The sequence below is a fragment of the Deminuibacter soli genome (assembly GCF_003412455.1).
Classification (GTDB): Bacteria; Bacteroidota; Bacteroidia; order Chitinophagales; family Chitinophagaceae; genus Deminuibacter; species Deminuibacter soli.
Genome location: NZ_QTJU01000004.1, coordinates 57,672 through 173,014 on the forward strand (window position 1 = coordinate 57,672; position 115,343 = coordinate 173,014).

Consider the following 115,343-nt stretch of genomic DNA (forward strand, 5'->3'; position numbering starts at 1 on the left):
TTACAATGGCAATACCGGTCTGGCCCCTGCCAGCACCCAGAAAATATTCACCAGCACGGCCACGCTGGCCCTGCTTGGACAAAACTACCGCTACACCACGCTGCTGGCGCACAATGGCAGCATCAGCAACGGCGTACTTAATGGTGACCTGCTGATTGCAGGCTCAGGCGACCCGAGTTTCGGCAGCTGGCGTTATGCAGGAACACACCGTGACAGCGTATTGGCACATATTTCGGCCGTGCTGCGCCGCAAAGGCATTACGCGTATAACAGGCAACGTGGTGGTACGCGATACCGCATTCAGCTACCAGCCCATACCCGGCGGCTGGATATGGGAAGACATAGGCAACTACTATGGTGCAGGCACCTGGGGTTTAAACTGGAACGAAAACCAGTACGATCTGCAGCTGAAACCAGGCGCCAAAGAGGGAGACACCGCACAGGTCATCGGCACCAAACCTGCCCTGCAGCAGGTGGAATTGCTCAACCGCATCACCACCGGCAAAGCAGGCAGCGGCGACAACAGTTATATTTACCTGGCGCCCTATGCCGATGCAGGTTTTGCAGAAGGCACCATACCCGCAGGCGCAGGCCGTTTTGCCATATCCGGCGCTATGCCCAACCCCGGCAGGCAGTTTGGTTTTGATTTACAGCAGTACCTGCAAACGCAGGATGTTGCCGTAAACGGTACAGTAGAAACAGGCTGGGAGCTGCTTAACAACAAACAATCCATCCCTGCTTATACACGTGTACTCGATACCATGTACTCGCCGCAGCTCGATAGCCTGGTGTACTGGTTTTTGCAGAAGAGCATCAATTTATACGGGGAAACATTTATTAAAACACTGGCCCGCAATGCAGGTACAACAGGCACTACAGAAGAAGGAGTGGCCTTGCTGCGCAATTTCTGGCAGGCCAATGGAATTGAACCGTCTGCATTAAAAATACAGGACGGCAGCGGTTTGTCGCCACAGAACCGTGTTACGGCGAATGCCCTGGTAACCGCCCTGCAGTTTGCCCGTAAGCAGCCGTGGTTTGATCATTATTTTGCCGATTTGCCCCTGTACAACCGCATGCACATGAAAAGCGGCACTATCGGTGGCTCCAAGGCCTTTGCAGGATATCATACTTCCAAAGAAGGTATTCCCTACACCTTCGCCATTATCGTAAACAATTTCGACGGCCCGGCCCAGGCCGTGGTGCAGCAGATGTATACCGTACTTAATGAACTGAAGTGATGAATACCGTACATATTTTAACCGCAAAGGTCGCAAAGGAGAAAACAAGCAAAGAGGCTGCTTAACCAAACGACATGAACGATAAATAACGAACCAACGAACAATAAAACCATTGAACCTATTGAACAATGGAACCTATTGAACGAAATACGGCTCCAGCCGGTGATGCAATGCAGGTGGCATCTGTGTTCTGCGGCGGGTAGCGGTGTCGAGAAAATAGAGCAGTACAGTGCCTGAGGTAAGCAGCTTGCCTGCTTCGTTAAACACCTCCTGGTGAAAAGTAATGCGGTGATCGGTAGGCAGTTCGCGGATAGTGCTTTTGATGGTGAGCAGGTCATCATAGGTGGCGCTGCGCAGGTATTTTACATTCAGTTCCACCACGGGCATCATTACGCCCTCCAGCTCCATGTCTTTATACGTATAACCCAGCTGTCGTATGCTTTCTACGCGGCCCACTTCAAAATACTGGGCATAATTGCCATAATAAACCACGTTCATCTGGTCTGTCTCTGCGTAGCGCACGCGCACCTGTGTTGTTGATTCGTACATTTCTTTCAGTTCAAAGGTTAAAGAAGTTCAAATGTTCAAAAAGTTTCAACGCTTGCCTGTGCCGGTTGCTGGATGTGCTTAACAATGGAACAGTTGAACGTTGAAACTTTTGAACTTTTTATCCCCGGGTCATGCCGTCGATGCTGATTTTGCCTGGTCCGCAGAACAGGATGGCCATAAAGGCAGTACCATACAACACGGCCAGCTCAGATTTTTCGAATGGCTGATGGGCATGTACCATAAACAAGGCAACCAGCATTACAATTAATGGCGGAATAACAGTAAGGCGTGTAAACAGGCCCAATACCACGAAAATGCTGCAGAATACCTCGGCAAAAATTACCAGCAGCAGCGAATTGCGTGAGCCAATGCCCAGTAAATTATAAAAATTGTGTGCGTAATAACCAAAATGCATCAGGTGGGGGATGCCATGATTGACTATTAAAAGGGCTCCGAAACTCAGTCGCAGCAACAGCATCGCAAAATTAAAAGCGCCGTCACTGTAGTTGGTTGATAAAAATTTTCTCATTCAAAGCATTTGCACAAAAATAAAGGATTGGAATGTTTATCCACAAATAGTGGAACAGTCTTTGTCTGCCAGTGATCATTGTTACCTTTAGACCAATTTTTTGTATAATTAAGAATCTGTTTAAAATAATTTCTGAAAATTGTCGTTCGTCCAACTATGAATAGTAAAATCAGGGTGGGTATTGCATTTGCGCTGTTACTCAATGCTGCACAGCTGAATGCACAGGCCACCAAAGCCAATGAAGATCCGGATGCTGATTTTAAGCAGGCAAAGGAGTTATACCAGAAAGCGCAGTACAGCCTCGCATACCCTTTGTTTAAAACCCTGTATGATGAAAACAACCGTACCAGCAGCATACCGGTTACCATACAGGTAGAATCGAAATACTACGCCATTGCCTGCGGACTGAAGCTGGATGATGCCACCGCAGCGAAGGCAGCTGTTGAGTTTATTGACCTGGAGCACTATGCACCCCGCATCCAGCTGTTGTGTTTTGAACTGGGTGAATACTATTTCCGCAAGCAGGATTATGTTGCAGCCAATACCTATTACGAAAAGGCAGGCTTTGATAACCTGAGCAACCGCCAGATTGCGGACATGAAGTTTCACCAGGCATATGGCTATTTTACCATGCAGCGTTTTAACGACGCCATCCCGCTGTTCAACGCCATCCGCCAGATACCTGCTGACCCCAATTATATCGACGCCAATTACTACTATGGTTTTATCTGTTTCTACCAGAAAAATTATAAAGAAGCGTTAACCGCGTTTCGCGTGGTAGAAAACCAGCCCAATTATAAAACCATTGTTCCATATTACGTAACCGAGATTTACTATTTCAACGGCGATAAAGACAAAGCCATTGAGTACGGTGCGGCAGCATTGGGCAAGGGCAGCCAGTACTACGATGTGCAGCTGCGCCAGCTGGTAGGGCATGCATGGTTTGAGAAAAAAGAATACGACAAGGCCCTGCCTTACCTGGAGCAATATGTAGCCCATACCGAAAAAGTACGCAGGGAAGATTTGTATGAATTGTCTTATTGTTATTATGAAGCCGGTTCATGGGACAAAGCCATCTCTGGTTTCAAAGAACTGGGCGGCAAGGAAGATTCGCTGGCCCAGAACAGCATGTACCTGCTGGCAGATGCTTACCTGAAAGTAAACCAGAAACCCAGTGCCCGCAGCGCATTCCTGTTTTGCGCACTCAACAGCAGCAATGCCGTGCAGAAAGAAATATCCAGGTTTCACTATGCCAAACTAAGTGCAGAACTGGGTTATACCGATGTGGCGCAGACCGAATTACAGGAGTTTATTGCCAACTACCCGAAATCGGCTTACAACAATGAAGCGAAAGAACTGCTGGTAAGTGTACTGGCCAATACCAACAACTACAAAGATGCGCTGAGCCTGGCGCAGAATGTGGGCCTGGATCGTGAATCAGTAAAGAAAGTATACCCGCGTATTTTGTACGGCCGTTCCGTAGAGCTGATCAACGACCAGCAGATACTGCAGGCCGATGAACTGCTCACCAAAATATTCAATGCGCCTTACAATACCCAGCAATTACCGCTGGCCTATTTCTGGAAAGGGGAAATCGCTTACCGTACCGGCAATATTGACGGAGCAGTAGGATACCTGCAAAACTATATGACCAATGCAGTGACTGCAGGAGAGGTAAACGTAACCGATGCGCGCTACGCACTGGGTTATTGCTACCTGCGACAGGAAAACTACCCCGCAGCCCTGCAGCAGTTTGAAAGCATTGCCACCTCGGTAAGTGCAGCTTCTACCGGCATTCAGCAGGATGCATTTGTACGCGGCGCGGATTGTTATTTTATGCTGAAAAAATACAGCAAGGCCCAGCAGCTGTACGATGTGGTGATCAGCAATAACCTTGCGGCAGCTGATTATGCCTTATACCAGAAAGCGGTGATCGCCGGTGCGGCCAACCATTTCAGCGAAAAAATCAACCTTATGCAGTCTGTAGCCCAACGCTACCCCAGCAGTGGTTTGATTGCAGACGCCAACCTTGAAATTGCGAATACCCATATTGCCAGTGAAAACTTTGATGCAGCCATTGCACCGCTGAACAAAGTACTGGCCGACCCCAAAGCCAGTTCCATTAAACCGGAAGCCTACCTGAAACTGGGTGTGGCTTATTTCAACCTCAACAAAAACGACGAAGCGCTGGCCAACTTTAAAAAGCTGGTGGCAGCCTACCCCAACTCACCTGAAAGTGATGCGGCGGTTGATTATGTACGCAACATATTTATCAGCGAACAGAAAACCGGCGAGTTTGTAAGCTTTATGCGCCAGAACGGCAAAAACGTAAGTTATTCTGAAGAAGATTCACTGACGTATGCCGCGGCCCTTATTCCTTACAACAACAACGACCAGGCTACTGCGCTGCAAACACTGGAAAGCTACACCACCAAATTCCCTGACGGCCGTTATGCACTGGATGCGAATTTCCAGGTGGCCGAACTGTACAACACCAGGAAAGACTTTGTGAATGCGCTGAAACATTACGAAGCCGTAAATGCCAAAGCACCCAACAAATACGCAGAGCAGAGTGTGCTGCAAACCGCACGTATTTATTACTTCGAGAAAAAGGATTACGCCAAAGCAGAAGAACTGTTTAAACAGCTGCGTGGTATAGCCAACCAGCAGGATAACAAACTGGAAAGCATGCGCGGTTTACTGCGCTGCCAGTACAAACTGGGCCAGTTTACCGATGCGGCGCCAAATGCGCAGGAACTGCTGCAGCAGAAAGGCATTGCTACCGATGACAAAATGATGGCCAATATGGTAATTGCCAAAACCAGCCAGTTAAACAACCAGTTGGATGAAGCAGCCACTGCGTACAAAAACGTGGTCTCACTCGGCAAATCAGAATACGCTGCAGAAGCGCGTTACCGCATTGCTGAAATATTCAACACACAAGGCAAGCTGAAAGAAGCAGAGAAAGCAGGATTCGAGGTAATCAACAAAGCCGGATCGTACGATTTCTGGATTACCAAAGCCTATATTTTACTGGGTGATGTATATTTTAAAGAGAAGGATTATTTCAATGCAGAAGCAACATTGAAAAGTGTAGCCGAAAATGCCACAACACCTGAACTGAAACAGGAAGCCCAGCAAAAACTGGATGCCGTGGTAGCAGAGAAAAACAAAAACAGTAAAGTAGTGCAACAATAATTGCCGAACCGGACAAACATTGAACAATGAAAAAAAGCATCTTCATACTTGTTTTACTTTGTGCCACTACCGCTGTATGGGCGCAACGCAAACAAACCCATCGTAAAACGGCTGCCAAACAGCAAACGCAAAAAAAGGCACCGGCCAAAAGCACGGCAAAGCCTGCTGCAAACAAACCTGCTGCAAAAGAAGCAGCACCCGATGATGTAACACAGTCTAAAACCGTGACCATTACCTCGTCTTTCAAACCATCGCTGCGCAATGCTTCTAAAATAAATTTCAGTGCGGCTACGCCGGTGAACGACCTGGAGCTGCCCAAACTGCAATACCGTGTGCCTGCACAAAACCTGTTTTTCACTTACCAGCCTGCTACCCTGAAACCACTGGCGCTGAATCCTGATTCGGCCCTGCGCTGGGACAACAGCAGTTATGTGAAACTGGGCTTCGGTAACTACACCACGCCGTTTGCACAGGTAGGCCTGTCATTCGGTGATCCTTCCAAAGCACTGGTGAATGTAAATGCCGATCATATTTCTTCAAAAGGCAGCCTGCCTTTCCAGGAATACCGCAAAACAGGCGCATCGGTAAGCGGCATTTTTACGCCAAACGATAATGTGGAATGGAATGGCACCGTATTCTTCCGCAATACCAACCAGTACCGGTATGGTTTTACACCCGATACACTGAAATCGTACAGCAAAGACAGCCTGAAACAACAGTATACTAATTTCGGTATCAAGGTAGGGTTGCGCAATAAACAGGAAAACGAATACGGCATTGATTACAATCCCACCATCGCTGCCAACGCCTTCTCTGATAACAACCATGCCAGGGAAGCCAGCTTTGTGCTGGATGCGCCTTTATCGAAAAGCTTCTCTAAAGTATTTGCTTTTAACCTGGGTGTAAGGGCAGATATCACGAGCTATAAAAGAGATTCGGTTGCAAAGAACATCAGCAACAACCTGTTTTATGTAACACCTGCCCTGCAGTTTAAAACACCCGATTTTAAGCTGGTTGCCGGCGTTACGCCTTCGTGGGATAACGGCGCTTTTCACCTGCTGCCTAATTTTACCGCAGATGCCCGCATCGTGGAAGAGCGTTTTGTACTGCAGGCAGGCTGGGTAGGTTCTTATAATAAAAATACCTACCAGTCATTGTCAACCACCAACCCCTGGTTGCTGCAGCCCACTTTTTTAACCAATACCCGCCTGGGTGAAGAGTATGCAGGTTTTAAAGGATCGGCCGGTGCGCACTTTACCTACAACGCCCGTGTATCTTATTTGCAGATACGCAACCAGGCCTTGTTTGTAAACGATACCCTGCTGGGCAATTCATTCAACGTGGTAAACGAAAACAGCATGAACGATCTGCGTTTGCATGCCGAGATTGGTTATACTGTGCAGGAAAAGTTTTCGTTACTGGGTGGTTTCTCTTACAACCAGTACACCAACCTGAAAGACAACCAGAAAGCCTGGGGTTTGCTGCCGCTGGAAATAAACGGCTCGCTGCGCTGGCAGGTGGTAAAAGATTTTACCTTTAAAAGCGATGTGTTTTTCTGGGACGGACCGCGTTATTACAACAAATCGTTCGGCGCCGGCAAGCAAGACCCTGCTGTAGACCTGAACCTGGGTGCGGAGTTCACGGTTTTGCCAAGGTTAAACATATGGCTGCAGGTAAACAACCTGTTTAACAACAAATACGAACGCTGGCACCAGTACCAGGTACTGGGTACCAATGTTTTGGGAGGAGTTGTATATTCGTTTGGTCAAACAGCGAAATAAGCATGATGCAGACATTGTATAAATATTTGATTCTCAATAAAAAACTGGCGTTGCCGGGCATCGGCTACTTCACGGTAGAGCATGTTCCGGCGCGGTTGGACTTTGCCAGCAAGAAAATGTATCCGCCTATTTCGGTGATACGTTTCAGCGGCGACAAAGTGCAGGCCGACCGTCATTTTTTTGCTTTTGTATCAGACGATCTGCAGGTAAACGAGGTGGAAGCCATCCAGCAATTCAACAATACCCTGCTCGAGATAAAAAAACAAATTGCTGATAACGGCGTAGCGGTGCTGCCGCAGATAGGCAGCCTGCGCAAAGAGTTCAGCAATACCTATTCCTTTCAGCCTGCTGCTTCGGCAGGTGATTATACCCCCGAGGTAACCGCCGAAAGGGTAATACGCCATGAAGCCCATACCGTTAAGGTAGGTGAGGCCGAACGCACCAGCGAAGAAATGCGCGAAATGCTGGCAGACGGCGGCAGCCGTAAAAGCCGCTGGTGGATATATGCGCTGATACTTGCTGCACTTGGCGGCGGTGCCATTGCGTATTATTATCTTACCCGCGTTAAGCTATAAGTTGTTTGTTTGTAGTATAACGGGATGATGTTCTTTTCCAGGAGCATCATCCCTATAGCCCGGTATGGGGCTTCTTCTATGAGTGATTATGTGTCGTTAAGGATTTGCGGCCCTTCGCTCCAACTGAAGCAGAACTGGCCTTTTATAAGGCCAATTTTAAGTTTTGGCGGTATTTACAACTCCCGGACCTTCACATTCCTGAACCATACTTTGCCGGTGCCATGATAATCCTGCAGGGCAATAGCGCCTTTGGCGGCAGCGCCGTAACCCGGCGCATCTTTCCATTTGCCATGGGCTTTTTCCTGCTGCCAGGCCTCATCGCCAAGCGTGTATTCCACTACTTTCACATCGTTCAGCCAGTGTTCAACATGGTTGTCTTTTACCACAATGCGTGTATGGTTCCATTCACCAACGGGTTTGGCCGCATCTGATGATGGTGTGTTCATGGCGTAGTTGGCGCCGGTTTTCTGGTAAGGCTCAATTTTGCCGGCATAGCTATCATTGTCGAGCAACTGGTACTCCGGGCCACTTAAATAGCTCTGCGGGTATTGCTCGGTTACCTTGTATAAAATGCCGCTGTTGGCGCCCGGGGCTATCTTCCAGTCAACCACCAGTTCAAAGTTTTTGTATTGTTTGTTGGTAACAAGGTCGGCGTATTGTTTAGCTGCAGTTTCATGACAAACAATACTGCTGTCTTCCACTATCCACGAGCCGGGTTTGTGCTGGTAAGTATGCCAGCTGCCGGTGCTTTTGCCATCGAATAATAATTGCCAGCCTTCTTTTTTCTCAGTGCTGGTTAGTTGGTTAACGGCTGCGCCGTCCTGGGCTGAAACGTTTCCAGTGCCCGCTGCCAGCGCAAATAAAGCAGCATACAGTATGTTCTTTTTTTTCATATACAATCAAGTAATTGGTTCAGTATTCAATTGGTGCATAAAAAACAGCAAGCCATCAAACAGTCAAGCCATCAAACCATCATCCCTCGAATTCCAATGCTCCGCTCTTACCAAAAATACGCAGTGCAATCTCTTCAGCTACACCATCTGTTTTCTTAAAGATAATACGCTCATTGGTTACCAATGGCTTGCCAATGCTGCTGCGCACATTAATCACGGCTTCGTATTTGTCGCCTTTCTTTTTAAAACTCACCTGCACAACCGGCGCTGTGCCCTGGCCATTCCAGTCAATATTGCAATCTTTTAAATCGCTGATCACGCTGCCGGTGCTGGCATCTTCCAGGCCCGTGGTAGTTAAATGCAGCTGCATGCGTACACCGCTGAATGGTACCAGCTGCGGGTATACATCAAATAAAGAATTGCTGTAATTGCGGTAGGCGGTGGCATTGGCCGATCCGGTATTGGCAAGGGCCAGGCTTTCGTACAACCGGCCGATAAACAGCTTTTCGTTGGCTGTATCCAGTAGTGTATTGCTGGCCAGGTTTTCAAAGTCTGCCCGTGCTTCGCGTTGTTTGCCGGCTTCCCATTTAAAGCGCGCAGAAAACAGGCTGAAATAACGTTGTATGTTGGGGCGCTTGTCGTTCTGCAGATAGTTATCGTACAATTTCAAAAAGTAGTTGGGACTAAAATCTTTCATCAGGTACCACGATTCGTCAAAGCTGCTCGTAGCTTCTGCACAAAACAGGTCATATACAATACGCGTACGTTCCGGGTTATAAGCCAGTTCATTTACCACTACATATTCGGCCATTACTTTCTGCAGTTTGTAATTGGCGATATCATACAGGCATTTGGGATTGTACCACCAGTTTTTGTGCAGGAATTTAATTACGCTGATGCGTTTATCCAGCAGTTGCACACGCAGCAGGTTAATGGTAAAATCGTACTGGCTTTGCGTTAGGGTAGTGCCGATGTGTATTTCTTTAAAGTTGGCTGCCTTGTCTAAACAATACGCACTGCTATCCAGCTGGCCATCGTACAAATAACCGCGTGCCATGGCAATATTGTACCAGCCAAAACCAGGCGTAGAGCCATTCGCAGCGATGATGTCCTTGGTCATTTTGATAGATTCCTTAGGCCTGCCTGCATACACATACAGCTCGGGCAAGTAATAGTATGGCTCACGCAGCATGCGCTCGTACGATTTATCCTGGTCGCGCTTAAAGAATTCGATGGCGTTGGCAAAATTGCCAATCTCGCTTTGCATGCCGCCATAGTTGCTCCACGATATGCTGCCACGCAATGCCAGTTGGTGATAATAGTATTCGCTGCTGTCGTAGTTCTTGTTGTAACAGTGCAGCAGCGCGAGGTAATGGTAAATAGCGAGTTTATCGGCATCTCCCTGGCCCGGACCAAACCATGCATCGTTCTGCGGTTTGTTTTGTTCTACAAAAGCCAATCCATTGTAACACCACCTGAAAGCCATTTTCTCATTCTCTTCCACGGAGTTTTTCAGGAAGCTGAATTTGTTGGACGTGAAAAAGCGGTTGCGGTGGTAGGTCCATGCACGGTGATAATAAATCCCGAAATAGTCTTTGCGGAAATGGTATTTGTCAATATTGTTCAGCAAGGTCATTACCGAATCAGGCATCTCCAGGTTGTCGTAACATTCTTTCAGCGCATTGGTCAGCATAAACATATCCTGGTAGCGGTTAATGTTCTGCGCAAAAAACTGGATATCCGAATACAGGTTGCTGAAAGTGTTGTGGTAATCTTTTTCCAGCAGCGTCATTGCCTTTTTTAAAGGAACGATGGCATTTTTATAACCGAGATAATCAGCGCTGCGGTCAAATTTATAAATGCCTTCATACAGCCAGCCTACGTAATAGGTGCTGTCGAGCCGTATAAATTCACGGCTGCGCGGAAGTGCGTCTTTATCGGTAGGGTTTACGCCAATGCGTTTGGCATCTACTTCGTAACGTGCGGCTGCATTGCCCTGTGCTTGCAGGTGCGCAGCGCCGTTAAACAGGGCCAGCAAGGTAAAACAGCAATATACAAGATAGCGTTGTGGCATATGTTTTATCATTCGTGCAAACGGCCGGGCAGTTTGTTACCTGGCTGTATGTAATGCGCAATGCGTCTTTAAATCAATAAGCAGGATGGTGTTAGCTGATGCGCAGCTTGCCCAGCCTGTCCAGCTCTTTATCCAGTATGCTGCCCAGCGCTTTTTGTTTGCCTTCCTTGTTGCGGTATATTAAACGGTGATCCAGTACGGCGCGCGTAATCTGGTGCAGGTCGTCTTCTGTAACAAAGGTGCGGCCGTTCACCAGTGCAAAGGCTTTTAAGCATTTCAGGAAGGTAATGCCGCTGCGGGTAGATGCGCCCAGCACAATATCCGGGTGGCGGCGGGTTTCCCATACAATGTTGCGTACGGCTGCAATAATTTCTTCGTGTATCTGCACTTTCTCTGCTTCTGCCTGCAAAAACAAGATCTCATCCATTGACAATACCTGCTGTATGTGCTGCAGGTTATTTTGTATGCCCAGGTAATCTTTGTAAATGCTCAGCTCGGTTGCTTCATCCACATAACCAAAGTAAATCTTCAGGAAAAAGCGATCCAGCTGTGCTGCAGGCAGGGGATAGGTACCTTCCATTTCTACCGGGTTCTGGGTAGCAATGGTAAAGAATAGTTGCTCCAGCGGGTAGGTGGTTTCACCAATGGTGATCTGGTTTTCGGCCATACACTCCAGCAGGGCACTTTGTACCTTGGGTGAGGCACGGTTAATTTCATCGGCCAGCAGCACGTTACAAAACAGCGGGCCTTTTTTAAAGATGAACTCTTTCCGGATATCGTCGAATATATGGGAGCCGATCAAATCCATCGGCAGCAAATCGGGTGTAAACTGTATACGTTTAAAATTGGCGCCGCCCTGGTGCTGGCTGCCGGCGATGCTTTGTGCCAGTGTTTTCGCCATCACGGTTTTACCGGTGCCGGGGTTGTCTTCCATAAGAATATGACCCTTTGCCAGCAATGCAGTTAAAATAAACTGTATCTGCGTTCTTTTACCGCGTATTACCTGTTCAATATTGGTTACCAGCCTTTGTATATTCTGTAATGCCTGGTCTATGTGTATGGATTGTTCAGTATATAAAGTCTGCTCCATGCTATTTTATTTTTGGTTGGGTGAAGTAATGAATGGTATGGTAAATATTGGCGAATTTGCTAACCCTGGTTTTAAAAGGTGTTTTCGCGCGTACGGTTTTAATGAATGGTCTATAAAACTGTGCCACAATGGCTTTTTCGCCTTCACTCAGCGGCAGGCTGCTGTATTTCAGTTTCTGGTACACATTGCTGAAACGGCTGAAGCCGGTGCTGTAACGTGCATCTGTTTCCGTTGCATATTGCTGCGGACCGCTCTGGTTGCGGTAATAGCCCAGCTGATTAAGATAGTACATTGCTGCACGGTACTGGCGGAAGGTGCGTGCCCGGTCGCTTCCGCCTGCTTTTGCGCGCAGGTGCAGGAACTGCCAGATAAGCCATGGTGTTGCCAGTACAATCACGGCTAGCGCTGCAATAGCAATTAAGATCGTCCACAACACACGCAGCCAGTCTACCGGCTCAACAGATTCAAAGATGTCTTTCTTGCTGGTTGGCTTTTCACTCTCTGCTTCAATGATCTTTATTTCATCTACAGGTGTTGGGTTGGGTATGCGTTTTACTACAGAGCTTACATTGTCGTTGCCCTGCGGTTTCATGTTTTTCAGCGCTTCGGCATAAGAGGCCGCGGTAATATGCATGCCTTTTTTCACGGCAGACAAACGCACTGCGCCGGTATCTGTTGTAACGGTAGCAATGGATGCATCCACATTCAGGGGCACAGGGTTATTGGCTGCATCATAGCTTTCGTCGTGAAACAGCATTTTCTCTACGGTCATCTGCACTTTCTTCGTCACAGTGTCAACGCTGGTTACCTTGCCATCTGCCACCAGGTAAGCCTGCTGCATGTTCAAAGGCGGTGTGCCATCGGGCTGGCGTGCTTCATGTGTTTCCAGGTCGGGTATGGTGGTATCAAAGTCTATCCAGCCGTAACCGGGAAAGTATACCTGCACCCAGGCATGCGCCTGGTCTTCATAAAACCAGTACCAGCCGGGGTTTTTGCTGCTGCGGTCAACTGTTAAAAAGCCTGCTGCCACGCGCGAGGGTATACCCAGTGAGCGCAGCATGAACAGGGTAGCACCTGCATAGTAGGCGCAATACCCTTTGCGGTTTTCAAACAGGAAATAGTTGAGTTTATTGGCACTTGGCATACCGGGTATGCCAGGGTTGTTGGAGTATTTGAACATGGGCTGCCCTTCACTGTCCTTGCTCAGGAAATAATCGCGCAGGGCAATCATTTTGTCCATGGCAGTGGTGGCGCCGGCTTTCTGGGTAATCTGTTTGGCGAGGGTGGCTATACGGTCGTACTCCGCATCACGCGGCATAAAGGTATAGTACTTCATAAAGGCTGCATCCACACCGCTCCAGTCGGTTACCTGGCGCAACAAGCTGAACCGTTCCTGCTGAAAATTCTCCAGCATTTTATTGCCTGCAGGGTTGTAAATGAAGTAGGCGCTGTTTAAATCGCTTACCCACATTTTCGCGCGGTAGGCGCTTTTAAACTGGTCTTTATAGGCATTCTCCACCGGCACAGGCTGGCAAAAGAACGCGGTAGACGGGGCGATATATTCGTTTGCTGCCAGCAGGGTTTTGTAGATCTCGGCATTTACCACACGCCGGTTTTTGGTGGCATGCGTGTTTTTAATCACCGTACTGTCTGTCTTTGCAAAGAACAGCGGTATCCGCGAGGGATCGGGCTTAAACAGGTCGTTGGCAGGCATCAGGCTGTCTGTTTCAAACGTCTGTGTAAGGGTATCGAATTTGGTGTAGTAGTAAGCGGTAAAGTAGAGCGGATTGGGCGTTTTGCCATCAGGGAAGAAGTTGTCAAGGCGGGCCACGAACACCAGCCGCTTGTCTTTATTCAATGAGCCGGACAGCTGTGTCTGGTCTTTATTGCCCATAGAACCATCGCGGTTCTGTTTGGTCATGCTTTCGCTGTTGCCCTTGTTTTTATCGTAGTTGCCGCCTTTGCCATCGCCCCATTCTTTTTCGATGGCAAGAAAGTCTTTCTTAAACAAGGTAAATACACCCAGTACCAGCAGTAGCAATATAACGCCGAAGCCGCCCACACGTTTGGTAATAAACCAGGCAAAACCCCGCTCGTCTTCATTCATGTTGCGTATCAGCTCAGCCGCATAAATAATGTACACGGCGTATACCAGCAGGGGAACAATGGCGCTGATTAATGCCTGTGCATTGATGTTGGGACTTTTGCTTACCACGATAATCTGTGCGGCCAGCAGAAACACCGACCAGAATACGGTATAATAACGCGATCGCGAGAAGCCGAAACCGGTAATCCAGCCCAGTGAGAACAAGATGGCAAATACCATGAAACGGATAGATACAAAGAAGGCGTCAAACTCGCCCACCTGCATGCGCGCCACCATCCGGTAACCGATAAAATAAAAGGCAAACAATAGAGCAGCCGTGGTTATAAAACGGAACCGGTAGCCATAGAATACCGTGGCTATCAGCATACCTGCACCAAAGTACAGGCCCTGGCGCATCCAGTCGTTCTGCAGTATATCGTAATAACGATTAACGTTCCACAAAAGATAAAAGGCCAGCAGGGCCGTAGGCACAACCAGCAGCAACACTTGTGCGAACACTTTTTTCCAGCTATGTACTTTTCCGATCTTCATTAAATCAATACGGGCTTTTGATATTTTTCCAGTAACCGGGTTAATTTCTTCTCATTGCTCAGCAACCTGCCGCGCAGCAGCGATAAGCTCCATGCTGTTTTGTAACGTGCCACTGCATCCTGCTCATTCTTTACAAACAGCCATTTCAGCCAGTCGCCGATATGCTGCCTTTGCAGGCTGTTAGACAATGCCACAAACACAACAACCATCTCACTGCCGTATTGTTCAACCAGCTGCGCCACCTGTGCTTCATTGCTCAGCGATGATATAAACAGGATGGCTGTTTCGTTGGGTTTTACATATGCGGCAAGGTCTTTATCGCTTTGCCATACACTGGTGCTGATGCGGTATTGCACCTGCTTCGGATCGCTGGCTGCTACAGGCTGGTCAGGCACATAGCGCACTTCCAGTCCCTGCTGCTCCAGCTCGCGGTAGGCATTCCAGATAACTGTTTTATAATAGTTGAGAAAAGGCACCTGCACCACTTCATTGTTGGTTACATCGAAATGCGAATAAAAAGAAGCATACAGGTAAATATGCGATGCATAGGGGTCGAGTATCTCGGGTGTGCGTACTACCAGCTCTTTGTTTTTTGCGTATATTTTCCACACAATGCGGCGCACATCATCATGATGCTCGAAGTTTTTATAGTTCAGGTACTCGCCTTCCACTTTCTTCAGTTCTTCAATACGGGTATTGGTATCTTCCGTTTTGCGCGGCGTAGCCTGCAATACCCTGGTATCTGTCTGTTTGGGCTGCGTAATAAAATGACTGTGACAGGGTATTTGCACTGTGAAGGAAAAAAACTGGAAGTAGTCTTCAAAATAGAGGATAGCCTGCTCTATGGAATACTCTTTAATAGCAGGTAATTCCCAGTTATACGTGCCGCTGATGGTGGTACTGAACAACTTTTTACGTGCACCCTGTACAATGGCAAATTTGCGTGAGTAGTGTGTACCGTCGTAACGCAGGCGCAGGCGCACAAAACCGAGCAATGGTTTTAATACCGGGTGCAGTTTCAGCTGCAATAGCTGCTGTTGCTTCTTTCCCGAAGGGGTGGTGCTGTCCAGGTCAAGACTAACGCGGTTGCGTCTTTTCTGCCAGGCTACATAAATAAAGGCAACAAGTGCAGATACAAATCCCAGTGTTACAACCACCACAATAAAGAATATCGCCACTCTTATCAGCAGCTGGAATATATCACTGAAAGAGGTATCGGGTATGCGTTGCTGACTGCGCAGCCATTCAAGTGCGAGCAGTACCATAACTGCAAATACCACGAAATACCAGGTGACGGGTAGCCTGTAACCGGTGCGTTGTATCAGCGCGCTGCTATTTTTCCACCATTTCTTCATGAATCGTAAGTTAAATTAAAGAAAGATGTGTTGTAAAGAAAACACAATTCGTTCATCATTATTTTTTTAGCGGCTTGTTTGCATTTATTTCATAATGAATGGTTAACATGCACGGGTGTTTCACGAATGCACAAAGAAATGATAAAAAAGGATGCCGCTTTCAGGTGTTTCCATAGTAGCGCCTCATGATTTTGGAATTTGTTAACGTAATTTGGAATTTGTTTTTGGTATTTCCTTTTCTTTGCCCCGTTTATGACTGAGACTATAACATACCAGGCATGCCCTTGTTGCGGCCAATCCGATATTTCCCCGGCACTGGAAGCAGAAGACTATACGGTAAGCCATGAGCATTTCCCCATATGGGAGTGTGGCAGCTGTACCGCCCGTTTTACGCAGCAGGTGCCGGCCGCAGCAGCTATTGGCAGGTATTACCAGAGTGCGGAGTATGTGTCTCATTCAGAAACACGCAAAGGCATTATTAACCGGCTGTATCATATGGTGCGCAGTTATACCCTGCAATCCAAGCGCAAGCTGGTGCAGGCTACCAGTAAAAAAGAAAAGGGCGTATTGCTCGATGTGGGGGCCGGTACCGGTGCTTTTGCTGCAGTAATGCAGGAAGCCGGCTGGCAGGTAACCGGGCTCGAACCCGATGATATTGCCCGCGCCAATGCCCAAACACATCACCAGCTTACCCTGCAAACGCTGGATTCTCTCTATTCCCTGCCAGATGCGCAGTTTGATGTAATTACGATGTGGCATGTGCTCGAGCACGTACACGACCTGCATGGCTATCTCACCACATTTCAGCGTATCCTGAAGCCCGGCGGTGTACTGCTGGTAGCTGTGCCCAACTATACCAGCTACGATGCGCAGGTGTATGGCGCACAATGGGCTGCCTACGATGTGCCCCGCCACCTGTATCATTTCTCCCCAGAAAGCATGCGCCGTTTAATGCAACAGCATGGTTTCCGCATCAATGGCTACGAACCCATGTGGTTCGACAGCTATTATGTAAGCATGCTCAGCGAACGCTACCGCACCGGCAAAAACAACCTGCTGCGCGCCCTCTGGAATGGCCTCCGCTCCAATAAAAAAGCTGCATCCTCTTACGAAAAATGCAGCTCAGTGATTTATATCATGAACAAATAACATGAGCCTGAAAGCCATCGAGAGTTGGGATGGCCTTTCCGAAAAACTTCTTGGGTCCATTGGACTTCCTTTTAGAGAGCAAGTCTTTAATGGAGTGGGGAGCCTCCTCTGACAGATGCATTTATGTTGTTACCTGTGACGCAAGGCTTGGCAGGTACGCTGTGAACCAGCTAGGAAGCAACCCCGCCGGGATGGCATTAACCAATAGGCCATTTTGATAAGTAGCAATAGGCAAGTGCTCTGATTCCGATGCATCAATGATCTGCACAGAGTCGAACATTGCATAATGCTTGTTCAGCTTTTCCATATTACCATAGAAATTATCCTCTACTTCCTGCCTGGAAACATAATGTCCGCCTTCATTATCGCTACGGTCGATAACCCGCAGCATGGATAAATCCGGATCGCGTAAACCGAGAAATACCAGATGAATTTCAAATCCGGCTTCTTTAAATTGACGTGGGATAGTCCAGGTTGCCTCATTTGTAAAATGTCCTTCGTAAGCAAAATTGGTATTATCCTGAAGATGTCTGCTATATAACTCTTCCCAAACGGTTTCCAGATGTGCGTGTGCTATTTTCCTTGCTTCTTTAAAAGCCCGCATCCCACTTTGGTAAAGCTCTTTCTTTTTATCCTCAACGAGCTTATCGCCATTGAAAACTTCACAAGTTGCTTGGATATGCTCAGGTAAATATACAGCACCAATAGAAGACTTGCCAGCACCATTGGATCCGGTAATAATGTGAAGTTCCGGCATAATTAATCTAAATGGTAACGACTGCGAATAGACGTGGAAATGTGTTCCGGCATCTCTTTCACCACAGTAAATTGGCGCAACGAACCAGACATTTTTACCAGTATAATTCTTCCGTCCGGATATTCGAGGTAAGACTCGTTTTTAGCAAGATCACTGGAATTGATCATAAATGGCAGTCCCTTCGCAAATTTCTGTTTGCGAAGCCGTTTTACAGCAGCTGTACCAGTCTGCCGCATTACCTCAATTGTGTTCATTTTTACCATATATGCCTATTAAAGATACAATAAATTATCTGCTTTTCGTCTAATCTCAGTGCGGCGTCGACAAGATAAAAACTCGCTTCAAGCTAACCGCTAAAGGCTACCAGCTAAAAGCTCCTTCCTATTTAAACTTCACCTCAAACAAATACGGCCACTGTTTGCCGGTAACCAGGAAACTGCCTTTGGCGCTGTCATAGGCAATGCCATTCAGCACATCTTCCTGCGGATCGGGGAGCTGTGCCTCGTTAAACACTTTGCCGCCATTGGCAAAAATATCTTTCATATCTGCCCTGGCTACCACGCGGCCGCTTTCCGGATTTATCTTGAGGATATAGTTGGTTTCAAACTGGTTGGCATAAATAAAGCCGTCTACATATTCCAGCTCATTGATGTTGTTTACCGGGCCATAATTATCGGTTACACCTACTATTTTCTGCATTTTCAGGGTCGCAGGGTCCAGGTACTGCAGGTTAGAGCTGCCGTTGCTGGCAATCAGGCTTTTACCATCGTGGGTTAATGCCCAGCCTTCACCGTTCCAGGGATATTCGGCCAGCTTTTTAAACGTGCTGAGGTCATATACAAACACCTTATTGCTGCGGTAAGTGAGCTGGTATATTTTATTGTCGAAAACAGTAATGCCTTCGCCGAAGATGCTTTTATCAATAAACTGTTCTTTTACGGGTTTGCCTGTGGCAATATCTATTTTGGCAAACTTGCTGAATCCTTCACGGCCGGTGCTTTCAAACAGTTCATTGTTGTGTAGCAGCAATCCTTCTGTGTAAGAGGAAGTATCATGCGGGTAAACCTTTACCACCGTATAGTCCATGGCGGCAGGTGGTGCAAGGGCTGAATTGGTGGTAGATGCCGGATCTTCTTTGGGTTTGTTGTCGTTGTTACAGGCCGTGCTGCCCATGATCATTAAAGCCAGCAGCACTACAGGAAAAAAACGTTGTTGCATAAGCGTTAAGCGTGAATTGAAACAAAAATAAGGTGTTGAAAAGAGATAATTGTTAATACTTCGTCAATCGTTCGGCCACTACCTGTGCCATAATGGGCGATAAGGCTACGCCCATGCCATTGCAGGCGCTTACCACCCATGCGCCGCGTTGTGTTTGCTGCAGCAACGGTTGCTTGTTGGCAGTAAAGCCCATAATGCCTGCCCAGCGCTGTGCAATGGTAACAGGTCGTGCTGTAATAAAATGGCGGTTGAGGAATGCTTCCAGCACGGTTTGTATCTCATCACTTACGGCAATATCGGTGGTTTGTTCTGCTGCAAATGCGGTATTGCGTGCGCCGCCCAGCAGTATGCGGTTGCCCAGGTTACGGAAATAGTAATAGCCCTCATCAAAATGGAAAGTGCCGTTCAGCGCCAGTCCTTCAATGGGGTCGGTAAGCAGTATTTGCCCGCGGCCAGGGATAATGTTTACTTCGGGAAATAACTGTGGGGTAAAAGCATTGATGCAGAACAATGCCTGTGTTGCGGTAAAACGCAGCTGCTGATTGCTCTGCAGTTCAATACCCCGGCCGCTGGGTGTGCAGCCGGTTACGGTAATGCCATTGATAATCTCCACGCCCATTTCACGCACCAGCTGTTGCAGGCATTGCACCAGTTTGCCGCTGTGCAGGGCTGCTTCCAGCGGGTTGTACACCAGGGCATCGAACCCGGTAAGTCCCTGGGTGTGCAGGCGGTTATTGGTTAAAGAAAAAACTTCCGGGTTGCCGGTCAGCGGGTGTAATGCCTGGTTTAGCCAGGGGAGTTGTTCAACTATTTCAGCTACCGGTTGCAGCTGGTTGCTGAGGCATTCATACCCGCCGCAGGGGACATAATCTATTTTATCACCCAGTAATTCTTTGATGAGCTGCATGCCTTTATACCGGCGTTCTGCCTGTTGCAGCATGGCATCTTCCCCGGCTGTACGGGCGTCGTGCAATAATTCGGTGGCACTGCCAAAACATGCAAACCCGGCATTGCGTGTGCTGGCGCCATAGCTCACCGGCATTTGTTCGAGTATCAATATATTCAGCGAGGGACGGGCCTTTTTCAGTGCATACGCGCACCAGAGGCCCTGTAAACCGGCGCCGGTAATAATAATGTCGCGATGGGCGTAAAAAGCCGTCTGCTCCCAGTACGAAATTTGCATGAATGGAAGATACAATCTTTACAACTACCGATAAAAATGAGCGCAGTCACAGTCATTTAATTTTCTTTTAGCTTGCGGGTAAATACATTTGCCCTACTTTTAACCATAGACCAACCACCAAGTATGAAAAAAGTTTTGTTGTTTACTGTATTAAGCCTCAGCACTATGTTGCTGCATGCGCAGGGCTGGAAAAACATCCTGAAGGGTGTAACCGGGAAGGATACCACCAAACCGGCAACCACCACCACTACTTCCTCGTCTTCCTCTTCTTCATCTGGCGGATTAGGCAGCATTATCGGCGCCATCACCGGCAGCGGTAAAAAAGATTCGCTGAGTACTACCGACGTGGTAAGCGGCTTAAAAGAGGCACTGAACCAGGGTGTAAACAAAGGCACTTCCAAATTATCGGCTGTAGACGGCTTTTTTAAAGATGCAGCTGTAAAAATATTACTGCCTCCCGAAGCACAGAAAGTAGAAAAAACACTGCGCAGCGTAGGTATGGGCAAACTGGTAGATAACGCCATCCTCTCTATGAACCGCGCCGCAGAAGATGCTGCCAAAGGTGCTGCCCCTATTTTCCTGGGTGCCGTAAAACAAATGAGCATTACCGATGCATGGGACATTTTGCGTGGTACCGATACCGCTGCTACCGGTTACCTCCGCAAAACAACCACTTCACCGTTAACCGCTGCATTTAAACCGGTGATTGATACCTCGCTGAAAAAAGTAGACGCCACCAAATACTGGACAGCGCTGTTCAACGAATACAACAAGCTGCCCATGGTATCTAAAGTAAATCCCGACCTCAGCAGTTTTGTAACCGAAAAAGCCCTTGCCGGTGTTTTTTACCAGATCGCACTGGAAGAAAAGTCTATCCGCAAAGACCCGCTGGGCCAGGCTTCCGATCTCCTGAAAAAAGTATTCTCTTCCGTAACAGGAAAGTAGATTAGTTGTAAAGCTAAAAAAGCGGTCCCGGCTCAGCCGGGACCGCTTTTTTATGTGCCGGCATTCGTGAAGGAACATGCTGTTATGCCACATTAAACCTTAAACTTCCAACTTCCAACATTAATTTTTTCCAGATTAAACCTTTGCACAACGCAGGCCACATGCACGTTTCAGCAGAAGAAACAACAGTAACGTTGTATCCCTTGCAGCGCATGTGTTACAGGCTGTGTTTGAATGTGTTACTTTGGCACATGCTTTGGATTACCCATAAAACCTTAAACATTTCTCATGAAGAAGATTTTTGCATCTCTTGCAATTGTGATGCTTGCAGCTGCAGGCAGGGCCGATGCGCAGTTAAGCTTTGGTATTAAAGGTGGCGTTAGTTTCACCAACATTTCAAACGAATACAACGACCTGACAAGAACAACAGGTCACGGTGGCATTTTCCTCAATTCTAAAATCGGCTATGGATGGGCCATTCAACCCGAGGTGTTGTATGGCGGCATGGGCGACAGGTACCGGCTTATTCCCAACGGCACGGCTACCGAAGCGCTCAGCTACATCCAGATCCCGGTAATGTTCCAGTACTACCCGGTACGTGAGTTTTACCTCGAGTTTGGTCCGCAGCTGGGTTTGTTAACCGATGCCAAAGAAAAAGCACCGCGCACCACGGCCGACGTGCAGTACAAGTACAACACGGCCGATTTTGCGCTGAACTTTGGCGCAGGTTTCAAGATCAACCCGGTGATAGGTTTCTATTTCCGCTACAACCTGGGACTGGCTAACCTGCAGAAACCCGAGTATACCAACGATACCTACCAGAACAGGGGCGTATTGCTGGGTATGGACTTAACGCTGTTCCACAGCGGCGGCAACGGGTATGGCAACAGGGGCGGCGGCCACAGACCCGGTCATAGAAGAAGGTATTAACTACCACTAAGAAGTACGTAATAAAAAAGGGGCAGCGGTTTAACCGGTGCCCCTTTTTATAGGTAAACACTTTGCAGTGTTGTGATACTAAATATCGATCGCTTCGCCGTAAGCCACAGCAGTTGCTTCTTTCAGCGCTTCGCTCATGGTAGGGTGCGGGTGAATGGCGTTCAGAATTTCATGTGCGGTAGTTTCGAGCTTGCGTGCTACAGAAACTTCGGCAATCATGTCTGTTACGTTGGCACCAATCATGTGTGCACCCAGGAATTCACCGTATTTGGCATCAAAGATAACTTTTACGAAACCTTCAGTAGCACCAGCAGCGCTGGCTTTGCCTGAAGCGATGAAGGGGAATTTACCCACTTTAATTTCGTAACCTGCTTCCTTCGCTGCTTTCTCGGTATAACCGATGCTGGCAATTTCAGGTGTGCAGTAAGTACAACCCGGTACATTGTTGTAATCAATAATATCAGGTTCGTGGTGGTATTTTTTCTCCAGGAAGCCAATGTACTCAGCAGCATTGATACCTTCTTTGGTAGCAACGTGTGCCAGGGCCTGGCCAGGTACACAGTCGCCGATTGCAAAGAAACCGGGAACATTGGTCTGGTAGTATTTGTCAACCGTGATTTTGCCTTTTTCCGTTTTAATGCCCAGCTCTTCCAGGCCAATGTTTTCGATATTGGCCGCAATACCAACAGCGCTTAACACGATGTCTGCTTCCAGTGTAGTGGTAGTGCCATCCTGTTTTTTAACAATGGCTTTTACACCTGCACCGCTGTTTTCCACTTTTTCAACAGAAGCATTGGTCATTACTTCAATACCTATTTTCCTGAACTGTTTTTCCAGTTCTTTCGATACGTCTTCATCTTCAACAGGCACAATGCGCGGCAAAAACTCAACGATGGTTACCTTGGTGCCCATGCTGTTGTAGAAGTAAGCAAACTCAACGCCAATGGCGCCGCTGCCTACCACGATCATGCTTTTGGGAACCGTAGGCAATACCAGGGCCTCACGGTAGCCGATTACCTTTTTGCCATCAATAGGCAGGTTTGGCAACTGGCGTGAGCGTGCACCGGTAGCAATTACCACGTATTTGCCTTCCACAATCTGTTTTGAACCGTCAGCAGCAGTTACTTCCACCTGGCCTTTGGCCTTCAGTTTACCGTAACCCATGATAACGTCAATCTTATTTTTTTTCATCAAGAACTGAACACCCTTGCTCATTTTGTCGGCAACGCCACGGCTGCGTTTGATAACCGCGCCAAAATCAGCTTCAACACCGCTGGCGTTAATACCATAAGCAGTGCTGTGTTTCATATATTCGTAAACCTGAGCGCTTTTTAACAATGCTTTTGTTGGAATACAGCCCCAGTTCAGGCAAATGCCACCCAATGATTCTTTTTCAATGATTGCCACTTTAAATCCTAACTGAGAAGCCCTGATAGCGGCAGGATAACCGCCAGGCCCGCTGCCCAAAACAATTACGTCGTATGCCATAGCAATAGAGTATTTAATTGATAAGATGTGCGAAAATACGTTTACAGCGCCAAATGAAAAAAAATCAGTTCAGCACCATCCTCAAGGTAAAAAACATAATGCTATTTAACATATTGCACCCATCACGTATACATGGAAAACTAACAAACATGCGCATAATTCTTTCCGCAACGCTGCCAAAAATCAGTAACTTAGGCCGCTTTGATTGATTTATTGCCCGCCAACCAAGACAACCGTATTTAAATGGATAACGCATTACAACAATTCAAGAACCTTGTAGGAATCAAGTTTCAGTTGTACAACAGTCTTTTCACCGCCCTTCCCTTTCATCGTATTGAAAAAACCGGCGTTCTGCTCTCCCTGTTCCTGATTCATTGCGAAGAAGGTTACCGAAAGCAGCAAAGCCCGGTGGATATCATCAATTCTTTTCTTACCCAGTACACCGGGTACCAGAAAGAGCAGGAGCAGATTGATTTGCTGTTTCGCTTTATCCAGTACTCCGAACGCCAGGTGGTGCTATTCGATGCGCTGGAAGATGCCGCTTTTAAACAGGTGCGTGATATCAATGGCCCCGGTACACTGAAACAGCTTGCAGGCTCTATCATACAATCGCAGAAAGAAGAAGAGCTGGCCGATAAACTGAAACATTTCTGTGTGCGCCTGGTGCTTACTGCACACCCCACGCAGTTTTATCCCGGCTCTGTGCTCGGTATTATCAACGATTTGGGTAAGGCCCTTACCGCAGGCGATTCTGCCATGGTGAACCTGTACCTGCAGCAGCTCGGCAAAACACCATTCCTGCAAAAACAGAAACCTACCCCGTACGATGAGGCGGTAAGTCTCATCTGGTACATGGAAAATGTTTTCTACCAGGCTTCAGGCAAAATACTGGCCGAGCTGAAGAGCCAGTTCCCGCATGCGGTGGATGAAAACAACAGCGTGTTCCGACTGGGCTTCTGGCCCGGTGGCGACAGGGATGGTAACCCGTTTGTAAACGCAGCAACCACACTCAAAGTGGCCGATGCTTTGCGTGGCAGCATTATGAAATGTTATTACTTTGATGTGCGCCGCCTCAAGCGCAGGCTCACGTTTAAAGGAGTTGAACAGCCTATTGCTGCGCTGGAAACCAAACTGTACAACAATCTGTTTATACCCGGTCACCAAACCGATATTTCCAGTAAGGAGCTATTACAAACCCTGCGTGATATCCGCGAAACGCTGATCACGCAACACAATGGTTTGTTCCTGTACATGGTAGACAGCCTTATCAGCAAAGTGCAGCTGTTTGGCTTGTACTTCGCTTCGCTCGACATTCGCCAGGATAGCACGGTGCTTACCGCCACTGTAGAAGCAGCCGCACAAACCGGCGCCCTGCCCGCCAATTATACATCGCTCAGCGATACGGAGAAAATCAATGCACTGTTGCATGCGAAACCTGTTGCAGATATCACCGTGCTGAAAGATGCCCTGCATAAGGATACGCTTGAAACCATCGCTGCCATCAAAAACATACAGCAGTACAATGGTGAAGCAGGCTGCCAGCGTTTTATCATTAGCCATACTACCAGTGCGCTCAATGTAATGGAGGTGTACGGACTGTTTTTAATGGGTGGTTATACCGCGGAAAATCTTGACATCGATATTGTTCCCCTGTTCGAAACAGTGGAAGATTTACAACAGGCAGCGGAAACCATGCGCGCCCTGTACCACCTGCAACCTTACCGCGAACACCTGCGCAGGCGCAATAATACGCAAACCATTATGGTGGGCTTCTCTGATGGCACAAAAGACGGTGGTTACCTGATGGCCAACTGGAGTATTTACAAAGCCAAAGATGAACTTACCCGCATTTCCCGCGAGTGTGATATAGATGTGGTGTTCTTCGATGGCCGCGGTGGTCCCCCTGCACGTGGTGGTGGTAAAACGCACAAATTTTACGCATCAATGGGCAGCAATGTGGCCAACAATGAAATTCAGTTAACCATACAGGGACAAACCATCAGCTCTAATTTCGGTACGGTAGACAGTGCGCAGTTTAACATGGAGCAGCTGCTGAATGCAGGCATTACCAATGCCCTGTTCTCGCCCAGCAAAGCCACGTTGAATGAAGAAGAAGCTGCTTTGCTGCAACAGCTGGCTGAAGACAGTTTTGTATCGTACACGGCGTTGAAAAACCATCCCTGTTTCCTTGAATACCTGGGGCATGCCAGTCCGCTGCGTTTCTATGCAGAAACCAATATCGGCAGCCGTCCTGCCAAACGCAATCCCGGCGCCAAACTCAGCCTCAACGATCTGCGCGCCATCCCGTTTGTAGGTGCATGGAGCCAGCTGAAGCAAAACGTAACCGGTTATTACGGTGTGGGCGCCGCCCTGAAAAAAATGGAAGAAGCCGGCAAATGGAAAGAGGTGAAAACCTTGTACCAGCATTCCATGTTCTTCAAAACACTGATGGATAATTGTGAGATGGCCATGAAGAAAAGCTTCTTCCCGCTCACTGCCTTCCTCTCACGCCACCCCAAATACGGCGAGCTGTGGAACATGATTTATGAAGAGTACGAGCTTACTAAGAAATATGTGCTGAAACTCTCCGGCGAATCAGATCTCATGGGCGATTACCCGGTTGATCAGCTGTCTATTCAAATGCGCGAACGCATTGTGCTGCCACTGGTAACCATACAGCAGTACGGCATTACCAAAGTGCGCGAGCTGGAAGAAAAACTCATTACCAGCCCGCAGAAAGACAGCTACGAGAAACTGGTCATGCGCTGCTCCTTCGGTATCATCAACGCAGGAAGGAATTCTGCATAGTACAGTGAATAGTGAACGGTCAATAGTGAATAAATTATGCCAAAAGGCTCGCACCTGCGAGCCTTTTGGCATACTGCCTCTGTCAGTGCCCTCACTGGTAAGCATTTTCCGCAAGGCGCCCCAATGCTCCGCTCGCGGAGCTCAGCGCATTTTTCGCGGTTTGTTCTTCGACTTCGGTAATGGCGCTCGTTCCATGATTTCCGCGCTTTCCGCGAAACAAAAAAGCCGTCCGGAGGACAGCCTTTTCATTTTGCAGTTAGTATTGGGTTGATGGGTTGGTAACGTTCTTATGCCGGAACTGCAACGCGTGAAGGTTTTTTTACTTCCTGCGCTTCTGCAACAGGCGCTGTTTCGCCATGTACCAGCGAACCATATTCTTCGTTGTGCTGTGAAGCATCGAGACCAAGCTCTTCTTCTTCTTCGCTTACGCGCAGCGGCTGTATAAAGTTGATGAATTTAAAGATGCCGTAAGATACCGTAAAGCTGTAGCCGATTACAATGGCCAGTGCTTTTACCTGCGTGAAAAAGAATGCAGCATTGCCATAAAACAGGCCGTCGTTACCACCGCTGTTCACGGTTTTGGTAGCAAACACACCGGTGAGCAACATGCCTACCATACCGCCCAGCCCATGACAGGGGAATACATCCAGCGTATCGTCGAGTGTAGATTTCTGTTTGTAGTACACAGCTGCATTTGAGATGATGGCTGCTACAACGCCGATGAAGATGCTCTGCGGCACAGCAACAAAACCGGCTGCAGGGGTAATGGCTACCAGGCCAACCACCGCACCAATACAAAAGCCGAGCGCAGAAGGTTTTTTGCCGCGCATTACATCAAAAAACATCCATGATAAACCGGCAGCGCCTGCAGCTGTGTTAGTGGTAGCAAAGGCAGATACCGCCAAACCGTTGGCAGCCAGTGCAGAACCTGCGTTAAAGCCAAACCAGCCAAACCACAATAAACCGGTGCCGATTAATACATAAGGTACATTGGCCGGTGGAATTTCTTTCTGCTCAATATGGGCTTTGCGTCGTTTCAATACCAGCGCACCTGCAAGGGCAGCGCAGCCGGCAGAAATATGAACCACAGTGCCGCCTGCAAAATCAAGCGCGCCCATTTTAAACAGGAAACCATCCGGGTGCCAGGTCCAGTGTGCAATAGGTGCGTACACCAGCAGGCTGAACAGGCATATAAACAGTACATAAGATGTAAAACGGATACGCTCAGCCACAGCGCCAACCACCAGTCCGGGTGTAATAATGGCAAACATCAGCTGAAACAGCGCGAACAGCGCCAGCGGTATGGTAGGGGCCAGGCTCCAGGGGGCGCCGGATACCACACCTTTAAAAAACAGGTGGGTCATCGGGTTACCGATAATGCCATGCCAGCTCTCGCCAAAACACAGGCTATAGCCAACCACTACCCATAACACACTCACTACACCTGCAGCTACCAGGCTTTTCATCATGGTAGAGATCACGTTTTTGCGGTGAACCATACCGCCGTAAAAAAAAGCAAGGCCGGGTGTCATTAAAAACACCAGGGCAGTGGCAACAATAATCCATACAATATCGGCACTGCTGTATTTGCTTGCATCACTGAAAACAGGCGCAGAAGGCACAAACATGGCGGCCAGGGCAATTACGGCCAGCACTACAAAGGGAACAACCCGTTTGGCGGAATACTTCATCGTAAAATCGTAAAAAGTTTAATATGAACTATGAGAACTAAAGTTAGGAATAAAATATACTAACGCCTGTTTCGTGTTATATATAAATATTTTTTATTTAAGGCTGGTTTCCTTTATTGATAAGGCTTACAGCCGAAAATACATGCTTTTTAAAAACTGGTTAATTTTTGAGGATGTGCGATGTTTCTACGGTTTGGGGCAAAAAAATCCTGCCTTTTTCACTGGTTACAGGAAAAAGGCAGGAAATAAGCTTTGCAGCAGCAGGTAATGTTCAGGGTTAAAACTTATAAATGGCTGCAATCAAAAAGTTGCCGGCCGACTTGGTGGGGTCGCCGCTGCTTTTAACGAACATATCGCTGTTATTGGAATGCTCAATACGTATTTCAGGGATGAATGTCAGTGAATGAAACGTGAAATGTCCGCTCAGGGTGCTGGCCAGCACATGGCCATTCAGCTGTGCCGAGGCTGTGCTGTTTTTGTCGTCAAAGTACTCTTCGCGCAGGGTTAAGCCAAACAGGTCATTGGCATCGTAATTCAGGTAAAGCGCTGTGCCCCACCAGTTTTTGTTGCTGGTGAATTTGTCGCTGCCTTCGTACATTTTGCGGGTAGCCAGGCTGCCGTTTACGGCCAGGTTAAAGTGTTTGTTTACCGTACCGGTAATTACCACATCATACTGGCTGCCTTTCGAGGTATCGGCGCCGCGCCAGTTTACATAACCGAAGGTGGCTTTCACATTGTCCGATACCTGGTAGCTGTACTGTGCAATCACAGACAGTTTGCGGTACAAATCATCCGGTACCGTTTTGCGGTCAGGCGGGTTGGTTAACCCGATCATAAACGTGCTTTTGCCCGAAGTGATATCGGCTTTTACACCCGTGTGAAAGAATGGCCCATTTGAGAACAGGTAGCTCATGCTGTAATTGCGGTTGGCATACGCATCGGCTACCTCGTAGCCGATGTGCGTATACCAGCTGCCCGCAGTGAGCTTTAACCAGCTGGTAGGTAAATAACTGATGTACAATTGTTTTACCGCAGCGGTAATGCCATCGTCGTTGTATGAAAATTCTTTGGCCCTGTTACCAAATCCCAGGTCGGCCACCATTTCGGTTTTGCCGGTTTTGTACTCGAATTTCAGGGACGCCATACCCAGTTCAAAGCTGTTGTGCGATTTGGTGAAACTGGTATAGTTGTTGGCACTTGTTTTTGCGAAATCGTATTTATAATAAGTATCTACAGAACCGCTTATTTCAAGGGCAGGTGTTTTGGTGCTGTCTTGCGAAAATGCCGCGTTACAGGCACACAATACCAGCCCTGTTGCAAATAATTTTTGTAACATTGCTTTACGTTTTAGTTTTCATGAAAAGGTGTTGCACGGCGCTACGCTTGTTCCAGAAGCGTAGTATTATGCCAGCAATGCCTTTTCTAATTTTTCAGCATGACCATTTTCGCCTGGTGTAACCAGAGTGTGTGTACCGGCATAAGCTTCGTTGTGCTGTGAAGCATCGAGGCCCAGTTCTTCTTCAACACTGCTTACACGCAAAGGCTGAATGAAGTTGATGAACTTGAATATGCCGAATGATACTATAAAGCTGTATCCCACCACAATCAGCAGGGCTTTTACCTGGGTAAGAAAGAAGGCCGCATTGCCATAAAACAGGCCGTCGTTGCCGCCGCTGTTCACGGTTTTGGTAGCGAATATGCCGGTAAGCAGCATACCCACCATACCACCTATGCCATGGCAGGGAAATACATCCAGTGTATCGTCGAGTGTAGATTTCTGTTTGTAGTACACAGCTGCATTTGAGATGATGGCTGCTACAACGCCGATGAAGATGCTCTGCGGTACTGCTACAAAACCGGCTGCAGGGGTAATGGCTACCAGGCCAACTACCGCACCGATACAAAAACCGAGTGCAGATGGCTTTTTGCCGCGCATTACATCAAAGAACATCCATGATAAACCGGCTGCACCTGCAGCTGTATTGGTGGTGGCGAATGCTGAAACAGACAGGGCGTTGGCGCCAAGTGCCGAGCCTGCGTTGAAGCCAAACCAGCCAAACCACAGCAAACCGGTGCCGATTAATACATAAGGCACATTGGCCGGCGGAATTTCCTGGTGCTCAATATGGGCTTTGCGGCGTTTCAATACCAGCGCACCTGCAAGGGCAGCACAACCGGCAGAAATATGTACTACAGTACCTCCTGCAAAGTCTAATACGCCCATTTTAAACAGGAAGCCATCAGGATGCCAGGTCCAGTGTGCAATAGGTGCGTACACTAGCAGGCTGAACAGGCAGATGAATAGCACGTAACTGGTAAAGCGGATACGTTCTGCCACGGCGCCTACTACCAGGCCGGGCGTAATAATCGCGAACATCAGTTGAAACAGTGCAAACAATCCCAGCGGAATGGTAGGACCAAGGCTCCAGGGAGCGCCGGAGGCTACGCCTTTAAAAAACAGGTGTGTCATGGGGTTGCCGATAAGGCCGTGAACCGATTCTCCAAAACACAGGCTGTAGCCAACTACCACCCATAATACGCTCACCACGCCTGCAGCAACCAGGCTTTTCATCATGGTAGAGATTACGTTTTTGCGGTGAACCATGCCGCCGTAAAAAAAGGCGAGGCCGGGTGTCATTAAAAATACCAGCGCCGTGGCTACAATAATCCAGGCTGTGTCTGCAGCATTGTATTTGCTTACATCTGCAAAAGAAGGAAGAGAGGGTACAAAAATCGCTGCAACCGCAATGGCGGCCAGGATCACGAAGGGCGCGAAGCGCTTAGAGGTCGGCGTTTGCATGTTAGATTGGGATTAAATTAAGAATAATTATATATAATATAATTCATCCTGAAGTTAAAAATTAATTAACAGAAAACATTGTGTTTACATATATATTATTACGAGTAATGTATAGTATAATGCGGAAAAAAATTGCGGAAACAATAGGGGCAACGGGTTTTTGTTAGAAAAAATGCAGAAAAACATGATTTTTATTGAATACACTTACAAACAGGCATAAAAAAACCACCCCGGAGGGTGGTTTCATATAATCCGAAAATTGCTGAATTATTCTACAAAAATGCCTGTAATAAAGATTCATCCTTTGTTTCGAGGAGTGAATTCCCCATCAAAAACTCGTCTACCTGCCTGGCACACTCCCTTCCTTCGCTGATAGCCCATACTACCAGTGACTGTCCGCGACGCATATCACCACAGGTAAACACTTTCTGGATATTGGTCTGGTAGGCTTTCTCTGTTGCCTTTACATTACCACGGTCGTCCAGGTCAACGCCCAGCTGTTTTACCATGCCCTCGTGCTGCGGGTGCACAAAGCCCATGGCCAGCAATACCAGCTCGCAGGGAATGGTGCGTTCGCTGCCGGGTACTTCAGCAAAGCTGGCGGCGCGGCCATCGTCGTTCATTTTCCATTCCAGGTCCACGATCTTCAGTGCTTTCAGTTTGCCCTGCTCGTCGGCTACAAATTCTTTGGTAGAAATTGCCCAGTGACGTTCAACACCTTCTTCATGCGAAGAAGAGGTTTTTAATATCATGGGGTAGGTAGGCCATGGCATGTAAGCGGTGCGGCTGCTGCTGGGTTTGGGCAACAGCTCAAACTGGGTTACGCTTTTGGCGCCATGCCTGTTTGAAGTACCTACGCAGTCGCTGCCTGTATCACCACCGCCTATCACTACTACGTTTTTACCGGTAGCCAGTATATCTGCCGCTTCAAAGGTTTCGCTGCCTACGCGTTTGTTCTGTTGTTTCAGAAAATCCATTGCGTAATGTATACCCTGTATATCGCGGCCGGGTGCGGGCAAATCGCGCGGAATGGTTGAACCGCCTGCCAGCACAATGGTGTGGTATTCGCGCAGCAGGTCATTGATGCTTACATTAACACCCACATTGGCATTACACTGGAAGGTTACGCCTTCTTCTTCCATCAGTTTTATCCTTCTGTCGATAACGGTTTTCCCCAGTTTAAAATCAGGGATACCGAAACGGAGCAGGCCACCGGGTTTGCTGTCGCGCTCAAATACGGTAACGGTATGGCCGGCATAGTTGAGCTGTGCAGCTGCAGCCAGGCCTGCGGGACCGCTGCCTACCACGGCTATCTTTTTGCCGGTACGCATATTGGGCTTGCGGGCTTTTACCAGGCCCTGTTCAAACGCAATTTCAATAATGTGTTTCTCTATTTCTTCGATGGCTACAGGTGGCTGGTTAATGCCCAGTACGCATGCGCTTTCGCAGGGGGCCGGACAAATGCGGCCTGTAAATTCAGGGAAGTTATTGGTAGATGTCAGTATTTCATAAGCGTTTTTCCAGTTCTTATCATACACCGCATCATTAAACTCAGGTATAACATTACCCAGCGGGCAGCCGCTGTGGCAGAAGGGAACGCCGCAGTTCATGCAGCGTGCAGCCTGCTGGTTCAGTTTGTCTTTGCTGTATTGCTCAACAAACTCACGGTAATCATTCACGCGCTCCTGCGGTGAACGTTTGCCGGGAAGCTCCCGGGTAAATTCTATAAAGCCGGTTGGTTTACCCATTTTTATCGATTGGCAGCAGGTGGTTGAAGGCATGCGCAGCAGGTGTATCCTGTTGCGCATGCGTATGCCTGCTTTGTTTGTTAATGTTGTTGATGACTATTTTTTCACTTTAACTTTTGCAGCTTCTTCTTCGGCTGCGGCTTTGGCGGCCAGTACTTTTTTGTAATCCCTCGGGAATACTTTCACAAAGTGCTGGAGCTGGCTTTCAAAGTCAGACAATACAAACTGTGCAACCGCACTGCCTGTGTAGTTCACGTGCCTGCTGATCAGTGTGTGCAATGCTTTGGCATCTGCCTGTGTAAGCGGGTCAAGGTCTACCATCTCTGTGTTGCAGAGGCTGGCGAAATTGCCTTTTACATCATACACATACGCTACGCCGCCACTCATGCCTGCCGCGAAGTTGCGGCCCGTGGTGCCGAGAATAACTACTGTGCCACCGGTCATGTATTCACAACCGTGATCGCCTACACCTTCGGTTACCACACTGGCGCCTGAGTTGCGCACACAGAAACGCTCGCCTGCCTTGCCACGGATAAAGGCTTCACCACTGGTGGCACCGTAGAAGGCTACGTTGCCGATAATGATGTTGTCTTCAGGCAGGTAGGTGGCCTGTTTGTGCGGGTACACAATTAAGCGTGCACCACTTAAGCCTTTGCCGAAATAGTCATTGGCATCACCTTCCAGTTCAAGCGTTACGCCGTTGGTGTTAAAGGCGCCGAAGCTCTGGCCTGCGGTGCCTTTGAATTTAAAGTGAATGGTATTATCGGGCAAACCGGCTGCTTTATAAATTTTGGTAATCTCGTTGCTGAGTATGGTACCTGCAGTGCGGTTAATGTTGCGGATAGGGAATGAAGCAGTAACCGGTGTCTGGTTCTCCAGCGCAGGCTGCGCTGCTTTCAGTAACTGCCAGTCCAATACTTCTTTCAGTCCATGATCCTGGTCTTCCTGTTTGTACAGGCCGGTGTATGCAGAAGCAGGTTCTTTATACAGGATGGGCGACAGGTCAATTTTGCTGGCCTTCCAGTGTTTAATATCCGGGCGAACTTCGAGGCATTCAACCTGGCCCACCATTTCATTGATGGTGCGGAAACCAAGCTCGGCCATAATTTCACGCAGTTCCTGTACCATAAAACGGAAGAAGTTGATTACATGGTCAGGATCGCCGGTAAAGCGTTTGCGCAGTTCTCCATCCTGCGTGGCAACACCTACGGGGCAGGTATTGAGATGGCATTTGCGCATCATGATACAACCTTCCACTACCAGTGCGGCAGTGGCAACACCCCATTCTTCTGCACCCAGCAGGGTGGCAATGGCAATATCGCGGCCTGTTTTCATCTGGCCATCGGCCTGTACGGTTACGCGGCTGCGCAGTTTGTTTTTAACCAGGGTTTGGTTGGTTTCTGCAAGACCTAATTCCCATGGCAAACCAGCATGTTTGATAGAGCTTACCGGTGATGCACCGGTGCCGCCGTCATGGCCGGAGATCAATATTACATCGGCCTTGGCTTTTGCCACACCGGCTGCAATAGTGCCCACGCCTGCTTTGGATACCAGTTTCACGTTGATGCGTGCCTGGCGGTTCGCGTTCTTTAAATCAAAGATCAGCTGAGCAAGGTCTTCAATGGAATAAATATCATGGTGCGGTGGTGGTGATATCAAACCAACGCCTGGTGTGCTGTGACGTGTTTTGCCAATCCAGTCATCTACTTTATGACCGGGCAGCTGCCCGCCTTCGCCTGGTTTTGCACCCTGTGCCATTTTAATCTGCAGCTCATCAGCTTCAGTGAGGTACAGGCTGGTTACGCCAAAACGTGCAGAAGCTACCTGCTTAATGGCCGAGCGCATGCTGTCGCCATTGGGCAGTGTCTGGTAGCGTATTTCATCTTCGCCGCCTTCACCGGTATTGCTTTTGCCGCCCAGGCGGTTCATGGCAATGGCCAGCGTGGTGTGTGCTTCCCATGAAATAGAACCAAAGCTCATGGCGCCGGTGGCGAAGCGTTTGTAAATGTTCTCCGCAGGCTCCACTTCATCAATGGAAATGGCTGCGCGGTTGGGTTTAAACTGGAACAGGCTGCGCAGGGTGGCTGCTTTCTCGCTCTGGTCGTTCACCAGTTTCGAGTATTTTTTGAACGTGGTGTAATCGTTCATTTTAGTTGCATGCTGCAGCAGGTGTATGGTAGCCGGGTTAAACAGGTGAAACTCGCCTTTGCGTTTCCACTGGTAAATACCGCCAACAGGTAAACGGTCGGTAGGTATGTCTTTGCGGCTGAATGCCAGGAAATGTTTGGCCAGTGTTTCGCGGGCTATTTCATCCAGTCCAAGTCCTTCAATACGGGAAGTGGCACCGGTAAAATATTTGGCTACTACATCTTTGTTTAAACCGATGATTTCAAAAATCTGTGCACCCTGGTAAGATTGCAGGGTAGAGATGCCCATTTTGGAGAACACTTTCAGCAAGCCGTCGCAGATGGCTTTGATGTAGTTTTTCTTCAGGGTATCAATGTCTTGGTCTGTATCCAGCTTGCCGTTGAGCTTCATGTCACGGATAGAAGAGATGGCCAGGTATGGATTGATGGCTGTTGCACCGAATGCCAGCAAACAGGCGAAATGATGCACTTCCCATACATCGCCGGCTTCTACTACAATACCAACCTGCCCGCGCAGTCCTTTGCGGATTAAGTGGTGATGCACGGCAGATACTGCCAGCAGTGTAGGGATGGGCGCGTGATCGCTGTCGATTGCGCGGTCGGATAGTATTACTACTTCAAACCCGTCTTCCACTGCGTCTACTGCGTAGCGGCAAAGGCGTTCAATACCTGCTTTCAGTGAACCGGGTTTGCCGTCTGCACGGAAATAGGTTTGCAATGTTTTTGCCTGGAAAATGCCGGTATCAATACTGCGCAATTTTTCCAGTTCGTGGTTGCTGAGTACGGGGTGTTTCAGCGCTACGGAGTGGCAGGTAAGCGGATCTTCCACCAGCAGGTTGCCGTTATTGCCCACGAAAGTGGCCAGCGACATTACCATGCGTTCGCGGATAGGATCGATCGGCGGGTTGGTTACCTGCGCAAACAGCTGTTTAAAGTAGCTGCTCAGGTGCTGCGGCTGATCGCTCAGTACAGCCAGCGGGGCATCAGTACCCATTGAACCGATGGGCTCCTTGCCATCCAGCGCCATGGGGGCGATCAATGTATCCAGGTCTTCGGTTGAATAACCAAAGGCTTTCTGGTATTTGAAAATCTGGTCGGGTTCCAGGTGTGTGAACATCACACGTGGCTCGGGCAGCTCTTCCAAACGTATTTTGTATTTGTTCAGCCATTCGTTGTAAGGCTTGGCCGAGCAGATGGACTGTTTCAGTTCTTCATCGCTGATAATGCGTCCCTGCTCCATGTCTACCACGAACATCCTGCCCGGCTGCAGGCGGCCGTTTTCCAGCACAAGGGCCGGGTCAACAGGCAGTGCGCCGGTTTCAGATGCCATAATTACACGGTCGTCTTTGGTAACGCAATAGCGTGAAGGACGCAGGCCGTTGCGGTCGAGCGTAGCGCCGATAATGCGGCCGTCGGTAAATGAAATGGAAGCCGGGCCATCCCAGGGTTCCATCATGGCAGCATGGTATTCGTAAAATGCTTTCTTAACCGGGTCCATGTGCTCATTGCCATCCCATGCTTCGGGAATCAGCATCATCATTACATGCGGCAGCGGGCGGCCGGTGAGGGTAAGCAGCTCAATCATGTTGTCCAGGCAGGCGCTGTCACTCTGTGCGGCAGACACAATGGGCAGCAGCATATCCATTTCTTCCTGGGTAAAATAGGGAGAAGTAAATCCTTTCTCGCTTGTTTTTAACCAGTTCAGGTTGCCCTGCAGGGTGTTGATTTCACCGTTGTGTGCAATGTAGCGGAATGGCTGTGCCAGCTTCCACGAAGGGAAGGTGTTGGTGGCAAAGCGGGAATGCACCAGGCCAAAGGCGGCTACAACGCGTTTGTTGTTAAGGTCATGAAAATAGGCGCGTACCTGGCCGCTGGTAAGCTGGCCTTTGTACACTACTGTTTTATAAGAAAGTGAAGCCACGTAAAAACCAATCGCGTCCTGGCGAACGGTGTTGTTTACGGTATGACTGGCGTAGTTGCGCAGTATAAAAAGCTTTCGCTCAAAATCGTCGGGATTATTGATATGATCCGGGCAGGCAATAAACACCTGTTCCATTTCCGGTTCCACGCTCAGGGCTGTGGCTCCAATACCTGCGGTGTTTACGGGCACCTTACGGTAAGTCAGGATTTCCAGTCCCAGTTTTTCGGCGGCACGGTTGAAGATGTCACGGCACTCTTCACGTAATCGTATTTCCCTGGGGAAGAAAAGAACGCCCACTCCATATTTGCCATAGGCTGGCAGGTGAACGCCGAGTTTAATACACTCATCAAAGAAGAATTCGTGCGGCATCTGGATCATAATGCCGGCACCGTCACCAGTGTTGTTTTCACTACCGCTGGCGCCCCTGTGCTCCATGTTTTCAAGGACGGTTAATGCATCAGCAATAATCTGGTGCGACTTGTTGCCTTTGATGTTCGCAACAAAACCAATACCACAGGCGTCGTGTTCAAAGGAGGGGTCGTAAAGGCCCTCATGTCTGTTGAATACAGGCATAGTACAATCGAATATTAAAATGGAAAAATAATATGGAAGGCAACCGATTAAAAATACAAAAACTTAACGTAAAAAGTGAAAAAAATTATTCAAACAGACGTATGTTTGAATGAAATTCAAGATTATCGTCTAATTCATAGATAATTTGCAAACGCTTGTTAGTTAATTCCCAGCCTGTAATTCCACACTTTTTTACGATAAGCACCCGTAGCGATATGCGGCGTATTGTTATACACTGCACCGCAAAACGGCCTGCAAGGTGAACACCATAGGATTAATTTCCGGCAAATACGCGGAACAATTGCATCGTATACCCATTCGCCCTGGTTACCAGGAAAGGCGTAACAATATATCCAGGTAACTTAGTTAAATAGCTGGCGGGTACTGCCCGCAACAGATGGCTAGATCGTGAGCGTTAAATAATGGGATGGAGTTGAAATTTTAATTTCCGACTTTTTTTCGAATATGCCAAAAAAAGTACTGCCGCTGCCGCTCATGGCAGCATAAATGGCGCCTGCATTGTACAGCTGTTTTTTCAATGTTAGCAGCTCAGGATGTAACTGCATAACAGGGGCTTCAAAATCGTTGGTAAGCACGCCGCGCCAGCTTTGTACAGGTTGCTGTATAATAGTGGAGAGGGTAACCGGTGCGGGTTGCGGGGTAATGAGAGAAAACGCCTGGCCGGTAGAAACATGAATGCCCGGGTTGATAACCACAAAGGTGTAAGCCGACAAATCCAGGTTAACCGGCTGCAGTTTTTCGCCGCGGCCTGCTGCATACGCTGGTTTGTTTATAATAAAGAACGGGCAGTCGCTGCCCAGCTGCAGTGCATAATGCATCAGCTGTTCTTCGCTGATGCCCAGCTGGTATTTGCGGTTAAGCAGCTGCAGGGTAAAAGCGCCGTCTGCACTGCCGCCGCCCAGGCCTGCACCCATGGGAATGCTTTTTTGCAGGTGAATCTGCACACCCGGCAGTTGCGGGTAATCCTGTTTTAATAAATGGTAGGCTTTTACGCAAAGGTTGCCTGCCGGATCGCCGGCAATGGGTAAACCAGTGGAAGAAAACTGTGCACCACGCAGCGGGCTGTTGATCACTTCCAGCGCATCGCGCAGGGGTAGGGGGTAAAAAACGGTTTCAAGATCATGAAAGCCATCTTCCCTTTTGCGGGTGATGTGCAGGCCAAGATTAATTTTGCAATTGGGAAATACTACCACAGGTTAAGCTTTCAGGTATGTTTGGCGGCCGGAGTTGTGATTGCAGTGAAACAGGTACTATTTGCGGCGTTTGTTCATTTCGTCACGAATGGTGATGGCGCGGATATAATCTTCCTGCTCCAGCACATCGTTCAGCAATGTCTGCAGCTCTTCAAGCGACATATTGCTCAGGTCTTCCCGCACGCCCGCAGGGCCGGCGGCTGTTTCTGTTTCCTGGACAGGTATATCGGTCTTTTTCTTTTTGCCTGAATCTTCCATTAAAATACCGGCGCTTTCAAGAATGTGCTCATAGGTATAAATGGGGCAGCCGAAACGAACGGCCAGTGCCAGTGCATCGCTTGTTCTGCTGTCTATTTCCACGGTATCGTGTTCGCTTACACAAACCAGCTTGCTGTAAAAAATGCCTTCCTGGAGGTCGTTGATGATAATTTCCATGAGCTCTACGTTAAAAGCATTCATGAAATTTTTCATCAGATCGTGCGTCAGCGGTCTGCTGGGCTGCATGCGTTCAAGGGCAACGGCAATGGCCTGGGCCTCAAAACCTCCGATTACAATAGGCAAGCGGCGCAAACCATTTATTTCGCCCAGCACCACGGCGTAGGAATGTGTTTGCGTAATACTGTGTGAAAGCGCTACTATTTCCAGTTCAATCTTCTTCATGACCTGTGTTAGGACAAAATTTAAGTTATCAGGCAAATGTAAAGATTTCAGCTGTTTAAAAAAGGGGCAATGCCGGAATACTACCCTGTTCTTTAAAAAGCACAATACCTTATTGTTCATTCTGCAACAATTCAAACAAATAAGCTATGCGGGGTTATTGCAGTATTGAAAAAATGTTTAATTTGATAAGCTTTCGTCGAAAAAACGCCTGTATCGCGCGCCAGGCCTTAAAACGTCCCTGCCTCCGCAAAGCAGGGGCGGAGGCAGGGAACTGTTATTTTGCGGTGCCGGTTAACCAACCAGTGCAGCAGCACCAAAAACGCCGGCACTGTCGCCCAGGCTCGGTTTTACTATTGCTACATCCAAACGGTTGTTGAATATATGCTGGCGTAACGATTCGTAGCCCTCGGTGTAAATACTGTCAATATTGCCCACACCGCCGCCAATTACAATTACATCAGGGTCGAGCATATTGGTAATAACAGATAAGGCTTTGCCGAAAAAATGATGCAGGCGCTTAATGGTAGCTGCAGCCGCTTCGTCGGTGCCTTGCTGTTGTACAATGGTTTTCAGTGATACATCGTTCCCGGTAATACTTTTATAATACCGCTGCAGGGCCGGTCCGCTGAGTACGGTTTCTACGCAGCCGGTTTTGCCGCAATAACAGGGCCCGCCGCTTTCATCCAGGAAATTATGTCCCCACTCACCGGCAATGCCGTGCAGGCCGTTCCATATTTTACCGTCAATAACAAGGCCGCCGCCGACACCCGTACCCATAATAACACCAAATACCATCCGTGCTGCGGGGTATTTTTCATTTACCACGCCAAGGTGTGTTTCGGCAAGGGCAAAGCAGTTGGCATCATTGGCAATTTCAACCGGGATCTGCAGCATGGCTTCGAGATCTTTTTTCAGCGGCATGCCGTTCAGTGCCGTGCTGTTGCTGTTTTTCATGGTATGGGTAACCGGGTCAAGCACACCCGGTGTACCAAAACCAATGCGTTGGGGTTGCAGGCCCGATTCCTGTTTCAGCCGGTTCACCAGTGTTTGTATCTGCGACAGAATGTGCTGATACCCCTTGCTGCCTTCTGTATTTACGCGCATGCGCAAAATGGCTTCAGCATCGTTCAGCGAAGGAAGGATCGCTCCTTCAATCTTGGTTCCGCCCAAGTCAATTCCCCAGAGTGGTGTGTTCATGTATCTGATTTGAAAATGTGGAAACGATTGAATGGTTAAATGGTTGACTGTTTTATTGTTACAGCTGAATTTTCGGGCGTAAGTTAGGGAATCTGAAAAAACATCGGACAGATTGTTACAGCTGCTGATTTTTAACAAAACGGCATGCAGCGTACCTGCTGCAGGCGCTGAAATGTTTCGTGATTTTTGTTACATTACAGTACTAAACCAATAACTATGAAGGAAATTTGGGTGAATGAGGTACCGGTTAAAGAAACGGTGCCTGGTTACAAGGGAAGGTTTATACACACGGCAAATATGACGTTTGCCTATTGGGATGTAGAAGCAGGCAGCGTTTCGCCTGAGCACACACATCCGCAGGAGCAGGTGGCCAAAGTACTGGAAGGAAGTTTTGAATTAACCATCGATGGTGAAACCGTGGTGCTGGAACCCGGCAAGATAGTGGTGATTCCGCCGCATGTAAAACACGGCGGCAAGGCCATTACCGATTGCAAGCTGCTGGATGTTTTTTATCCGGTACGTGAAGATTACCGCAGTTTATAAGAAAAATACCCAATTAACAATGGAACAATTGAGACATACACATGTCGTCGATTGTTCCATTTAATTTTATAAAGCATGAACCTCGATTTAACCGGAAAAACAGCGCTCGTAGGCGGCGCATCACAAGGCCTGGGTGCAGCAGTTGCAACAGAACTGGCCGGCCTTGGTGCCAGCGTAATTGTGTGGGCACGCAACGAAGACAAATTGAAAAATGTAGTAGCCTCCCTGCCTTTGAGCAAGGGCCAGCGGCACCGTTACCTGGTGGCAGATTCCAATGAGCCTGCCATGCTGCTGCAACAAATAAAGGCATTACAGCAACAGGGTGTGCAGATACAATTGCTGGTAAACAATACCGGCGGCCCGCCTGCCGGTTTGTTAATTGATACCGATGTAACGGCACTGGAAACCGCTTTCCGCGCACACCTGGTAACAGCACACCTGCTGGTGCAGTGTTTGCTGGAAGATATGAAGACTGCCGGGTACGGGCGTATTGTAAACATTACCTCTACTTCGGTAAAAGAACCCATTGACCAACTGGGTATTTCCAATTCGGTGCGCGCGGCAGTAAGCAACTGGGCTAAAACACTGGCGAATGAAATTGCACAGTACGGCATTACCGTAAACAATGTGTTGCCAGGCTTTACCGCAACAGACCGCATTAAGACTTTGTTTGGAAAACGGGCCGAAAGCGCAGGCACAACAACAGCAGCAATTACAGCGCAGGAAACAGCACGCATACCCGCACGCAGGATAGGTAAACCGGAAGAATTTGCCGCAGCGGTGGCGTTTTTATGTTCACCCGCAGCGGCTTATATCAATGGTGTTAATTTACCGGTTGACGGTGGCAGGTTAAATGGTTTGTAGTACATTCAATATCCAAAGTTTATTACAATACAGCACTTATGAAATCACGATTCTCCGGCCATGTACTGCTCCCGGGCAGCGACAAGCAGGCGCCTGATGCTACACGGTTAGCTGCCTGCGAACACCACGATGTTATTGAAGTATCCCTTTATTTAAAACCACCAAAGCCATTGCCAGCCGGCAATGAACCGGCTATCCAGCCACTGGCGCGAACGGAGTTTAACAACCGCTTTGCTGCCAGTAATGAAGATCTGCAAACCGTTGCAGAATTTGCGCATACGTATGGCTTAACTGTTGTTCGGTCAGATGCAGCTTTGCGACTTGTAGAGCTGCGCGGCACCATACAACACATGCAGGAGGCATTCAAAGTATCGCTTTCGAAGTATAAAAATCAAACGGGGCAGGAGTTTCGCGGCCGCGAAGGGGTTATACAAATACCCGAGGAATTAAGCAGTATTGTAGAAGGTGTGTTTGGGCTTGACAACCGCCCGCTTGCTACACCCAAATTCCAGGTGTATAAAAAAGAACAGGAACCTAAAGTAGTTGCAGCCGCACAGGTGCAGGCATCTTTTAATCCCAATGAACTGGCCAAACTGTACAACTATCCCTCAGATGTTACGGGTAAAGACCAGTGCATTGCCATTATTGAACTGGGCGGTGGTTACAAGCCTGCCGATATCACCAGTTATTTTGCAGGGCTGCAGCTTACTGCACCCAAAGTAGTGGCTATATCGGTAGATGGCGCCACCAATGCCCCTTCCACGCCCGATAGTGCAGATGGTGAAGTATTGCTGGATATAGAAGTGGCAGGCGCTGTTGCCCCCGGCGCAACCATTGCCGTATACTTTGCACCCAATACCGATAAAGGTTTTCTCGATGCCATTAAGCAGGCAGTACATGATGCCACTTATAAACCTTCGGTTGTTTCCATCAGCTGGGGCGCTGCAGAAGAACAGTGGACCAGCCAGTCACTTACCACTTATAACCAGGCCTTCCAGGAAGCAGCTGCACTGGGTGTTTCCGTGTGTGCGGCAGCAGGCGATTCTGGTTCAAACGACAATGTAAACGATGGAAAGGCGCATGTAGATTTTCCTGCATCAAGTCCGTATGTGCTGGGCTGCGGTGGTACCAAGCTCGATGTGAGCAATGGCCAGATAACCAGTGAAGTGGTTTGGCACGAAAGTAACGACAGCGCAACAGGCGGTGGCATCAGTGCCGTATTTCCCTTACCCGATTACCAGCAGTCGGCTGCCATACCGGTGTCTGTGAACGATAAAAAAGCAGGCCGTGGCGTGCCTGATGTGGCTGCCGTAGCCGACCCTGCCACCGGGTACAATGTACTGGTAGATGGCCAGCGAATGGTAATAGGCGGCACCAGCGCTGTTGCACCGCTGATGGCCGGCTTAATTGCACTGATTAATGAAAGCCTTAAAAAACAGGTGGGTTTTATTCACCCGCAGCTGTATGCGGCAACCGGTGTTTGCCGCGACATTACATCAGGCAACAACATTACGGTAAGCGGCAACAAGGGGTATACTTCAGGCAAGGGCTGGGACGCCTGTACAGGCATTGGCGTTCCCGATGGTATGAAGCTGCGCGACCTGCTGAAACAGGGAACGGCGTAGCTTATTTCAACGGTTAAGAAACAAATCTGGCAGACAGAACCAGCGAATTTGTCTATAATAACGTATTAATAACGGAAAGAATAAAGTAGTATTGCGCGCCGGTATGGTCTCCATGCCGGCGTCAGTATTTTAACAACCTGAAACATTCAATCAAAATGAAGAAAAAGCTGTTGCTTCCCTTTATCATTTGCCTGCTGGTGCATGTGGCGCAGGCGCAAACCTTTCATGTGGGTTTAAAAGGTGGCCTGAACCTTTCTGAAAACCATGGCAATGGTATGAGCGCCACCTTTAAATCCGGTTATGATATCGGCGGTTATGCCAATATCGGTTTCGGTGACAAATGGTCTATCCAGCCCGAGCTGTTTTATTCCCTTCGCAACCCTACGGCGAGTGATCATTTTCTTACCTATTACAACAACAACGGCAACACGCTGTACGAACCGATTGCCCGTTTAAGTTATATCAGCCTGCCTGTGCTGGCACGCTACAGCATTAAAAAATGGCTGGCAGTAAGTGCTGGTCCGCAGTTCAATTACATTGCTTTTGATGATGATAATTACCGTAAAGACTACGGCGATTCATTCAGGAAAACAGATATCGGTGCTGCAGCCCAGGTAGAGCTTACACTGGATAAAGTAACATTCTATGCACGTTATTACGCCGGTTTAACCAATATCGAAAATATTGACAGCAGGTATACCTGGAAATCGCGCCAGCTGGGTGTGGGTGTAGGTTTCAGACTGTTCTAAACATATTCCGTGAATAAAAAAGCCGTCCGCATTTATTAAGCAGGACGGCTTTTTTTATTGTATATAACAATGAAACCATTGTTCCATTCAACCATTACTTTTTGATCGCCTTAATGGCTTCGGTGAGTTGCGGCACCACTTCAAAAGCATCACCTACAATACCGTAGTCTGCAGCTTTAAAGAAAGGCGCTTCAGGGTCTTTGTTAATCACCACAATCACCTTGCTCCTGTTAACACCGGCCAGGTGCTGTATGGCGCCTGAAATGCCGATAGCAATATACAGGTTGGGTGCAATCTGGATACCTGTTTGACCCACGTGCTCATGGTGCGGGCGCCAGTGTGAATCTGCCACAGGGCGGCTGCAGGCTGTTGCTGCATGCAGCGTATGCGCCAGGTCTTCTACCAGCTTCCAGTTTTCGGGGCCTTTTAAGCCGCGGCCACCGCTTACTACTATTTCCGCTTCTGTCAATGGCACTTCGCCGCTTACTTTGTTTACTGCAGTCACTGTTACTTTAGGCACATCGGGTGTTAACGACAACTGGTTAACAGCCGCAGTGCCTTCTGCAGTTTTAATGCTATAGCTGTTGGGGTTAAGGGTAATGATTTTTACGGCAGAACTGATGGCGATATTGGCAAAAGCCTTACCGCTGAATACCGATTTCTTCACCACAAAACCATTCGACGTATCGGGCAACGCCACAGCGCCTGTTACCAGGCCTGCTTTCAGCAGGGCAGATACGCGTGGTGCCACTGCTTTGCCGGTTTGATTGTGTGCAAACACAAGCACCGTTGCATCACCCACAGCCTGGGCAACCAGTTTAGCCTGCACCTGTGCATCCAGCTGGTTCAGTGCTTCGTTGTTTACCTGGTGAACAGTAGTAATGCCATATTTACCCAGCGCTGCAAGATCATCGCTTACGGTACCCAGCAACAAACCACCGGCTTGTACACCCAGTTGCCTGGCCAGGTCAGCACCATATGTCAATGCTTCAAACGCCGCTTTTTTGATATGACCATCTGCGTGGTCGATGAATATTAGAACAGACATGATAATTTGAAAATTTGCTCCGGGATACTTCCTCCGGAAGAGTTTGAAAATCGGTTTGGATGGCTGGATTGTTTTATTGTTTGATGGTTATAACCATAAAGCCATTCAACCATCTAACCATTAAATCACTTTCGCTTCTTCGTGCAGCAACCTTACCAGTTCTGCAACGTTATCGGCAGGTACCAGTTTAACACCGGCTTTGGCAGGTGGCAGTTCAAAGCTGGCTACGCTGGTAAGGCTGTCGGCTGCTGCGGGTTCAACCACTTTCAATGGTTTGGTGCGGGCAGCCATAATGCCGCGCATGTTGGGAATGCGTTGTTCGGCTACACCTTTCTGGCAGCTGATTACAGCAGGCAGGCTTACGCTGTTCACTTCTTCGCCACCTTCAATTTCGCGGTTAACAGTAGCGGTAGCGCCGTTGAGTTCAAATTTGGTGGCAAGGGAAATATAGGGGAGATCGAGCAAACCGGCTACCAGGCCACCGATAGACGAGCCGTTGTAGTCAATGGTTTCCTTTCCGGTAAAAATAAGGTCATACGCCCCTTCTTTGGCGATGGCAGCAATTTGGGAAGCAATGTAAAAGCTGTCGTGGTTATCGGTGTTTACGCGGAAAGCTTCATCACCGCCCAGGGCCAGTGCCTTGCGGATAATGGGCTCGGCATCTGCACCGCCTACGGTAACCAGGTGTACGGTAATGGAAGCGTCTTTTTCTTTCAGTTCAATGGCGCGCACAAGGGCATACCATTCGTCGTACGGATTAATGATCCATTGCACACCAGCATCGTCAAATTTGGTGTTGCCGTTGGTGAAGGCAATCTTCGAAGTGGTGTCGGGTGTTTTACTAACACAGACTAATATCTTCATATAACACTAATTTTGAAAAAATTCCTTTCGGGTAAAGATAGGAAGGATAAATAAGTTGTTTATGCAACCATTTGATACAAATATAATTTTTCTATGGATAGAATAGCGCAGCTGCAGACTTTTTTAGCCCAAACACCAAAAGATAACTTCGTTCGCCATGCCCTGGCGCTGGAGTATATCAAAGCAGGTAATGATGTGGCAGCCCGCGTGCTGTTCGAGGAATTGCTGGCAGATTCGCCTGATTATACGGGTTCGTATTATCACCTCGGCAAATTATACGAGCGCAGCCATCTTACCGATTTGGCCATTGCCTGTTACGAAAAGGGCATGGCAGCAGCTAAACAGGCCGGTGAAAAGCATGCCTACAACGAATTGCAATCTGCTTACGAAGACCTGGTGTATTAGCACCGCCACATACGTTTAGCCCAATAGTAAATCAGCATTCATTACAAAGGATTGAAGTGAAAGGACAAAGTATAAAGCCCGTTATTACCGTTTTATTGAGCCTGTTTTTTGTAGCAGCTGCCCATGCGCAGGCAGACAGTACACTGCACGATACCATCAGCATTAAAAGGCACTGGTGGCAGCCCGATTCACTGGTAAACAAAAAGCTGAGCTGGCTGCCCATCCCGGGCATAAGCAGCAGCCCTGAAACCGGTTTGCGTTTTGGGCTGGTGCTGCAGTATTTCCTGAACACCTCTACAGGTAAGGATTCTACGAAGAAAGCACGTGATTCATATGCCTATATCGAAGGCTTGTATTCTACCAGGAAGCAAACCACCATTGAATCGTACACACAGCTGTTTACGGCAGGGGAAAAATATTTTATCCGCAACCGCATTGGCTATTCTGATAACAACGAACGTTTATGGGGCTTTGGCAACCATACCGTAGCTGCCGATGCGTATGAGCTGGTGCGTTATTCGCGCTGGTACTGGCAGGCCAGTGTGGCCAGGCAGGTGCGCAATCATTTTTTTGCAGGCATCAATTTCAACCTCAGCCGCACCTACAATGTGCGCGGTGAAATAAAAGATTCCAACCTGCTGTACCAGCAACCGGGCGAATTTGGCAGCGGTATTGTTGGCGCAGGCCCTACGCTGGTGTGGGATAAACGGGATCATCCATTAAGTCCGCATACAGGCTGGTATGGCGAACTGGCAGCTACTTTTTATGCGCGTGTGCTGGGCGCGGGTTATGCGTACAGTGAGTACCATGCCGATTTCAGGAAATACGTACAACTGCACGATAACAGTGTGCTGGCTTTCCAGGGCTGGGGTTCGTTTACCGGCGGTACAGTTCCCTGGCGCGAGCAGCCACGCCTTGGCAACAGCATGATTATGCGCGGTTATTTCGGCGGGCGTTTCAGGGATAACCAGTATGCAGCTGTGCAAACAGAATACCGCAAGCCTGTGCACCGGTTGGTAACGCTGGCCGTATTTGCATCGGCAGGGGAAGTACAACACACAGTGGGGGATTTTAATTTCAGTGATCTCCGCGCCGCCGCAGGCGGCGGGGTACGCCTGCTGATTAACAAGGCCAAGCAAGTGGCGGTGCGCATAGATTATGCACGCTCAACAGATCACACTTCCGGGTTCTACTTCAAAATAGGAGAAGCGTTTTAGTGCGCGGGTGCCGATTATATTTTTACCGCAAAGAACACAAAGGGAAAACCCACAAAGTTCACAAAGAAGCCGTTAACTAAACGACATTGAATCGTCAGTCGTGAGTGAAGAAAGCCGTCGAGAATCGAGAATCGACACATCGAGACTATCTTAGCGAGTATCAAATTTCAGCTGTCGCTGAGGCGATTTACGCTACACAAGCTTGTAGCTTGCAGCTGTTACCAATCGTGAGTGAGAAGCGGGGATCGTGCGCTTCTTTGTGTTCTTTGCGTTTTTCTCTCTTTGTGTTCTTTGCGGTAAAAAATAACTCAATGCTTAACCAAACCAACATTGAATCGTGAGTAGTGAATAAAAAACGAAACCCCTGTGAAAACAGGGGTTCAGCCAATTGGGGATTCAAATGCCCTTATGGTTCGCAAAAAGTATCGTTTACAGGCTTGCAGTTGGGCAATACCTGATATAATCAGTTTATAGCAAAGCAGAACTGTTCCGGGAATGCAGGGCTTTATTAAGGAGGGTGTAGTACTTGCAAATATACCTACCATTGTGCTAAAAAATTGCAAACGAAAACCGCTCCTATGGCCGTTTTCAGGGTAATAGATTCGTATACAGCAACTTCGGTTATCGGCAGAAAATCAATGCCAGTCTATTTTAGGAATATTTTAGTACAACGTATGCAGCGCCCTGCTTATTATGTTTTTTTAACATTTTTTTTCCGCTTTTTTTTAGCGTATTAATACCGTTGTTCCCTTCTGAAAAAAGTGCTCTCCGTTATCTTTTTGGGTATACGATAAGGTCCATACGTAGGTGCCGGGCGGCTGGGGTAATCCTTTTACGGTGCCATCCCAGCGTATCATCCAGTCGTTGGTAATAAACACCCGTTGTCCCCAGCGGTTAAACACCTGGAATTCCAGTTGTGAGGCCTTAAATCCGTCCAGCGGGTAGAGGTAATCATTCAGTCCGTCGCCGTTGGGTGTAAAAGCTGAGGGCACGGCTACAATGCAGCTGTTGTAGGCCATAATGCGGCGTGTGGCGGTATCAAAACAACCGAGGCTGTTACCAACCACCAGCGATACGGTAAAATACTGGCTGCGGTTTACCGGAACAAATTGCTGGGCAGGGGGCGCCTCCAGGGTGCTGGTGCTGCCGTTGCCGAAGTTCCAGGTATAGGAACTGATTTGCCCGATGCTGCTGTCGAGAAAGTTGATAACATCCTGCGGGCAAACATTGTCCGGTGCGCCGAATTTCGCTTTCAGGGTATTGGGCAGGCTGATGACCTGGGCGCTGGTATCGCTGCACACGCCATTTGAAACGATGAGCTGTGTTACCTTGTCTCCGAAAGTGGTGTACGTGCGTACCGGGTTTTGCTGCTGGCTGGCAGCGCCGCCGTCAAAACTCCATTGCCAGGTGTTTATGTTGTTGGCGCCATCGTGAAAATAGTAAACAATGTCTTTTTTACAGCCCAGGTCCGAGCGCCAGGTAAAGGCAGCGGAAACCGTGTCGTACGCAGTAAAATGCAATGTTGCGGGCGGGGTTACCTCTCCGCAGGCGTCTACAATGGTGTTGCCATCGCCGCCAGGGAGCAGGGTAATGGTGTAATCGCCGTGCGTTTCAATGGGGCCGGCAAGCTGCACATGAATAACACGGGTATTGTTGTTGCTGTCGCAATCTCCGTAAGCGCCGGTTATGCTTACAGGGGTAGGGCCTGTTACGCTGAAATCGCTGCCATTGGCAGCAATGCTGCTGCACTGGATATTGCGTTTGAATACCAGGTTAAGTATTGTGGGGCTGCAAGCCACAGGCGTAATACTATCGAGATAGGTAGGGTGCGGCACTTCGATGGTAAAATCAATACTGCTGCCTTCATCCAGCAATGCATCACAATCGGTGAGCAGGGTATTGGCATCTGAGCCTGTTTTAGCTACCAGCTGGTAATTGCCGGGTGGCAGTGGTGCGCTGAGGGTGAGTACCAGCGAATCCATATCAAACCCATTGCAAGTAGGTGACATAGCTGCAACCACGGTAATATTGGTGTTGGGAATCATGAAATCGCTGCCGTCGCTGGCCATGCTGCTGCATTTCATCCGCATGTTGGTGCGCAGGCCCAGGTGCATGCGGTCGCAATCCGGTTCTATGCTGGCCATTTTGGGTTTCAGCGTGTCGGTGATTACCGCAGTACCGCCACCGAAGGAGAGTGAGTAACCCTGTTGCGTGGAATCAAAATGACTTACCATCAGCAGGTAATCGTGGCCCACAACCAGGTTGGGCATGGCTGTAAAGGTGGGTTTGTTATCAGCAGGGAATGAACCGCACTGCACATAACCTACGCCCGTTGCGCTGGTACCGGTGGGGCCGTAGGTGCCTGCCCAGTTGGCGGTTACAGTAAGGGCGGCATTGGAAAAAACATCCCTGGGGTTGTGATTGGTTACATCAAACAATTGCCAGTCGTAATCATCGTTATTGTTGGGGTTAATCAGGAAACCGAGTGTGCCGGCAACATAACAGTGAAATTTATACCAGAAAGGGCCGGAATCCTGGTAGCTGCCGCAACCGGGCACAGGCACATAATCCTGCCCGCACTGCGGTACTGTTTGCTGTGTGAAAGTAGTGGTACCGCAAATGGGAAAAGCAGTTTCGGGCGTTTGTCCCTTTACTGCGCTGGATCCAACTACACAGGGCGGGTAACTGGTGTTAAATTGTGCAGCGGCAGGTTGAAACAGCCCGGTGCCTGCCAGGATACAGATACAAAGAATAAGCAGTTTTCCATTCATGGTATTAGCAATACATACTGATGATGCTTAAAAGTAATTGAACGTTGCCAAACGAAATGGATAATTCAGGGAATGTTGCTATTTGTTTCGTCAATTCTGGTATAATTTTTTTATACGATTCAAAAATCAGTCACTATGAAGCCATTTTTGCTGTTTTCGGTGTTGTTGTGCTGCGCGTGCAACAACACACCTGCGCCTTCAAAAACCATTGCCGACACCACACCTGCGGCCGCAAAAAGCGATGCGCCTGCAACGCCCCTGCGTGATACACTGCCGGCTGATACGGCCCGTCAACCTGGCCTGGTTACACTGCAACCCGGCGCCGATTCCGTAGCGCTGACCGGTGAACTGACGGAAAAAGACAGGAGCCGGACTTTTACCATAAACGTGCCCGCCGGTAAAAACCTGTATGCTGAAGTAACACCCGTGGTTGCCAAAAACGCCAATGTGCGCATTAACCAGCTGCTGATGCCCGATGGTTCGGCAGATGGCCCCTTTGGGCGTTCGCTCAAATATCCATTGCAGCAGAAAGGCCGTTACAGCGTAATTGTAGGGCAAAACCTGATGGCGGGTGACGGTAAATGGGCAGGTAAATTTATCCTGAAACTGCGCGTAGAATAGATTTAGCGGGATGTGCATGTTGGGGACTGAACCCTTATCTTTGCTATCCCTGAATTTTAACGTTAAACGAATGAGCGAAGAAAAATCACTGAATTTTATTGAAGAGATTGTAGAAGGAGATTTGTCGGCCGGGAAATACAAAAGCATTGTTACCAGGTTTCCGCCCGAACCCAACGGGCATTTACATGTGGGGCATGCAAAAAGTATCTGTCTCAATTTTGGCCTGGCACAGAAATATGGCGGCAGCACCAATCTTCGTTTTGATGACACCAATCCCACTACTGAGGAAACGCAGTATGTGGAAGGCATTAAAGAAGATGTAAAATGGCTGGGTTTTGAATGGGCCAATGAATTATATGCCAGTGATTATTTTGAACAGCTGTACGGCTTCGCGGTAAAACTCATTGAAAAGGGCCTGGCGTATGTAGACGACAGCACCAGCGAAACCATTGCCGCTGAAAAGGGCACACCTACACAGCCCGGTAAGGAAAGCGCTTACCGCAACCGCAGCGTGGAAGAAAACCTGCAGCTGTTTGCAGATATGCGCGCCGGCAAATACAAAGACGGTGAAAAAGTATTGCGCGCCAAGGTAGACATGGCTTCTACCAATATGCTGCTGCGCGATCCTATCCTGTACCGCATTAAACATGCACATCACCACCGTACCGGCGATGCATGGTGCATTTACCCCATGTACGATTTTGCGCACGGTCAAAGTGATTCCATAGAGAAAATCACCCACTCCATCTGTACACTCGAATTTGTGTCGCATCGCGCACTGTACGACTGGCTGATTGAGCAATTGGGCATATTTCCTTCACACCAGTACGAGTTTGCCCGTTTGAACATGACGTACACGCTCATGAGCAAACGCAAGCTGCTGCAGCTGGTAAATGAAAAATATGTAGACGGCTGGGATGATCCCCGCATGCCTACCATCAGCGCCATGCGCCGCAGGGGCTTTACACCGGAGAGCATCCGCAAGTTCTGCGACCTTATTGGTGTAGCCAAACGTGAGAACATGATTGACGTAGGCCTGCTGGAATTCTGCGTGCGTGAACACCTCAACAAAGTGGCACAGCGCCGCATGGTAGTGTTCGATCCGCTGAAAGTAGTGCTTACCAACTACACCGATAAAGATGAAACCGTAAGGTGTGAAGACAACCCGGAAGATCCCAATACCACGTATCGTGATATTCCATTCAGCGGGGAGCTGTACATAGAGCGCGACGACTTTATGGAGAACCCGCCCAAGAAGTTCTTCCGCCTGGCACCCGGCCAGATGGTGCGTTTGAAAAGCGCGTACATTATCCGGTGTGACGATGTGATTAAAGATGCGGACGGTAACATTACCGAACTGCATTGCAGCTACCTGCCCGAAAGCCAGAGCGGCAACGATAAATCTGGTTTGCATGTAAAAGGTACCCTGCATTGGGTAAGCGTGCCGCATGCGGTAAATGCCGAGCTGCGTTTGTACGATCGCCTGTTTAACACGGAAGATCCTGCATCGTACGAAGGTGACCTGAAAGATATCCTGAATCCCGGTTCATTGCAGATTATTCAGCATGCCTATGCCGAGCCTGCTTTGCGCAACGCGAAGTTCGACGACCGTTACCAGTTCCTGCGCAAGGGCTATTATACGCTTGACAAAGACACCAGCGAAGACCGCATGGTATTTAACCGTACCGTAACGCTGAAAGATACCTGGGCCAAGGAACAGAAGAAATAGCAACAGCCGTAAAAGGCAGCAAAACATACATTTTAACCCGCCTGCACTGAGCAAGCGGGTTTTTTATTGAATATTGCAGTATGGATGTAGCAGAACAGCTGAAAGTATACTGGAAACAGCAGTTTCCCAACCTGGATATCACTACTGTGCCCTTGCTGGTGGCAGTAAGCGGCGGTATTGACAGTGTGGTGTTGACCGATGTGCTGCACAAGGCAGGCGCATTGTTTGTAATGGCCCACTGTAATTTTCAGCTGCGTGGTGAAGAGAGCGAAAGAGACGAACAATTTGTACATGAGCTGGCAGCAGGTTATAACAAAGAATTGCTGGTGCAGCGTTTTGATACCAAACAGTATGCGGAGCAGAATAAGCTGTCTGTGCAGGAAGCTGCGCGTGAGCTGCGGTACAACTGGTTTCAGGCATTGGTGAATGATAACAGCATCACCATTCCCGGCTGGAAAGGTAGGGCATGGATAGCCACTGCACATCATGCCAATGACAGTATTGAAACCCTGCTCATCAACTTCTTCAGGGGCACCGGCATCGGCGGTTTGCACGGCATATTGCCATTGCAGGGTAATATTATACGCCCCCTGCTGTTTGCTACGCGTGAACAGGTTAAACAGTATGCGCAACAACATGCCCTGCGTTGGGTAGAAGATTCATCCAATGCATCGGATAAATATGTGCGCAATCATTTCCGGTTGAACCTGATTCCCGGTTTGCAGCAGGTATTCCCGAATGTTGAACAGAACCTGCTGCAAAACATCGAACGTTTTCGCGACGCAGAGCTGCTGTACAAACAGGCGGTGCAGTTGCATACCCGCAAGCTGCTTGAGTATAAAGGCGATGAGGTACACATCCCGGTTTACAAGTTATTACAGCTGCAGCCATTGACTGCATTGGTATGGGAGATCTGCAAGCCCTACGGTTTCAGCGTGGCGCAAACACCGGAGATCATCAAGCTGCTGCATGCAGACAATGGCAGTTATACCAGCTCGGCCACGCACCGTGTTATCCGCAACCGCAACTGGCTTATTATTGCGCCGCGCAATACAGAACAGCCGGGCCATATACTGATTACGTCAGCAGCAGAAAAAATCATTTTTGCCGGCGGCACATTACAATTCGGGGTGCTGCCCAACAGCGAAGCAGCCATCAGCACGCAACCCCAGGTAGCCTGTCTTAATGCAGCCGCAGTACAGTTTCCGCTGCTGTTGCGGCCCTGGCGCCAGGGCGATTATTTTTACCCGCTGGGTATGCCCAAAAAGAAAAAGATCAGCCGCTTTTTAATAGATCAGAAGCTCTCTGCCACCGACAAGGAAAAAGTATGGGTACTTGAAAGCAACCAGCGCATTGTATGGGTGGTAGGCCGCAGAATTGATGACCGGTTTAAGGTAACACAAGGCACGCGCAGCGTGATTAGCATCACGCTACGCTAATGGTTAAATAGCTTAATGGTTTAATGGTTGTTGTTCTGTGTTACTTGCCAAAGTGATAGGATTGTACCTGTTGAATAAAGGCCTGTATAGGCGGGTAGCTGCTGAACAGAGCACAGATGGCGATTACGTATATAAAGCCGTATACCGAGCCCCATAAATGCGCGGAGTGATTGATATTGTCCATGCCGCGGCGGGAGAGGTAGCTGCTTATAATGAGGTATAGTGCGCCGAATATAAAACCGGGTATGCCAAAGGGCAACGGGAAGATGCCGATTTCATTCAGCGGGAAAAACAGGATACCGGCAAATACCACGGCTGATACAGCGCCGCTGGCGCCCAGGCTGCGGTAATGGTAGTTGTCGCGGTTGTTGAAGTACGTGGGCAGCAGGCTTACGACCAGTGCAGAAATATATAACAGCAGGTAGTAGATTCTGCCTGCAGGACCAAATATCTGGTTCAGCGCATCTTCTACCATGGTGCCAAAACTATACAGCGCCCACATGTTAAAAAACAGGTGGAAGAAATTCGCGTGAATAAAACCCGAAGTGATAAAACGATACCATTGCCTTCTCCTGTCAACAGCAGGCGGGTAGAAAATCAGGTCTTCCTGTATTTTCTGGTTAGAGAATGCTGTAAACGAAATAACAGCCGTGATAATAACAATGGCTAAAGTAATGCTCATTTCCATAATGAGGGCAATATAATAAAAAGCGCTGAGCCGTCAATCGTGAGGCCCGATCGTGAATCAATGTCGTTTAGTTAAGCGTGATTGATATTTTTACCGCTCCGGAGGATCAGTCGTGAGGGATCTTAGCAGTCCGAAATTTATCGAGAATCGAGAGGCGACACGTCGAGACTATCTAAGCGAGTATTATTGCGGGGCAAGAAATCGCTTCGATAAAACTCACCACTCACTGCTCACCACTCACTAATTTATTGACTATTCACTCCTGGTATAACATTCCGGAACGGATAACCCCTTACATATGATGATATTTTTCATTGCGCAGGATGGTGCAGGCGCGGTATACCTGTTCGGCCAGGATAAGGCGCACCAGCATGTGCGGGAATACGAGTTTGGAAAGGCTCCAGGTGGTGTTGGCGCGTTGTTGTATGCTGGCATCTACACCGAAGGCACCGCCGATTAAAAAGATCAAACGTTTGGTACTGTCGTTGGCTTTTTGCTGAATTACCTGCGCCAGTTCAGGCGAGCTGAATTGTTTGCCGCGCTCATCGAGCAGTATGAGCTGGTCATCCGGCTGCAGCAGGTTTAATACCAGTTTGGCTTCCTGTTTTTTTAGATCGCCTTCAGACAATACGGCTGCATTTTTAGGCGGGGCAATTACCTGCCACTCTGCCGGGAAATATTTGTTGATGCGCGCGGTGAAATCTTCCACACCGGGTTTAATATAGCTGTCATGCGCCTTGCCTATGGAATAGAAGTAAAGTTTCACCCTGCCAAATTACGATAATCAATGATTCGTGAAAGTTTGGGTTTATAAAGGCTTAACACAGCGGTAAACATTTGTGACGAACTTCTGCTTCGCTGTTTTGTAATAAAAGACAATGCAGGGGCATTGCACCTGTCATTTTTTTTGAGTAAATTACTAATGGCAAGTATCCGTATCAATCAATCAAACCAACGAACCATGAACACCGAAGGAAGCTTCCCCGTTAAACCGATCAGGACCAATGAAAACTGGAATAACCTCCGCATGGGCCGCAGTACACAGGAGCAGGTAAATGAAGTAAAAAGCTGGTTGCAGCACAATACATCTTCACGTACACCTGATGGCGGTGATCGTGTGGGCAATGGCTTCAGGGCACTGTTTGCAGGGTCGCCTGCCAGTGGCAAGGCAGCAGCTGCATTGCTGGCCCAGGAAGCAGGCAGGGAGGTGTTTCATATTTCCTTGTCGAAAGTAATATCGAAGTATGTGGGGGAAACAGAAAAGAATCTCGATACTTTATTCAGCCAGGCTGCCGAGCACAACTGGATTTTATTCTTTGATGATGCAGATGCCCTGTTTGACAGGCGCACGGTAACTACAGATACGCAGGATAGCCATACGGCGCAGGAAAGTGTATACCTGTTACAGAAAATTGAATCGTACGGTGGACTGGTAATACTGGCTACCGGGCGGGAGCATCACCTGAATGATGTGGTGCTGGGCAAGTTGAATACAGTGGTGAATTTTGAACCGCAATTACAAGCATAAGCTGTACATAACCAAACAGAGGCCTGATGCAGCAGCAGGGGCATACAGTGAAAGCTGTATCCCCTGTTTGCATTTTATTACATGTAGCCAAGTTCCAGTTTGGCTTCTTCGCTCATCATGCTCTTATCCCAGGCAGGGTCAAACGTAAGGTGCACGTGCACGTTTGGTTCGCCGGTCATGTTCTTTACTTCATTTTCTACCTGGAAAATAATATCACCCGCTACCGGGCAGCCGGGCGCTGTTAAGGTCATGGTTACCTGTATGCCTTTCTCGTTGATATCTACTTTATATACCAGTCCAAGATCATACACATTTACCGGTATCTCCGGATCGTACACTTTGCGCAGTGCGTCGATCACCAGGTCGTATTTTGAAACTGATTCGCTCATAGAAACTAATTTGCTGAATTGAAGTGAACGGCCAGCGCTTTAATCTGCTGTATCATAGAAGCCAGTCCGTTGGCCCTGTTCGATGACAGGTGGCTGCGCAAGCCGATTTTATCTACAAAATACAAGTCAGCTGCTGCAATATCTTTTGCCGGCTGGTTGTTGAGCACCCTTACTACCATCGATATCAAACCTTTGGTGATAAGTGCATCGCTGTCGGCTTCAAAATGCAGGATGCCATTCTGTTCTTTGGCATCAAGCCATACGCGGCTTTGGCAGCCCCTGATTAAACGGTTGTCGGTTTTCAGCGTTTCATCCATTGGCGGCAGTTCATTGCCCATATGGATAATGTGCTCGTATTTTTCCATCCAGTCATCCATCAGCTCAAATTCTTCTACCAGCTGGTCTTGTATATCATTAATCAGCATCTGCCTGTCTTTATTGTTTTAGCTTAACATCCTGATGGCCTTCTGAAGCGCTTTGATAAACACATCCACTTCTTCCAGCGTATTATAAAAAGCAAAGGAAACACGTGCAGTTCCGTTTACCTGCAAATGGCTCAGCAATGGTTCGGTACAATGCATGCCCGAACGAACGGCCACACCCTGTGAATCGAGCAGGGTAGCTACATCGGAGTAGTGGGCATTTTTTACATTGAATGAGAACACGCTTGCCATATGCTCAGGCCTTGCGGCCAGCTGCACTTCGGGTAATTGCTGCAGTTGTTCCAGTGCGTAATGCAGTAATTGTTCTTCCTGCTGTTGTATAAAATCGTATCCTACTTCGTTCATGTAGTCGATGGCTGCTGCCAGGCCTACTGCACCTGCCACATTGGGGGTGCCTGCTTCAAACTTGTAGGGAGCTTTGTTGTACAGGGTATTGCCGATGGTAACACTGCCGGTTTGTATCATACCGCCACCGCCGCGGAAGGGAGGCATCTGGTTGAGCCAGCTTTCTTTGGCATAGAGTACGCCAATGCCGGTTGGCCCCAGCATTTTGTGGCCCGAGAAGGCAACAAAATCGGCGTCCAGGTCCTGCACATCTATCTGGAAATGCGGAACAGACTGCGCTGCATCAATCAGCACAGGAATGCCTTTTTCGTGGGCTATCGCAATAATGTCACGCACCGGGTTAATGGTGCCGAGTGTGTTGGATACATGGGTTACAGCCACCAGGCGCGTGTTGCTGCTGAGCAGTTCGCGGTAGCTGTTTATTAACAGGTTGCCCTGTGCATCCATGGGTATGGCTTTCACCGTAGCGCCGCAACGTTGTGCTGCCAGCTGCCAGGGAATAATATTGGAATGATGTTCCAGCGTGCTCACCAGTATTTCATCGCCTGCTTTCAGCAAACCATTGCTGAAAGAATATGCCACGAGGTTAATGGAATCGGTAGTGCCGCCGGTGAAAACGATTTCGCGTGAAGAGGCTGCGTTCAGCAGCCTGGCAACTGTGTCTCTTGCACCTTCGTAACAATCGGTAGCGCGTACGCTTAATGTATGCGCACCACGGTGCACATTGCTGTTGGAATGAAAATAATACCGGTTCATGGCTTCCATTACCTGCATGGGCTTCTGTGAAGTGGCCGCATTGTCGAAGTATACGAGGTGATGGCCATTGATGGTTTCATTCAGAATGGGGAAGTCGGCGCGTATGCTTTCTACGGATACGGACGGTGTGCTGGTGCTGATGGCAGACATAGTAATACGTTTAAAGTGAATGTATCACGGGTCGAAGCGGTTCGGGGTTGCCTTAAGTATAGCGGGTTTCATGTAACCGCTGCACAAACGGGTTTGAATGTTTGCTGCAGTTGCCGGTACATGAAACCCTGAAATATATTACATCTGGTCCAGTGCTTTTTCAACGAGATCGGCCACATAGCTGCGGATAGATTCCTGCTCTATGGTTTCGGTTACTTCGTTTACAAAAGCCTGTGACAGCAATTTAACTGCGATCTCCTGTTTAATGCCTCTTGCAAGCAGGTAAAACAGTTGCTGGTTATTCATTTGTCCCAGTGCCGAACCGTGTGTGCAACGCACATCGTCGGCATAAATTTCGAGCTGGGGTTTTGAATTAATCACCGCATGTTCGCCCAGGGGCAGGTTGGCATTCTTTTGAAAGGCATTTGTTTTCTGCGCATCGAGGTGCACATAAATGCGGCCGTTGAACGTGCCGGTACCTTTATCGGCCACAATGCCTTTGTACAGCTGGTTGCTGGTACAGTTGGGGCGCAGGTGGTTAATACCGGTGCTGTTGTCAATTACCTGCTGTGGCGATACCATGTACAAACCATGCATGTCTGTATGGCTGTAAGTGCCTTTCAGCGCAATATCCAGGTTGTTGCGGATAAAGCGGGCAAAGGGCAGCGAGATAACATGGTTCTTATAATCGCTCTGCTGTTCCTGGCGCACCACTTCACTTAAAATGAGGTTGGTTTGCTCGTTGAGCTGCTGCACCAGGAAGTGATCCAGCGTGGCTTCTGCAGCCAGCAGTGTTTCGGCAGCGTGGTTTACCACTACATTTTTACAGCTGCTGTCGGCAATAAAACTTTCCACCACGGTAAGGTGTGCGTTTTTATTGGCTTTCAGCTGCAGCCTGGTTTGCAGGAAGGTATTTTCAATACCGGTGTAGTAGTGAATAATGTGCACGGGTATGTTTACCTGGCTGTTGGCTTTTACTTCCAGTTGTAAACCGTGTAAAAACAGGGCCCTGTTGAGCAGGGAGAACGGTTTGTTGATGGCCTGCTGTACAACGGTATCGTTATCGCCATCATCTTCGGTAGACAACAGGAAATCCTGCACATCGCTTATCTGCAGGTTGTCTTCCTTGCTGCCGGTAGGGCGCTGAATGGTATGTAATTTACCATTGATGGTTAATATCGTGAGCCATTCTGCCGGTGCATGCAGTTTTACCAGCAATGCGGCGCCTGCGTCCTGTGTTTCTTTAACAGCGAGTGGTTCAACGGGTACCTGCAGCGCATCGTTCAGCAAACCGGTGATATTGCTATACTTCCATTGTTCGCTGCGGATGGTAGGGAAGCCGTTGTTGCTGAAGCGTTTGAACGCTGCCTGCCTGCTTTCGAGCAGGGTAGCGCCGTTCTGTGCTTCTGCACTTTTAACCAGCTCTAAAAATTTAGTATGAAGTGTATCAGTTTGCAACATTGTTCCTTTCTTTTCTTTTATTGTGCAGGCTCTTTGGCATGTGCCATTTCTTTCACCCAATCGTATCCTTTTTCTTCCAGTTCCAGGGCCAGGTCTTTCGTACCTGTGAGGATAATTTTACCATCGTACAGTACATGCACAAAGTCGGGAACAATATAATCGAGCAAACGCTGATAGTGTGTAATCAGTACAAACGAGTTGTTGTTGTTTTTCAGCCTGTTTACGCCATTGGCGATAATGCGCAGGGCATCGATGTCCAGGCCTGAATCTGTTTCATCGAGAATAGACAGTTTGGGTTCGAACATTGCCAGCTGAAAAATTTCGTTCTTCTTTTTCTCACCGCCTGAGAAACCGGTGTTCAGCGAGCGGCGCAGGAACTGGTCGTCGAGTTCAACCAGTTTCTGTTTCTGTTTTATCAGTGATAAAAACTCACCTGCAGTTAATGCAGGCTGGTTGCGGTATGACCTGATTTCATTTACAGCAGTTTTGAGGAACTGCATGTTCGATACACCCGGAATTTCTACGGGGTACTGGAATGCGAGGAACAAACCTTCTTTAGCCCTTTCATCGGGAGACAGTTCCAGTAAGTCTTTCCCCTCGAACAACACTTCGCCGTCGGTAACCTGGTAATCTTCCTTGCCTGCCAGTACAGATGCCAGTGAGCTTTTGCCAGAGCCGTTGGGGCCCATGATGGCATGAATTTCACCGGGGTTCACCTGCAGGTTAATACCTTTTAAGATTGCCTTGTCTTCGATACCAGCGAATAAATTCTTAATCGTTAACATGATGATATACGCGTTTTTAACCCACACTACCCTCAAGGGTAATGGCTAATAATTTTTGTGCTTCAACAGCAAATTCCATTGGCAGTTTCTCCAATACTTCCTTCACATAACCGTTCACAATCATACCTACTGCCTTTTCGGTATCAATGCCTCTCTGGTTAAGATAGAAAATCTGGTCTTCACCAATTTTAGAAGTGGTGGCCTCATGTTCTATCTGTGCGGTATTGTTTTTAGATTCGATGTAAGGGAAGGTATGCGCACCGCAGCGGTCGCCTATCAGCAGTGAATCGCACTGTGTATAGTTGCGCGCGTTGCGTGCGTTGGGACCCACCTGTACCAGTCCGCGGTAAGCGTTCTGTGCTTCGCCGGCAGAAATGCCTTTGGAGATGATACGGCTTTTGCTGTTTTTACCGATATGGTACATTTTGGTGCCGGTGTCTGCTACCTGTTTGTGACGGGTAACGGCTACAGAATAAAACTCACCGCTGGTATAATCACCTTTCAGGATAACGCTGGGGTATTTCCAGGTAATTGCCGAACCGGTTTCTACCTGTGTCCATGAAATTTTTGAATGGTTACCGAGGCAGATACCGCGTTTTGTAACAAAGTTATATACACCGCCTTTACCGTCTTTATCGCCGGGGTACCAGTTTTGAACGGTAGAGTATTTGATCTCTGCATTTTCCAGTGCCACCAGTTCTACCACAGCGGCGTGCAGCTGGTTCTCATCGCGCGAGGGGGCTGTACAACCTTCGAGGTAGCTTACATAGCTGTTTTTATCGGCGATAATCAGCGTACGTTCGAACTGGCCCGAGTTTTTGGCATTGATGCGGAAATAGGTGCTTAATTCCATGGGGCAGCGAACGCCTTCCGGAATGTATACAAACGAACCGTCTGAGAAAACGGCCGAGTTTAATGCTGCGTAATAGTTGTCTGACTGCGGCACCACAGAGCCGAGGTATTTCTGTACCAGCTCAGGGTGTTCTTTAATGGCTTCGCTGATAGAGCAGAAGATGATACCTACCTTACTCAGTTCCTCGCGGAAGGTGGTCACTACCGAAACACTGTCGAACACGGCATCAACGGCAACGCCGGTGAGCTGTTTCTGCTCGTTCAGGGGGATGCCCAGTTTCTCAAATGTTTTCAGCAGTTCAGGATCTACTTCATCCAGGCTCTTCAGTTCCGGTTTCTTTTTCGGCGCTGCGTAGTAGGAAATAGCCTGTAAATCCATTTCAGGCAGTTCAAAATTCTGCCAGCGGGGAAGCTGTTGTTTTAAAAAGGTTTTGTATGCCTTTAAACGCCATTGCAAAAGCCAGTCTGGTTCGCTTTTTTTTGCAGAAATAAAAGCGATGGTTTCTTCGTTTAAACCGGGGGGCGCATACTCCATGTCGATCTCAGTGCTGAAACCATACTCGTAGTCGCCCGTGGTTACTTTCTCCAATATGTCGTTAGACGTGTTGCTCATAATCGTATGCTCAATCAAAAAAATAATTAAACTGCAAAACTTTCGCCGCAGCTGCAGGTACGGGTGGCATTGGGGTTGTTAAACACCAGGCCCTTACCGTTAAGGCCGCCTGAGTAATCGAGTTCGGTGCCGTACAGGTACAACAGGCTCATCCGGTCAACCACCAGCTTAATGCCTTTGTCTTCGTACACTTCATCGTTTTCTTTCACTTCAGAATCGAAGTTCATTTTATATTCAAGGCCAGAGCAACCACCACCTTTTACACCTACGCGCAGGTATGCCGTCTCAGGCTCATTCTGCTGCTGCATGAGGTTGGTGATATAATCTTTGGCTGAAGAGGAAACAGTGATCATATAAACGCGAATTATAACGGATTACACGAATTTGGTTGTCATTTATGATAATTTGAATGCAAACTACCATACCATAGACTTAAACAGTATTGCTGAAGCCTGGGGGGCAAAGATACCGAAGCTAGCTGACTGAATAATTTTTCTATTTCAGTGCAAAAATAAGATATTTGCATTAAATAAGTAAACGCTTGGAAAAATACCAGCCATATTTTTCATCTGCATTTGACCGGTTTCTGCTGCTGTTAAAGAAGCAGGGATTGCTTACTGCCGCGCAGGTAGCAGGCGAGCTGGGCATTACTGCAGAGGGGGCCCGTTTTCAATTACAAAAGCTGGCGGACGAAGGTTTGGTAGAAGCCCGGCTGGAAAGCAGGGGCGTAGGCCGGCCTGTACAGCGCTGGGGATTAACCGAAAGGGGCAATGCCCGTTTCCCTGATATGCATGCCGATTTTTCCCTGCACCTGATTGATGCGGTAAAGCAGATGTTTGGTGCGCCTGCGTTGGATACACTTATTGAACAGCGCGAAATCTCCATCCGCGAAAAATACCAGCAGGCCATTGAGGCCACCGATTCGCTGGAAGAAAAAATAAACAAGGTAGCCGAGCTGCGCAATAACGAAGGGTATGTAGCCGAATACCGCCGCGAGAAAGAAGCCTATTTACTGGTTGAAAACCATTGTCCCATCTGCGCTGCAGCCAGCCGCTGTGAAAAAATATGCCAGTCAGAACTGCAAACCCTGCAAACCATACTCGGCAACGATGTAAGCGTTGAACGCACCGAACACCTGGTTAACGGTGACAGGCGTTGCGTATACCGGATCGAGAAGAAGATGGATTGATTGTTTAATGGTTTGATGGTTCCCTATCCAATTTTTAGCTTCGCCCGAGGATCGTCGGAGGTTCGTTCAAGGTTCGTTCAAGCTTTTACGGCAAAAAAAAGCGAAGCCGCTGCAAATACAACGCTTCGCTCAGTTCATTCACTATTCACTATTGACTATTCACCGTGATCTTCCTCACTCACTACTCACCACTCACTACTCACTACTTATGCGCCTTGCTGGTAAACCTGTGATAGAACGGCGTTTTGCTGTTTTCGTCTTTCGGGGTGAATTTGCCGGTAACAATGGGCAGGTACATCACGCGGCGGCGGCTTTTTTCGCCGATATGGGGCGATTGCTGTACGCGGTGCCACAGGCGGCCGTCGTGTACGGTTAAATCACCGGCTGTAATATCGAACCCGATTTCTTTCTCATCCGGGTTATGGTCAATAAAGTATTTTTTGCCGAACAGCAGTTTCAGGATACCCTGTTTGTGGGTGCCGGGAATAACACGCAGTCCGCCATTGTCAAACGGGCAGTCATCCAGGTGAATACCTACATTGAGCATGGGCATAATGCGCTGGCCCATAAACAGATCGCGCGGGCTATCGGTATGCCAGCCCATGTGCGAGAAGGTGCTGTTTTGTGTGCGGATATAATTATTGAGTACCAGGCCGTCTTTTTCCTTTTCGCCAATACGGCCTTCAAACGGGTGCATCAGTGCGGTAAGTGCCTGCAGGCGCGGGTCGTTGGCCAGCAGTTTGTGCAGCGGTTCGCTGTACAGTGATAAAAAGCAAAAGCGCTGGATAGTGGCATTGCCCTGCTCGTCTTTCCCGAATTTGAGGGGAACGCCGTTGATTTTATCGGTACCGTTTTCGAGGAGTGTTTGTTCAACACGCGCAATATCACGGAGATAAAGGTTTACCTGTTCGCGGGTGAGGAAGTTTTTGAATACAATGTATCCTTGTTCCTGGAAAAAGTGCAGTTGTTCGGTCGACAGCTGATTGCCAAGGCTGAAGGGTGGGGGTGCTATTTTGCTCATTCCTTTCAAAATTTATCCTGTCTACACGTATAGTGCCATCCAACGGGTCAGGAGCCGGGGTTGCGTATATTGGATTTTATTGATAAAAACAAAACAAAATTGTTTAACAATTTTGTTGAATTTTGCACAAAAGTACGCTTTATTTTTCAAGCTATCCAGATAAAGCGTAGTTTTAATAATTTAATGCAAAATTAAACTAACTAATGAAAAGTCAAATTCAAAAGGCTGAGGGTAGACTGGGGATTTTGACACCGGGAATGGGTGCAGTTGCTACCACATTTATGGCAGGCGTTATTGCAATAAATAAAGGACTGGCTAAACCGATTGGCTCTGTATCTCAAATGGGTAATATCCGTTTGGGTAAACGTACGGAAAACAGGATGCCTTTGATTAAGGACTTTGTGCCTTTGGCTAACCTGAAAGATATTGTTTTTGGCGGTTGGGATTTGTATGATGACAATGTATACCAGGCAGCAGCGCATGCAAAAGTGCTGGAACCTGCTATGCTGGAAGCCATCAGGCCCGAGCTGGAAGCGATTAAGCCCATGAAGGCTGTATTTGACCGTACATTTGTTAAAAACCTGGATGGTACCTATGTTAAAACTGCGGCTACCAAATGGGACCTGGCTAAACAGGTAATGGATGATATTGAGAACTTTAAAGACCTGCATGACCTGAACAGGGTAGTGCTGGTTTGGTGTGGTTCTACCGAAATTTACTTTGAAGCATCTGAGGTGCATGAAACCGTGGAAAGCTTTGAAGCCGGCTTAAAAAACAACGATCCCAATATTGCGCCCAGTATGATTTATGCATACGCGGCACTGAAACTGGGTGTGCCTTTCGCAAACGGTGCGCCTAACCTTACCTGCGATATTCCTGCACTGGTTGAGCTGAGCAAACAAACCGGCACACCGATAGCGGGTAAAGATTTCAAAACCGGCCAGACTTTGATGAAAACCATCCTGGCGCCCGGTTTGCAGGCAAGGGCCCTGGGTGTAGACGGCTGGTTCTCAACCAATATCCTGGGTAACAGGGATGGCTGGGTACTCGACGACCCGGATAACTTTAAAACCAAGGAAGTATCTAAACTGGGTGTACTGGAAGATATTTTTAAACCCGACACCAACCCCGACCTGTACGGTGATATTTACCATAAAGTACGTATCAACTATTATCCTCCGCATGGCGATAACAAGGAAAGCTGGGATAATATTGACATATTCGGCTGGATGGGTTACAAAATGCAGATTAAGGTAAACTTTTTGTGTCGTGATTCTATCCTGGCGGCGCCTATTGTGCTTGACCTGGCGCTGTTTTGCGACCTGGCCAAACGCGCAGGCATGAGTGGCATACAGGAATGGCTGTCATTTTACCTGAAATCGCCGCAAACCGCACCTGGTTTGCGCCCGGAACATGATATTTTTAAACAGCTGATCAAACTGCAGAATACACTGCGTCATATGATGGGCGAAGATTTAATTACCCACCTGGGACTGGATTATTACCAGGATCTGGTAGAAGCTATATCGTAATGATGCGTTTCAGCAAGTTAATTTCCACGAGTCTGGGTATTGGTTACATAGGGAAGGGAGCGGGCAGCGTTGCAGCTGCGGTTTGCTGCTTTGCCTGGTACTTTATCCAGATTCGTGGTGTTAGTACGCCTGCAACATTTGCAGCCATTGTGCTGTTATTTTTTGCGGGTGTTTGGACAGCCTCTGTAGTAGAGCGCGAATGGGGAAAGGATCACAACAGGGTGGTGATTGACGAGGTACAGGGAATGTGTGTTAGCCTGTTTTTGATTCCGGTATCCTGGAAATTTGTAATTTTGGGGTTTATTCTGTTTCGTTTTTTCGATATCACCAAACCACTGTTCATCCGTAAAGCCGAATCATTACCCGCCGGTTGGGGGGTGATGATGGACGATTTGCTTGCTGGTATTTGTAGTAATGTAGTACTGCAATTAATTGTGAAAAGCGGACTTTTGTAGCATGTTTACTTTTTTAAAGGCACAGGTTGCTTCATTGACAGGATCGCTGGTTGACTTTCTGACCTTCTTGTTAGCCAAAAACGTAGTGGGTGTGCATTACCTACATGCGAGTATTTATGGAAATGTAATGGGAGCCATTACGAATTTTTGCATGGGCCGTATCTGGGTTTTCGAGGCCAGGCAAAAACAGGCTGCTCCTGTTCAAATGATTAAATACCTGCTCGTATGGTGTGGCAATGTAGCCCTAAACTCGGGTGGATTATACCTGGCTGTGCATTATTTAAAATTAGAAGAAACAATCGCAAAAGTCATCGTTTCCGTAATTGTAGGCTTCAGCTATAACTACCTGCTTCAGAAAAAATTTGTGTTTAAATAGATTGTAAGATGAATTATTCAGGTGAACTACTGGTTATAAGAAGAAAATGGTGGTTAACGGTGCTTTTCTTTATCGGAATGTTACAGGGCTTTGCCCAAACTCCGCAGGTTGTACTGAGCGGTACTGTTAAGGATGCCTCGAATGGCAATCCCATTAATAATGCGAGCATTTATGTGCCGGGTTATAAAGGCGTTATTTCTACCGATTCAAGCGGTGCCTTCCGGGTTACCATTGATCATTACTTCAAACAAATTACCATTGCCCTGGTAGGGTATAAAAGGCAGATTGTCAACATCACGCAGGGTAAGGAAAGCGGGCTGGACATTTCCCTGTATTCTACCGAGAACGATTTGAACAACGTTACGGTAAGTACAAAGAAAAGGGCCAAATACCGCAATAAAGACAACCCGGCGGTAGAACTCATCCGCAAGGTGGTGGCCAATAAAGACAAAAACCGCCCTGAACATTACGATTACGTACAATACGAAAAATACGAAAAGCTGCAGGTTTCACTGAGCCGCTTTTCTGAAAAAATGGCCAACAGCAAACTGTTGCGCAACTATCATTTCCTGTTCGAGAATGTAGATACCACCAAAATTGAAGGCAAAAGCCTGGTGCCTGTTTATCTCGAAGAGAAAATATCTGATGAATACTACCGCAAAAACCCCTACAAGAAAAAGGTTTTTGTAAAAGGTGACCAGAAGGTTAACTACGGCGAATTTATTGACAACAACGGCGTAAGCACCTACCTGAACCGCCTGTACCAGGATATTGACATTTACGACAACAGCATATCACTGTTTACCAACCAGTTTGTAAGCCCTATTTCCAATGCGGCGCCCGACCTGTATATGTTCTTTATCCGTGACACGGTAGAACTGGAAGGCAAAAAACTGGTGAAACTGTATTTCACCCCCCGCAATACCAATGACCTGCTGTTTCGCGGCACCATGTGGATTACGCTCGACGGCAACTACGCTGTGCAGAAGCTGGAAATGTTTACCAGCAAAAACATCAACCTGAACTTTGTGCGCGAAATGAAAATTGAGCAGAGTTTTGAAAAGAACCCTGACGGCCGTTTTCACCTGAGCAAAAGTGATGTGATGGCAGAAGCCGGTTTATCGCGCAATGGCAAAACCAACGGTATTTACGGCGAACGCAGCGTGAGCTTTAAAGACTATGTAATTGATTCGGCCAAAGACGATAAGTTTTATGAAGGTGCCAGCGAGGTGGTTGCCGAAAATTCTGCTGCCCAAACTGACAGCTTCTGGCAGGAGCACCGCCACGATACCCTGAGCCGCGCAGAAGCCAAGGTATACCATAACATTGACAGCCTGCGTAATATGACCTCGTACAAACGCATGATGGATATTGCCAACCTGCTGTTTGTAGGATACAAAAGCTTCGGCAAATTTGAAATCGGTCCGGCGAACGCGTTTTACAGCTTTAACCCGGTGGAAGGTTTCCGTTTGCGTTTCGGTGGGCGTACCACGCCATTGCTGAGCAAGCGTATTTATTTTGAAACATACGGTGCTTATGGTTTCAAAGACAAAAAATGGAAAGGCTACCTGGGTGTAACGTATTCCATCAACAATAAATCTATTTACGAGTTCCCGCTCAATTATATCCGCGCCAGCGTACAAAGGGAAACTTCTATTCCCGGTCAAAACCTGGCGTTTGTTCAGGAAGACAACTTCCTGCTGTCGTTTAAACGTGGCAACAACGATAAATGGCTGTACAACGATTATTATAAACTGGACTATGTGCACGAGCTGGCCAACCACCTGTCGTACACCTTCGGTTTCAAATACTGGAAACAAACACCAGCGGGCCAGATTCAATACATCAAAGCCAGCGACGGGCAGAACGTAGACAACATTACCACTTCGGAAGTAAATGCCAGCATCCGCTGGGCACCGCACGAGCAGTTTTACAACAACAAAGTGTACCGACTGCCCATTATCAATAAATACCCTATTCTTACTTTTATGTACAGCAGGGGTATTAAAGGCCTGTTCAACGGTGAATACAGTTACAACAGGTTTGACCTGCGTATAGACAAGCGGGCATACATGAGCTGGCTGGGTTACAGCGACCTGGTAATTACCGGCAGTTATTTAACCGGTCAGCTGCCCTACCCGTTGCTGGATATTCACCATGCCAACCAAACCTATGCCTACCAGCTGGATTCGTACAACATGATGAACTTCCTGGAGTTTGTGAACGACCACTATGTAGCGCTGAGCATTGACCACCACTTTAACGGCCTGTTGTTTAACAGGATACCTTTGTTCCGCAAACTGAAATGGCGTGAAGTGCTGGAGGCAAAAGTGATTTATGGCGGTGTGCGTGACGAAAACGATCCGTCGAAGAACGCGAATGTGTACAAATACCCCAGCGATCCCGTTACCGGTGCGCCCACTACCTTTACCATGAATGGCCGCCCTTATATTGAGGGAGGTATCGGTATTACCAATATATTCAGGGTAATAAGGGTTGACCTGGTAAAAAGGTTTACCTATCTTGAAAACCCGGACATTGCGACCTGGGGTATCAGGGTGCGTTATAAATTTGATTTTTAACGATTGCGTGAATGCTATATAAATGGCTTGATTATGGGAGACAAACCTTTGCGCGTTAAACTGCAACATGGAATTTATAAGGTGATTGATCCGTTTGTAAAAATGCTGATCAAAATAGGGTTCACCCCCAACTCGGTAACCACTACCGGTTTTATTCTCAACCTCGGCGTTGCCTTCATATTTGTGCTGGGCGGTGAAGAGGGCAACCGCGGCGACCTGCGTTATGTAGGCTGGGCCGGCGGCCTGATTTTATTTGCCGGCCTGTTTGATATGCTCGACGGCCAGGTGGCCAGGCTGGGCAATATGAGCTCTACTTTCGGCGCCATGTACGATTCGGTGCTTGACCGCTACAGCGAACTGTTTATGTTTCTCGGTATTTGTTATTACCTGGTGGCGCATCACTACCTGCTCAGTTCTTTGTTTGCCTTCATTGCCCTTATCGGCTCCATGATGGTGAGCTATACAAGGGCACGTGCAGAAGGCCTGGGTATTGAATGCAAAGGCGGACTGATGCAGCGTCCCGAACGTGTAGTGCTGATTGGTGTTTCGGCGCTGGCCTGCGGCATTACTGCGCATTACATTGGCGGTAACTACAAATTGTATGTTCCGGGCATTTCGTTTCATGTGTTTGAAACCATGTCTATTTTCACGATACCTGTTACCGTACTCGCGATATTGAGCAATATCACGGCTTTCAGGCGCCTGTTCGATTCGAAGCGTGCACTGGATTTGCGTGATAAAGAATTGCAGGAACAAAAAAAAACAACAGTAACCACGCCGCGTAAGGTAAATGTGCTGCCGGTAATAATTGGATTAGCCCTGGCAGTGAGCCTGCCTTTTGCTTCACAGGCAGCAAACGGTGGCCCCGATTCATTGCCTGTACCTACCGGCAACCCCAAGCAACTGTTTTACCTGCAGCGCACACCCAACAGCAATACCATTGTTGTAGAACTGAACAACCAAAGCAATGGCGAAATTAACCAGGACGATCCCGTGCATGTGTTCTGGATACGCTACACCGAACAGGGCCAGCGCCAGGAACTGAACTTTATTCAGCGCGTGTTTGCCTACGGCATCAAAAACAAGAAGCTGGGCACCGACAAATGGCAGCTGCATTTTGTGTGCTACAAAAAATACAATATGTACCTGATGAAAGCCCCGAACGACGGGAAGTTTCATGCTTACGGGTACATACAAAACAAACTGGTGATCATTAACCGCATGTACATTAAGGTGAACGGTGGCAGCTTCTGGTCGCCCAATGTAGAATATGTGCAACTGGATGGGTTAGACCCCGTGACGAATACGCTGATGACGGAAAGGATTAAGGTGAAGAAGGAAGAGGAAGGGTCGTGAGTGGTGAGTAGTGAGTGGTGAGTGGTGAGTAGTGAGGAGATCATTGGTGAATAGTGAATAGGCAATAGTGAATGACCGGAGCGAAGACTTGTTGCTGGTGGGGACACCAGGCAACGGCGTAAGGGGAGAGCGAAGGATTTTGTTGAAGAACTAAGCGAAGGTTTGTTGCTGGTGAGGACACCAGGCAACGGCGTAAGGCGAGAGCGAAGGATTTCGTTGAAGAACTAGCGAAGATTTGTTGCTGGTGGGGACACCAGGCAACGGCGTAAGGGGAGAGCGAAGGATTTTGTTGAAGTGCTAAGCGAAGATTTGTTGCTGGTGAGGCACCGGGCAACGGTGTGAATGCGGTGGCTGCGTTTCAAAGTTCAGTTGTATTACCCTGTACTATTTGAACAATTAAACTATGGAACAATTGAACCTCAGGTGCATGTTCGAAGTTTCAAAGTTCAAAAGTTCAATTTTATTACCTGTATTCGTTTGAACAATTGAACAATGAAACAGTTGAACCATCATGTAGCGGGTTGTGTGCGTGGGAAGCAGGTTTTTTAATTTTAAATGTGGACATGGATCAAACAGATATATCTACTGCTGCGGTAAATAAAGCGACCGCAGAAAAGGCTTCGTTGTATAGCGCTAAAAGCTTTCGCTTTGCCGGCGTGGTTTCATTGGGATACTTATTGCTTTCTTATGTGCTGATCGGGTTTAAGACAGATCAGCTGATACTGATCGCCTTATTCAACTTCTTGTATTTTGCTTCGCAGATTACCCGCAAGTTTGTTACCGGGTTCTCCGTGTTTTTTATTTTCTGGATCATTTTCGATTACATGAAGGCGTTCCCCAATTTTAAGTACAATACGGTACACATCGGGGAACTGTACCATGCAGAAAAACACCTGTTTGGCATTCATACTGCTACGGGTGTGGTAACGCCCAACGAATACCTGGCCATACATCATGCATTGCCGCTGGATATTTTTACCGGTATGTGTTACCTGTGCTGGGTGCCTGTGCCGCTGATATTTGCGGGTTACCTGTTCTTCCGCAACCGCATGCAGTTTTTTTACTTTTCACTTACTTTCCTGCTTGTTAATATTATTGGTTTTATCGGGTACTATATTTATCCCGCCGCTCCGCCATGGTATGTTATGCAGCACGGGTTCGACTTTAATTTCGCCACACCGGGTAATACAGCCGGGCTTGCACGGTTTGATGCCTTTTTCAACGTGCATATATTTGCCGGCCTGTACAGCAAAAGCTCGAATGTATTTGCTGCCATGCCTTCATTGCATGCGGCGTACATGCTGATTGTTTTGTACTATGGTATAAAGTTCAGGATGGGATGGCTGAACCTGTTGTTCGCGATAATACTGGGCGGTATCTGGTTTTCGGCGGTGTACAATGCTCACCACTATGTGCTGGATGTGCTGGCCGGTATATCCTGCGCCATTTTGGGCATTGCGCTGTTCCAGTGGTTTGTGAACCGCACAGGGCCCGGCAATAAAATGATGCATCACCTGGTTACCATTACCACGTAACCAGGTTTATTTTTTAGTCTGCTTTTACTGAATCGAGCAGCATTTGCTGTATCATGGTGAGGCGCTCTTTGATGAGTTGCTCCATTTGCGCTTCTGACAAAGAGAACATGCGCTGGAACATATTCTTTGCTACAAAAGGAAATGCGCAGAGCGATAGCATGTTCATGATCAGCATGGTGGCGTCTGCTTTTATTTCACCTCTTGCATTGGCTTCTTCAATTTCTTTTTTGAACAGCAGCATGGGCCTGTCTTTGCCATTGCAGAAAATAAGCTGGTCGAGCAATTCGGGGTGTTGCGCAAATTCGTTGATAAAGAAGCCGTCGAGATCAGGGTTTTCGAGTGCATCACACACAAAGTTCTCTGCGAAGGCGACAATCTTTTCCCGGATAGGCAGCGAGGAGCGGAGCACAGTATTGAGGCGGCCATACATTTTTTCTATCACCTCTTTGAACACCATTTCAAACAAATTTTCCTTACTTCTGAAATAGTAGTGAAGCATAGCCCTGTTGATACCGGCTATATCGGCAATTTCCTGGAGCCTGGCGCCTTTTAAACCGTCGCGCAGAAAAACCTTGCGCGCAGCCGATTTTATTGCTGCTTCTACATTAAGGCAATTCTCAGCAGTAGGTGTAGTGACATTCATAATTCTACCGTTCGGATTTTAAAAATGCAGCAGTTCAACGGTTGCTTGGATACTGTAAGTTACCGATAAAATTGCATTGCATATTGAATATGCGGCAAACTACTGTAAAATTACTAACGATGATATACCTGTAAAAGTTGGGTATCACCTTAAATAATACACATGCTTACACTACTTTGCAGTAAAGCATTGCAGGCCTGCGCAACAACCAATTGCCATGCGGGTTGTTACTACCATAAACGAACGCTCCATGAAAATTTCCTATCCTGTTTTATATACGCAGCTGCACCAGGTGCTGCTTTCACTGGGCTTTACCGAAGCAAAAGCTGCTTTATGTGCAGGCATATTTGCAGGCAACAGTCGTGACGGCGTTTACTCGCATGGATTAAACCGTTTTCCTGTTTTTGTACAGGCCGTAAAAGAAGGTATTGTGCACAAAGATGCTGAGCCGGTAACAACAGGCAGCAACGGTACAGTTGAATATTGGGACGGCCGGCTGGCGCCTGGTATGTATACTGCCACACTGGCCATGCAGCGTGCAACAGCGCTGGCCAAAAGCAATGGCATGGGCTGTGTATCGGTAAAAAATACCAATCACTGGATGCGTGGTGGCACCTATGGCTGGCAGGCTGCGGCAGCAGGCTGCATTGGTATCTGTGCTACCAACACCATTGCCAACATGCCACCCTGGGGAGGCACTTTGCCCAGGCTGGGCAATAACCCGCTGGTGATTGCCGTACCGCATGGCGATGCACCGGTGGTGCTGGATATGGCGATGTCGCAATATTCGTATGGCAAGTTGCAGGAATACAGTCTTACAGGCCGCGAACTGCCGGTGGCCGGTGGTTACAATGCAGCCGGGGAGTTAACCACCAACCCGCAGCAGATCATGGATACCAAAAGAACATTGCCGGCGGGTTTCTGGAAAGGTTCCGGTTTGTCGATGGTGCTCGATGTGCTGGTCACCGCACTCAGCGGCGGGCAGTCGGTAGCACAGATAACCGCCAACGGAACAGAGTACGGTTTGTCGCAGTTTTTTCTTTGCATAGATGCCCAAACCCTGCAGCAGCAAAGCATTGACGAAATTATTGCCTACACCAGAACAGCGGTGCCTGCCGGCGAAAACGGCGCTGTGTATTACCCGGGCGAGCAAACCCTGGCTACGCGCCTGCGCAATGAAAAAGACGGCATACCGGTAAATGAACACATCTGGCAAAGCGTGCTTGACATGACGGCATCGTTAGCCGGCACACGATAACAGCTTTGTGTTTAAACGACACAATTGTTAACCCTGCGGCATGGCCCGGCGCAGACTGGAGTTACGTACCACCAGTTCTGACTTTAGTAAAATGCTGTTGGTTACGGCAACCGAGGCATCGCCCGATAAATAATTGATCAGATGGCGGGCTGCCACCTCACCCATCTGGTAACCGGGATAATTAATGGCAGTGAGGTTGGGTTCTATCACCCTGCATACCGGGTCGTCGTTAAAGCCTGCCACGGCTATATCCTGCGGAACACGGATGCCTGCCTGCTTTAAAGCAATGATGCAACCTGCGGCACAGTTATCATTTGCGGCAAAAACACCATCCGGTCTTGCAGCGCGGCTAAGTATATCAGCTGCTGCGGCTGCACCTTCATCCTGGCTTAAATTGTTGATGATGACATTCGATTCGGAGAAGGACAAACCGTGATCTTCAAGCGCCTGTTTATAGCCCTTCAGCCGGTCTACATACACATTGCGTTTAGGTGTTGCGGTAATGTGCACAATATTGGTACAGCCCTGTTCAATTAAATGGCTGGTGGTTTTATAGGCTGCTCGCACATTATCGATCAGTACATTGGTGCTGTTGGATTGTTCCATTACACGGTCGAAGAAAACAACCGGGATTCCTTTCTTAAAAAAGGCATCGAAATGCTGCAGGTCTGCGGTATCAATGGCAAGTGAAACCAGCAACCCGTCTACGCGGTTATCGTACATGGTTTTGGCATTCGCCTTTTCTTTTTCAACAGATTCGGCGGACTGGCTGATGATAAGGTTATAGCCATCGGCACCTGCGGTTTGTTCGATACCTGCTATAACGGTGCTCATGAAATGACTGTTAATGCGGGGTATAATTACACCAATGGTATGCGTACGCTGGCTGCGGAGATTGCGGGCAAAATGGTTGGAGCGGTAGCCCAGCTGCTCGGCCATGTCGAAAATACGTTTCTTGGTTTTTTTGCTTACTACAGGGTCATCTTTCAATGCGCGGCTAACGGTGGCTATGGAAATGTTGAGCTGGTGCGCAATGTCGTAAATGGTGGATTCTTTTTGCATACAATCAATACAACAAGGTTGCGGCAGGTTGTGCAGGTTTTGTTTGGGTTGAATAATGTTATCAGTTGTAATATACATTTTTCTTTATATTACAGCAGCTTATTCATCACTGCATCTTGCCATAAAACGATTCAGCATGCAACATTTATTCCTGGTCGCTTTCCCGGCGATGCATCTGTGTAATTACATCAGATTTATTTATCCCACTCATACAAACTGACTGATTCATGAAAAACTTTCTGAAATCCTTTGCTGTATTGCTTTTGCTGCTGCAGGTATGCCTGCGTTCGGGCGCGCAAACGCCTGCTTACCTGAACACGGCACTGCCGGTAAATACTAGGGTGAACGATTTGATCAGCCGCCTTACCCTGCAGGAAAAAGTGAACCAGATGATGAACAATACACCGGCTATTGAACGCCTGCATATCCCGGAATACAACTGGTGGAGCGAGGCGCTGCATGGCATAGCACGCTCGGGCGTAGCCACGGTTTTTCCGCAGGCAATAGGTATGGCTGCTACATTTGACGACCGGTTGATACATGCAGCCGCAGATGCCATTGGTGATGAAGGAAGGGCCATGTACAATGCATCGGTAAAAAACAACAACCGCCTGCAATATGGCGGGCTTACTTTCTGGACACCCAATATCAACATCTTCCGCGATCCGCGCTGGGGCAGGGGACAGGAAACCTATGGTGAAGATCCCTACCTTACCACGCAGATGGGTGTTGCATTTGTAAAAGGCTTGCAGGGCAATAACCCGCATTACCTGAAAGTGGCTGCCTGCGCCAAACATTATGCGGTGCACAGCGGGCCTGAAAAACTGCGGCACAGTTTTAATGCACAGGCTTCGCCCAAGGATTTATGGGAAACTTATCTGCCGGCTTTTCATGCACTGGTAAACAACGGCGTGGAAGCAGTAATGTGTGCTTATAACCGTACCAATGACGAGGCCTGCTGCGGCAATACGTTCCTGTTACAGGATGTGTTGCGTAACCAGTGGGGGTTTAAGGGACATATTGTATCTGACTGCGGCGCGATTGATGATTTCTTCAATGGCCATAAACTGGTGGCCAACCGCACACAGGCGGCAGCACTGGCTTTGCAGCGCGGGGTAAACCTGAACTGCGGCGATACCTATGGCGCTTTGACCGACGCGGTGAAACAGGGACTGGTAACCGAGCAAATGATTGACAGTTCACTGGCCATGTTGCTGCGTACACGTTTTAAACTCGGCCTGTTTGATCCTGCGCAACAAAATCCTTACAACAATATTCCCGAATCTGTTATCAACAGCGCGGCGCACCGCAAGCTGGCGCGTACGGTAGCTACTGAATCGGTGGTGCTGCTGAAGAACAATGGTGTGCTGCCTTTGAAGAATAACCTGAAGCAATATTTTGTTACGGGGCCCAATGCATCGAACAGTGATGTACTGATGGGCAACTATTATGGTGTAAACGACCACATGGTTACCATACTGGAAGGTATTTCGGCACAGGTGCAGCCGGGATCACAGTTGCATTACAGGCAGGCGATACTGCTTGACAGGAATAATGTAAACCCGCTTGACTGGTCGAGCGGTGAAGCCAGGGAAGCCGACGCTACTGTAGTGGTAATGGGCATTTCGGGTTTGCTGGAAGGCGAAGAGGGCGAATCCATTGCCTCACCACATGCAGGTGACCGGCTGGATTATAATATCCCGGAGAACCAGCTGAACTACCTGCGTGCGTTGAAGAGGGATAATAAGAAGCCTGTGATTGCGGTGATCACCGGCGGCAGCCCCATGAACCTGTCTGAAGTACATGAACTGGCCGATGCGGTGCTGCTGGTATGGTACCCTGGTGAAGAAGGTGGCAACGCAGTGGCGGATATATTGTTTGGCAAGGTATCACCATCAGGCAGGCTGCCGATTACCTTCCCGCAGTCGTACGAACAGTTGCCTGCATATGAAGATTATTCCATGAAAGGCAGAACCTACCGGTATATGACGGCACAGCCCATGTACCCCTTTGGCTTTGGATTGAGCTATACATCGTTTACTTACAGCAACCTGCGTACAGCGGTAAAAAACAGCAATAGCAGCAAAACCGTAACCGCCAGCGTAACCGTAACCAACAAGGGTAAATACGCCAGTGATGAAGTGGTACAGCTGTACGTTACCCATCATGAAAAAGACGCTGCACTGTACGCACTGAAAGGCTTTCATCGCATTACGCTGAAGCCGGGTGAACAGCAGCAGGTGCAGTTTGCACTTACCCCCGATTTGCTGGGCCTGGTAAATGACAAAGGTGAAACCGTAATGCCTGCACAATCGTTTACCATCAGTATTGCAGGCAGTTTGCCTGGCAGCAGAAGCGAAACGCTGGGGGCTGCAACTGCTGTTTCGGCTGATGTAAAATTATAAATGATGAACTGAATGAAAGGCATTGCTGCTGTTGAAGCAGTGATGCCTTTTTTTATGCGGTTGTTGAACAGCAAAACTTTTGCCCGGCAACCCTGTTGTAAAAATGTAAACCAGTTTTATCATTTAAAATGTTGTTATGGCAAAAGCTGCAAAAAAAGGAACAGCGAAGAAAAACAGGCTGGGGGTAAAAAATTCGCTGGTGAACAATATTAACGCACGGAAGAAAAAAGGCGCGTCACGTTCAAAAAAAGCCGGCTCCATATCGGGCGATGCTTATGAAGCAATGGAAGATAACTGGGGTAAACCTGCGCCGAAAAAGACTGCAAAGAAGGCTGCAGTAAAAAAGAAGACCGCTAAAAAAGCTGCCCCCAAAAAGGCGGCGCGTAAAAAAGCCGCGGGCAAATAACCCCGCCGCGGTGTTGCCTGTGGTTTTATATTTTGGTAATGCCTTCTTTTAATGCGTACATCACTAGCCCAACGCGGGTTTTAATGCCCAGTTTTATAAACAGGGTGTCGCGGTAACCTTCTACTGTGCGGTGACTGCAATACATTTTTTCTGCAATTTCTTTGTACGTTAATTCTGTGGCCGCATATTCCAGGAACAGTATTTCCCTGTCGTTAAGCGCTGTTGCTTTTTCTTCAGGTGGGGAATCTCCTGCAAACATGCCCTGCAGCATTTTCCGTGCAATCCAGTCAGGGTAGTAAAAACCTTGTTGCACCAGCTCATCCAGGGCATGATGCAGATCATCGGGGCGGGTATTTTTAAGCAGGTAACCTTTGGCGCCGTTTCGCAGCATGCGGATGAGTGTTTTTTCATCATCGCGCATTGACAGGGCGAGTATTTTAATGTGCGGGTAGTGTTTTGTTAACCAGGCAGCGGTTTCAAACCCGTTCATTACGGGCATGTTGATATCGAGCAGCACAATATCGGGCCGGGGCTGTTTGGCGAATTGTTCGGTGAGCAACATGCCATTGGCTACCTGGTAAAGAACCCTGTAGTCGGGGAACTGGTTGATCACGGCTTTAATGGCTTCTGCAATCAGTAAATGATCGTCTGCTATAACTACACTGTATTGCATGTTTATCTGTTTAAAGTATGGGCAGGTATCTGCAACAGCATACGGGTGCCTTCACCGGGTATACTGCTGAGTGAAAAAGCTGCCTGTATCATTTCTGCACGTTTGCGCATATTCTCCAGGCCTATGCCATTGCCTTTTGCCGGAGTTAGTGTAAAACCACGTCCATTGTCTTCGGCCTTCACCTGCAGCCCATTGCTGTCGTGGTGCAGTGCTATGCTGATGTTGCTGCATGCTGCGTGTTTAAGGCTGTTCTGCAAAAACTCCTGTAAAATGCGGAGGGTAAAGCTTTTAATGGCATTGGAAGCATCAATATAATCTACATTGCTTTTCAGCGAAATGGCGCATGCGCCGCTGGCTTCAATTTTAGCGCATTCATTGCTGATGAGCCGGAACAGGTCTGTATCGAGGAAAGAAGCATCGGTGAGGTCTTTCGACAGCATTCTTAAATCGCTCAGCGATTCGTGCAAAATAGCGATGGTATTGTAAATGGTTTGCTGTATGCCCGGCGGTGCCTGCTGCAGCTGCTGCAGGTAAATGGTAGCCAGTGTTATTTTCTGCCCTACGTTGTCGTGAATTTCCTGGCCGATATGCTGCATGGTGAGCTGCTGCACTTCAAATTGTGTTTGCAACAGCTCGTGTGAAAAGCGTTCATTAATGTGTTCTATTTCTTTTGCATGTTCCAGTTTTCGCCTCCGGTAAATGATCATTACTGCCAGTATGGTAATCAGGAAGGCAACGAGAACGATCATGGTTGTACCGATAAGTAGAAATCCTTCTTTCGCGTCATCCATAAAAAAGCGATTGTATAAGTGCTATAGAGAATAATGTTCAGTACAGTTGATACATATACCAGCATCTGAACTGTTGTTTTATACCCTTTTACAAAGTACAGCCAGTTGCTCATGGTAAAATAGGGCAGGGTACCTACCAGGAACAGCAGGTAAGCGAACAGCATATAAAAAAAAGGATTACGCAGGAAATTGAAATCGGCAGGGTTTTGCAGCATGTCGTAAAACTTGAGTACAATACTGCAAACGATATAAATAGCACCCACGCAATATACCTTTGCATTAAACCTGTTATTGACACTTGCAAACAGGGTTAATGCGATGGCTGCTACGATAAAGGTGATAATAAAGAAGAGGATGTATTTCCTGTATCTTTTATTACCCAGTGAAAAATAAATAATAACCAGGTACAGCAGGTGCTGCAAGGGTACCTGTATGTTATACACGTTTACATTCACAGGGGAAGTATTGTTGGCAAAAAACTCTTCATAGGTTTCCACAATCGCCACAAGTCCCAGCAATAAAGGGAAAATGCGCAATGCAGGCGTTCGCCAAATGGTTTTCAGCGCTAGCAGTGAAGCGATAAATGCTGCAATTTCAAGATAAGTCAACATCCTCTCCATAAGGCCTTAGTTGGTATAATCAATATGTAATGAATCGGCCTTCTTCAGCAGTGCTGTGGTGGAATCCGGGCAGTTGGGCGGACACATTTTACCCTGGTTCTGGCTCATCAGGTTGGTAGATTGCATCATGAGCATGCCTTTCTGTGCATCTGCCGACTGCATGGTTTCTGTAATGTCTGGGATTTCAAATTTGTCTTTCAAACCCAGGTGCAGGCTTTTTTTCCTGTTGCTGCAATAGCGTGGGTCGAAGTCGATATCAAAGGCAGTTGATTTATTATTGTAGGTAGGCACCAGGAACAAAGTGTGCTGGCTTGCATAAGCCTTGTTCCACACTTTTGAGCTGGAATCGCCGTATACACCATAGTAAAAACGGATCCCCAGGTCGGATACCGGAATGTTGAGGTTAGTGGAATATTTTTCCATCAGGCAGATAAAGCGCTTCAGTGTATCGAGCGGAAACCAGCAGGCGCGGCCATCTTTAATATGGTGCTTTTTGGGGTAAGGTTGCGCATTGATAACTGATGCATGTGTGGTACCGTAGCGGGAAATAGATTCAAGTAAATCATTGGGAGAAAGTCCTGCCAGGTTGTCTTCCGTACAATCAATACAGGTTTTGTAAGGTTGGTCAGCTTTGGGATTGTGTTTTTTTTGAAAAGCCATGAATGCAATAACAAGCAGAGAGAGCACATTGGTCGTGATCAAGAGTTTTTTCATAAAGAGATTGGGTTTGAAAAAAATACAAAAATGGCGGTATATGCCATAATCGACAAAAGGTATTAACATTTTTTGGTTTTTTCAATAGGTGTTTTACACACATTCTGTTGGTTGTTTCACTGGTACAACACGCGTTTCAGCGGAAGAAACCGTGTAAACACCGGTCTTTACGGGGCTTTTGTTGCTTTGTCAGTAAGTGGTTGTTTTGTCAGTGACAAATAGCTTTGGCATTATTTCTGATTTTCACTGACACAGAAGATTCGATTCGTAACAGAAAAATTTTAAGAACCATGAAAAAGTTAATGAGATCCGCAGTACTGGCAGTAGTTGTTTTAGCAACAGCGTTAACCGCAAACGCACAAAAATCAGATCCCTGGCGTCTTGGCATTGGTGTTGACGGCGGACTGGGTTTAAAAACACCAACCCCGTTTGTATTGGGTGGTGATGTACGCTTGCAGAAAGGCATTGTACACGGCCTGTCTGGTATTTTCACAACCGGTTACACCCATTTCTTTGAAAAAGACAACCAGGCATCTGCAGGTTTTATCCCTGTTAAAGCCGGTTTGAAGTATTTCCCTGTGAGCAATTTTTATGTAAGTGCTGAAGCCGGTGCAGGCTTTGGTGTTGACAAAGGCCTGGGTACTTCGTTTGTATGGTCTCCTGCTATCGGTTACACATTTGCCAAACATTGGGATGTGAGCGTGAAGTATGAAGATTATACCAAATACACTGAAACAAAACAGCTGGCTTTGCGTATTGCTTATGGCTTTAGCTTATAGTGAACCACATTCACTGCATACAGATGCCACACCAGTTACGGTGTGGCATCTGTGTATACAGGCTATAGTGATTTTTACTACAGCTCTACATGAAACAGGGCGCGTATAGCCCATTTGTTTACGCCCGGGTGATCGAGGTAAGTAAACCTGCGGATAGCATCGAGCCGCAGTACCTTGAATATATTGGAAATGCCTGCGCCTGCCTCTACATATGGCGTGCTGCCCAGCGAATAGGTTTGTATTTTGCCATCGGTAAGCGGGAAATGATAAATGCTGTACGGCTCCTTGTTTTCGTTGCGCAAGCCGCCAAACAGTATTTTGGCATTCAGTGTTTCGCGCAGTTTCATTTTTTTCAGCAGCGGTATTTTGTTAAAGAAGAAACCTTTGAATGCATGATCCAGCGCCACGCTTACATAATGGTCACTGACAAATTCTAGATAGTTCATTTTATTAAATGCACTGCCGCTGTAGGCAAAACCCTGGTTGCCGGAGTGTATAATCAACAAGGGCCAGGGCAGCCTGCCGGTAAGGTAGCCGCCGCTCACCGTAACGTCTGAAACGCCCAGCGGGGCTACATAAAAGCGTTTGAAAATGCTCATGTTGATATTGCTGTACTGGTATTCCCCGCCCATTAACCCCTTAATGCCTTGTGTGAAATTCAGGGTAAGCACCGGGTAACGGTTGTTCACCGTAACACGGTCAATTTTTGTTTGGTAAAACTGCTCATGCGGCGCCCAACGCACCTGGAACGATACTTCGCCTGTAGTAAGAGAAGAAATGGTATCGTTGTGGGTGTAATTCTGTTTCACAAATGTGAGGGAGCCTCCGGGCTGCTGCTCGCGGTATTTTAAACCCATTGCCAGTGACAGGTGATCGCCCAGTTCATGTATATAGTCTGCCCTGAAAATATGGTTGTACAGATAGCGGTCGTTAATGCCCGACTTTATAGAAAGAAAAAGGTTTTCTTCCACATATTCATCACTCACACCGGGTATATTGGTATCGTTGCGGTAGCTGAAACGCAGCAGGTGTAAGGGATACGTGTAAGCCGATTTGTTGTTGAGCGCGTAGGATACCCTTCCGAAATATTTCAGCTCATGATCACGCGAACCATAGGCTGCATATCCGTCCAGGTAATAACGGGTGCTGAAATGTGTGTTGGTACGGCCGCCGATTCGTGGTTTATAACCTTCTACCGGGTTATAGCTGAGGAAGCTGGCAACAGGCCCCACTTCAACCGGTCCGAATGTTTTATAACCGGATGTAGCCAATGTAAAATAATCCAGCGCGCGGTAGTAAGATTTCAGGTGCCGTAAACTGTCAATGTTGCGGTAAGTGGCAGCTTCAGCAGTTGATAAACTATCGGGCCGGTGATTGTTCCAGTAATTTTTATCGGTGACAGATTGCATCGTGTCATAACCGGGAAGTGACCATCCTTTAAACAGGCTGTCATCCAGCGGTATGTCTGTAACAAAGTTGTTCATGCGAACCGTGCGTTCGCCATACATGCCCGAGCCGCCGGGGGTAAGGCCAAAATCGGCAATGGCATTGGAATAGTTTAAATGGTATTTGCCGACTGTGTCTTTTGCAAACTGCTGCGCAACCTGCAAATGTCTGATCACACCAAGATTGATGTGCCTGCCGGTTTGCATATTTATTTTCTGCACTGCATAGTTTCCATCCAGTGTAACATACATGGTGCCGCTGAACAACAAATCTGCATTGTTGCGCGGCATAAAGAAGAGCTGTACAAAACGCTGGTTATTGTCTACAATGGTATCGCGGATAAAATATTTGTAAACAGCAGGCCCTGCATCTGAAATAGGGCTTGTAAACTGGCGTGTGCAAAGCACGATGTGGTTGTCGTATATATTAATGTCCTCGTACAGCCTGTTAAAAATAGTGCTGAGCCCCCTGGTATCGATAAACTCGCCGTAATCCAGTTTTTTAATACCGGTGATGATGGTCTTAGTTTTTTCAGGATGCCTGCGGTAGTAATTGCTGGAGGCCACTTCTTCAATAAAAACGGGCGTGAGTTCTTTGCCCGGCACCTTGGTGGTGTCTTTGTTATCGAACACAAAGCGGTATTTCTTCAACAGTTTACTGCGTTCTACCCAGTGCGGAAATTTATCCAGGTACATGCACAGCTTTTCATACTTGTTAAAGCTGGCAGTAAGGTAGGCGCCTATATCATTCTGGTCTTTGTGTGCAATTACCTGGCGTATGAGTTCTACAGCCGGGTTGTTCTTGTTGGAATACCTGCCGGTGAAACGTGTGCTTACGGTAACATCTTCGAGCTGGCTAACACTGCGCGGCAAATCAATCACCGTATGCAGGTTGTAATTGCTGCGGGTGAACTTGATGGTAACTATTTTATAACCGGTTAGCAGAAAGCGCACAGTGGCAGGCAAAGCCACATCAAGCTGGTATTTGCCCGATGCATCGGTGCGTGTGCCGGTGCTGCCGATATACACGGTTACATTGGGCAAGGGTAAGTGACTAAGGGAATCACGTACCGCGCCTGCAAGTGTGATGGTTTGTTGTGCACGCGCTGTAAACGAAAGCAAAATAAAGAGCAGTACCGGCAACACAGGCCGGCTGAGGCAGGGGATGAGTATTGAACGTACAAAACATGTCATGTATGGTAGCAGGTTGCATTGGTGACGGGCAATACACAGAGGGAAGTAACTGCGTGTTACACTAGCTCAATTTACGTTTTTATGCGACGCTGCGGTTCAATTAGCTGCGAATAACGAAAGTTCATATAAAGATAAAATAGATGTAATCAGTAGGGATAGCTATATATGATTTAGCGTCAGGTTGTTAGTGTGTTCTGATTGTATCATAAGGGGGCCTTGCATTAATAAATCGCTGCAATGGGCCAAAGCATACGACCATTCCTCCTTAAAAAGTAAACAAAGTATGATATGGAAATTGCATTCCATTGACATTAATGTTTGCTGGCTAATAAATACAATCCAGTTAGCGGGCAAAATTTTCGTTTTTGCTAAGTAAACGGAGATAAGTCTCAAAAGGGCAGTATAGTGCCCTTTTTATTGTATTTGGATGTGCTTCACACATATTTTAATTAAAAAGTGCTTTTTGCTGCACTTTGCAATGAATTTTTAATCAAGGATGCTTAAATTTACCATGAAAAAGGTATTATAATGCACTCTAATGAAATATTCAACATCGTGAAAGCCAGAAGGGAATCTCTAAATGTGACGCAGGAGACGCTTGCTCAACTTTCCGGCGTAGCATTGAGAACCTTGAAACAATTTGAAAGCGGCAAGGGCAATCCTACCTTGCAAACACTTCAAAAGCTCGGTGACGCACTGGGCCTTGAAGTAACGGTTATCATTAAAAAAAGGGAAATTAACTCATGAGAGCAGCCAAGATTTTTTTCAAAGGGCAAGAAGCCGGCGTCTTAACACAGCATGATGACGGTACGTTCACATTCCAGTATAACGCATCGTGGGTAGAAGATAGCAGCAAGCCAGCGATCAGCCTTACATTGCCGAAGATCGCCTCACCATACCATTCTAGTAACCTATTCCCATTCTTCTACAACATGCTGCCAGAAGGGTCAAACAAACAAGTTGTTTGCAAGCTTAACCACTTGGATAAGACCGACTATTTCGGGTTATTGCTGACGATTGCTCAAACAGATACCATCGGCGCGGTTTCCGTGTCTAAAATCGATTAAACATGAGTTTACCAGATATTCAACATTGTCCCGGTACGCTGGCCGCTGGCTACCATACCTATAGTAGAACTGCACTTGTCAGGGTCTTCAAGGGCCGCAAAGTAAGTCATCTACTTCCCTATGATTCACCCGCCTCTAATGTGGCAATGGACGAACTCTTTGATGAAAATAGAAAACACATGTCCATCTCGGGTGTGCAAGAAAAATTCTCTGTTCTACTCGAGAAGAACAAACTTCGATTGATCAATGAGGGTGAAAAGGGAAGTTACATCTTGAAACCAATTCCGGCAGCCGGCCGGCGGCCGGACCAGATGCCTCCCAATGAACACCTTACCATGCAGATTGCGCGACAAGTATATCAAATTGAAACGGCAGAGAATGCGCTGATTTTCTTTAAGAATGGAGCCCCCGCGTACATAACTAAACGTTTTGATGTCGATGAGAATGATAGAAAACTCGCGCAAGAAGATTTCGCATCACTAGCCGGGCGTACGCCTCAAACACACGGAGAACATTATAAATATCTCGGCAACTATTTGCAGCTATTTCAACTCATGCAAAAATACGTCCCGGCTTATCCCGTAGAAGCGCCGAAATTACTGAAACTGCTCATGTTCAACTATCTCTTCTCAAATGGTGATGCACATTTCAAGAATTTTTCTCTCCTCGAAACGCCCATGGGAGATTACCGCCTAAGTCCGGCGTATGACTTGCTTAACAGCCAGATCCACATTAAGGACAAAGATTTCGCCTTAGATGATGGCTTACTCCCCAAAAATTTAGCTCAGGGGAAAATTATGCAGCAGTTTTCAGTATTAGCTGATCAGGCAGGCATTTCCCAGGCCTCCTTCGATGCAATCAGGCAACTTATGCTTTCCGAAACAGATAAAGTGCAGGAATTAACGTTGGCGTCCTATTTGGATGAAACCACCAAACGCAATTATTGGCAATCGTATCAAGGTCGATTGCGGCAACTAGAAAAAGACGTGAAAGACTAATCAACGATTGCAAACTCAATAATAGAAAGCTCCATTTACTTAAAAAGGAATGTTAGCCAACTTTAGCATAGAGACATTTGGTCTGCCTTAAATACAAAAGAGGTAACCACACCAAAATTGCCACCACCGCCGCGTATGGCCCAGAACAGGTCACTGTTGGTGGTGGGGGGTGGTGAGACCGTAACCGCGTGTTAAATGTCCCAGTCCGCCGCCAAGTGTAAGACCGCCAAGCAAGGCAGCAAGGCCATCCAAAGCAGTTGACGTTAACATGGTACGGAGTTTATGGCAGGTGTGATAAAGATGCAATCAGTAAAGAACAGGTGTAAAGTAAAACAATCCTGCAAGCATTAAAAGCATTCGCGGCAGTACGGTATACAGCAGTATTTTACAGAACAGTATTGTTGCATATATGTGTTATTTTGCGGGCATGAACACAGCAAATGAATTATTGGATCTGTTAAAACAGGTACAATCTATCAGTGATATTGGGTTGTTGTATGCCAAAGATCCGTACGATAAAGAACGTTATGAAGCATTAAAACAACTGGGGCAGCACATGCTGCAGTTGCTGAGCGGGCACGATGCTACTGCCTTGCAATTGCAGTATCCGCATGTGAAGGATTACCCCACGGCAAAAGTAGATGTAAGGGGGTTGCTGCTGGATGAGCAGGGGCGTTTGCTGCTGGTAAAAGAACAGGCAGACGGGCGCTGGTCTTTACCCGGTGGCTGGGCCGATGTAGGGCAAACACCTGCTGAAGTAGTGATCAAAGAATTTGTGGAGGAAACCGGGCTGGTGGTAACAGCCGAACGTTTGCTGGCGGTGTTTGACAAGCGCATGCACCCGCACCCGCCGCAGCCGTTTTATGTATACAAATTTGTGTTTTTATGTAAGGCAGCATCGCAGCAGCTGAACAAGGGTTTTGATGTGCTGGATGTGCAGTTTTTTGAACCGGACCAGTTGCCTGCGCTTTCTGAAGACCGGATACTGGCCAGCCAGATACAATTGTTGCTGCAGCGCGTGGAAGCCGGTGAAAGCGAAGCTTATTTTGATTAGTGGTATAAAAAAACTCAACAGGAAGCATGGTATATGCGCCTGTTGAGTTTATATAATACGTAATATGGCTGAAGTTTATTTAGTATCTCCTGTTGTTGTAGCCGCCACCGCCACCACCCTGGTAGCCACCACCACCGCCACCGCGGCGATTGTTGTTGTCCCTGCGCTGGAATCCACCGCTGTTGTTGTTGGGCTTGCGTTCTTCTGCTTCCTGCACACCCAGTCTTTTACCCCTTAAGCCTGCACCGTTCAGGGTATTGATGGCTTCTTTGGCTTCTGTTACATCGGGCATTTCCACAAAACCGAAGCCGCGGCTTCTTTTGGTTTCTTTATCAAGTACTACCCTTGCTGTTGTTACTTCGCCATACAGTTCAAACATTTCTTTCAGGTCGATATCGTCGATGTCGTTGGATAGCCCTGTTACAAAAAGATTCATGGTATTCTATTAAATAATTTATAATAAGCGAAGCGCTAAAGATCGGGTTTTATAACAGGCCAGTAACGCAATTCACTGATAAATTACAACAAAAGTCGCTAAAAATAGTTTTTAAAACCAAACGGCAGCAAATTTAATATGCCCTTGTGTTTTCAGGGATAAAAACAGTTGTTTGAATTAACTGGCTGCACAAATATATGATCATTTTATATATTAATTTTAATAATTATATAAATGCAGCGCTGAAGGCTTACCGGGTTAAAGCATTGTAGTTTTCGTGGAATTTGTACCTTGGTGATAATTTTAAAAGAAACATTATGTCATTACCTACCAACAATAAAGGAAAAGGCAAACCCGCGGCGAAAAGCCAGGGCGGTGCTATGAGTGGTGGTTCCAAGTTTATCAACAAGCCGGGCAAGGCTGCTGGTCCTGCCGGCGGCGGTGGCAAAAAAATGATTAAAACAGGTGGCAGCAGGGGCAGCTGATTGATTCCCGTGTTTTGTTACTCACCGAATAATGGCGGCCCGCAAGGCTGCCATTTCTTTTTTGCAAACAGCACAGCTTTGGTGCTGCGTTGATCCAGCCATTACCTTTGCCATTTAACCGGCAGTATGGAAGGTAACGAACAGGTCATTATACAAACAAAGAAATGGATAACCGAAGTGGTGGTGGGCTGTAATTTCTGCCCGTTTGCAGCAAGGGAGCTGCGGCTCGATACCATACGCTATGCGGTAGAACCGGCCACTGCCATGCAGGCCTGTGTACGTGCATTTGTGCGTGAATGTGAAAAACTGGATGCAGATGCTTCCATTGCTACCACGCTGGTGATCTTTCCGCAGGCATTTACTTCATTTAACCAGTTCCTGAAGCTGGTTCGGGAAGCAGAACGCATGCTGAAAATAAAAAGATATACCGGTATTTACCAGGTGGCTACTTTTCATCCTGATTACCGTTTTGCAGGCACAACTGCTGATGATGCCGCCAATTATACCAACCGCTCCATTTATCCCATGCTGCATATACTGCGCGAAAGCAGTGTGGAAAAGGCTTTGAAGCATTATGCCGAACCGGAGAAAATTCCTGAACGCAATATCCGTTATGCGCATGAAAAAGGACTTGCCTATATGCAGCAGCTGCGCAACGACTGTTTGTAAAATGGTAATGCCAGGTTAACAATGTGGTGTTACATTTAGTGTTCAATTCCCTGTTTATGTTTATCCGCCAACTGACTGTTTTATTGTTGTGCTGCATAGTGGCAGCTGCACAGGCCCAGCGTGTAAAAAAAGTAGTGTTTGTAATTGCCGATGGCATTCCGGCCGATGTACTGGAAACCGTACCAACCCCGCATATTGACAGCATTGCAGCCTCTGGCGCTTACCTGCGTGCGCATGTGGGCGGTGATAAGGGTACTTACAGTGAAACACCAACCATCTCAGCTGTGGGCTACAACAGCCTGCTCACAGGTACCTGGGTAAACAAACACAATGTGTGGGACAATGATATTAAAGCGCCCGATTATAACTATCCTACTATTTTTAAATTGCTGAAAGCAGCCAGTCCGGCCAAAAAAATTGCCGTATTCAGCAGCTGGCAGGAGAACCGCACCAAACTGGTGGGAGATGGTTTGCCGCAAACAGGCAACCTGAAAGTGGATATTGCAGCAGACGGTTACGAACTGGATACCGTACAGTTCCCGCACGATAAACAGCGTGATTTTATGCACCGCATTGATGAGCGTGTAGTAACAGAAGCCGTGAACAGCCTGCGTACCACGGCGCCTGATTTGTCATGGGTGTACCTGGAATATACCGATGATATGGGCCATATGTATGGCGATGCGCCACAGTTTTATACGGCTGTTGAAATGATGGACAAACAAATTGGCAGATTGTGGAATGCTATTCAATACCGCAGCCGGCATTTTAATGAAGACTGGCTGCTGGTGGTAACAACTGATCATGGCCGTGCTGAAGCCAATGGCAAGGGACATGGCGGTCAATCGCCCAGGCAGCGTAACACCTGGATATTGCTGAACAAACCAGACATCAACAGCTACGCAAAACTGGCGCAGCCGGGTATTGTAGACATCTTCCCCACCATCGCACGTTTTATGCAGGTACCCATTCCGCAGGCAGTGTTGCGCGAAGTGGATGGAATACCGCTTGCAGGCAAGGTATCGGTTGCCAATATGAACGTAAATGTGTTCCAGCATAAACTGGACATCAGCTGGACTGCATTGGATGCCACACCAGGTGACAAGCTGAAAGTATGGATCAGTACAACCAACCAGGTACAAACCGGTGGTACAGATAACTACACCTTGCTGGGTGAAGTGCCGGTGCTGCAAAAGCATGCTACTTTCCCATTAAATAACGATCCCGACCCGGTATATAAAATAGTACTCGAAGCCCCGCACAATACCATCAACCAATGGTGGGCGCCGAAAGAGGGAAGTAAATAATACACAAACGGGTATGCTACAACCAACAGGTGTGCAGGCAAGCGTGCCTGAACCAACCAGTTGGCAAATGATGCCGGTTGAGTAAGCCCATCATGAAAAAAGAAAGCCCGCCGGTTTGCACCGGCGGGCTTTTATCATCTGTAATGATTATTACATTTTGGCATTCAGGTTAAGCGTAAGATCAACGTCTTTGCTGATCAGCCAATCCTGTGCATTGTTTGGTCCTTTATAGTTAAGGCCCCAGGTAGTTCTGTCAACGGTGAATTTAGCTTCAGCGGTGATGGCTTTACCGGTAATGGTGATTTTAGCAGGGAAAGTCAGGTTTACTGTGCTGTCTTTCAAAGTCAGGTTACCGCTCAGCAGGTGTGTAGCACCGGGTAACAGGCTTTTAGCTTGTGTGCTGTCGTAAGGAGCCACTTTAGTGATTTCGAATTTAGCGGTAGGGTATTTAGCTACATCGAAAAAGTCAGGGCTTTTCAGGTGGCCTTCCAGCTGTCCTTTTTTGGTCGTATCGGTAATATCAAGGTCTTTCAGAGTAGCCATAGCGATAGTGATGCTGCCGCCGGTAACTTTATCGCCGTCAACTGCGATAGTACCGCCCTGTACTTTAATAAGACCGTCGTGTGGTTCAACACCACCTTTGTGTGTTGCGCGGAAACCTACTGTTGATGCAGTATCTACTGTGAAAGATGCGCCCGTTGCAGCAGCAGCTTCCTGTTTTTCGGCTGTGGCAGCCTTATCGGTATTGCTACCGCAAGATGCCAGTACGATGATCGCTGAAACAGCGAGTAATGTTCTTTTCATATTTGTCTACTTGTTTTGAAGACAAAGTAAAAGAAAAAACACCGTTCGCAGTGCTGTCAAAGCTTACTGAAAGTTGCGTAAATAAAAAACGAATGCAGCTGAACAATACGTAAAATGCAGTGCGGCAAAGGGTTTTGATGGGTGGTAGTGCATTAAAACATACCCGGTATCCTTGGAGATACCATCTCCATTTTGCCATTACAAAAGTTGTATATATACCCTTTAAGCAAAATACTTTTTATGGTACGCTTAATTCCGGGCCTGTTGGCACTGACAGCAGGTTTCGCCGTTCCCTGCCGTGTGGCTTCCGTTTACGCAAAAATACTTCGTTCAGGTGACATTGCCTTACTATTGCCGGGTTTTATTACCAGCTGCTTGTACAAATAGGCACAGGCGAAACAGGCGTTCAGGTATTGTTTGGTTGCGTACTGATCGCCCAATCGCAGCATGCAAAGGTGATCATTATGGGAAACCAGCCTCCCCGGTTAATCTAGACGCCAAATCGCAGTAAAAAAGGCTGATACTGGGGTATATTTTACCGGGCCCCCGGCAACAGAACAGGCCGGCGGCTACAGGCTTGCTACCTTCAGGCAGGGGTGTTTGATGTTTAACGTTTAAGGTTGAACGTTTACGAAGAGCAACCTGCCGTGAGCATTAAGAGCAAGCGTTTAAGGATCAAAATGTTTTGTAAATTAGTAGCAGGGTAGCGGGGAGTAAAACCCGGCTGCCGCTTATGGCAACTGTTGCGCTTGCTAACGGTATGTATTTTATAAGAAACGTATGAAGCAGGCTGTTCTACAGAAAATATTTTTCAGCAGACTGTTGTGTGTATTGTTTTTTCTACTTGCTGCTGCCGGGGCCGAGGCCAAGATGCATACAGTGGTAAAATATACGGTACAACAACTGTACAGCATGATGGCGGCCAGCCGGCCCGATACCAATCGCGTAAACGTATTGGTAGAGATGGGCCTGTATTACCTCTATAAATCCGGCGATGATAAGGTAGATATGGACAGCAGTGAATACTGCTTTAACCGCGCCATTACACTGGCCGATTCGCTGCATGCCACCATATGGCGGCGCGAAGCACAGCTATCGCTGGGGCTGCATTATTTCTACAGCAACCGCAAGCAGGAAGGGTTTGATTTAATCAACAGCGTTATACAATCGTATTACCGGGAAGCTAACTGGATCAGGGAAGGCGAGGCCCTGCGTTACCTGCTTAAGTTTTACGACAACCTCGATCAGCGTATACGTATTCTGCGGCGCATGCAGGAGCTGGCGCAGATTACCGGCAACCGTGTAGAAGAAATTGACGTGCAGCAGCAGGTAGCAGAAATGCACATGCTGCAGGGTAAGCTGGAGCAGGCGCAAAGCGAACTGGCACAACTGCTGCCGCAATACAAAGATGTAGGCTACCGCAAGGTATGGTGGGCATACGATCACCTGTCTATTATCGCACTCAGACTGGGTAACCTGAATAAACAACTGGAATATGCGTATGCCGGTTTGCAGTACCTGCGCGCCAGCGGTGATACTTCTTTTATTTACCTGTTTTACCATCGCCTGGGTGTTGCCTGTGAATACATGGGCAAAACAGAAGAAAGCATTGTGTATTACAGGAAGGCGCTCGATGCCTGTCCTTACGGGCCCCGCTTTGATATTATGCGCATGCTCAGCAAACAGCTGTGCAAGGCGGGCCGGCCCAAAGAAGCGCTGGCAGTATACAAGCAAACCATTCACCGTACCAAACATGTGGCGAAAGACGAGCACATGGATATTTGCCTCACTGCAGGCGACATCTATTTTGCATTAAAGGAATATGAGCTGGCCGAAAAGAATTACCTGCAGGGTATAGACCTGGGCCTGGAGGCTAAAGTATCGATGCCCATTATATCGGAAGCCTGGTTTTTACTGGGTAAGTTTTATACTGACAGGGGCCAGTATGATAAAGCATCCGGGTACCTGCACAAAGCTTTGAACATACCCTTCGGTATGGTAGAAGTGTTTAGCCAGAAAGAAATACACCTCGCCCTGTTCAGGGTAGATTCTGCACAGGGTAATTACGCATCGGCCATTAAAGAATACCAGCTCTATAAAACACTGAACGATTCCATCTTCAATGTGGCCAAAAGCCAGCAGATGGAAGAGCTGGAAATAAGGTATGAAACCCGGCGTAAAGAAAACGATATACATATGCTGCGCCAGCAAAGCGTATTGCAGGGAAAAGAGCTGCAGCAAACCGCCGCCATGCGCAATATTACACTGGGTGGTATAGCGTTGCTGCTGATCATTTGCGGACTGCTGTTTAACCGCTACCGTTTAAAACAACGCAGCAATAAAGCATTGCAGGTAAAGCAGCAGGCGCTGGAGGCCAAACAGAAAGAAGTGAATGAGAAAAATGAATCGCTGCTAAACCTGGTGTATGAAAAGGAATGGCTGTTAAAAGAAGTGCATCACAGGGTAAAAAACAACCTGCAGATTGCCATTAGCCTGCTGAGCGCACAGCAGGAATACCTGGATAATGAAGATGCACTGGCAGCCATTTGCAACAGTCAGCACCGCATGCAGGCCATGTCGCTGATTCACCAGAAATTATACCTGTCTGAAAATATTTCGCTGATACAAATGCAGGGTTATATCACAGAACTGGTCGATTACCTGCACGAGCAGTTCGACTATGTTCGCAATATTCGTTTTGTGCAGGATGTAACGCCTGTAGAGCTGGATGTTTCGCAGGCCGTGCCGGTTGGGTTAATTTTAAATGAAGCTATTACCAACGCAATAAAATATGCCTGTGTACCCGGCAGGCAAACCGTAGTGAATATTTCGCTGAAGCCGGATGGAGACTACCTGCTGCTGGAGATTGCAGACAACGGACGCGGCTTGCCACCTGATTTTGATGCGTCGCAATCCAATTCATTGGGCTTAAGTCTTATTCAGGCACTCTCCGAGCAACTGGACGGCGTATTGCAGATAACCGGCACCAGCGGTGTTACCATTAGTGTGCGCTTTGCAGCAGAACATACTTTTGAAAGGCACTGATACAGGCCGGTGTATATTTAATTCCTGTTAGTAACAATACCGTGCAGCTTGGCGGGAAACTCGAAATAAGCAGCAATGGGGGTGTTTCCATTGGCAGGTAGAAGGTGTCAGGCCAGTGCGGCAGCATCTTTTCTGCCTACAATTAACCAGAAGCCTGCGGCGCACGCCATGCATACCAGGCCCAATAAGGCCCATAGCAAACCATAACTGTATCTTTCCGCTACCAGGGCTCCACCCAGCGGGCCCGTAATATTGGCCAATGACCATGCAAGGGCATATGCCGCTGCATACTGTCCGCGGTTGCCTGCATCGGCACGGTTCATAAACAGCGTGCTCATAAAGGGCACTGCCATCATTTCACCTGCGGTAAGCAATAACACCACACCGGCGGCCATTACTACAGCCGGTAGCCCCGGCAGCAGCATACAGGCATAGCCAATGCCCGTAATTACAATGCCTGCCGTGACATACCTGATAGGTGTGTTGCGACTTTCCCACCGCCGTACCAGCACCATTTCAAACAGGGCGATGATAATGCCGTTTAAACCCAGCAACAGGCCAATCTGCGATTCGCCCAGGTGGCGCTGCACTTTCCAGTATACCGGCACCAGCCTGAACAGCAGTATAAAGCAAATGGTGTAAATAGTTGTGAGCATAAAAAAGCGTACCGCATATCCATCACGCCAGGGCGATTTGCCTGCAGGCGCTGCATGGGTTTCTTTGTTTTTAGCAGGTGCTGCAGCATTGGGTAGTAACATTATTATCAGCAAGGCTACCAGTATATCCACTGTACCTTCTACCCGGAACAACAGGTGATAGTTAATAGCAGCCAGTATGCCGCCCAGCGAACTGCCCAGTCCCCAACCCAGGTTAATAGCCAGGCGGTTTAACGAGAAAGAACGTGTTCTGTTTTCACTGTTTGAATAAGCGGCCACTGCCGTAAGGTTGGCCGGGCGAAAGGCTTCTACAATAAAACCCAGCACAACCGACAGTGCACACAACGTAGTAAAATGCGTGATCTGCGCAAACAATATAAACACCAGCCCGCTAAGCGCCGCTGTTACTATCTGCACTTTCCTGAACCCGATTATATCACTCAGGTAACCGCCTGCTGCTGTACCCAGCACAGCGCCTGCGCCAAATAGGGTGATAACAAGTCCCGCTTCTTCCAGGCTGCGGTGCAGGCTTTGGGTAAGGTACATGCTCATAAACGGAACGGCCATATAACCGCAGCGGTTAACGAGTATCACCACACTCAGCAGCCAGGTTTCTCTGCTGAGGCCGGTAAATGAAGAACGGTATGATTGTGCAATGGAACGGAACATGTGCTAAGGAGTATAAGTCGTTTTTATTTGCTGCATCCAGGTTGCTGCATGCGCATAGGTTGCCCTGAAAGCCGACATGCCCAGGCTGATGCGTTTTACACCTGCCGCTGTAAGCTCAGCAAACGAGGGCATGGCTGCATTGTACAACACATTAACCGGTAATGTTGTGGCAGCAGTGATGGCTTGTATGTGATGGATATTCGTGGTAAAGGGTACAAACAAACCGCTGGCACCCGCACTTTCATACACCTTTGCGCGTTCGAGTGTTATGGCCAGCGCATCGGGATGATCAACAAGAAAGGCATCGGTGCGCGCATTAATATACAGCGGTATGTTTTGCTTTTCCAGCCGGTTGCGGATATCACTGAGTTTATATGCAAACGCCGTGCAATCGTCCAGTGTTTTTTCATTGGTAGAATCTTCCAGGTTAATACCTGCCACGCCCAGCTCGTGCAGTTGCTGCAGGTTATGTACAATACCGGTTACGCTGCTGCCATACCCCCGCTCCATATCAACCGATACAGGAAGTGTTACCGATTGTACGATGTGTTTTACTACAAACAGCAGGTCGTTAAAGCTGATGGCCTCACCATCCCCGTAGCCGAGTGTGTTGGCCACTGCGCCGCTTGATGTGGCGATGGCCTGGTACCCGTTTTGTGCAAAAAGCTTTGCGCTGTGTGCATTCCAGGCATTGCCTATTACAAAGGGATGTGGTTGTTTATGCAGTTGTTCGAACAGGCTGTATTGATTCATGTTGTAATCTGTGTTTCAATAAGAATTGATCAATGCTCCATTTGTATTCAGGTATGCCGGCCAGTAAAAAGCTCGCAGCGCTCACGGTAAATACCGAATAATTAATAGGAGAGGTAATGCCAAACGAAATAGCCATGCTAACGGAAAAGCAGAAGGTAAGTAAGGCGCTGCCCATAGCTGCCTTGCGCGTGTGAAAGCCCGTAAGCAGTAAAACGCCGAATACCAGTTCTGCAACAGACGCAAGCACTGCCAGTACTTCGGCTATTGAATACGGTAAAAAGCCCATTACCTGGTGTGCATAGGCTGAGAAATGATGCCAGTCGCCCCAGCTCACATACGTATCGCCATAATGTCCCCAAACACCTACACGGTCAAGTGCCAGTACAGTAAAGCCGGTGCCCAATGCCAGTCGCAGGTAAAGTTGTGCCAGTGCAGAATATCTTTTCATACGCAGGTTTTGTTTTGATGCATCAAAAGTAAAACGCTGCGGCATGTGACTGTAAAGCCATTATGTGTGTGGCAATAAGACCAATTTTAGCGGCGGGCATTCTATAGCTTTTAGCTGATAGCGGTTAGCTTTTAGCGGGTAGGTCAAATACCGCCTTTTGCAGGCAGGTGGCCAGTTGCTCAAAACCGGTTTTCATCTGGTAGCGGGAGAAGGCAGTGAAACCCAGCAGCATGGCGGGTTGCAGGTGTTGTTCGAGTATGTTTTCTTCAATAAAATAAATACGCAGCTGTGCCTGTTTAATGGCGGCTTTCAGTACAGTGCTGTCAATATTGTTATTGAGCCTGCACAGCAGGTGCATGCCCGATGCAGAAGGGCAGATGGTGCAATACGCACTGATGTATGTGGCTGCAAAGGCACGCATGTGCGCATGGCGTTCTGCATACAGCAGTCGCATTTTACGGATATGCCGCAGAAAATGGCCTTCTTCCATAAAGCGCGTGGTGATCAGCTGTTCCAGTATGGGCGATTGCCTGTCTGTATAAAACTTCACCTGCTTAAACTGAGCGGTAATAGCAGCATCAGGTAATACAAGATATGCCAGTCGCAGGCCGGGGAACAACACTTTGCTGAAGGTGCCTGAGTAAATAACCCTGCCTGCCGTGTCCATACCCTGCAAGCTGGGCAGCGGGTTACCTTCATACCTAAACTCACTGTCGTAATCATCTTCCAGTATCCAGCTGTTGTGCTGCTGTGCCCATTGCAATAGCAGTTCGCGTTTTTGTTGTGATAATGCGCCACCCAGCGGAAACTGCTGCGATGGCGTAACATAGGCGAGCTTCGCTTCAGGATAATGTTGCAGGGCATACGACACATTCATGCCGTCTGCTTCAACAGGTATGGCGCAGAGCTGCACCTTATGCTGCAGCAGCAGTTTGCTCACCCCTGCATAACAGGGATCTTCCATCCATACCCGGTCGCCCGGTTGTAACAGGCACCGGCTTACCAGGTTAAAGCCCTGCTGCGAGCCGCTTACCACCACCACCTGCTCTGGTTCGCATTGCACTGCCCTCGATACGCGCAGGTACCCGGCAATGGCCTTGCGCAGCGGCATATAACCCAGTGTATCCTCATACCCCAGTGTGGATGCTTTTAAATCTTTCAGCACGCGGCTGCCGGTTTGCTGCCATAATTTATAGGGAAACTGGTCCAGCGACGGCGTGCCTATCTGGAAGGGCTGCACACCTGCGCTATTCACCGGCTGGTAGGTTGTGTGCTTTTTACGGATGGGCGTTTTAACCGGTGTGGCATTCAGCATACTGTCGGGCAGCACGTCGGCTACAAAAGTACCCGAGCCTGTTTTGCCGATAATATATCCCTCCATCATCAGCTGTTCAAACCCCTGGCTGATGATAACGCGCGATACGCCGAGTGTTTTGGCAAGCTCCCGGCTGGGTGGCAGTCGCTCACCGGGGCGCAGGCGCCTGCTTGCAATCATATCCCTGAATTGCTGGTACACCTGCATATACAGGGGAACAGCTGTGTTTTTTTGCAGGAATATACCGGCAGGTAAAATGTCGGGGGATTGTTTGGCCATGCAATTAGTGAAGTGTTTGGGGCGTTAAAAATAGGCAATCTGCGGCAATAGGGAATCGACTGCCGATGCTTTTGGGCTGCCGATTCACGATGTATTTTTCTCCTGCAATGTTTTTTTCAATAATTTGAAACAAGAACCAAAACTGAATGCGTTATGGCCAAACCACTGCTTTTATCCCTCTTACTCGGCATGGCGCTGGGCCATGTGCTGGCACAGGATACTCCGAAGGTTATTCACCTGTGGCCGAATGGTGCGCCGGGTTATGAAAGCAGGCGCAATGAGCCTGAAGAGGCGAAGGATTATTATGTAAAGAATATCCACAACCCTTCCATTACGGTGTTTCTGCCGCCGAAGGAGAAGGCTACCGGTGCGGCTGTGGTAATTTGTCCGGGTGGCGGGCACCGCCTGCTGGTGTATAATTCCGAAGGGGTGCAGCCTGCGCAGTTCCTCAACAGCATTGGGGTGGCTGCCATTGTACTCAAATACCGCTTGTTCAGGGAAGAAAAATCGCCCTATACTTTAGAGAAAGAAGTAACACAGGATGCCTACCGTGCCATGCGCCTGGTGCGCAGCAATGCCACTGCCTGGGGTATTGATACGGCGCGCGTGGGCATATGGGGTTTCTCGGCAGGGGGAGAAGTGGTGGCCAAAGTCGCTTATGGTGATGGGAAAGGGGATGCGAATGCCAGGGATCCTGTGGACAGACTGAATGGCCGTCCCGATTTCCAGATACTGGTATACCCCGGTCCGCTCGGTGTGCCCGATGTAGTGCCACCCACAGCGCCGCCTGCCTTTATGATCGCTGCCAATGACGATGAATGTTGTTCTGTTCCCATCGTAAGTTTGCTGGAACGCTACCGCAAAGCCAAAGTACAGGTAGAAGCACACATTATGGCGCAGGGCAACCATGCCTTTAATATGGGGTACCGCTCTACGTTACAATCCATCAAGGCATGGCCGCAATTGTTATCCAACTGGCTGGCTGATACCCATTTGCTTACGCCCAAACCCGCAGCGCCAGTGAAGTAGCGTACACGCTCCTTAACAATTTGATCATACAGAAGCATTTCCTTTGCCGGAGTTATATATCTCCCTACTATGCCGGCATGTATGTTCCGTATACCAAAATGTGTTGTGTTGCTGTGTGTTTGTGTCATCGCCTGCATGCAAGCGAATGCACAACCAGCCCTGAACGAATCTATCAATAAAGCCACGGCCATCAGCACCCGGCAGCCGGATACGGCTTTCCTGCTGCTGCGCAATGTATATACCACTGCACTCGAAAAAAAGCAACCGCGCGAAGCCGGTATTGCCATGCAGCAAATGGGCAATATCTGTTATACCCAGGGACATTATGGCCAGTCGCTCGATTGTCACCTCAAAGCAGCAGATCTTTTTAAAGCAGCAGGCGCCCCTGACCTAGTGGCTGCCAATTTAAACGATATTGGTAACCTGTATTATTATAACAAACAGATGATGCTGGCACGCGCGCATTTCGACCAGGCGCTGGATATATTTCAGCGCTCGCGCAACTACGCCGGTATTGCCGCCACCCTCGGCGCCATTGGTCACCTGTACGAAAAAAAGCAGCAGTACGACAGCGCTTTCTATTTTCAATATGCAGCTTTGCAGCAGTTTGTTGGTAAGGAAAGCAATACAGGGATGGCCGCTATTCTCGAAAACGCCGGCAGTATTCATGAAGACCTGGGGCGATATGATTCTGCCTATTATTATTATAGTAAGGCAAAAACGCTGTATGAGCAGGAAAACAATATCAGCGGCATTATAGATATCCTGAATAACCTGGGTGATATACTGCGCAAAACCGGCCGCTACGAAGCTGCGATGGAGAAAACCAGGGAATCGGTGTATTTGTCAGAACGCACGAACGACCAGTACCAGCTCAGCGCTGCGTATAAAGATCTTGCGCAGGAATGGCACCTGCTGCAGCGTGATGATAGTGCATACTACTACCAGGATCTGAGCCGCAAAGCCATACTCAATATCTATTCAAAAGAAAACAACAAGCAGGTCGCTTTTCTGCAGGTGCTGAACCAGGTGGGCAAGAAAGACAGTGAAATTGAAAGCCTGAAAATAAAACACCGCAACACCATCGTACTTACTATCGCTTCCATTGTGCTGGGTGCGCTGCTCATTTGCATTTGTATGCTGGTGATCAGCCGGCAACGGCTGAAGATAAAAACCGAGCGCCTGTTAAACGAGCAGCAGCAGGAAAAACACGATGCCGAAAGCGCGCTGATGGAAATTGCACTGAAAAACCAGCAGCTGCAGGAAAATGTGCTGCGGCAGGATCTTGACCAGCGGGCCAAGGAACTATCTACCCACACCCTGCACATCATCCGTAAAAATCATTTTCTCGAAGACCTCCGCAACCGGCTGGATACCCTGGTTAAGGATGACAAGCGCGACCAGAAAAAGCAATTGCAGCAGTTAATGCAGCAGATCGATCTCAATTTTAACCAGGATCAGCACTGGGATGAGTTCAGCCATATATTTGAGCAGGTGCACGAGAGTTTTTTTGAGAAAGTGCGTTTGCATTGCGACGAACTCACCTCTAACGACCTTCGCCTGATTGCGCTGCTGAAAATGAACGTAAACTCAAATGATATTGCCACCTTACTCGGCATTTCGCCAGACAGTTTGCGCGTAACCCGCTACCGGCTGCGCAAAAAACTAAACCTGCAACAGGGAGAAAACCTGAGTGCATTTTTGCAAAGCCTGTAACAAACAAGGGTAGTTAATAATTCCTTAATGGCGATTTTGTAACAGGGAAGCTGTTTGAAAACCAGTTAATTGTGTAAGTATTGTTCACGCTGTTGCCTGCTTGTTTACACCGTTTCAGGGCATGTTCACTTTTTGTTGTCCCTGGTTTTTTCGGATGCTTTGGGCGAATCCACATTTTTGTTCCCGCAAACAACAAGCACTTATGCGCAGCATTATTACCGCACTGTTATGTACCATCTTTTTAGCCTTCCAGGCACAGGCCGCTGTTATCCGCGGGCATGTAATTGCCTGGGAAACGGGCGAGGTATTAACGGGCGCCACTATTACCGTAACAGGTACAGGTTTTAAAACAGTATCTGCCCTGGACGGTAGTTTTATATTAAAACAGGTGCCGGCCGGCAGCTATACCGTCTCCATCAGTATGGTGGGGTATGCCACTTTAACGCGGGAGATTACCGTAGATGAAACAGGAAGCGGGCTGGTAGATGTGGCATTGCAGCCTGCCCATACCCGGCTTGAAAATATCACCATCCGTGCAGGCAGGGATAAAAACAACGACGCCGGCGCACGCAATATTGAACGTACTGCCAGCCAGGTAATGAACGTGGTATCTGCCAAAGCCATTGAAGTATCACCCGATATGACGGTAGCCAACGTGGTGCAACGCGTATCAGGCGTATCGGTAGAACGCAACAGCAATGGCGACGGGCAATACGCCATTCTGCGCGGTATGGACAAGCGGTACAACTACACACTGGTGAACGGTGTAAAAATTCCGAGCCCTGATAACAAATACCGTTATGTGCCGCTGGACATCTTCCCTTCAGACATGATTGACCGGCTGGAAGTGTACAAGGCACTCACACCCGCTATGGAAGGCGATGCAGTAGGCGGTGCCATCAACATGGTGATGAAAGAAGCGCCTTCGCACAAAATGATTCATGCCAATATCGCCGGCAGCTACAGCGAGCTGTTTATGAACCGTGACTTTACGGGCTTTAAACCCGGTAGTGTAAACAGCCAATCGCCATATGAACTGCATGGCAGCAACTACAGCGCAAACAGCAGTGACTTTTCTGCAGCCACCACCACCTATACCAACAAACGCCCGCTGCCCGGCCTCATTGGCGGATTGGCACTCGGCAACCGATTTTTAAACAACAAACTCGGTGTGCTGGTGGCAGGCAGTTACCAGAACACCTACCGCGGCAGCAACAGCCTGTTCATGGGTTCTGAAACAGTAGATACACTGAAAGGCGTAAAGCTCACTTCGCAGGAGAACCGCCGCATTTCAGAACAGCAGCTGCGTTACGGCATACATGCACGTGTAGATTATGCGCTGAATGCACGCAACCATTTCAGCTGGTACAATGCATTTATGAACCTCACCAATAACCAGGTGCGGGATGAAGTGTCTACTTCTTTCGCTTCCGGTTACGATCCGCAGAAGGGCAATGCGCAGCTCACTTACTCAACCCGTGCGCGTAAAACCGTACAGCATATATACAACAGCACCCTGCAGGGCGATCATACATTAACCAATAAACTTTCCCTTAACTGGAGCGCCGTGTATTCAAAGGCAAGCAGCGAACAGCCAGACAATACAACGGTTTCACTGGATGGCCTGCAGCAGAACTTTGTGCAAACACGCACAACCGTACAAAATTCCGGCACCTCGCACCGTTGGGAACACAACAACGACCGTGACTGGGCAGGTTATCTTAACCTTACCTGGTTACAGCCTGTTGGTCAACTCCCGGTTGAATGGAAACTGGGCGGCTTGTACAGGGATAAACACCGCGACAACTTTTACAACAGCTACCAGTTTGTACCTTCCTACATACAGCAATACGGGAAAGACTTTACCGAGTACAACCAGATACAATGGAATGTACAAAACCCGCAGGGCAGCGTAGCATCGGGCTTAACCTACAGCGCTTCTGAAAAAACAAGCGCCGGTTACCTGCAGTTTAAAGTAATGGCCAAACAGCTGGAAGTAACAGGCGGTGTGCGTGCAGAACATACAGACCAGGGTTATGCCATGAAATACCCGATTGGCGAAGATGCACCTGTTGGCAGCCAGCAATACACCGACTGGTTACCCAGCCTGCATTTCAAGTACATGCCTTTTGCGAAAACCAATATCCGCGCTTCTTATTTCCGCTCTGTAAACAGGCCGGGTTTTGCTGAAATCAATCCCGCACCGGTAGTGGGAGATGAGTATACCGAACGTGGCGACCCCAAACTGAAGCATGCAGTGGCAGACAACTTCGACCTGCGTTACGAATTGTACCCGCATGCAGCAGAGCAGCTGATGGCCGGTATTTTCTACAAACACATCAAAGATCCTATTGAGTATACCCTGCAGCAGATGGCACACAATATTTATTACATGCCGGGTAATTTCGGTAATGCCAATAATTATGGCGCAGAGCTGGACTGGACGATCTTCTTTAATAAAATCGGCATCAAAGCCAACTATACATACACGCATTCGCGCATTACTTCCAGCAAATCAAAACGCATACGCGACAGCAGTACCAACGGCAGTTTGCAAACCATCACTGTTCCGCAAACAAGACCGCTGTACGGACAGTCTGCCCATGTAGCCAATATCTCCCTGTTGTACAAAGACGTGCAGCACGGCTGGAACGCACAGCTCTCTGCCAACTACACCGGCAAACGCATCAACACCGTAGCGCAGTTTGTTGACAACGATATATGGCAGCGTGGTTTTGTGCAGCTGGATGCATCTGCAGAGAAAACCATTTGCAAACACTGGGTGGTATTCGCGAAAGCCAACAACCTGCTGAATACGCCGCTTACCTTGTTTGTAAACAATGTTACTGCGCAGAATGCAGGTGCACCCAACCAGGATCTCAGCAATAAAACACTCATACGCCGCGATTACTACCAGCGCTTTTATATCGCAGGCGTGCGTTATACATTTTAAATCTTCAACAGAAAAAATCAAACAACAGATATGAAAACGAACATTCTTTCGTGGAAACTCTTCATGGGTACTGTGGCCGTATGCGCCTTCATGGGTACCGGCTGTTCAAAGAACGACAGCGATGGTCCTTCAACACCACCGCCTGCAAAGCCAGACAGTACTTCTGTTTCAGGCGTTGTATCAGGCACCTGGAAAAAAGGCTCGGTAGTTATTGTAAAAGGCCACCTGGAAGTATCTGCCGGTTCTTCTTTAACCATTGAAGAGGGTGTAAAAGTACTGATGAGCGATTCAGTGGTAAAACCCGAGTTCATTGTAAAAGGCAACCTGTATGCCCTTGGTACTGCTACTAACCCTGTAACCATTACCGTACCTGATGCCTGGAAAACAGCCGGCAACCAGTGGGGTGGTTTGTGGGGTGGTATTACAGCAGCACCTACCAGTGCGGAAATTGTGCTGAACTACACAGATATGTCATACGGCGGTGCGGTTACAACCGATGCCTCTCCTTCAGTAAAAGCCGGCCTGTATAAAGCAACAGCCGGTGAGCATATCCCTGCACTGAACTACACAAACGTAGCAGGCAAACTGGTGGTGATGAACTCACAGATACACAACTTTTACGAAGATGCCTTTTACATTGAAGGCGGCAGCGTAATTATTGCTTCCAACAAATTCTACACTACCGGTATCGCCAATGGCGAAGCAGTAAACCTGAAATCAGGCGTACTGGCAGAGGTGGCTTTCAACACCATCTACAGCCCCAATACCAATGGTATGAAACTGTCCAACACAGGCGACCGCACACCGCAGATACACGTGATCGGTTACAACAATACCATCGTAAACGCAGGCTGGCGCAGGCCTACCACCAAAGGCGGTTCAGTATGGCTGGAGAAATCTGTACTGGCTGAACTGTACAACAATCTGCTCATTAACGACCGTTATGGCGTTAAACGTGATGTTGCCAATCCTGAAGATGCGAAATCAAAAGTTGCCGCTACTTACTACTATGGCTATACACAAGCTGCTGTTGACCAGTTTCAGCCCGGTAAAGACATCATTGCCGGTACCGGTGATGTAATTGGTACGACTGCAGGCAGCAACGATCCCAAGCTGGTAAACTACCCCTTGAGCAACCCGATGGACAACGGCACATTTGATGCAAGCTGGGACTTTCACCTGCAAGCCGGTTCACCTGCACTGGGTAAAGGCAAAACAGACTTCACCCGCCTGTTCGCTAACGGTTTAACCGTGAATGGCGTGGTATACAAATCACCTGATGCTGCCACCTACATTGGTGCATGGGGCACAAAATAAAACTGAATTGAGCTGATGCATATTGTAAAGATGACGGCCTGTGCGGTAACGATGGCCATAACATTGCAGTGCTGCGCGCAGAAGAGCACAATACCCGTTGCTGCAGATGCAGTTAAACCAACAGTAGTAACGCAGCCCGTAGCACACGATGCAGACGACCCTGCTGTATGGATCAATGCCGCTAACCCTGCTGCCAGTTTGGTAATAGGCACCGATAAAGACCAGGACGGTGCGCTGTATGTGTTTGATTTAAACGGCCGCATACTGCCCGACAAAACAGTAAAAGGTTTGCAACGCCCAAACAATGTGGACGTAGCATATAGCCTTTTACTGCAAAACAAACCGGTTGATATTGCCGTAACAACAGAACGCTATACACACAAGCTGCGTATTTATTCACTGCCCGATATGCAGCCGGTTGACAATGGTGGTATTGAGATGTTTGTTGGCGACAACGAACCCGAATACCGCGACCTGATGGGCATTGCCCTGTACAAAGACAAGGCAGGCCAGGTGTTTGCTTTTGTGGGTCGCAAAAAGGGCCCGGCAAATGGCTACCTTGGGCAGTACCTGTTGCAGGATGATGGCACCGGTAAGGTAAAGGCCACGCTGGTGCGTAAGTTCGGCAGCTTCAGCGGTAAAAAGGAAATAGAATCCATTGCCGTTGATCAGCGACTGGGTTATGTGTATTATTCAGATGAAGGTGTTGGTGTAAAACAATACTATGCAGATGCAGCCAAAGGCAATACACAGCTCGCGTTGTTTGGTACTACGGGCTTTGCAGAAGACCATGAGGGCATCTCTATCTATTCACTGAGTGATAGTACGGGGTATATCCTGGTATCTGACCAGGGGGCTAACCGTTTCAGGGTGTTCAGGCGCGAAGGCAATGCTGCCGCACCTTTTGAACATCCGCTGCTGAAGGTAGTAGATGTAAGCGCCACCCAAAGCGACGGTTCTGAAACCATTGCCCAACCCATGGGGCCTAAATATCCGAAGGGCTTGTTTGTTGCCATGAGCAATGACCGCACTTTTCATATTTACCGCTGGGAAGACATAGCCGGTAAAGAACTCTCTGTAATACCTTAGTTGGTTTTGCGTACCCTCTATTGCCAGCCTCCCGCACTGCGGGAGGCTTTTTTTATGCCGGTTTGCGTTGTATGTTGAGTACGATTTTATCCGGCCGCAAAGTAATCAGCGGCTTCATTACGGGTTGCTGCCCCGTTGGTGCAATGGTAAACAGGGTAAAGAACCGGTGCAGGAAGAAGCACATTTCCGCCATAGCAAAGTTGTTACCGATACACATTCTTGGTCCTGCACCAAATGGGTATGGTTTTCACGCAGCACGTGTTGTATCAGCTGCTGGTCTTGTGTGAAATAAACCAGTTGTTTGCCGGGGAACATGGCAGAATAGGTATCGCCCAGTTTTTCCATATTGCGCGTAACAGACACAATGGAGTTGCGGTAAAAATACCGGATGGAACGAAACAGGAGCCGCGGCGTACTGAAGCCCGCAGGTAAGCGGTATGGCAGGTTATGGGGTTTCATATGTGTGCAAAGTTACCGCTATTTCAGGCAACAGGCAGGTGCATGTTTCAAACTGTCAGCGTGGCTATTGTTTCATTTTAGCCGCTGCTTCCATACACCAGGTGAGTTCGTTTAAAAAGCGCTTTGCTTTTTTCTCTGTAGCCTCTTTATCAACCGGGTCTCCGTTTTCATTGTATGCTTCGTCAACCCTGGGTACCGGGTACATGGCAGGCACTACCCAGGCACCTATTTTCCATAAGGTGAATAAAAGTGAAGTCATCACCTGTGTGCCGCCAAAAGGGCCGGCCGATACGGTGACCAGGGCAATGGGTTTGCGGCGCCATTCATCGTACAACAGGTCGGTTACATTTTTAAGACTTGCCGGGTAGCCGCCGTTGTATTCGGGTGTAACAATGATCACACCATTTGCCTGCTTAATTTTTTGTGCGAAGGATAAGATATTGCCGGAAGGGTTGTCCATAAACTTCAGGCGCTCTTCAAACAGGGGGAAATCATAGTCTTTTAAATCGACCAGTTCAACAGAAGCCTGTTGGTAATGTGCGGGTATAAACTGGTTGAAAAAACGCGCTACCCGGTGACTGCTGCGCCCCTGGCGAACACTGGCTGATAAAATAACAATATGCATAGGCAGTATTTAAGTGATGGCTGAATAAACGCATAACAGCGGGGCGCACATAATGTTGCAGGTGTATGTACTTGTTTTTGAGGGCTTATGGCTATAAACTATTAACCAGTGCTGTGTGCAATTGTTTGCGAACTGTGGGGCTGTATCAGCGCTGCATAAACGGGTTCATGGTAGTCCAGTATTTGCCTTTGTAAATGTCGTATTCAAATTCGAGTTCATCGCTTTTGCCGGCGGCAATAAAGACGGCCACAACGGATAATACGTGCCTGAATTCTTTACACGCAAAATAAATGGTGCGGTTGCAGTTGCAGGTTTTTCTGCCGAGGTTGAAATAGCCGTTTGCTTTCGGGTAGTTGTTTGCAGAAGGTATCCTCCAGCTGGTTCATGCGCTCGTTGGTGCTTTTGCCGGGCAGGCCATTGTTGTTGTGGTGGTAGCGCATATTGATCACCAGCAGCCAATTACGGGCTTGCCATTTTTGTCTGATCCGTCCAGCAGGAATATTTTATTGTTCGTAGAATCGTACGTTGTTGCCTTGTACTTCTCCACAAATTCCTTTTCGCGCCATAACAGTATTCATTGAGTTTGCTGATGGGGCCGCTGCTGGATGGGGCTTTAAAGGTGTAGAAGACGGAGCAGGTGATATAAGGGAATCGAGAATTGACAGTCGACAGTCGAGATGATCGTAGCGAAAGGAAAGTTGTTGCCGGTGGAGACACCTGCGTTAGAGGGAGGGCGCAAAGGATGCCTGACTGAACAACAATGAATCGTTAGTCGATACCAGGTTTTGTACCTTAGCAAAGCTATGATGAGAACAATTGAACTATTAACCAATGAATCAATTAAATAGAATACACCGCCTGCTGCTTGTTTGCTGTGCTGTTGCTGCGTTAATGCCAGTTATTGTACATGCGCAATCCGGTCGTGCAGATGCTATTCGTACCTTGGCTGCGCTGTTTATGCGGGATAGTACGCATGTGGGTTTGTCGATCGGGGTGTTTGACAGCGGCCATACCGAAACTTATTTTTATGGAACAATCAATAAGAAAACAAAGGCTAAGGCCGATGAACATACACTTTATGAAATAGGGTCCATCACCAAAAGCTTTACCGGTATATTGCTGGGGCAGGCTGTGGTTGATGGAAAGTTAAACCTGAACGACCCGGTGAGTAAATACCTTGGCGAAGGGTATGAGAACCTGGCATACAACAACAAGCCGGTTACCATTATTCATTTGGCCAATCATACAGCGGGTTTCCCAAAAAATGTCCCCGACTATCCCGGTACCTATACTGCAGATGAAATATTTAAAGTGTACAGGGATTATTCTGAAGCGCAATTTTTGACTGACTTAAAAGAAGTGAAACTTACTGCAGAGCCGGGCGCTGTATTTCGCTACTCCAATGCAGGCACGCAGTTGCTGGCAATTATACTGGAAAAATTGTATCATGCTGATTATGCTGCACTGATCAGGAAATATGTTACCGGTCCTGCGGGTATGTCGCACACAGCAACGGTAGTTAATGTAAATGACATTGCACAGGGGTATGATGCTGCGGGTAATGCCATGCCTTTGCTGGAACAATGGAAAACCATTCCTGCGGCGGGTTATCTTAAATCAAACATACATGATATGCTGCGGTACATTGCATTTAACATCAATGACCGCAACAGGATGGCGGTAAACCTTGCACATACTGCTACATTCCGTCATACAGATGAAGATGGTGCAGACATTGGGTTTTACTGGTTTATAAAAAACACCACCGATGGCGAACGTGCCATTATGCATGCAGGCGGAAGCTTTGGTACCACCAGCTTTTGTTTAATAGAACCCGGATTGCAGCGAGGCATTATCTGCATTGCCAATGATGCTGCACCTGGTACGGAGAGAGCGCTGCGCAAGCTGGCTGGGGAAATTATTTTGATGGAATGATGGGGGTGATGGTTTTTTATTGTTGGATTGCTTCTATTGATTTTCACACTGTTAGAATGAAATGATTCAATTGTTGGTAAGCGGGGATAGACTGCAAGTGGTTTTATATCCTGTTTGACGGTGTTTTCACTGTTGGTGGTACAAATTCTTTTTCCTTTTTTTGCCGTAATTACGTCAATCGCTAATCCCTGATTTATGTTACCCAACTACACTGCTGTCATTTTTTTAGTGCATTCGTTCCTCTTGCTCACTATATGGCTTATTTGAGTTAGCCTGATTGGCGGTACCGCACACTTGGTACTCCATTGCTTTTTAACTGATAGCATCATTGTCATTTTTTTATCTGCCTGCAGTAATGCGGGTGTGTACAGGCGTTTGGCGTGCGTGCGTGGGTAATATTATGCAACGGCAGCAAATGAATGCTGCGTTGCAAAAGCGCATAGAACAGCTGGAGAAAAAAATAATTACCACAATTACTTATTAAGAAAAACTCATTAAACAATTATGAAAAGGATTTTATTACTGCTATTTGTTACGTGCTACAATGTTGTTTCTGCGCAAAACTGGTCACTCAACGGTTCGGATATTTATTATACAGGCGGAAGAGTGGGAGTTAATACATCAACGCCGACTGTGGTATTGGATGTGAATGGTGATATGCGTGTTGGTAATAGTACGAACTTTCTGTACTATAATGGTTCTGCTGACATCAATTTTAGATACTTGGGAAGGGGATCAGGAGGGCGTGCCATAGTGCATGATGAAGGCAATACGCTGGTATTGAATTTTGCGGGTGATTTTTCCGGCGGCACCAAGCTGGGCGCCAGCACCTATTTTGCCGCAGCGACAGGCGTTTCTTACCTCAATGCCGGAAATGTTGGCCTGGGTACTACAAACCCTATGCGAAAACTGCATTTGTTTGGTATTACCAGTTCTGAAATGATACTGGAAGAAAATAATGCGTTACCCGACTACAGAAAATGGAACCTGGTTGCTGATGGTGGCACTGCAGCAACTCCATCACGCTTTTACATTCGCCAGTTGAATGATGCAGGCACAGATGGTATTGTACCTTTTTTAATTAGCGGCGGCGGCAATGTTGGAATAGGAACAATGTTGCCTTCGGAAAAATTATGTGTTAACGGTACTGTACTTGCCAAGAAAGTGCGTGTAGCTACGGGTTGGGCTGATTATGTTTTTGATTCAGGTTACCAGCTAAAGTCCTTACCTGAATTAGGTGCGTTTATACAAGCCAACAAACATTTGCCAGGTATTCCGGCCTCCAGTGAGGTGGAGCAACATGGAGTTGACCTGGGCGATATGGTTCGTTTGCAGCAGGAAAAAATCGAAGAACTAACATTGTATTTACTTGAAGAACATAAAAAAATGGCGGCACAACAGGATGAGCTGGCAGAGTTGAAAAAGCGGCTTAGTAAGTTAGAGGTGGCTGATAAAAAGAAAAAATAATTATCAGAAATCAATATACATGCTTGTGCTCTTTCTGACGGCGAATATATGTGTACTAAAAATAGAACTAATATGCGGAAACAATTCAACCTTTTATGCTTTTTGGTTATTCCTTTTGTTTGTGGCATACAGCCCTGCTTTGCCCAGCTTGATCAGCTGAAAAATTTTAAAGTTGGCGGTGATATCAATAAGTTTTATCCTGTTGCTTTTACTGACGCAGGCTGGACGAACTATGATATCACTGAGCTGCGCTTAAACCGCGCCTGGGTACATATGGATAGTCAGTGGCGCGGCTCTATAGTAGCGGACTTTAAATTTCATGTGACAGATTGGGGTAGTGGCTGTTCTTTTATTGATGCGGATATCAAAGAGAATAGAGTAGGGTCAGCTACTACAGTTGATCGTTTTGTAGGTGGCTGGCAGGATGTGTCGGGTGCTAACAATGATTTTAAAATTGTGATATGGCTAAGGGGCGGCAATACGACGTATCTGTACCGTTCAAATTATGATGTTGCGCCTGTGGTGTATGATGGCGCCGATGGTTACCAGGTGAGCGGTGGCCCTTTGTTAACTGCGAAAACTGTCGCCGACAGTTATATAAACAATTATGGTACTACGTTAACTGGCTCGCTCTCTGCTACGGGCGCTAATACCAATGTATTCTCTTCTTCTGTAGCTATTGGTACTGATAATGCGCAAGGCTACAAGTTGGCAGTAGATGGCGCTGCTGTGTTTACCAAGGCTGTAATAAAATCCCGTCAAAATTGGCCTGATTATGTGTTTGATTCGGCTTATCACCTGCCTAAGCTGGATGAAGTGGAAGCTTACGTACATGCCAATAAACACTTACCGGAAGTGCCTGATGCAGTCAGCATAAAGCGCGATGGGCTCGATGTGGCAGCGCATTCGGCTACTTTGTTGCAGAAAACGGAAGAACTCACCCTGTATCTTATTCAGCAGAATAAACAAATACAGCAACAGACTGTGCAACTTCAGCAGCAGGCTAAACAGATTGATTTGTTGTTGCATGAGGTGGAGGAGTTGAAGAAGGGGAAGTAGGTGAAGGCAGGTTAATAGATCAATCGAAATAGCATTAATGCGTAAAGAAAACTGACAAAGGTTTTTGGTTATGAAATATGATAAGTTATTAAAAATTATTGTTGCTTTACTATTTTGGGCATTGTTTTCACATGACGCACAAGTAATAGCCCAGGTGCAACCATCGCAAATAAACCTGGATTACCCCAGTATTTTACAGCCGTCACCAACTGTTTCACAACTGAATAAGGGGGGAGATGCGAGTGTAAATCTGGCTACAGGCACGCCTAATGTATCTGTACCGTTATATACTATCCAGTCTCGGTTTTTGAGCCATCCTATATCTATGAACTATGCTTCCAATGGCATTAAGGTAGATGAATTGGCTTCAAATGTAGGGCTTGGCTGGAGTCTTTCGTGTGGCGGAGTGATTTCGCGCACTGTTTTAGGTGTGCCTGATGAAAAGAGAGCCGCCTACAACCCTGTTTATTCGAACTATAATACTGATTTCCGTTCTGCCTGGACTGGCGATTTGTACTCATTCATGTCTGCGAGCTCGAGTAGTGCAGATATTGACTGGCAAACGGATGTGTTTACTTATAGCATTGGTGGGGTAAGTGGTAAGTTCATCATCGATGCAAATAATCAGCCCAAACTGCTCAGTGCTAAAAACGTACAGGTAAAAAAGCTGACCAGCCAGTTTACAGATGGTTTTCAGTTAACAGATGGTGATGGCGTTGTATATACGTTTAACGAAACAGGGACCACCTGTATTACGGAAACAGGTTACCAGGGGCCAAAACCTCTTAGTGCACCTGTAATTACGGCCTGGTATCTGACCTCGATTGTTAAACCAGGCCAGGATGCCATACAATTTAAGTACACCAGCAACTCGTATCAGTATCAATAAACTGGAAAAGCGTGTTGCAGAGGGAAGCAAAACTACCACAACCGATTACCTGGGCGGTTTTATATATGAAAATAACCAGCTGCAGTTCTTCAGTCAGGAAGAAGGCCGTATACGCGTATTGCGTGATGGCAGCGGAGTGCAAACTGGTTATGCCTATGATTATTTCCTGAAAGATCACCTGGGTAATACGCGCACCGTACTCACAGATGAGTTCACTAGTCAACGTTACCTGGCGACAGTGGAGCCGCAATATCGTACCACAGAGCAGCAACTATTCAATGACCAGCTGGCACAAACGGCAAGAAACAAAAGTGAGATACCTTGGTTTTGACAACGATGCCAGTAATACCACTGTAACCTGGCTAAAAAATGATGGGGCAGATGGCACCCCTAAAATTGGCCCGGGTATTTTGCTGAAAGTAATGGCGGGCGACCAGGTCTTGGAAGATGGAAAAGTGGTGAAGAAAAGGGGTACGCTGATGCCGCTGAGATAATTGCAAATTTAGCAAGGGATAAGAATAATAATATTGTTGAAACAATAAAAGTTATTACTCATAGTATGGGAGGGGCTTACGGAAATGGTTTTATTGCGGGATTGCAAAGATATATCTCTACGTTGCCGGTTGAAATACAAAAACAAATTAAAATCACTTTGGCAGCAGACTTTGCCCCTTATCAAGCTGGATATTTTCACGCAAATTCCGACGTTAAAACACAGCAATTCAAACATAACAATGGTTGGAATGTTTTGGGTATGGGGTGGCTTGCTAATGAAAATGAGGAAGGTGCTGATCAAGTTCCTACAAATAAAAATGATCGTTCAGATCACTCTATATTTTCGTTTTTTAATGACATTAGTAGCTTGGCGGAAGGTGTCTACACGTGGGATAATGTAAATCAAAAATGGGTTAAACAATAATTCTTCAATCGCCTGCATGAATAAAAAAATTATTTTATTTAATGTTATTTACTATGTTATCGTTATTGGCTTAATAAAGCTAGGTCGAGATAGCCCCAGCAGTTCTTTGGGCTATGGTTATTTTATAATTATATTCTGGATCTTAGCCTCGATTCTACTAGTTTTTTTATTGATTAAGAAAATTATATACCCTAAAACAATATTGGAAAAGATTGGGGTTTTCACTGCAACGCCATTGATAAGCCTATTGGGTTTTATGATTATTATGTCATTTAAAGAGAATACAAGTTCTGAATGGATCTTTAATAAAAATGGAAAACGGTATAAAGTGCTCACATTTGATAAGGATAAGAGTACAGGCGGCAGGCGCATTGAATATTATAGCAGTATTGATACAATAAGTACTAAAGAAGATATTTGGATAAAAGATAGTATATGGGTTTATTTATCTAAAACAGGAGACACATTAAAAAAGGTAAAATAAAAAGATAATATTGAAGTAAAATAGTTAACAAAAGAGAGGGTGTATCTCACTTCAAATCCATTTGATACAGCCTCTTTTTATGAGTAGCCTAAAATCTATACACGAAAGGTACAAGCGTCTGAAAGAACTGCTGATTACTTGAGGGCATGAGCTGATGGTGCATAACGCTGCCACCCTCCCAGCACAATCCAATCAGACATTTTGAGCCGTTTTTCACTGTGTTTCCATCAGCTATATTGCTTTTGCCTGCAAATGTTCTGCATACTGCCTGAAATTGTTCAGCACCGCGGCGCAGAACTGCTGCTGTTCTTCTGCTGGCATGTTGGGTTCCGGTTCAAAGGTTTCTGTTACTGTGGTAATATTGCCTGCTACTGAAAAACGGATAGTGGATTGCCTGCCATCAGATAAGGTGTAGCGCATTTGTTCCGGTGGCACTACTTCGTCGTAAATGCCCTCAAAATTGAAGTGAATGCGGTCGTCTGTTGTCTCCATCGCAAACAGGAAGTGGCCACCCGTAACGGCGTTATTTTCGGCGTGAGCGGTGCGCCATTCAGGTGATGGATGGTTCCAGTGAACAATGTGCTGCGGGGCTGTCCAGCAGTTCCATACGTGCTGCACAGGTGCGTTTACGGTAACTCCAACGGTAATGGATGTTGGTTTCATACGTTAAAAATACTTTGCGCTGTGCGTAACAGGCGGGGGCGAACCTGACTTTGCAGGGTGGTGTTCGCGACAATGTAAGGCGGCGACATACTTACTGGCGGACTGAATATTTCTTAGGTTTCAGTCCCATATGCTTTTCAAACAGCCGGGTAAAATGGCTCAGGTTGGTAAAGCACATGCGGTAGCCTGCTTCAGATACCGACAGTTGCTGTTACCTTATGAGGTAGGCGGCTTCTTTTATCCGCAGCAACTGGTAGTAGTTATAAATGCTGTTGCCGAAAATTTGCCTGAACAAACGCTGCATTTTGCTTTCACTCATGCCCGATGCTGTGGTTAGCGCACGCAGGTTGGGTGGGGTGCTCAGGTCACTCACAATGGTATCGCGAATGGTGTAGATTGCTTTGCAGCGGATCAGTTGCGCTTGTTTCGGCAATGGCTGCAGTCACAGCCCTTATCTCCGGCGAAAGTAATGCTTC

Annotated in this window: 100 protein-coding genes (1 of these 100 only partly in view); 50 read left to right on the top strand and 50 right to left on the bottom strand. The window is 47.7% G+C overall.

Features of this window, described 5'->3' with window-relative positions; all coding sequences use genetic code 11:
• Positions 1–1,237: the 3' portion of a D-alanyl-D-alanine carboxypeptidase/D-alanyl-D-alanine endopeptidase gene (gene dacB, locus DXN05_RS12670; protein WP_116847646.1), read on the top strand. The gene continues 179 nt to the left of window position 1, outside the view; 1,237 of the gene's 1,416 nt are visible here — the last part of the coding sequence; its start codon lies off the left edge, out of view; the stop codon is at positions 1,235–1,237.
• Between the two features lie 135 nt (positions 1,238–1,372).
• On the opposite strand, the gene DXN05_RS12675 is transcribed toward dacB, so the two are convergent.
• Both DXN05_RS12675 and DXN05_RS12680 read right to left on the bottom strand, forming a co-directional pair.
• Entirely contained in the window at positions 1,373–1,786 is a 414-nt protein-coding gene (locus tag DXN05_RS12675; RefSeq protein WP_116847647.1) for an acyl-CoA thioesterase, read from the bottom strand.
• A gap of 118 nt (positions 1,787–1,904) precedes the next feature.
• Positions 1,905–2,315, bottom strand: coding sequence for a DoxX family protein (locus tag DXN05_RS12680; protein WP_116847648.1), 411 nt, complete (start codon positions 2,313–2,315; stop codon positions 1,905–1,907).
• A 156-nt stretch (positions 2,316–2,471) separates the two neighbouring features.
• Between DXN05_RS12680 and DXN05_RS12685 the strand changes: the two genes are divergently transcribed.
• The 3 genes from DXN05_RS12685 to DXN05_RS12695 are packed head-to-tail and all read left to right on the top strand — an operon-like array spanning position 2,472 to position 7,869.
• Positions 2,472–5,513 carry a tetratricopeptide repeat protein gene (locus DXN05_RS12685; protein WP_116847649.1) on the top strand — a complete coding sequence of 1,014 codons (3,042 nt, stop codon included), beginning with the start codon at positions 2,472–2,474 and terminating at the stop codon, positions 5,511–5,513.
• Between the two features lie 26 nt (positions 5,514–5,539).
• The gene (locus DXN05_RS12690) at positions 5,540–7,294 is read left to right on the top strand and encodes a TonB-dependent receptor (protein ID WP_116847650.1); all 1,755 of its coding nucleotides are present in this window, start codon (positions 5,540–5,542) and stop codon (positions 7,292–7,294) included.
• A gap of 2 nt (positions 7,295–7,296) precedes the next feature.
• Positions 7,297–7,869 (top strand): hypothetical protein, encoded by a 573-nt coding sequence (locus tag DXN05_RS12695; RefSeq protein WP_116847651.1) that lies wholly within the window; start codon positions 7,297–7,299, stop codon positions 7,867–7,869.
• A gap of 173 nt (positions 7,870–8,042) precedes the next feature.
• Here DXN05_RS12695 and DXN05_RS12700 read toward each other — a convergent pair whose 3' ends face one another.
• The 5 genes from DXN05_RS12700 to DXN05_RS12720 all read right to left on the bottom strand — a co-directional run bounded on the left by DXN05_RS12700 (position 8,043) and on the right by DXN05_RS12720 (position 15,919).
• Entirely contained in the window at positions 8,043–8,762 is a 720-nt protein-coding gene (locus DXN05_RS12700) for a 3-keto-disaccharide hydrolase (RefSeq protein ID WP_116847652.1), read from the bottom strand.
• Between the two features lie 79 nt (positions 8,763–8,841).
• Positions 8,842–10,836, bottom strand: a complete 1,995-nt coding sequence (locus tag DXN05_RS12705; RefSeq protein ID WP_147313909.1) for a hypothetical protein — start codon at positions 10,834–10,836, stop codon at positions 8,842–8,844.
• A 91-nt stretch (positions 10,837–10,927) separates the two neighbouring features.
• Positions 10,928–11,926 carry an AAA family ATPase gene (locus DXN05_RS12710; protein ID WP_116847654.1) on the bottom strand — a complete coding sequence of 333 codons (999 nt, stop codon included), beginning with the start codon at positions 11,924–11,926 and terminating at the stop codon, positions 10,928–10,930.
• A 1-nt stretch (position 11,927) separates the two neighbouring features.
• Positions 11,928–14,564 carry a transglutaminase-like domain-containing protein gene (locus DXN05_RS12715; protein ID WP_116847655.1) on the bottom strand — a complete coding sequence of 879 codons (2,637 nt, stop codon included), beginning with the start codon at positions 14,562–14,564 and terminating at the stop codon, positions 11,928–11,930.
• Positions 14,564–15,919, bottom strand: coding sequence for a DUF58 domain-containing protein (locus DXN05_RS12720; RefSeq protein WP_116847656.1), 1,356 nt, complete (start codon positions 15,917–15,919; stop codon positions 14,564–14,566). Before DXN05_RS12720 ends, DXN05_RS12715 begins: the two co-directional genes overlap by 1 nt.
• A gap of 252 nt (positions 15,920–16,171) precedes the next feature.
• On the opposite strand from DXN05_RS12720, the gene DXN05_RS12725 reads away from it, so the two are divergent.
• Positions 16,172–17,068: a class I SAM-dependent methyltransferase gene (locus DXN05_RS12725; RefSeq protein ID WP_116847657.1), complete on the top strand. Its 897-nt coding sequence runs from the start codon at positions 16,172–16,174 to the stop codon at positions 17,066–17,068.
• Positions 17,069–17,189: 121 nt separating this feature from the next.
• Here DXN05_RS12725 and DXN05_RS12730 read toward each other — a convergent pair whose 3' ends face one another.
• From DXN05_RS12730 to DXN05_RS12745, 4 genes are all read right to left on the bottom strand, one after another.
• Entirely contained in the window at positions 17,190–17,825 is a 636-nt protein-coding gene (locus DXN05_RS12730) for a zeta toxin family protein (protein ID WP_116847658.1), read from the bottom strand.
• A 2-nt stretch (positions 17,826–17,827) separates the two neighbouring features.
• Complete coding sequence (locus DXN05_RS12735; RefSeq protein WP_116847659.1) at positions 17,828–18,088, bottom strand: hypothetical protein; 261 nt, start codon at positions 18,086–18,088, stop codon at positions 17,828–17,830.
• A 118-nt stretch (positions 18,089–18,206) separates the two neighbouring features.
• On the bottom strand, positions 18,207–19,043 hold the full coding sequence (locus DXN05_RS12740) for a glutaminyl-peptide cyclotransferase (protein ID WP_116847660.1): 837 nt from the start codon (positions 19,041–19,043) through the stop codon (positions 18,207–18,209).
• Between the two features lie 52 nt (positions 19,044–19,095).
• The gene (locus DXN05_RS12745) at positions 19,096–20,226 is read right to left on the bottom strand and encodes an NAD(P)/FAD-dependent oxidoreductase (RefSeq protein WP_116847661.1); all 1,131 of its coding nucleotides are present in this window, start codon (positions 20,224–20,226) and stop codon (positions 19,096–19,098) included.
• Between the two features lie 123 nt (positions 20,227–20,349).
• Here DXN05_RS12745 and DXN05_RS12750 point away from each other — a divergent pair, with 123 nt between their 5' ends.
• Together DXN05_RS12750 and DXN05_RS12755 are read left to right on the top strand one after the other, a co-directional pair.
• Positions 20,350–21,171 (top strand): DUF4197 domain-containing protein, encoded by an 822-nt coding sequence (locus tag DXN05_RS12750; protein ID WP_116847662.1) that lies wholly within the window; start codon positions 20,350–20,352, stop codon positions 21,169–21,171.
• A 288-nt stretch (positions 21,172–21,459) separates the two neighbouring features.
• Positions 21,460–22,101 carry a porin family protein gene (locus DXN05_RS12755; RefSeq protein ID WP_116847663.1) on the top strand — a complete coding sequence of 214 codons (642 nt, stop codon included), beginning with the start codon at positions 21,460–21,462 and terminating at the stop codon, positions 22,099–22,101.
• An 87-nt stretch (positions 22,102–22,188) separates the two neighbouring features.
• Here the strand turns inward: DXN05_RS12755 and lpdA are convergent, their stop codons facing one another.
• The gene (lpdA, locus tag DXN05_RS12760; protein WP_116847664.1) at positions 22,189–23,598 is read right to left on the bottom strand and encodes a dihydrolipoyl dehydrogenase; all 1,410 of its coding nucleotides are present in this window, start codon (positions 23,596–23,598) and stop codon (positions 22,189–22,191) included.
• 243 nt (positions 23,599–23,841) lie between these two features.
• On the opposite strand from lpdA, the gene DXN05_RS12765 reads away from it, so the two are divergent.
• On the top strand, positions 23,842–26,406 hold the full coding sequence (locus DXN05_RS12765) for a phosphoenolpyruvate carboxylase (RefSeq protein ID WP_116847665.1): 2,565 nt from the start codon (positions 23,842–23,844) through the stop codon (positions 26,404–26,406).
• Between the two features lie 287 nt (positions 26,407–26,693).
• On the opposite strand, the gene DXN05_RS12770 is transcribed toward DXN05_RS12765, so the two are convergent.
• The 8 genes from DXN05_RS12770 to DXN05_RS12805 all read right to left on the bottom strand — a co-directional run bounded on the left by DXN05_RS12770 (position 26,694) and on the right by DXN05_RS12805 (position 40,357).
• On the bottom strand, positions 26,694–28,097 hold the full coding sequence (locus DXN05_RS12770; RefSeq protein WP_116847666.1) for an ammonium transporter: 1,404 nt from the start codon (positions 28,095–28,097) through the stop codon (positions 26,694–26,696).
• A gap of 277 nt (positions 28,098–28,374) precedes the next feature.
• On the bottom strand, positions 28,375–29,433 hold the full coding sequence (locus DXN05_RS12775) for an outer membrane beta-barrel protein (RefSeq protein WP_116847667.1): 1,059 nt from the start codon (positions 29,431–29,433) through the stop codon (positions 28,375–28,377).
• A 66-nt stretch (positions 29,434–29,499) separates the two neighbouring features.
• A complete protein-coding gene (locus DXN05_RS12780; RefSeq protein ID WP_116847668.1) occupies positions 29,500–30,897 on the bottom strand; it encodes an ammonium transporter in 1,398 nt (465 codons plus the stop codon).
• Between the two features lie 272 nt (positions 30,898–31,169).
• The gene (locus DXN05_RS12785) at positions 31,170–32,705 is read right to left on the bottom strand and encodes a glutamate synthase subunit beta (RefSeq protein ID WP_245975201.1); all 1,536 of its coding nucleotides are present in this window, start codon (positions 32,703–32,705) and stop codon (positions 31,170–31,172) included.
• 36 nt (positions 32,706–32,741) lie between these two features.
• Entirely contained in the window at positions 32,742–37,286 is a 4,545-nt protein-coding gene (gltB, locus tag DXN05_RS12790; RefSeq protein WP_116847669.1) for a glutamate synthase large subunit, read from the bottom strand.
• A gap of 401 nt (positions 37,287–37,687) precedes the next feature.
• Positions 37,688–38,500 carry a 4-(cytidine 5'-diphospho)-2-C-methyl-D-erythritol kinase gene (gene ispE, locus DXN05_RS12795; protein ID WP_116847670.1) on the bottom strand — a complete coding sequence of 271 codons (813 nt, stop codon included), beginning with the start codon at positions 38,498–38,500 and terminating at the stop codon, positions 37,688–37,690.
• Between the two features lie 57 nt (positions 38,501–38,557).
• On the bottom strand, positions 38,558–39,160 hold the full coding sequence (locus DXN05_RS12800) for a bifunctional nuclease family protein (RefSeq protein WP_116847961.1): 603 nt from the start codon (positions 39,158–39,160) through the stop codon (positions 38,558–38,560).
• A 291-nt stretch (positions 39,161–39,451) separates the two neighbouring features.
• Positions 39,452–40,357: an ROK family protein gene (locus DXN05_RS12805; protein WP_116847671.1), complete on the bottom strand. Its 906-nt coding sequence runs from the start codon at positions 40,355–40,357 to the stop codon at positions 39,452–39,454.
• A 216-nt stretch (positions 40,358–40,573) separates the two neighbouring features.
• Between DXN05_RS12805 and DXN05_RS12810 the strand changes: the two genes are divergently transcribed.
• From DXN05_RS12810 to DXN05_RS12825, 4 genes are all read left to right on the top strand, one after another.
• Positions 40,574–40,900, top strand: coding sequence for a cupin domain-containing protein (locus DXN05_RS12810; protein ID WP_116847672.1), 327 nt, complete (start codon positions 40,574–40,576; stop codon positions 40,898–40,900).
• Between the two features lie 75 nt (positions 40,901–40,975).
• Positions 40,976–41,764: an SDR family oxidoreductase gene (locus tag DXN05_RS12815; protein WP_116847673.1), complete on the top strand. Its 789-nt coding sequence runs from the start codon at positions 40,976–40,978 to the stop codon at positions 41,762–41,764.
• A 38-nt stretch (positions 41,765–41,802) separates the two neighbouring features.
• Positions 41,803–43,389: a S53 family peptidase gene (locus tag DXN05_RS12820; RefSeq protein ID WP_116847674.1), complete on the top strand. Its 1,587-nt coding sequence runs from the start codon at positions 41,803–41,805 to the stop codon at positions 43,387–43,389.
• A 155-nt stretch (positions 43,390–43,544) separates the two neighbouring features.
• Positions 43,545–44,138: a porin family protein gene (locus tag DXN05_RS12825; protein ID WP_116847675.1), complete on the top strand. Its 594-nt coding sequence runs from the start codon at positions 43,545–43,547 to the stop codon at positions 44,136–44,138.
• A gap of 94 nt (positions 44,139–44,232) precedes the next feature.
• Here the strand turns inward: DXN05_RS12825 and DXN05_RS12830 are convergent, their stop codons facing one another.
• Positions 44,233–45,186 carry an electron transfer flavoprotein subunit alpha/FixB family protein gene (locus DXN05_RS12830; protein ID WP_116847676.1) on the bottom strand — a complete coding sequence of 318 codons (954 nt, stop codon included), beginning with the start codon at positions 45,184–45,186 and terminating at the stop codon, positions 44,233–44,235.
• Between the two features lie 120 nt (positions 45,187–45,306).
• Positions 45,307–46,050, bottom strand: coding sequence for an electron transfer flavoprotein subunit beta/FixA family protein (locus DXN05_RS12835; protein ID WP_116847677.1), 744 nt, complete (start codon positions 46,048–46,050; stop codon positions 45,307–45,309).
• Positions 46,051–46,143: 93 nt separating this feature from the next.
• Between DXN05_RS12835 and DXN05_RS12840 the strand changes: the two genes are divergently transcribed.
• Together DXN05_RS12840 and DXN05_RS12845 are read left to right on the top strand one after the other, a co-directional pair.
• On the top strand, positions 46,144–46,455 hold the full coding sequence (locus DXN05_RS12840) for a hypothetical protein (RefSeq protein WP_116847678.1): 312 nt from the start codon (positions 46,144–46,146) through the stop codon (positions 46,453–46,455).
• A 56-nt stretch (positions 46,456–46,511) separates the two neighbouring features.
• Positions 46,512–47,672, top strand: coding sequence for a BamA/TamA family outer membrane protein (locus tag DXN05_RS12845; RefSeq protein ID WP_158559234.1), 1,161 nt, complete (start codon positions 46,512–46,514; stop codon positions 47,670–47,672).
• A 725-nt stretch (positions 47,673–48,397) separates the two neighbouring features.
• Here DXN05_RS12845 and DXN05_RS12850 read toward each other — a convergent pair.
• Positions 48,398–50,443 carry a T9SS type B sorting domain-containing protein gene (locus tag DXN05_RS12850; RefSeq protein ID WP_116847680.1) on the bottom strand — a complete coding sequence of 682 codons (2,046 nt, stop codon included), beginning with the start codon at positions 50,441–50,443 and terminating at the stop codon, positions 48,398–48,400.
• Between the two features lie 135 nt (positions 50,444–50,578).
• On the opposite strand from DXN05_RS12850, the gene DXN05_RS12855 reads away from it, so the two are divergent.
• The 3 genes from DXN05_RS12855 to tilS all read left to right on the top strand — a co-directional run bounded on the left by DXN05_RS12855 (position 50,579) and on the right by tilS (position 54,232).
• Positions 50,579–51,064 carry a hypothetical protein gene (locus DXN05_RS12855; protein WP_116847681.1) on the top strand — a complete coding sequence of 162 codons (486 nt, stop codon included), beginning with the start codon at positions 50,579–50,581 and terminating at the stop codon, positions 51,062–51,064.
• A 70-nt stretch (positions 51,065–51,134) separates the two neighbouring features.
• Positions 51,135–52,793, top strand: a complete 1,659-nt coding sequence (locus tag DXN05_RS12860) for a glutamine--tRNA ligase/YqeY domain fusion protein (protein ID WP_116847682.1) — start codon at positions 51,135–51,137, stop codon at positions 52,791–52,793.
• 80 nt (positions 52,794–52,873) lie between these two features.
• Positions 52,874–54,232, top strand: coding sequence for a tRNA lysidine(34) synthetase TilS (gene tilS / locus DXN05_RS12865; protein WP_116847683.1), 1,359 nt, complete (start codon positions 52,874–52,876; stop codon positions 54,230–54,232).
• 40 nt (positions 54,233–54,272) lie between these two features.
• Here the strand turns inward: tilS and DXN05_RS12870 are convergent, their stop codons facing one another.
• Together DXN05_RS12870 and DXN05_RS12875 are read right to left on the bottom strand one after the other, a co-directional pair.
• On the bottom strand, positions 54,273–54,914 hold the full coding sequence (locus DXN05_RS12870) for a rhomboid family intramembrane serine protease (protein WP_116847962.1): 642 nt from the start codon (positions 54,912–54,914) through the stop codon (positions 54,273–54,275).
• A gap of 298 nt (positions 54,915–55,212) precedes the next feature.
• A complete protein-coding gene (locus DXN05_RS12875) occupies positions 55,213–55,686 on the bottom strand; it encodes a 23S rRNA (pseudouridine(1915)-N(3))-methyltransferase RlmH (protein WP_116847684.1) in 474 nt (157 codons plus the stop codon).
• 195 nt (positions 55,687–55,881) lie between these two features.
• Between DXN05_RS12875 and DXN05_RS12880 the strand changes: the two genes are divergently transcribed.
• The gene (locus DXN05_RS12880; protein ID WP_158559235.1) at positions 55,882–56,448 is read left to right on the top strand and encodes an AAA family ATPase; all 567 of its coding nucleotides are present in this window, start codon (positions 55,882–55,884) and stop codon (positions 56,446–56,448) included.
• Between the two features lie 77 nt (positions 56,449–56,525).
• Here the strand turns inward: DXN05_RS12880 and DXN05_RS12885 are convergent, their stop codons facing one another.
• From DXN05_RS12885 to DXN05_RS12915, 7 genes are all read right to left on the bottom strand, one after another.
• Positions 56,526–56,837, bottom strand: a complete 312-nt coding sequence (locus tag DXN05_RS12885) for an iron-sulfur cluster assembly protein (protein WP_116847686.1) — start codon at positions 56,835–56,837, stop codon at positions 56,526–56,528.
• A gap of 5 nt (positions 56,838–56,842) precedes the next feature.
• On the bottom strand, positions 56,843–57,262 hold the full coding sequence (locus tag DXN05_RS12890) for a SufE family protein (protein WP_116847687.1): 420 nt from the start codon (positions 57,260–57,262) through the stop codon (positions 56,843–56,845).
• A gap of 18 nt (positions 57,263–57,280) precedes the next feature.
• Positions 57,281–58,531, bottom strand: a complete 1,251-nt coding sequence (locus tag DXN05_RS12895; RefSeq protein ID WP_116847688.1) for an aminotransferase class V-fold PLP-dependent enzyme — start codon at positions 58,529–58,531, stop codon at positions 57,281–57,283.
• A gap of 138 nt (positions 58,532–58,669) precedes the next feature.
• Positions 58,670–59,992, bottom strand: coding sequence for a Fe-S cluster assembly protein SufD (gene sufD, locus DXN05_RS12900; protein ID WP_116847689.1), 1,323 nt, complete (start codon positions 59,990–59,992; stop codon positions 58,670–58,672).
• Positions 59,993–60,009: 17 nt separating this feature from the next.
• Positions 60,010–60,777, bottom strand: a complete 768-nt coding sequence (sufC, locus tag DXN05_RS12905) for a Fe-S cluster assembly ATPase SufC (RefSeq protein WP_116847690.1) — start codon at positions 60,775–60,777, stop codon at positions 60,010–60,012.
• A 16-nt stretch (positions 60,778–60,793) separates the two neighbouring features.
• Positions 60,794–62,242 (bottom strand): Fe-S cluster assembly protein SufB, encoded by a 1,449-nt coding sequence (sufB, locus tag DXN05_RS12910; RefSeq protein ID WP_116847691.1) that lies wholly within the window; start codon positions 62,240–62,242, stop codon positions 60,794–60,796.
• Between the two features lie 26 nt (positions 62,243–62,268).
• Positions 62,269–62,595: a HesB/IscA family protein gene (locus DXN05_RS12915; protein ID WP_116847692.1), complete on the bottom strand. Its 327-nt coding sequence runs from the start codon at positions 62,593–62,595 to the stop codon at positions 62,269–62,271.
• A 188-nt stretch (positions 62,596–62,783) separates the two neighbouring features.
• On the opposite strand from DXN05_RS12915, the gene DXN05_RS12920 reads away from it, so the two are divergent.
• Positions 62,784–63,431 carry a helix-turn-helix transcriptional regulator gene (locus DXN05_RS12920; protein ID WP_116847693.1) on the top strand — a complete coding sequence of 216 codons (648 nt, stop codon included), beginning with the start codon at positions 62,784–62,786 and terminating at the stop codon, positions 63,429–63,431.
• A gap of 202 nt (positions 63,432–63,633) precedes the next feature.
• Here the strand turns inward: DXN05_RS12920 and DXN05_RS12925 are convergent, their stop codons facing one another.
• On the bottom strand, positions 63,634–64,452 hold the full coding sequence (locus DXN05_RS12925) for a phytanoyl-CoA dioxygenase family protein (protein ID WP_116847694.1): 819 nt from the start codon (positions 64,450–64,452) through the stop codon (positions 63,634–63,636).
• A gap of 203 nt (positions 64,453–64,655) precedes the next feature.
• Between DXN05_RS12925 and DXN05_RS12930 the strand changes: the two genes are divergently transcribed.
• From DXN05_RS12930 to DXN05_RS12955, 6 genes are all read left to right on the top strand, one after another.
• A complete protein-coding gene (locus tag DXN05_RS12930; RefSeq protein ID WP_116847695.1) occupies positions 64,656–65,984 on the top strand; it encodes an inositol-3-phosphate synthase in 1,329 nt (442 codons plus the stop codon).
• Complete coding sequence (locus tag DXN05_RS12935; RefSeq protein ID WP_116847696.1) at positions 65,984–66,439, top strand: phosphatidylglycerophosphatase A family protein; 456 nt, start codon at positions 65,984–65,986, stop codon at positions 66,437–66,439. The genes DXN05_RS12930 and DXN05_RS12935 overlap by 1 nt, the downstream gene beginning before the upstream one ends.
• Before the next feature lies 1 nt (position 66,440).
• On the top strand, positions 66,441–66,815 hold the full coding sequence (locus DXN05_RS12940; RefSeq protein ID WP_116847697.1) for a GtrA family protein: 375 nt from the start codon (positions 66,441–66,443) through the stop codon (positions 66,813–66,815).
• Positions 66,816–66,823: 8 nt separating this feature from the next.
• Complete coding sequence (locus tag DXN05_RS12945) at positions 66,824–69,397, top strand: DUF5686 family protein (RefSeq protein WP_116847698.1); 2,574 nt, start codon at positions 66,824–66,826, stop codon at positions 69,395–69,397.
• 33 nt (positions 69,398–69,430) lie between these two features.
• Positions 69,431–70,753 carry a DUF4833 domain-containing protein gene (locus DXN05_RS12950; protein ID WP_116847699.1) on the top strand — a complete coding sequence of 441 codons (1,323 nt, stop codon included), beginning with the start codon at positions 69,431–69,433 and terminating at the stop codon, positions 70,751–70,753.
• A 563-nt stretch (positions 70,754–71,316) separates the two neighbouring features.
• A complete protein-coding gene (locus DXN05_RS12955) occupies positions 71,317–72,288 on the top strand; it encodes a phosphatase PAP2 family protein (RefSeq protein ID WP_116847963.1) in 972 nt (323 codons plus the stop codon).
• A gap of 13 nt (positions 72,289–72,301) precedes the next feature.
• Here DXN05_RS12955 and DXN05_RS12960 read toward each other — a convergent pair whose 3' ends face one another.
• Positions 72,302–72,931, bottom strand: a complete 630-nt coding sequence (locus DXN05_RS12960; RefSeq protein ID WP_116847700.1) for a TetR/AcrR family transcriptional regulator — start codon at positions 72,929–72,931, stop codon at positions 72,302–72,304.
• 250 nt (positions 72,932–73,181) lie between these two features.
• On the opposite strand from DXN05_RS12960, the gene yiaK reads away from it, so the two are divergent.
• Positions 73,182–74,189 carry a 3-dehydro-L-gulonate 2-dehydrogenase gene (gene yiaK / locus DXN05_RS12965; RefSeq protein ID WP_116847964.1) on the top strand — a complete coding sequence of 336 codons (1,008 nt, stop codon included), beginning with the start codon at positions 73,182–73,184 and terminating at the stop codon, positions 74,187–74,189.
• A 27-nt stretch (positions 74,190–74,216) separates the two neighbouring features.
• Here yiaK and DXN05_RS12970 read toward each other — a convergent pair whose 3' ends face one another.
• A complete protein-coding gene (locus DXN05_RS12970) occupies positions 74,217–75,329 on the bottom strand; it encodes a LacI family DNA-binding transcriptional regulator (protein ID WP_245975202.1) in 1,113 nt (370 codons plus the stop codon).
• A 149-nt stretch (positions 75,330–75,478) separates the two neighbouring features.
• On the opposite strand from DXN05_RS12970, the gene DXN05_RS12975 reads away from it, so the two are divergent.
• Together DXN05_RS12975 and DXN05_RS24935 are read left to right on the top strand one after the other, a co-directional pair.
• Entirely contained in the window at positions 75,479–77,656 is a 2,178-nt protein-coding gene (locus DXN05_RS12975) for a glycoside hydrolase family 3 C-terminal domain-containing protein (protein WP_116847701.1), read from the top strand.
• 136 nt (positions 77,657–77,792) lie between these two features.
• The gene (locus DXN05_RS24935; RefSeq protein WP_211330041.1) at positions 77,793–78,062 is read left to right on the top strand and encodes a hypothetical protein; all 270 of its coding nucleotides are present in this window, start codon (positions 77,793–77,795) and stop codon (positions 78,060–78,062) included.
• Between the two features lie 25 nt (positions 78,063–78,087).
• Here the strand turns inward: DXN05_RS24935 and DXN05_RS12985 are convergent, their stop codons facing one another.
• From DXN05_RS12985 to DXN05_RS13000, 4 genes are read right to left on the bottom strand one after another with little or no spacing between them, the layout of a single operon-like run.
• Positions 78,088–78,735: a response regulator transcription factor gene (locus DXN05_RS12985; protein WP_116847702.1), complete on the bottom strand. Its 648-nt coding sequence runs from the start codon at positions 78,733–78,735 to the stop codon at positions 78,088–78,090.
• Positions 78,736–78,737: 2 nt separating this feature from the next.
• On the bottom strand, positions 78,738–79,526 hold the full coding sequence (locus DXN05_RS12990; protein WP_116847703.1) for a sensor histidine kinase: 789 nt from the start codon (positions 79,524–79,526) through the stop codon (positions 78,738–78,740).
• Positions 79,481–80,146, bottom strand: a complete 666-nt coding sequence (locus DXN05_RS12995; protein ID WP_147313910.1) for a hypothetical protein — start codon at positions 80,144–80,146, stop codon at positions 79,481–79,483. The genes DXN05_RS12990 and DXN05_RS12995 overlap by 46 nt, the downstream gene beginning before the upstream one ends.
• A gap of 6 nt (positions 80,147–80,152) precedes the next feature.
• Positions 80,153–80,860 (bottom strand): hypothetical protein, encoded by a 708-nt coding sequence (locus tag DXN05_RS13000; protein WP_147313911.1) that lies wholly within the window; start codon positions 80,858–80,860, stop codon positions 80,153–80,155.
• Between the two features lie 290 nt (positions 80,861–81,150).
• Between DXN05_RS13000 and DXN05_RS13005 the strand changes: the two genes are divergently transcribed.
• Positions 81,151–81,639: a hypothetical protein gene (locus tag DXN05_RS13005; RefSeq protein ID WP_116847706.1), complete on the top strand. Its 489-nt coding sequence runs from the start codon at positions 81,151–81,153 to the stop codon at positions 81,637–81,639.
• Between the two features lie 77 nt (positions 81,640–81,716).
• Here DXN05_RS13005 and DXN05_RS13010 read toward each other — a convergent pair whose 3' ends face one another.
• Positions 81,717–84,278 carry a DUF5686 family protein gene (locus DXN05_RS13010; protein WP_116847707.1) on the bottom strand — a complete coding sequence of 854 codons (2,562 nt, stop codon included), beginning with the start codon at positions 84,276–84,278 and terminating at the stop codon, positions 81,717–81,719.
• 528 nt (positions 84,279–84,806) lie between these two features.
• On the opposite strand from DXN05_RS13010, the gene DXN05_RS13015 reads away from it, so the two are divergent.
• The 4 genes from DXN05_RS13015 to DXN05_RS13035 all read left to right on the top strand — a co-directional run bounded on the left by DXN05_RS13015 (position 84,807) and on the right by DXN05_RS13035 (position 87,397).
• A complete protein-coding gene (locus tag DXN05_RS13015; RefSeq protein ID WP_116847708.1) occupies positions 84,807–85,025 on the top strand; it encodes a helix-turn-helix domain-containing protein in 219 nt (72 codons plus the stop codon).
• Entirely contained in the window at positions 85,022–85,345 is a 324-nt protein-coding gene (locus tag DXN05_RS13020; RefSeq protein ID WP_116847709.1) for a HipA N-terminal domain-containing protein, read from the top strand. Before DXN05_RS13015 ends, DXN05_RS13020 begins: the two co-directional genes overlap by 4 nt.
• Positions 85,346–85,347: 2 nt before the next feature.
• The gene (locus tag DXN05_RS13025) at positions 85,348–86,343 is read left to right on the top strand and encodes a type II toxin-antitoxin system HipA family toxin (protein ID WP_116847710.1); all 996 of its coding nucleotides are present in this window, start codon (positions 85,348–85,350) and stop codon (positions 86,341–86,343) included.
• A 427-nt stretch (positions 86,344–86,770) separates the two neighbouring features.
• Entirely contained in the window at positions 86,771–87,397 is a 627-nt protein-coding gene (locus DXN05_RS13035) for an NUDIX hydrolase (protein ID WP_116847966.1), read from the top strand.
• A gap of 79 nt (positions 87,398–87,476) precedes the next feature.
• Here DXN05_RS13035 and DXN05_RS13040 read toward each other — a convergent pair whose 3' ends face one another.
• The gene (locus DXN05_RS13040; RefSeq protein ID WP_116847711.1) at positions 87,477–87,833 is read right to left on the bottom strand and encodes an RNA recognition motif domain-containing protein; all 357 of its coding nucleotides are present in this window, start codon (positions 87,831–87,833) and stop codon (positions 87,477–87,479) included.
• A 317-nt stretch (positions 87,834–88,150) separates the two neighbouring features.
• Between DXN05_RS13040 and DXN05_RS24685 the strand changes: the two genes are divergently transcribed.
• From DXN05_RS24685 to DXN05_RS13050, 3 genes are all read left to right on the top strand, one after another.
• Positions 88,151–88,318, top strand: a complete 168-nt coding sequence (locus DXN05_RS24685; RefSeq protein WP_158559236.1) for a hypothetical protein — start codon at positions 88,151–88,153, stop codon at positions 88,316–88,318.
• 126 nt (positions 88,319–88,444) lie between these two features.
• Positions 88,445–88,987: a DUF1415 domain-containing protein gene (locus tag DXN05_RS13045; RefSeq protein WP_116847712.1), complete on the top strand. Its 543-nt coding sequence runs from the start codon at positions 88,445–88,447 to the stop codon at positions 88,985–88,987.
• Positions 88,988–89,043: 56 nt separating this feature from the next.
• Entirely contained in the window at positions 89,044–90,294 is a 1,251-nt protein-coding gene (locus DXN05_RS13050) for an alkaline phosphatase family protein (RefSeq protein ID WP_116847713.1), read from the top strand.
• 150 nt (positions 90,295–90,444) lie between these two features.
• On the opposite strand, the gene DXN05_RS13055 is transcribed toward DXN05_RS13050, so the two are convergent.
• Positions 90,445–91,098 carry a YceI family protein gene (locus tag DXN05_RS13055; RefSeq protein ID WP_116847714.1) on the bottom strand — a complete coding sequence of 218 codons (654 nt, stop codon included), beginning with the start codon at positions 91,096–91,098 and terminating at the stop codon, positions 90,445–90,447.
• Positions 91,099–91,878: 780 nt separating this feature from the next.
• Here DXN05_RS13055 and DXN05_RS13065 point away from each other — a divergent pair.
• Positions 91,879–94,143 carry a tetratricopeptide repeat-containing sensor histidine kinase gene (locus DXN05_RS13065; protein ID WP_116847716.1) on the top strand — a complete coding sequence of 755 codons (2,265 nt, stop codon included), beginning with the start codon at positions 91,879–91,881 and terminating at the stop codon, positions 94,141–94,143.
• Positions 94,144–94,250: 107 nt separating this feature from the next.
• Here DXN05_RS13065 and DXN05_RS13070 read toward each other — a convergent pair whose 3' ends face one another.
• The 4 genes from DXN05_RS13070 to pdxR form a co-directional block, all read right to left on the bottom strand.
• On the bottom strand, positions 94,251–95,468 hold the full coding sequence (locus tag DXN05_RS13070; protein ID WP_116847717.1) for an MFS transporter: 1,218 nt from the start codon (positions 95,466–95,468) through the stop codon (positions 94,251–94,253).
• A 3-nt stretch (positions 95,469–95,471) separates the two neighbouring features.
• A complete protein-coding gene (locus DXN05_RS13075) occupies positions 95,472–96,221 on the bottom strand; it encodes an isocitrate lyase/PEP mutase family protein (protein ID WP_116847718.1) in 750 nt (249 codons plus the stop codon).
• Complete coding sequence (locus tag DXN05_RS13080; RefSeq protein WP_158559237.1) at positions 96,187–96,669, bottom strand: DoxX family protein; 483 nt, start codon at positions 96,667–96,669, stop codon at positions 96,187–96,189. The genes DXN05_RS13075 and DXN05_RS13080 overlap by 35 nt, the downstream gene beginning before the upstream one ends.
• 124 nt (positions 96,670–96,793) lie before the next feature.
• Positions 96,794–98,263, bottom strand: coding sequence for a MocR-like pyridoxine biosynthesis transcription factor PdxR (gene pdxR / locus DXN05_RS13085; protein ID WP_116847720.1), 1,470 nt, complete (start codon positions 98,261–98,263; stop codon positions 96,794–96,796).
• A 153-nt stretch (positions 98,264–98,416) separates the two neighbouring features.
• Between pdxR and DXN05_RS13090 the strand changes: the two genes are divergently transcribed.
• From DXN05_RS13090 to DXN05_RS13110, 5 genes are all read left to right on the top strand, one after another.
• On the top strand, positions 98,417–99,292 hold the full coding sequence (locus DXN05_RS13090; RefSeq protein WP_116847721.1) for an alpha/beta hydrolase: 876 nt from the start codon (positions 98,417–98,419) through the stop codon (positions 99,290–99,292).
• Positions 99,293–99,427: 135 nt separating this feature from the next.
• Positions 99,428–101,008, top strand: coding sequence for a tetratricopeptide repeat protein (locus DXN05_RS13095; protein WP_158559238.1), 1,581 nt, complete (start codon positions 99,428–99,430; stop codon positions 101,006–101,008).
• Between the two features lie 202 nt (positions 101,009–101,210).
• Complete coding sequence (locus DXN05_RS13100; protein WP_116847723.1) at positions 101,211–103,961, top strand: TonB-dependent receptor; 2,751 nt, start codon at positions 101,211–101,213, stop codon at positions 103,959–103,961.
• Between the two features lie 30 nt (positions 103,962–103,991).
• Positions 103,992–105,278 (top strand): hypothetical protein, encoded by a 1,287-nt coding sequence (locus tag DXN05_RS13105; protein ID WP_211330042.1) that lies wholly within the window; start codon positions 103,992–103,994, stop codon positions 105,276–105,278.
• Between the two features lie 15 nt (positions 105,279–105,293).
• Positions 105,294–106,367, top strand: a complete 1,074-nt coding sequence (locus DXN05_RS13110; RefSeq protein ID WP_245975203.1) for a phytase — start codon at positions 105,294–105,296, stop codon at positions 106,365–106,367.
• A 52-nt stretch (positions 106,368–106,419) separates the two neighbouring features.
• On the opposite strand, the gene DXN05_RS25250 is transcribed toward DXN05_RS13110, so the two are convergent.
• Both DXN05_RS25250 and DXN05_RS13125 read right to left on the bottom strand, forming a co-directional pair.
• Positions 106,420–106,584 carry a hypothetical protein gene (locus tag DXN05_RS25250; protein WP_116847726.1) on the bottom strand — a complete coding sequence of 55 codons (165 nt, stop codon included), beginning with the start codon at positions 106,582–106,584 and terminating at the stop codon, positions 106,420–106,422.
• Between the two features lie 306 nt (positions 106,585–106,890).
• The gene (locus DXN05_RS13125) at positions 106,891–107,451 is read right to left on the bottom strand and encodes an NADPH-dependent FMN reductase (RefSeq protein ID WP_116847728.1); all 561 of its coding nucleotides are present in this window, start codon (positions 107,449–107,451) and stop codon (positions 106,891–106,893) included.
• 831 nt (positions 107,452–108,282) lie between these two features.
• Here DXN05_RS13125 and DXN05_RS13130 point away from each other — a divergent pair.
• The 8 genes from DXN05_RS13130 (at position 108,283) to DXN05_RS13165 (ending at position 114,204) form a co-directional block, all read left to right on the top strand.
• A complete protein-coding gene (locus tag DXN05_RS13130) occupies positions 108,283–109,386 on the top strand; it encodes a serine hydrolase domain-containing protein (RefSeq protein ID WP_116847729.1) in 1,104 nt (367 codons plus the stop codon).
• A gap of 504 nt (positions 109,387–109,890) precedes the next feature.
• Positions 109,891–110,853 (top strand): hypothetical protein, encoded by a 963-nt coding sequence (locus DXN05_RS13135; protein WP_116847730.1) that lies wholly within the window; start codon positions 109,891–109,893, stop codon positions 110,851–110,853.
• Positions 110,854–110,901: 48 nt separating this feature from the next.
• On the top strand, positions 110,902–111,912 hold the full coding sequence (locus tag DXN05_RS13140) for a hypothetical protein (RefSeq protein WP_147313912.1): 1,011 nt from the start codon (positions 110,902–110,904) through the stop codon (positions 111,910–111,912).
• Positions 111,913–111,982: 70 nt separating this feature from the next.
• Positions 111,983–112,801, top strand: coding sequence for a SpvB/TcaC N-terminal domain-containing protein (locus DXN05_RS13145; protein ID WP_116847732.1), 819 nt, complete (start codon positions 111,983–111,985; stop codon positions 112,799–112,801).
• Entirely contained in the window at positions 112,755–113,132 is a 378-nt protein-coding gene (locus DXN05_RS13150) for a hypothetical protein (RefSeq protein ID WP_116847733.1), read from the top strand. The genes DXN05_RS13145 and DXN05_RS13150 overlap by 47 nt, the downstream gene beginning before the upstream one ends.
• On the top strand, positions 113,113–113,295 hold the full coding sequence (locus tag DXN05_RS13155) for a hypothetical protein (protein ID WP_116847734.1): 183 nt from the start codon (positions 113,113–113,115) through the stop codon (positions 113,293–113,295). Before DXN05_RS13150 ends, DXN05_RS13155 begins: the two co-directional genes overlap by 20 nt.
• Before the next feature lie 65 nt (positions 113,296–113,360).
• Positions 113,361–113,720 (top strand): hypothetical protein, encoded by a 360-nt coding sequence (locus tag DXN05_RS13160; protein ID WP_116847735.1) that lies wholly within the window; start codon positions 113,361–113,363, stop codon positions 113,718–113,720.
• Between the two features lie 16 nt (positions 113,721–113,736).
• Entirely contained in the window at positions 113,737–114,204 is a 468-nt protein-coding gene (locus tag DXN05_RS13165) for a hypothetical protein (RefSeq protein ID WP_116847736.1), read from the top strand.
• A 231-nt stretch (positions 114,205–114,435) separates the two neighbouring features.
• Here the strand turns inward: DXN05_RS13165 and DXN05_RS13170 are convergent, their stop codons facing one another.
• Positions 114,436–114,867, bottom strand: coding sequence for an SRPBCC domain-containing protein (locus tag DXN05_RS13170; protein ID WP_116847737.1), 432 nt, complete (start codon positions 114,865–114,867; stop codon positions 114,436–114,438).
• Positions 114,868–115,078: 211 nt separating this feature from the next.
• Positions 115,079–115,300 carry a helix-turn-helix transcriptional regulator gene (locus DXN05_RS13175; protein ID WP_116847738.1) on the bottom strand — a complete coding sequence of 74 codons (222 nt, stop codon included), beginning with the start codon at positions 115,298–115,300 and terminating at the stop codon, positions 115,079–115,081.
• Between the last annotated feature and the right edge of the window lie 43 nt (positions 115,301–115,343).

Bases quoted from the DNA above. Each gene is read 5' to 3' on its own strand.
- DXN05_RS13045 (WP_116847712.1), top strand. From the start codon at position 88,445: ATGGAAGGTAACGAACAGGTCATTATACAAACAAAGAAATGGATAACC.
- DXN05_RS13105 (WP_211330042.1), top strand. From the start codon at position 103,992: ATGAAAACGAACATTCTTTCGTGGAAACTCTTCATGGGTACTGTGGCC.
- DXN05_RS12720 (WP_116847656.1), bottom strand. From the start codon at position 15,919: ATGAAGAAATGGTGGAAAAATAGCAGCGCGCTGATACAACGCACCGGT.
- DXN05_RS13055 (WP_116847714.1), bottom strand. From the start codon at position 91,098: ATGAAAAGAACATTACTCGCTGTTTCAGCGATCATCGTACTGGCATCT.
- DXN05_RS12840 (WP_116847678.1), top strand. From the start codon at position 46,144: ATGGATAGAATAGCGCAGCTGCAGACTTTTTTAGCCCAAACACCAAAA.
- DXN05_RS13050 (WP_116847713.1), top strand. From the start codon at position 89,044: ATGTTTATCCGCCAACTGACTGTTTTATTGTTGTGCTGCATAGTGGCA.
- DXN05_RS13070 (WP_116847717.1), bottom strand. From the start codon at position 95,468: ATGTTCCGTTCCATTGCACAATCATACCGTTCTTCATTTACCGGCCTC.
- sufB (WP_116847691.1), bottom strand. From the start codon at position 62,242: ATGAGCAACACGTCTAACGACATATTGGAGAAAGTAACCACGGGCGAC.
- DXN05_RS12805 (WP_116847671.1), bottom strand. From the start codon at position 40,357: ATGAACACACCACTCTGGGGAATTGACTTGGGCGGAACCAAGATTGAA.
- DXN05_RS13145 (WP_116847732.1), top strand. From the start codon at position 111,983: ATGAAATATGATAAGTTATTAAAAATTATTGTTGCTTTACTATTTTGG.
- DXN05_RS12915 (WP_116847692.1), bottom strand. From the start codon at position 62,595: ATGATCACTGTTTCCTCTTCAGCCAAAGATTATATCACCAACCTCATG.
- DXN05_RS13110 (WP_245975203.1), top strand. From the start codon at position 105,294: ATGCATATTGTAAAGATGACGGCCTGTGCGGTAACGATGGCCATAACA.
- DXN05_RS12930 (WP_116847695.1), top strand. From the start codon at position 64,656: ATGAAAAGTCAAATTCAAAAGGCTGAGGGTAGACTGGGGATTTTGACA.
- DXN05_RS12750 (WP_116847662.1), top strand. From the start codon at position 20,350: ATGAAAAAAGTTTTGTTGTTTACTGTATTAAGCCTCAGCACTATGTTG.
- DXN05_RS13170 (WP_116847737.1), bottom strand. From the start codon at position 114,867: ATGAAACCAACATCCATTACCGTTGGAGTTACCGTAAACGCACCTGTG.
- DXN05_RS12835 (WP_116847677.1), bottom strand. From the start codon at position 46,050: ATGAAGATATTAGTCTGTGTTAGTAAAACACCCGACACCACTTCGAAG.
- DXN05_RS12765 (WP_116847665.1), top strand. From the start codon at position 23,842: ATGGATAACGCATTACAACAATTCAAGAACCTTGTAGGAATCAAGTTT.
- DXN05_RS12850 (WP_116847680.1), bottom strand. From the start codon at position 50,443: ATGAATGGAAAACTGCTTATTCTTTGTATCTGTATCCTGGCAGGCACC.
- tilS (WP_116847683.1), top strand. From the start codon at position 52,874: ATGGATGTAGCAGAACAGCTGAAAGTATACTGGAAACAGCAGTTTCCC.
- DXN05_RS13025 (WP_116847710.1), top strand. From the start codon at position 85,348: ATGAGTTTACCAGATATTCAACATTGTCCCGGTACGCTGGCCGCTGGC.
- DXN05_RS12895 (WP_116847688.1), bottom strand. From the start codon at position 58,531: ATGTCTGCCATCAGCACCAGCACACCGTCCGTATCCGTAGAAAGCATA.
- DXN05_RS12950 (WP_116847699.1), top strand. From the start codon at position 69,431: ATGGGAGACAAACCTTTGCGCGTTAAACTGCAACATGGAATTTATAAG.
- DXN05_RS12820 (WP_116847674.1), top strand. From the start codon at position 41,803: ATGAAATCACGATTCTCCGGCCATGTACTGCTCCCGGGCAGCGACAAG.
- DXN05_RS13000 (WP_147313911.1), bottom strand. From the start codon at position 80,860: ATGAAAAAACTCTTGATCACGACCAATGTGCTCTCTCTGCTTGTTATT.
- DXN05_RS12755 (WP_116847663.1), top strand. From the start codon at position 21,460: ATGAAGAAGATTTTTGCATCTCTTGCAATTGTGATGCTTGCAGCTGCA.
- DXN05_RS12940 (WP_116847697.1), top strand. From the start codon at position 66,441: ATGTTTACTTTTTTAAAGGCACAGGTTGCTTCATTGACAGGATCGCTG.
- DXN05_RS12685 (WP_116847649.1), top strand. From the start codon at position 2,472: ATGAATAGTAAAATCAGGGTGGGTATTGCATTTGCGCTGTTACTCAAT.
- DXN05_RS13075 (WP_116847718.1), bottom strand. From the start codon at position 96,221: ATGAATCAATACAGCCTGTTCGAACAACTGCATAAACAACCACATCCC.
- DXN05_RS12725 (WP_116847657.1), top strand. From the start codon at position 16,172: ATGACTGAGACTATAACATACCAGGCATGCCCTTGTTGCGGCCAATCC.
- DXN05_RS13015 (WP_116847708.1), top strand. From the start codon at position 84,807: ATGCACTCTAATGAAATATTCAACATCGTGAAAGCCAGAAGGGAATCT.
- gltB (WP_116847669.1), bottom strand. From the start codon at position 37,286: ATGCCTGTATTCAACAGACATGAGGGCCTTTACGACCCCTCCTTTGAA.
- DXN05_RS13065 (WP_116847716.1), top strand. From the start codon at position 91,879: ATGAAGCAGGCTGTTCTACAGAAAATATTTTTCAGCAGACTGTTGTGT.
- DXN05_RS12690 (WP_116847650.1), top strand. From the start codon at position 5,540: ATGAAAAAAAGCATCTTCATACTTGTTTTACTTTGTGCCACTACCGCT.
- DXN05_RS13135 (WP_116847730.1), top strand. From the start codon at position 109,891: ATGAAAAGGATTTTATTACTGCTATTTGTTACGTGCTACAATGTTGTT.
- DXN05_RS12890 (WP_116847687.1), bottom strand. From the start codon at position 57,262: ATGCTGATTAATGATATACAAGACCAGCTGGTAGAAGAATTTGAGCTG.
- DXN05_RS12775 (WP_116847667.1), bottom strand. From the start codon at position 29,433: ATGTTACAAAAATTATTTGCAACAGGGCTGGTATTGTGTGCCTGTAAC.
- DXN05_RS13140 (WP_147313912.1), top strand. From the start codon at position 110,902: ATGTGTACTAAAAATAGAACTAATATGCGGAAACAATTCAACCTTTTA.
- DXN05_RS12830 (WP_116847676.1), bottom strand. From the start codon at position 45,186: ATGTCTGTTCTAATATTCATCGACCACGCAGATGGTCATATCAAAAAA.
- DXN05_RS12855 (WP_116847681.1), top strand. From the start codon at position 50,579: ATGAAGCCATTTTTGCTGTTTTCGGTGTTGTTGTGCTGCGCGTGCAAC.
- DXN05_RS12770 (WP_116847666.1), bottom strand. From the start codon at position 28,097: ATGAAGTATTCCGCCAAACGGGTTGTTCCCTTTGTAGTGCTGGCCGTA.
- DXN05_RS13040 (WP_116847711.1), bottom strand. From the start codon at position 87,833: ATGAATCTTTTTGTAACAGGGCTATCCAACGACATCGACGATATCGAC.
- DXN05_RS12745 (WP_116847661.1), bottom strand. From the start codon at position 20,226: ATGCAAATTTCGTACTGGGAGCAGACGGCTTTTTACGCCCATCGCGAC.
- DXN05_RS13160 (WP_116847735.1), top strand. From the start codon at position 113,361: ATGGGAGGGGCTTACGGAAATGGTTTTATTGCGGGATTGCAAAGATAT.
- DXN05_RS13090 (WP_116847721.1), top strand. From the start codon at position 98,417: ATGGCCAAACCACTGCTTTTATCCCTCTTACTCGGCATGGCGCTGGGC.
- DXN05_RS13035 (WP_116847966.1), top strand. From the start codon at position 86,771: ATGAACACAGCAAATGAATTATTGGATCTGTTAAAACAGGTACAATCT.
- DXN05_RS12785 (WP_245975201.1), bottom strand. From the start codon at position 32,705: ATGCGCAACAGGATACACCTGCTGCGCATGCCTTCAACCACCTGCTGC.
- pdxR (WP_116847720.1), bottom strand. From the start codon at position 98,263: ATGGCCAAACAATCCCCCGACATTTTACCTGCCGGTATATTCCTGCAA.
- DXN05_RS12955 (WP_116847963.1), top strand. From the start codon at position 71,317: ATGGATCAAACAGATATATCTACTGCTGCGGTAAATAAAGCGACCGCA.
- DXN05_RS13165 (WP_116847736.1), top strand. From the start codon at position 113,737: ATGAATAAAAAAATTATTTTATTTAATGTTATTTACTATGTTATCGTT.
- DXN05_RS12800 (WP_116847961.1), bottom strand. From the start codon at position 39,160: ATGAAGAAGATTGAACTGGAAATAGTAGCGCTTTCACACAGTATTACG.
- DXN05_RS12695 (WP_116847651.1), top strand. From the start codon at position 7,297: ATGATGCAGACATTGTATAAATATTTGATTCTCAATAAAAAACTGGCG.
- DXN05_RS12975 (WP_116847701.1), top strand. From the start codon at position 75,479: ATGAAAAACTTTCTGAAATCCTTTGCTGTATTGCTTTTGCTGCTGCAG.
- DXN05_RS13010 (WP_116847707.1), bottom strand. From the start codon at position 84,278: ATGACATGTTTTGTACGTTCAATACTCATCCCCTGCCTCAGCCGGCCT.
- yiaK (WP_116847964.1), top strand. From the start codon at position 73,182: ATGAAAATTTCCTATCCTGTTTTATATACGCAGCTGCACCAGGTGCTG.
- DXN05_RS13150 (WP_116847733.1), top strand. From the start codon at position 112,755: ATGCCATACAATTTAAGTACACCAGCAACTCGTATCAGTATCAATAAA.
- DXN05_RS12705 (WP_147313909.1), bottom strand. From the start codon at position 10,836: ATGCCACAACGCTATCTTGTATATTGCTGTTTTACCTTGCTGGCCCTG.
- DXN05_RS12700 (WP_116847652.1), bottom strand. From the start codon at position 8,762: ATGAAAAAAAAGAACATACTGTATGCTGCTTTATTTGCGCTGGCAGCG.
- DXN05_RS12740 (WP_116847660.1), bottom strand. From the start codon at position 19,043: ATGCAACAACGTTTTTTTCCTGTAGTGCTGCTGGCTTTAATGATCATG.
- DXN05_RS12730 (WP_116847658.1), bottom strand. From the start codon at position 17,825: ATGCCGGAACTTCACATTATTACCGGATCCAATGGTGCTGGCAAGTCT.
- DXN05_RS12935 (WP_116847696.1), top strand. From the start codon at position 65,984: ATGATGCGTTTCAGCAAGTTAATTTCCACGAGTCTGGGTATTGGTTAC.
- DXN05_RS12810 (WP_116847672.1), top strand. From the start codon at position 40,574: ATGAAGGAAATTTGGGTGAATGAGGTACCGGTTAAAGAAACGGTGCCT.
- DXN05_RS13020 (WP_116847709.1), top strand. From the start codon at position 85,022: ATGAGAGCAGCCAAGATTTTTTTCAAAGGGCAAGAAGCCGGCGTCTTA.
- DXN05_RS12990 (WP_116847703.1), bottom strand. From the start codon at position 79,526: ATGGATGACGCGAAAGAAGGATTTCTACTTATCGGTACAACCATGATC.
- DXN05_RS25250 (WP_116847726.1), bottom strand. From the start codon at position 106,584: ATGTGTATCGGTAACAACTTTGCTATGGCGGAAATGTGCTTCTTCCTG.
- DXN05_RS12880 (WP_158559235.1), top strand. From the start codon at position 55,882: ATGAACACCGAAGGAAGCTTCCCCGTTAAACCGATCAGGACCAATGAA.
- DXN05_RS24685 (WP_158559236.1), top strand. From the start codon at position 88,151: ATGTCATTACCTACCAACAATAAAGGAAAAGGCAAACCCGCGGCGAAA.
- sufD (WP_116847689.1), bottom strand. From the start codon at position 59,992: ATGTTGCAAACTGATACACTTCATACTAAATTTTTAGAGCTGGTTAAA.
- DXN05_RS12985 (WP_116847702.1), bottom strand. From the start codon at position 78,735: ATGCAATACAGTGTAGTTATAGCAGACGATCATTTACTGATTGCAGAA.
- DXN05_RS12815 (WP_116847673.1), top strand. From the start codon at position 40,976: ATGAACCTCGATTTAACCGGAAAAACAGCGCTCGTAGGCGGCGCATCA.
- DXN05_RS12675 (WP_116847647.1), bottom strand. From the start codon at position 1,786: ATGTACGAATCAACAACACAGGTGCGCGTGCGCTACGCAGAGACAGAC.
- DXN05_RS12710 (WP_116847654.1), bottom strand. From the start codon at position 11,926: ATGGAGCAGACTTTATATACTGAACAATCCATACACATAGACCAGGCA.
- DXN05_RS12870 (WP_116847962.1), bottom strand. From the start codon at position 54,914: ATGAGCATTACTTTAGCCATTGTTATTATCACGGCTGTTATTTCGTTT.
- DXN05_RS13005 (WP_116847706.1), top strand. From the start codon at position 81,151: ATGAAAAAGTTAATGAGATCCGCAGTACTGGCAGTAGTTGTTTTAGCA.
- DXN05_RS13125 (WP_116847728.1), bottom strand. From the start codon at position 107,451: ATGCATATTGTTATTTTATCAGCCAGTGTTCGCCAGGGGCGCAGCAGT.
- DXN05_RS24935 (WP_211330041.1), top strand. From the start codon at position 77,793: ATGGCAAAAGCTGCAAAAAAAGGAACAGCGAAGAAAAACAGGCTGGGG.
- DXN05_RS12885 (WP_116847686.1), bottom strand. From the start codon at position 56,837: ATGAGCGAATCAGTTTCAAAATACGACCTGGTGATCGACGCACTGCGC.
- DXN05_RS12715 (WP_116847655.1), bottom strand. From the start codon at position 14,564: ATGAAGATCGGAAAAGTACATAGCTGGAAAAAAGTGTTCGCACAAGTG.
- DXN05_RS12680 (WP_116847648.1), bottom strand. From the start codon at position 2,315: ATGAGAAAATTTTTATCAACCAACTACAGTGACGGCGCTTTTAATTTT.
- lpdA (WP_116847664.1), bottom strand. From the start codon at position 23,598: ATGGCATACGACGTAATTGTTTTGGGCAGCGGGCCTGGCGGTTATCCT.
- DXN05_RS12970 (WP_245975202.1), bottom strand. From the start codon at position 75,329: ATGTATATTACAACTGATAACATTATTCAACCCAAACAAAACCTGCAC.
- DXN05_RS12945 (WP_116847698.1), top strand. From the start codon at position 66,824: ATGAATTATTCAGGTGAACTACTGGTTATAAGAAGAAAATGGTGGTTA.
- DXN05_RS13095 (WP_158559238.1), top strand. From the start codon at position 99,428: ATGCAAGCGAATGCACAACCAGCCCTGAACGAATCTATCAATAAAGCC.
- DXN05_RS12735 (WP_116847659.1), bottom strand. From the start codon at position 18,088: ATGGTAAAAATGAACACAATTGAGGTAATGCGGCAGACTGGTACAGCT.
- DXN05_RS12925 (WP_116847694.1), bottom strand. From the start codon at position 64,452: ATGAGCAAAATAGCACCCCCACCCTTCAGCCTTGGCAATCAGCTGTCG.
- DXN05_RS12780 (WP_116847668.1), bottom strand. From the start codon at position 30,897: ATGCAAACGCCGACCTCTAAGCGCTTCGCGCCCTTCGTGATCCTGGCC.
- DXN05_RS12960 (WP_116847700.1), bottom strand. From the start codon at position 72,931: ATGAATGTCACTACACCTACTGCTGAGAATTGCCTTAATGTAGAAGCA.
- DXN05_RS12825 (WP_116847675.1), top strand. From the start codon at position 43,545: ATGAAGAAAAAGCTGTTGCTTCCCTTTATCATTTGCCTGCTGGTGCAT.
- sufC (WP_116847690.1), bottom strand. From the start codon at position 60,777: ATGTTAACGATTAAGAATTTATTCGCTGGTATCGAAGACAAGGCAATC.
- DXN05_RS13080 (WP_158559237.1), bottom strand. From the start codon at position 96,669: ATGAAAAGATATTCTGCACTGGCACAACTTTACCTGCGACTGGCATTG.
- DXN05_RS13100 (WP_116847723.1), top strand. From the start codon at position 101,211: ATGCGCAGCATTATTACCGCACTGTTATGTACCATCTTTTTAGCCTTC.
- DXN05_RS12860 (WP_116847682.1), top strand. From the start codon at position 51,135: ATGAGCGAAGAAAAATCACTGAATTTTATTGAAGAGATTGTAGAAGGA.
- DXN05_RS12995 (WP_147313910.1), bottom strand. From the start codon at position 80,146: ATGGAGAGGATGTTGACTTATCTTGAAATTGCAGCATTTATCGCTTCA.
- DXN05_RS13130 (WP_116847729.1), top strand. From the start codon at position 108,283: ATGAATCAATTAAATAGAATACACCGCCTGCTGCTTGTTTGCTGTGCT.